This is a genomic window from Burkholderia sp. Bp9015, from assembly GCF_003853505.1.
Lineage (GTDB): Bacteria > Pseudomonadota > Gammaproteobacteria > Burkholderiales > Burkholderiaceae > Burkholderia.
The window spans coordinates 56,294-170,035 of the sequence record NZ_QTPZ01000013.1; the positions used below are offsets into that span (position 1 = coordinate 56,294).

A 113,742-nucleotide genomic window follows, 5' to 3' on the forward strand; every position below is an offset into this window, starting at 1 on the left:
TTTCATGCGCTGCTCGCGCCGCTCGGTGCGGTGCCCGTGCGCGAACGCGTGGTGCGCGACGGCAACCTGATCACCGGCGGCGGCGTGACGGCCGGCATCGACTTCGCGTTGACGATCACCGCCGAACTGGTCGGCGACGAAGAGGCGCAGGCGATCCAGCTCGCGCTCGAATATGCGCCCGCGCCGCCGTTCGATGCAGGCTCGCCGGATACCGCGCCGGCATCGGTCCTGAAGCGCGTGACCGAGCGTTCGGCTGCGGGGCTCGAGAAGCGGAAGCAGACGATCGACGCGGCCTTGCGCGCGATGTCGCGCTGATCCCCGGTACACGGAAACCGGCGCGCGGACGTGCAGCCTGCCCGCGCTCCGCAGCCTTCACATTCACGGACCGGACCTACCGATGAACATCATCCGCAGCACCGCGTTCACCGCACAGCGCGCATGGGGCGCGCTGGACATCGCGAACCTGAACGGCATCACGGTCCGCCTGCACTGGACCGATCAGCCGTACCGGTGGCACGTGAACGACGGCGAGGAAGTCTTTGCGGTGCTCGACGGCCGCGTCGAGATGCGTTACCGCGAAGCAGGCATCGAGCACGCGACGGTGCTCGAAACGGGAGACGTCTTTCATGCGACGGTCGGCACCGAACACGTCGCGCATCCGCTCGGAGAAGCGCGCATTCTGGTGATCGAGACCGCAGGCAGCGTCTGACGACGGGCGGCGCGCCGCGCGCGTCGCACGGAGTCGACGGGCATCAGCCCGAGATGGTGCCCGTCCCCTGCGACGGGATCAGCTTCGGCTGCGGCGCGCACAGGCACTGGCACAGGTCGTGTTCGAGCGCGACGACCTTGCCCATCACGGTCATCGTCCGCTCGCCGCCATCGGAGACGATCACCCCCTGGGTCTTGCACGCGGCGCAGAACACCGGCGCGCCGAGATAGGCAAGCTCGCGGCCGTCGAACGACGAATTGGCGATCCCGTCGAGCACGACGCCGCCGTGATCGGTCGTGTCGCCCTTCAGAATGAATTTGCGGCTCATGGTTCGGCTCTCCCTCGGAAACGCCGCGCAGCGCGGCGTCGGGCCGCGTGCGGGCAGTCGGTATCCGCCCGTCGGTCGCGGGCGTTTCGCGAGGATATCACCGCGCAGCCGCTCGCCGTCTCCCTGATCAGAACTTGTGGCGCATGCCGATCCGCGCCTGGAACTGCCGGTCGTTCGCGGAGGCGCCGGGGCCGTTGATCGCCGCGACCGCCGCATGCCCGGTCGAGTCGGTGCCCGACGCACGCTGGAACACGGCGCTCACGTAGACGTCGGTGCGCTTCGACAGGAAATAGTCGAGCCCCGCGGCAACCTGGTGATACGTCGCGCCGTCGCGGCCGTCCACGCCGCCGCCGCGCGTGTAGTCGTACGCCACGCCGCCGAACAGGTAAGGCGTGAACTGATAGCGCACGCTCGCCTCGGCGTCGTTGAACACCGCGTTGCCGGACACGCCACCCGGATTCGGGCCGGACGACAGATCGCCGAGCTGGCGAAACGACGTGTTCGTGTACATCGCACCGAGCGTCACCGCGCCGATCGCATAGGTGCCGCCGAGCGCCACGACCTGCAACGTGCGCGCCGACGCATAGCCCGAATACACCGGCGACAGCATGTTGTTGCCCGGCACGCCGCCCACGGTCGGCGCGGGGCTGCCGGTCGTGCCGAAGAACGACACGTTCGGGTTGCGCGCATTCAGGTAGCCGGCCGCCACCGCGAGCGGCCCGCGCGTGTAGCCGGCCGTGGCCGACCACACCTGGTTGCGCGTCGTCGCGCCCGCCACGCCGCCGACCCCGTACATCGCGGCGACGCGCAACCCGCCGTAGTCGTTGCTGGTGAACTTGATCGCGTTGTTGGTCGAGTTCGCGTTGTTCACGTTGTCGAGGTCGCCGGGGTGCGCGACCATGTAGCCGCCGAACAGCGCAGCGGCCTCGAGCGGGCCGAGGAAGTCGACGTTGGTGTCGTACTGCCGCCCGAGCGTGACGGTGCCGAGCGGTCCCGACAGCCCGACGAACGCCTTCTTGCCGAAGATCAGCCCGCCCTGCCCGAGCTTGCCGGTGCTCGGATCGAACCCGTTCTCGAGCGTGAATACGGCCTTCAGCCCGCCGCCGAGATCCTCGCTGCCACGCAGCCCCCAGCGGCTCGCCTGCTGCACGCCGCCGAGCATCCGCAGCGCGGGCTTGCCGCTTGCCACGCCGTTCGCGCCGGTCACCGCGACGTTGCTCGAGTAAGTCAGCCCTTCATCGATAATGCCGTACAGCGTGACGCTGCTCTGTGCGTGCGCCGCACCCGCGATCAGCGCGACGCCCGCGCCTGCCAACAGCCGTTGTTTCATCGAGAGATCTCCATTGCGCGGGTCGAATGGCCAAACGCTGGCGTGCGCGCCCCCCGCAGGCGCGCGGCCTGCCGGCACGGACCGGAACGGTCCGCTATCAGCCGGGAAAAGTGGTCAGCGCAGCGCGTCGGCGACGACGGGCGGCAGCGTCCGGCGACTGCCGGCCGCGACTTCGTACGCATGGCCGAACTGGAGCACGCCCCAGTCGTCGCGGTAGCGGCCGACGATCTGCATGCCGATCGGCAAGCCGGTCGCGGAGAAACCGCACGGCACGGACAGGATCGGCGCCTCGGTCGACGACAGCAGCCAGCACACGCGCATCCAGTCGATGTAGGTCGTGTTCGCGATACCGCGCACATCGGCGGGCACGCGCAGCGCGGCGTCGAACGGCATCACCTGCGTCGTCGGCAGCAGGTAGAACGCATAGCGCTGCATGAACGCACGCATCCGGTCGAACAGCCGTGTCTTGCGCACGAACATGCGGCCGAGATCCGCGGCCGAGAGCGACCGATGCAGCCGGTATTCGTCGAGGAGTTCGGGCTTCAGCGCGGCACGCTGCCGTTCGTCGAAGCCGTCGACCAGCGTGCCGATCATCCAGGCACGCTCGATGCGGAATACTTCTTCGGCTTCCGAAAGATCGGGATCGTCGAATTCGACTTCGCAGCCGAGCGACGCAAACACGCGCGCCTGCGCATCGACGGCGCGCCGGATCTCCGGATCGACCGGCACGCCGGGCAAGCCGCGCGACATCGCGATGCGCGTGCCGCGGAAATCGCGTTCGAGCGGCTGCGCGAAGCGCGCGCCCGGCTCCGCGATTTCAGTCGCGGTTTCGCCGCTCGGCCCGGCGATCGCGGACAGCAGCAGCGCGGTGTCGGCGACGTCGCGCGCCATCGGCCCGTCGACGCCGAGCGTCGCCCAGCCGTTCAGGTCCGGCGCGCGCGGCACGCGGCCCGGCGACGGCCGCAGCCCGACCACGCTGTTCCACGCGGCCGGGTTGCGCAGCGAGCCGCCCATGTCGCTGCCGCACGCGAGCGGATTCATCCCGCAGGCGAGCGCCGCGGCAGCGCCGCCGCTGCTGCCGCCCGCGGAACGCGTCAGGTCCCACGGGTTGCGGGTCGCGCCGAACACCGCGTTGAACGTATGCGAGCCGGCGCCTAACTCCGGCGTGTTCGACTTGCCGATCATCAGCGCGCCGGCACTCGCGCAGCGGCGCACGATCAGCGCGTCGTGCTGCGGCACGTGATCGGCGAACAGCGGCGAGCCGAAGGTCGTGCGCACGCCGCGCGTCGCGGTCAGGTCCTTCTGCGACACCGGCAGCCCGTGCAGCGGCCCCAACCATTCGCCGCGCGCCCAGCGTGCGTCGATCTTGCGTGCGCGGGCACGCAGCGCATCGGGATCGACGACAGTGACGAGCGCGTTCACGCGCGGGTTGACCGTCGCGATGCGCGCGAGATGCGCATCGAGCAGGTCGCACGCGCTGATCTGCCGCGCCTTCAGCAGATCGAGCATGGTGCGTGCGGGCAGGTCGCACAGGTCGCCGGCGGCAACGTCGGCCGGCGACGACGAAAACGAAACGGTGGTGGTCATGGGGCGAATGGAAGAAAAGGAAGATCGGTCAGTCATCCTGAGCGCTTCGATCGGACGCAAACGCGAGCGCGACGAGCGACAGCACGCCGCAGACGATCACGTACCACGCCGGCGCGGCCGGATTGCCGGTTGCCCCGATCAGCCAGGTGACGATGAACTGCGCGAAGCCGCCGAAGATCGACACGCCGCCCGCATACGCGATCGACAGCGCGGTCGCCCGCGTGCTCTTCGGAAACAGTTCCGCGAGGATCACGCCGTTCGCGCCGGCATTGATCGAGTGCAGCGCGGCGAGCAGCATCACGACCGCGTACATCGTCGCGATCGACGGCACCGCGCGGATCAGCCAGAAGCCCGGCAGGATCAGCACGGTCAGCGCCACGCGCGTCCACAGTGCGACGCGCTTGCTGCCGGTGCGGTCCGACAGCCGTCCGCCGATCGGCGCGGCGACGAACATCACCGCACCGGACAGGATTCCGCACCACAGCGCGGTATCCATCGGCAGGTGCAGCACGCGGATCGCGTACGTCGACATGTAATAGAGGACGATGAAGTGCGCCGCGGTGCCGCCGACCACGAGGCCGAGCGCGGTCAGCACGGCGCCGCCGTCGCGCCGCAGCACGGTGCCGAGTACCGCGGACGAGCGCCGCGCGGCCGCGGCCGGCGCGTGCTGCTCGATCGCATTGAAGCGCGCGCGCAGATACAGGCCGACCGGCGCGATCAGCACGCCGGCGAGGAACGGCACGCGCCAGCCCCACGATTCGAGCGCGGCGGGGGCGAGGAAATGCGACAGCAGGAAGCCGACGAACGAGCCGGCCAGCGCCGCGGCGCCCTGGCTCGCGAACTGCCAGCTCGTGTAGTAGCCGCGCTCGCCGGGCGGCGCGCGTTCGGCGAGCAGCGACGTCGACACGCCGACCTCGCCGCCGGCCGAAAAGCCCTGCAGCAGCCTGGCGAGCACGACCAGCACGGGCGCCGCGATGCCGATCTGCGCATAGGTCGGCAGAATGCCGATCATCCCGGTGCCGAGCGCCATCGTGACGCGCGTGAGGTTCATCGCCGGCACGCGGCCGAAGCGGTCGGCCACGAGCCCGATCACGACGCCGCCGACCGGCCGCGCGATGAAGCCGACGCCGAACGTCGCGACCGACATCAGCAATTGCTGCTGCGCGGACGCGGCCGGAAAGAACAGTTTGCCGAGCAGCACCGCGAAAAAGCTGAACACGGTGAGATCGAAGAATTCGAGGCCGTTGCCGATCGTGATCGCGACGATCAGCTGGCGATTGGACGGGGATGCGGCAACGTCGCCGACATGCCCGCCGAACATGCTGTCCGCTCGGGGCGCCTTCATGAAGATGAGTCTCCGTACTGGTTATGCGGGTCTGGTGCGCGGCCCGTTCGACGGCCTGCGCATGCAGTCTAGGCATTCAAAATACGCAGCCCGGAGCGACATTTTCCGATCGTGATAACGCCCGGTTATCGCGTGCTTTTCGCGCGCCGCCGCGGTGTAGGATGCGAAGGTCGCCACTGCCGCCGCGCCCTGCCACGCCGTGAAACACCACCAGCTCCGGGCGCTTGCCGCCATCGCCGAACACGGCAGCCTGCGCGCCGCCGCGCGCGCGATCCACCTGTCGCAGCCCGCGCTCACGAAGGCGATCCGCGAACTCGAGCAGGACCTCGGCGTGCCGCTCGTCACGCGCAACGCGCGCGGCGCGCAGCTCACGCGCTTCGGGCAGGCCGTCTATGCGCGTGCGCGCCTGATCCTCGCGGAGATGCAGCACGCGCGCGACGACGTGATCCAGCTTTCAGGCGGCAAGGAAGGCGCGCTCGCGTGCGCGCTGACGCCGCTGATGTCGCTCGGTTTCCTGCCGGCCGCGCTCGACGCGTTTCGGCAGCGGATGCCGACGATCCGCCTCGACGTGCGCGAAGGCTTTCTCGACACGGCGCTGCCGCGCCTGCGCGACGGCTCGCTCGACTTCGTGATCGCGATCGTCGATGCGACGCGGCTGTCACCCGAATTCACGTTCCGGCCGCTGCTCGAATCGGAGCTGATCCTGATGACGCGCGCGAGCAATCCGCTGCGCCACTGCACGTCGCTCGCGCAGCTGCAGGATGCGCAGTGGGTGCTGAACACGTCGCCGGAAAGCATCGGCCGGCTGCTGCAGAACGTGTTCGTCGCGCACGGCTACCGGGCGCCGCAGCCGATCGTCGAATGCACCTCGTTCAGCGCGGCGTTCTCGCTGTCGGTGCACACCGACACCGTGTCGTGCGTGCCGAAGCATTTCATGGAAGTCGACTGGATCCGGGAGCGGATGGTCACGATCGACGTGAAGGAGACGATTCCGACCGTGTCGGCCGGCGTGCTGACGCGCCGCGACGCGCTCAACACGGTCGCGTGCGACTACCTGATCCACTGCTTCGTCGAGGCCGTGCGGCGGCACGATCCCGCGAAGCTTCTGTGGCGATAGCGACGCCGGTCATCTGTACCTCGCCCAGATCCGGCACGTAATCGAGGAAATCGACCGCGTCGAGGAAACGATCGCGTCGATGCACCACGAGCCCAACAACATCGGGCTGATCCGCAACTGGGCGCTCGCCGGCATGGGCATCGCGGTGCTGCCGGACTTCCTCGCCGCACCGGATCTCGCCGCCGGCCGGCTGCGCGAACTGCTCGCCGACTATCGGCTCGAGGAACTCGAGATGAACGTCGTATACCCGAGCCGGCGCCATTTTCCTCGCAACGCGCGGCTTTTCATCGATCACCTGATCGATCATTTCGTCAGGTGAATGAAAGGCTGTAATCACGCGCCATTTTTACCAACGCCGGCGTCGCCGTACGACCAGCGCCTCGGTTATTCGATGCTTCCCGCATTCCAGCAGCAGCTGCTCGCGCGCGGCTTCGTCATCGGCAAGCAGGTGCGCGATTCGGGCGTGCGACCAGCTGATCCACTGCTTCGTCGAGGCCGTGCGGCGGCACGATCCCGCGAAGCTGCCATGGCGACAGCGACCTGCTCAGACGAACAGCGCGACGCATAGCGCGGCGCCGCACAGATACGTGCCGAGCGCGCCGATGAAACGCAGGGGATTCGGCCTCGCCATGGTCGGCCATGCGAGCAATCCGATCACGAGCAGGCAGCGGCACACGGTTGCCGCGACGATCAACGAGACGATCGCGCGCGATGGGTCGTGTGCGCCGAAATAGAGAAACAGCACCGCGAGAAACGGTGCGTATTCGGCCGTGTTGCCATGCGCGCGCACGATCTTGTGCAATCCGTCGGTCGGATCGGACGCACACCCGGAATTGGTGGTACGCCGGAAGCGCGTGACGGACACGACCAGGCCGAGCCCGAACAGCATCAACCCCAGGATCGCCGTGCAAACGAGCGCGACGGGATGAATCGACATGGCACCCCCGGCGAAAACGGACATGCGCCGCATATCCGGCGATCGTACCTGCGGCCCGTGCATCCGGCTATCTCGGAAATTCGTAGCTTCGTCGCGCATCGCGCCATGACTTCGGCAATACGATCGGACCCGATTTGTCGCGATTTCGCAATGCACAAGGCCGGTGCGTAAAACGATCGGCGCGATCGGCACGGCCCCCCTCGTCGCCGTTGACACACGCGGGCACGCGAGCGGAACGCGCAAACGTTACGTCACGGCGACACGCGCCACCCGACCACCGGCCGGTTCCCGCATGTCACAGGCATGCGCGTTGCGCCGACGCATCTCGGTAGTGAACCACCCTTGGCAGCCCGCTGCGGAGGACTACACTAATCCTTAATGGGGTGCGGCCGGAGCCTGCGCCTTCAGGGAGACGCCGCTATGAATCGGCCGCTGAATCGCATCCTGCCGCGCGTGACCGGGAGTGCATCGGTCTGGACGTGGATCAAGTGGTCCTTGCTCGCCGCACTGGTGATCGCGGTGGCGATCATCGCCCGGCTCGTGATGACCGAGTTCGAGACGTCGCGCCTGCAGGCGCGCTACCTGTCCGAGCTCACCCGCGACATCGGCTATACCGTCGAGGCGGGCGCGAGCGATCACATCCGCTTCCCCGTCAACGGGCCGTACGACCAGCGCCTCGGCTATTCGCTGCTTCCCGCGTTCCAGCAACATCTGCTCGCGCGCGGCTTCGTCATCGGCAAGCAGGCGCGCGATTCGGAACGGATGCTGTCGCTCGCCGATCGCGGCCTGTTCCTGCCTTACGAAGAGAAAGACCAGGCCGGGCTGATGCTGTTCGACTCGACCGGCTCGCCGCTGTTCGCGACCGTGTTCCCGCAACGCGTGTACGCCGACTTCGACACGGTGCCGCGCGTCGTCGCCGATTCGCTGCTGTTCATCGAGGATCGCTACCTGCTCGACGCGAACCAGCCGAACCGCAACCCGGCGATCGACTGGGGCCGCTTCGGCCGCGCGCTCGCCGACCAGGCGCTGCACGTCGTCAACCGTCATCAGGCACGCCCGGGCGGCAGCACGCTCGCGACGCAAATCGAGAAGTTCCGCCATTCGCCGGACGGCCGCACCGCGACGCCGCCGGAGAAGCTGCGGCAGATCGCGTCCGCGTCGATCCTCGCATACATGAACGGCCCGCAGACGATGCTCGCGCGCCGCGCGATCGTCGTGCGCTACCTGAACTCGGTACCGCTCGCCGCGCGGCCGCACGTGGGAGAAATCACCGGCATCGGCGACGGTCTCGCCGCGTGGTACGGCCGCGACTTCAACGACGTGAACCGCATCCTGTCCGCGCCGACGACCGGCGACAACGTCGACGAACAGGGCAAGACGTTCCGCGAAGTGCTGTCGCTGATCATCGCGCAGCGCGCGCCGTCGTACTTCCTGAATCGCGGCTATCCGGCGCTGCAGAAGCTGACCGACAGCTATCTGCGGCTCCTGTCGAACGGCGGCGTGATCTCGCCCGCGCTGCGCGATGCGGCGCTTGCCGCGCAGATCGAACGCAGCGCGCCGCCGACCGCCGCGCACGTGCAGTCGTTCGTGTCGCGCAAGGCCGTGTCGTCCGCGCGCGCGTCGCTGCTGTCGGCACTCGGGATCAGCGACCTGTACCAGCTCGACCAGCTCGACCTGGAAGCCACCAGCACGCTCGACAACGGCGTGCAGCAGGCGGTCGCCGAACGGCTCGCGAAGGCGTCGACCCGCGACGGCGCGCAGGCCGCCGGCCTGTACGGCTTCGAGATGCTCGCGCCGAAGGACGACCCGTCGCACCTCACGTACAGCTTCACGCTGTACGAGCATCGCAACGGCGCGAACATGCTGCGCGTGCAGACCGACAGCGTGAACCAGCCGTTCGACGTGAACCGCGGCGGCCGCATCAACCTCGGCTCGACCGCGAAGCTGCGCACGCTGATCACCTACCTGCAGATCGTCTCCGACCTGCATGCGCGCTACGGCAACCTGTCGAACGCGCAACTCGCGAAAGTGAAGCCCGACCCGCTCGACGGGCTGTCGCACTGGGCGCTCGACTACCTGTCGCATACGCGCGACCGCTCGCTGCAGGCGATGCTCGACGCGTCGGTCGAACGCAAGTACTCGGCGAGCCCCGACGTGTTCTACACGGGCGGCGGCGCGCAGGTGTTCTCGAACTTCGAGAAATCGGACAACGGCCGCATCCTGACGCTGCATACGGCGTTCGAGCACTCCGTCAACCTCGTGTTCGTGCGGCTGATGCGCGACATCGTCCATTACGAGATGCTGCAGGCGGCCGGCCCGTCGTCGTCGTGGCTCGACGATCCGGCGCAGCGCAAGCATTACCTCGAGCAGTTCGTCGACGGCGAAAGCCAGGTCTACGTGAAGCGCTACTACACGCGCTATGCGGGCAAGGCGCCCGACGATGCGCTCGCGCTGCTGCTGCAGACCGTGCGCAAGTCGCCGCCGAAGATCGCGACGGTGCTGCGCAGCGTCGCGCCGAACGAATCGCTCGCGTGGTTCGATGCGCAGATGCGCGCGCAGCTGAAAGGCACGCCGGCCGCGACGCTGTCGGACGACGATCTCGCCGCGCTCTACGCGAAATACGCGATCGACCGCTTCAACCTCAACGATCGCGGCTATATCGCGAGCGTCCACCCACTCGCGCTGTGGACGCTCAACTACCTGCGCGCCCACCCGAACGCGTCGCTCGCCGAGGTCCGGCGCGACAGCCGCGATGCGCGCTTCTACACGTACTCGTGGCTGTACAAGACGCGCTACCACGCGACCCAGGACCGGCGCATCCGCCGCATGGTCGAGCTGCGCGCGTATGCGGAAATCACGAAGGCGTGGCGCGCACTCGGCTACCCGTTCGAGGAAGTCACGCCGTCCTACGCGGCCGCGATCGGCGCATCGGGCGACCAGCCCGACGCGCTCGCGAAACTGATCGGCCTGATCGCGACCGGCGGCCGAAAGGCGCCGACCGAGACGATCACGCGCCTCGACTTCGCGAAGGGCACGCCGTACGAAACGCGCTTCGTGCGCGCGGCCGCGCAGCCGCAGCCGATGCTGTCGCCGGAGATCGTCAACGTGGCGCGCACGCTGCTGCGCGACGTCGTGCTGAACGGCACGGCGCGGCGCCTGTCGGGCGGCTTCACGCTGCCCGACGGCAAGACGCTGCAGGTCTACGGCAAGACCGGGACGGGCGACCAGCGCTTCAATGTCTACGCGCGCGGCGCGCGGCTGATCGAGTCGCGCAAGGTCAATCGCAGCGGCACGTTCGTGTTCGTGCTCGGCGACCGCTTCTTCGGCGTGCTGACGGCGACCGCGCACGAGCCTTACGCGGCGCGCTACGACTTCACGAGCGCGATGGCCGTGCAGTTGCTGAAGTCGATGGCGCCGGCGCTCGCGCCGCTGATCGAACGCCCGGCCGCGGCCGGCACGCGCACGACGGGCCCCGCGCCGCAGGCGGAAACGCCGGCGCCGCAGGTCGAGCCGTCCTGACGGCGGCCCGCGCGCTCATGCAACGACGCGCCGCTCAGTGCGAGCGGCCGTCGTAGTGCGTGACGGGCAGCGCATCGAGATCGACATCCTCGAGGCATCGCACGTTGATCGCGGCCATCGCGGTGCCGTCCGGATGGGTCCCCTCGGCGAACGTGTGGATCCCGCAGCGCTTGCAGAAGCGATGGCGGATCACGTGCTTGTTGAACAGGTAGGTGGCGAGATTGTCGTCGGGCGTGAGGAGTGTCATGTGATCGCGCGGCACGAACCACATCAGCGCGCCCTTGCGCCGGCAGATCGAGCAGTTGCAGGCCATCACGCCCTGCAGGTCGCCTTCCGCCTCGAACTTCACGTCGCCGCAATGACAGCTTCCGTGATAAAGCATGGTCGTCTCCCGGGGCGGCCCGTGCGCGTCGGCGGTATCCGGGCGGACACCGTTGGCCAGGCCAGTCCAAACGCGTACAGTAGCGCTCGCATGCGCCGCACGCAACGTCCGGCGGCGCCCGTCCCGACCCTCTCCGACCAAGGAAAATCGTCATGCTCGAACTGCGCCCCGGCTGCGAATGCTGCGACAAGGACCTGCCGCCCGATTCGGCGGAGGCGCGCATCTGTACGTTCGAATGCACCTTCTGCGCGACCTGCGCCGACGACGTGCTGAAGGGCCGCTGCCCGAACTGCGGCGGCGACCTGGTCGCGCGTCCGCGGCGGCCGGCGAGCCTGCTCGCGAAGTACCCGCCATCGACGGAGCGCATCGTCAAGCCGGGCGGCTGCGCGAACGCCTGACGGCGCCGCACCGCCCGTCCCTTTCCGTCACGCCATCTCGATCCGCGCGCGCGTCACCGCGAGCAGCGACGCCATCGCGCGGCGCGCGCCGTCCTCGTCGCGCACGCGGATCGCATCGCTGACGGCAACGTGCTCGGCGAGCGATGCATTGTAGACGTGCGCCCGGCGCGCGTTCAGATGCAATTGCGCTTCCAGCGTGCGGTCGATCAGCGCGCCGAGCGGCACCAGCAGTTCGTTGCCACCGGCCTCCAGCACGCTCAGGTGAAAACGCAGGTCCGCACGCACCCACTCGTCGACGTTGCGCGCGGCGGCCATCGCGCGCGCCGCACCATCGATCGCATCGAACGCTTCGGGCGTATGCGTGCGAGCAGCCAGCGCGGCCGCATGCGGCTCGATCATCTCGCGCATTTCCTGCAGCTTCAGCGCGAACGCGAGCGGCGGCGCGACGCGCGCGTACCAGTCGAGCAGGTCGGCGTCGAGCAGGTTCCATGCGCGGCGCGGCCGCACGCGCGTGCCGACCTTCGGCCGCGATTCGACCAGTCCCTTCGACGTCAGCGTGCGCAGCGCCTCGCGCAGCACCGTGCGGCTCACCCCGAACATCGCCATCAGGTCCGGCTCGCGCGGCAGCAGCGACTCGGGCGGATAGTCGCCCCGCAGGATCGCCGTCGCCAGCCGGAAGGCCGTCTGTCCATGCAGGTCGCGTTGAATGATCGTTCTCCGGTGATGGGCAACGCCGCGGCTGCCCACTATCTGCACAATAGTGCTATTAATACTATTTTTTAACGCGCTACGCTAGGATCGTCGTCACGTACTCGACCGGCGCCGCGTCCGCACGTCCGCGCCGGTCCACCCTGGAGACAAGCGACATGAAAATCACCCGCCTCGAAACCTTCGTCGTCCCGCCGCGCTGGCTGTTCCTCAAGATCGAGACCGACGAGGGCATCGTCGGCTGGGGCGAGCCGATCGTCGAGGGCCGCGCACACACGGTCGAGGCCGCGGTGCAGGAACTCGCCGACTACCTGGTCGGCCGCGACCCGCTGCTGATCGAGGATCACTGGCAGGTGATGTACCGCGCCGGCTTCTACCGCGGCGGCCCGATCACGATGAGCGCGATCGCGGGCGTCGACCAGGCGTTGTGGGACATCAAGGGCAAGCATCACGGCGTGCCCGTGCATGCACTGCTCGGCGGCCAGGTGCGCGAGCGCATCAAGGTGTATTCGTGGATCGGCGGCGACCGGCCGAGCGACGTCGCGAACAATGCACGCGCAGTGGTCGAGCGCGGCTTCAAGGCGGTGAAGATGAACGGCTCCGAAGAGCTGCAGATCGTCGACACCTACGACAAGGTCGAGCAGGTGATCGCGAACGTCGCGGCGGTGCGCGACGCGGTCGGCCCGCACGTCGGGATCGGCGTCGACTTCCACGGCCGCGTGCACAAGCCGATGGCGAAGGTGCTCGCGAAGGAGCTCGATCCGTACAAGCTGATGTTCATCGAGGAGCCGGTGCTGTCGGAGAACGCCGAGGCGCTGCGCGACATCGTCAACCAGACCAACACGCCGATCGCGCTCGGCGAGCGGCTCTACTCGCGCTGGGACTTCAAGCACATCCTCGCGGGCGGCTACGTCGACATCATCCAGCCCGACGCGTCGCACGCGGGCGGCATCACCGAGTGCCGCAAGATCGCGACGCTCGCGGAAAGCTACGACGTCGCGCTCGCGCTGCACTGCCCGCTCGGCCCGATCGCGCTGGCCGCATGCCTGCAGCTCGACGCGGTCAGCTACAACGCGTTCATCCAGGAACAGAGCCTCGGCATCCACTACAACCAGGGCAACGACCTGCTCGACTACCTGCGCAACCCCGAGGTGTTCCGCTACGAGGACGGCTTCGTCGCGATCCCGCAGGGCCCGGGGCTCGGCATCGACGTCAACGAGGAGAAGGTGCGCGAGATGGCGAAGACGGGCCACCGCTGGCGCAACCCGGTGTGGCGCCACGCGGACGGCAGCGTCGCCGAGTGGTGATGCCGAGGTGAGATGAGACGCGTTGCGCGGCGGGCATGCCGCGCATCGGCTTCGAGACGGCCGCCCGGCAGGCGGCCGTTCTTGCATCCGCAGCACGCGGCGCGCGGGCACCCGGCCCTGCGCCGCGCCGAGCCGGCCGTCAGCCGAGCGCCGCGAACCCCGGCACGCAGGACGCCAGCACGGCGGCCGCGACGAACACGCCGATCATCGTCAGCGCCTCGAGATGCAGGATGTTGCGGAACGTGTGCGCATCCTCGGTCGACGCGGTACGGCGCAGGCGCGGCAGCGCGGAGAAGCGGTTCAACCCGCCGAGCACGAGCGCGAGCGCGACGAGCAACAGCTTGAGCAGCAGCACGCGCCCCCACGTGCTGCCGTCGAGCGGCGCGAGCGCGCCGCCGAGCCCGCGCAGTGCATTGAGCACGCCCGTGCCGAGCACGAAGACGACCGCGATCACCGACGTACGCGACAGGTGCTGGCCGATCCGGATCAGCGCGCCGCGCGCGACCGACGAGCCGAGCACCGGCAGCACCGCGAGCCCGCCCGCGAGCACGAGGCCGCCCCACACCGCGGTGGCGAGCAGGTGCAGCGTCTGCACGCCGACCGCCGCGGACAGCAGGCCGGTATCGGCCGCATGGCCGAGCGACGCCTTGCCGCCCGCGACCACGATCACCGCGAGCCACAGCACCGCGTGCGCGACCGGGCCGTCCGGCTTCGCGAGCGCGACGATCGCGAGCGCCACGGCGCCGGCGAACGCGACGCTCCACGCGAAGCCCGCGTGGGTCTGCGCGAGCATGACGGGAATCGCGGCGAACGCACCGCCGAGCCCCGCGCCGCTCATCGCCGCGGCTTCGTACACGAGCCAGCCGAGATCGGCGAGCACGAGCGCGAGCGCCGCCGCGACCAGCGAATGTTGCGCGCGCAGCCATGCGGGATGCGACGGCGCGACGACCGGCCGCGCGCCGTCCTTGCCGAGCCACGCCTTGAGCAGCGCCGAGCCGACCGCCATCGCGAACGTCGCGTCCATCAATGCCGCCAGCGCGACCTGCCCGATCCACAAGCTGTCTATCCTCATCGCGCGCACCCTCCCGGGAACGGCCGGCCGGCGGCGCGGCGGCAAGTGGAACGACAGCGGGAAGACGGCAACGGCACGGTAAGGAACGTCATCGATGAATCCGGAAACGGGAGAAATGACTGGATCTGCGGCGGAGGCGGCGCCGCGCGACCCGCGAGTGTACGGTCTTCGATGGTCAAAGCGCACGCCGGTTCACACGATGCGTGCAGATAGCGCGTCAAATTGTCGCAAGTCGTAAACAGGCAGGAACCGATGACCTTTTGCCAAATAGCCGTCATTACCCATCGATGATAGAATGCCGCGTCGCAGCAGCCCGGCTGTCCTGCCGTCCATGCGCCGAGCCGATCGTAGCCCGGACAGGTCCCCGACGAATAAACATGGAGTCTCGTGTGTCTTCAAGACGCCTCTTCCGTCCGTTGCTTGCCGTTCTCCTGATCGGTGGCGCGGGCCTTATGAGCGCTGCCCAAGCGCAGACCAAGCCCACGGAGCAAGCGCACGCCCAGCAGGCGCCGCTCAAGGCACCCGATACGATGGCCGAGCGTGTGCGCGGCTGTACCGCATGTCACGGCGTTCACGGCCAGGGCACGGACAACGACTATTTCCCGCGTCTTGCCGGCAAGCCGGCGGAGTACCTGTACAACCAGCTCGTCAACTTCCGTGATGGCCGGCGCAAGTACCCGCCGATGAACTATCTGCTGACCTACCTGAACGACGATTACCTGAAGGAAATCGCCGAGCACTTCTCGGCCGAACGTCCGCCGTACCCGACGCCGGCCAAGCCGACGCTGCCGGCTGCCACGCTCGCGCGCGGCAAGCAGCTCGTCACGCAAGGCGATCCGTCGCGCAAGCTGCCGGCCTGCGTGGCCTGCCACGGCGCAGGGCTGACCGGCATGCAGCCGGCGATCCCGGGCCTCGTCGGCCTGCACGCCGATTATCTGAGCGCACAGCTCGGCGCATGGCGCTCGGGCAACCGCCACGCGAAGGCACCGGATTGCATGCACGACATCGCCGCGAAGCTTTCCGACGAAGACGTGACGGCCGTGACCGCATGGCTCGCCGCGCAACCGGCGCCCGCCAACCCCGTGCCGGCACCGGCGCGTTCGATGAAGACTCCGCTCGCCTGCGGCAGCGAACCGCAATAAGGCAAGGGAGACAGACACAATGAAACGCAAGTCCCTGTTTGCACTCTCGGCTGTCGCGATCGTCGCGGCCGCCGCCCTCGTGCCGGTCCTGTGGCCGGGCAACGACACGCTGCACGGCGCTGCCGCCGTCGCGGCCACGCCGGCCGACCAGGCCGCGCTGATCAAGAAGGGCGAATACCTCGCGCGCGTCGGCGACTGTATCGCGTGCCACACCGTGCGCGGCGGCAAGTCGTTCGCGGGCGGCCTGCCGATGGCGACGCCGTTCGGCACGATGTACACGCCGAACATCACGCCGGACGACAAGGACGGCATCGGCAAGTGGACGTCGGACGACTTCTACCGCGCGATGCACACCGGCCGTTCGAAGGACGGCAGCCTGCTCTACCCGGGCTTCCCGTTCGCGAGCTACACGAAGGTCACGCGCGCCGACTCGGACGCGATCTACGCGTACCTGCGTTCGGTCCCGCCGGTCTCGGTGCCGAGCCGTCCGCACGAACTGAAGTTCCCGTTCAACAACCGCAACCTGCTGATCGGCTGGCGCACGCTGTTCTTCAAGGAAGGCGAGTACAAGCCGGATCCGACCAAGTCGGTCGAATGGAACCGCGGCGCGTACCTCGTCGAAGGCCTCGGCCACTGCTCGATGTGCCACACGTCGATCAACATGATGGGCGGCCCGGTGAACTCGGCAGCCTTCGCGGGCGGCCTGATCCCGCTGCAGAACTGGTATGCGCCGTCGCTGACGAACGACAAGGAACTCGGCCTCGGCGACTGGCACGTGCAGGAGCTGTCGGACCTGCTGCAGGCCGGCGTGTCGAACAAGGGCGCGGTGTTCGGCCCGATGGCCGACGTCGTGCACAACAGCCTGCAGTACATGAGCGACGAAGATACGCGCGCGATGTCGACGTACCTGAAGTCGATCCCGCAGAAGGCTGAAGCGCCGAAGAACATGCAGTACGAGCCGTCGAAGCAGTTCGGCAACACGCTGTTCGACCAGGGCAAGAAGATCTACGCGGACAACTGCGCGACCTGCCACGCCGAAACCGGCGCGGGCAAGCCGCCGGCGTATCCGCCGCTCGCGGGCAACCATTCGATCGTGATGGAATCGGCGGTCAACCCGATCCGCATGGTGCTGAATGGCGGCTATCCGCCGAGCACGTTCAAGAATCCGCGTCCGTACGGGATGCCGCCGTTCGCACAGTCGCTGTCGAACCAGGAAGTCGCGGCAGTCGTCACGTATATCCGGATGTCGTGGGGCAACAACGGTACGCCGATCTCGCCGCAACAGGTGAGCGACCTGCGTTCCGCGCCGCTTGACTAAATAGCGCGCGACACAAACGGGGGCGCGGCTGCGGGAAACCGCAGCCGCGCCCCTTTGCTTTTTTGCGACGCCGTTCCCCGCGCTGGCCGCGCGAGGCGTCGCCGATCATAAAACTCAAGAGTGGTATCTATGTCTTTCGAATCTCTCGGCCTGGCCGAACCGCTTGTCAAGGCGGTCAACGAGCTCGGCTACACGTCGCCGACGCCCATCCAGCAGCAGGCGATCCCTGCCGTCCTCGGCGGCGGCGACCTGCTCGCCGGCGCACAGACCGGCACCGGCAAGACCGCCGGCTTCACATTGCCGATCCTGCAGCGCCTGCATACGTTCTACGCCGAGCATCGCGGCGCGAAGCGCGCGGTGCGCGCGCTGATCCTCACGCCGACGCGCGAACTCGCCGCCCAGGTCGAGGAAAGCGTGCGCGCGTACAGCAAGTACCTGAAGCTGCGCTCGACCGTGATGTTCGGCGGCGTCAGCATCAATCCGCAGATCGATGCGCTCAAGCGCGGCGTCGACATCGTCGTCGCGACGCCGGGGCGTCTGCTCGATCACATGCAGCAGAAGACGATCGACCTGTCGGATCTCGACATCCTCGTGCTCGACGAAGCCGACCGGATGCTCGACATGGGCTTCATCCACGACATCAAGCGCGTGCTCGCGAAGCTGCCGCCGCAGCGCCAGAACCTGCTGTTCTCGGCGACCTTCTCCGACGAGATCAAGTCGCTCGCCGACAACCTGCTCGATTCGCCGGCGCTGATCGAAGTCGCGCGCCGCAACACCACCGCGGAAAGCGTCGCGCAGAAGATCCACCCGGTCGACCGCGATCGCAAGCGCGAGCTGCTCACGCACCTGATCCGCGAACACAACTGGTTCCAGGTGCTCGTGTTCACGCGCACCAAGCACGGCGCGAACCGGCTCGCCGAGCAGCTGACGAAGGACGGTATCAGCGCGATGGCGATCCACGGCAACAAGAGCCAGTCGGCCCGCACGCGCGCGCTCGCGGAATTCAAGAACAGCACGCTGCAGGTGCTGGTCGCGACCGACATCGCCGCGCGCGGGATCGACATCGACCAGTTGCCGCACGTCGTCAACTTCGACCTGCCGAACGTGCCGGAAGATTACGTGCACCGGATCGGCCGCACGGGCCGTGCAGGCGCGACCGGCGAAGCCGTGTCGCTCGTGTGTGTCGACGAGAAGCAGCTGCTGCGCGACATCGAGCGGCTGATCAAGCGCGAGATTCCGCAGGAAGTGATCGCGGGCTTCGAACCCGATCCGACCGCGAAGCCGGAGCCGATCCAGCAACGCCGCGGCCAGCAGCCGCGCGGCGGCAACGGCGGCGGCGGTGGTGGCGGTGCCGGCAATCGCCAGCCGCGTGCAGGCGGCTCGGGCCAGCCGGCCGCGAAGCGCGACGGCAATGCACAGCCGAAGGCCGCGAAGGCGGCCAAGCCGCGCGCGGCCGGCGGTGCGAGCGGCAACGCCGGCGGCGGCGGCCGCCCGTCAGGCGGCAACGGCGCGCGTCCCGCGAACGGCAACGCCGCGCACGCGAACCGCAACCGTTCGTCGCGCAGCGGCCAGCGCGGTCACTGAAGCCGCGCGGCCGCGCGCCGCAGGTGCTCGACCTGGCGCTGCCAGCGCGCGAGCACCTCGGCGCGCGCCTCCCCTTCCAGCGCAAACGTGACGCCGGTCGCGAGACGCGCATAGCCGACCCGCTGCGCATCGCCGTGCGCGATCGTCGCAGCGAATCCGGCAAGGCCCCCGAAGTCCCCTTCGAGCGGCTCGATCCTCAGTTGTGCCTGAAAGAATGCGCCGTCCGCGACGAGCGTCAACGCGGCCGCGCGCCGTTGCGTCAGCGCACGCGCCGCGCGCGATTGCGGCCAGAGCGCGAGCAGCAGCGTATGCGCGTCGCGCGCGTGGATCTCGCCGACGCTGAGCAGCGTCGTGCGCAGCTGGCCGTCGTCGGTCGCGACGATCAGCGATGCGGCGAAGTCGGCATGGCGTTCGAGCGCGGTGCCGTCGAACAGTGCAACGACGGCCGGCGGCCACGCGTCGAACGTCCATTGTTCGAGCGCGTGGCGATGGGAATCGGTCATGATGGCGGCCCCGGTGAAAAGCAGATGATGATCGCGCAGCATACGCGCGCCGGACCGCGCGGTGACGATCAGCGCATGAACACGTGCCGCGTGATCTTCGTCAGCGGATAGTGGACGCTCGGCTGGATCTTCGCGGGCAGGTCGAGCGGCTTGAGCAGCATCTTCACGCACATGTCGGCCGACAGGTTGCGCCGCACGAGCGAGCTGATGCGCGCGGCACGCTCGCGGTTGTATTGACTGTCGCCGACGCGATCCGGGTAGCGGACTGCGAACACGTGGCGCAGCGCGATCTCGGAATCCTCGTTCTTGATTTCCATCACGCGGCGCATCAGCGCGCCGAGCACCGCGAGACGGCCGTTGCCTTCGAGCTTGTTGTACTTCTTGAAGAACTTGAAGAAGTGCTTGTAGTGACGCACTTCGTCCGAGCGGATGTTGTCGGTGATTTCCTTCAGCACCGGCTCGTCCGAGCATTCGTTGATCGCGCGATAGAGCGTGGCCGTGCCCGTCTCGACGACGCAGCGCGCGACCATCTCGAGCGCGCGGGTCTTCTCGAACGCGTCGACCGAGCAGGTCTTCGAATACTCGGCGAAGAAATTCGCGAACGCGGTGTCCCAGTCGAACTCCGGCCACACGTGCGCGATATACGCCTTCAGCGCGCGCCCGTGCTGCAGTTCCTCGTGCTCCCACGCATTGTTGAGCCACGCGGACACTTCCGGATCGTCGTTGAAGAACTCGCTCAGGTTGCTCGTGTAGAGATCCGAGCCGCTTTCGATGAACGACGACGCGCACAGCAACAGCAGCAGATCCTCGTTCGCGGCGGCGCGCTGACGATCGATCCGGTTCAGGTCGATGTCCTCGATACGCCACGGCATGACATGCGTCGTTTCAGTAGGCATGGTGATGCGCTCCCAGTCGTCGCGCGGCAGGCCGGCCCCTCTCTTCGCACAGGCCCGGCGTGCCCGCAGGCGACGTTTTGCTTGCATTTATTAGTGGATTGGTCCGGCCGAACCATGCTGGCATCTTAGCCGGACTTTTATGTTCGTGCTTCAAAGCACTGACCATGCCCGCCGCGCGCAGTTCCGCCGCGCATGTTGCGGATCGTTAGATGAGTTGTTCGAACCGGTTGCGCGCGCGCGACGGCATGCGCTGCATCCAGGCAAAACGGGCGGCCATCCGGCCGCCCGTCGGGCACAACGCTGGAAGCGTTCCGTCAGAAACCGGCCGCAAGACCGTCGCGGCGGCTGTCGCTCGCGGCCACGTAGCCGCGGTCGGGATCGTCGCGATCGAGACGCCACACGAACTGCCCCGAACCGAAATCCATGTAAGGATCGTCGATCGACTTGATCGTATGGCCGCGCGCGGCGAGCCCGTCGACCGTCTCGCGCTTCATCGTCGACTCGACGTCGAGCGTGAAGTCGCGATTGACCTTCCAGCGCGGCGCGTCGCAGGCGGCCTGCGGCTGCTGTCCGTAGCCGAGCATGCGCACGACGGTCTGCAGGTGGCCCTGCGGCTGCATGTCGCCGCCCATCACGCCGAAGCTCATCACGGCCTCGCTGCGGCCGTCGACTTCCTCGGTGACGAACGCGGGGATGATCGTATGGAACGGCCGCTTGCCGCCCGCGACGACGTTCGGCGACGCCGGGTCCATCGAGAAGCCGTGCCCGCGGTTCTGCAAGGCAATGCCGGTACCGGGCACGACGAGTCCCGAACCGAAACCCATATAGTTCGACTGAATGAAGCTCACCATCATCCCGCGCTCGTCCGCCGCGGACAGGTAGATCGTGCCGCCCGACTGCGGGCGGCCGGCAGCGAAGTGCGTCGCGCGCGCGCGATCGATCAGCTTCGCGCGTTCCGCGAGATACACATCGTCGAGCATCTGCGCGGGCGTCACGTCCATCGCGCGCGGATCGGCGACGTAGCGATAGACGTCCGCGAACGCGAGCTTCATCGCCTCGATCTGCAGGTGCTGCGAGTCGACCGAATCGACCGGCCATTCGCTCAGGCCCGCCCGCTCGGCGATCCCGAGCGCGATCAGCGCGGCGATGCCCTGCCCGTTCGGCGGGATCTCGTGAATCGTATGACGGCCGAAGCGCTTGCCGATCGGCTCGACCCATTCCGGCCGGTACGCGCGCAGGTCGGCTTCGGTCAGCGCGCCGCCGCCTTCGCGCGCGAACGCCGCGAGCTGCGCGGCGAGCGCGCCTTCGTAGAACGCGCGCGGGCCGTCGTTCGCGAGCGTGCGCAGCGTCTGCGCGTGGCCCGGCAGGCATATGCGCTCGCCGACGTGCGGCGCGCGCCCGCGCGGCATGAAGGTGTCGGCGAAACCCGGCAGTCCCTGCAGTTCGGGCACCGCGGCCGCCCATTTGTGCGCGACGATCGGCGACACCGCATAGCCGCGCTCGGCGATCTCGATCGCCGGCTCGAGCAGATCCGCGAACGGCAGCGAGCCGAACTTCGCATGCAGCGCTTCCCAGCCCGCGATCACGCCCGGCACCGTGACGGTGTCCCAGCCGCGCGTCGGCTTGTTCGCGATGCCGTGCGCGTCCTCGCCGTGGCGCTTGCGGAAATAGTCGGGACTCCATGCGGCCGGCGCGACGCCCGACGCATTCAGCCCGGACAGCCGCGCGCCGTCCCACACGAGCGCGAACGCATCGCCGCCGAGCCCGCACGACACGGGCTCGACCACCGTGATCGCGGCCGCGGCGGCCAGCGCCGCATCGACGGCATTGCCACCTTTCCACAGCATCCGCAGCCCGGCCTGCGCGGCGAGCGGGTGCGACGTCGACACGACGTTGCGCGCGAATACCGGGATGCGGGTCGTCGGATACGGGTTGTGCCAGTTGAAGCGAGTCATCGGTTCCACCTCGTCGAAAGCTGAATGAACGCGCCGGACGCACGACCGGCATGCGCGGACAGTCCGCCATTGCAGCGCGATCCGCGCGATCGCACAAATTCATTTGTCACATGAATCCATGTACTTTCCGCATGAATTCCGGGCGGTGATGCGCCGCAGGCCGGTCGAACGCCCTTCCCGCCCTTACAATACCCGCTCCGCCTCACGATCCGACCGCCGAGCCATGACCCGAGATCCCCGCCTCACCCTCAACGCGCGCCAGCAGGAACTGCTCGAATGGGTGCAGCGCGACGGCTTCGTGACCGTCGACGATCTCGCCGCGCACTTCGCGGTCACGCCGCAGACGATCCGCCGCGACGTGAACTGGCTCGCCGACCTGAACCTGCTGCGCCGCTACCACGGCGGCGCGAGCCTGCCGACCAGCTCGGAAAACGTGTCGTACACCGCGCGCCAGCGGATGTTCCATGACGAGAAGCGGCGCATCGCGGCGCTCGCCGCGTCGCACATCCCCGACCAGGCGTCGCTGTTCATCAATCTCGGCACCACGACCGAGGAAGTTGCGCGCGCACTGAATCGTCATCACGGGCTGCACGTGATCACGAACAACCTGAACGTCGCGTCGATGATGAGCGGCTATCCCGACTGCGAGGTGCTGATCACGGGCGGCATCGTGCGGCCGTGGGACAAGGGCATCGTCGGCGAGCTCGCGATCGACTTCATCCGCCAGTTCAAGGTCGACTACGCGATCATCGGCACGTCGGCGATCGAGGCCGACGGCACGCTGCGCGACTTCGACACGCGCGAGGTGCGCGTGGCCGAGGCGATCATGCAGCATGCGCGCACGGTCTACCTCGTCGCCGATCATTCGAAGGTCGGCCGTCCGGCGCTGGTGCGCCAGGGCCACCTGAGCCAGGTTCATGCACTCTTCACCGACAAGCCACTGCCGCCGGAGATGGCCGACGCGGTGGCGAACGCGGGCACCCAGGTGTACGTCGCGGAATGACCCCGCGGAATGACCCGCGCGATGCTGCACCGCACCTGAAACTTCAAGTGAAATCAAGAAGTTGGCGCGCCCGCTGAACCGCTAGCGGTTTGCGTGCCTGTCAAACTGAAAATTAACGGGGCACGATTTGTCGTTGCCCGCGCGCTCGACTAGACTCCAGTTCCCCGGCCCGTTCGCGCGATCCGCCCGTGCCAAGGCGTGTGCGAATCCGAAGGCCGGCGAATACAGCTTTCCCCCCAAGCCATACCCCGCCGGGTATCGCGCAGCGGCGTTTGCGCCGGCTGCGCGGGCAAACCGATTGCCATGGAGAGAACGATGCTGAGTCCGCATGAATTCGCCACGCTACTGCTTGTGAAGGATGCCCCCGATCACGGGGACATGGATCGCGATGAACTCGACGCGCTGCTCGAACAGCAGCTCGTGCGGCTGGAAGGGCTGGGATCGGGACGCAAATACTGCGTGACCGAAACCGGCGACGCCGCGTTGCGATCCATCAAATGCCGCTATTCCTGAAGTCCCGCTGTTCCTGACTTGAGCGCGCCGGCCGGATTTCCGGCCGCGCCGCTTTTCCCGCGCTTTTCCCGCCTCCCGCAGCGTTCCGGCGTCAGCCGCCGCGCAGCGTCGGATCGACCGCGGCCCGCCAGCTGACGGCCTGCGCGCGCGCGCCGTTGAAATACGCGACCCATCCGGCGCGCCCCGCCGCGTCGGGCGCCGCATAGTGCGCCGAAAGTTCGTTTACGAACGCGCAATAGTTCGCCTGCGTCAGCCCGCGATACCGTTTCGCCACATACGCGTCGTACAGCGTCGAATAGACCGGCTGCGCGTCCGCGCCCCAGTCGCGCGCGGTGCCGCCGCACGACGTCTGCAGGTCGACGAACGACGGCGCCCGCCAGTTGCCGGCAAGCGGCGGCGTGCCGGCGCTGCACCCCGCCAGGACGACGGCGCACGCGCCGACCCACATCCCAATACGCATGATTCACCTCGCGAAACGGTCGATTGCGCCAGTATCGTCCGGGATCGCGCCACGCGCTACTGGCCCCGCTTTTTCGAACTTTACTTTTTCGATTTCGTTCGTTAAATTTCGAATTCGAACATTTCATGTTCGTCCATTTCCATCAGACGATAAGGACAGCAGGTGACCCAACCGAATCGCTACGATCTGCTCGTCGTCGGCGGCGGCATCAACGGCGCCGGCATCGCGCGCGATGCGGCCGGCCGCGGCCTGTCGGTCCTGCTCTGCGAGCAGGACGACCTCGCGTCGCACACGTCGTCGTCCAGCACGAAGCTGATTCACGGCGGCCTGCGCTACCTCGAATACAACGAATTCGGACTCGTCCGCAAAGCGCTGCAGGAGCGTGAGACGCTGCTGCGCGCGGCGCCGCACATCATGTGGCCGCTGCGCTTCGTGATGCCGCACATGCCGAACCTGCGGCCGGCCTGGCTGATCCGCATCGGCCTGTTCCTCTACGATCACCTCGCGAAGCGCGAACTGCTGCCCGGCTCCCGCGGCATCGACATGCGCCGCCACGCGGCCGGCGCGCCGCTGATCGACTCGATCAAGCGCGGCTTCGTGTATTCGGACGGCTGGGTCGACGACGCGCGCCTCGTCGTGCTGAACGCGCTCGATGCGAAGGAGCGCGGCGCCGAGATCCTCACGCGCACGAAACTCGTGTCGGCGGAACGCCACGGCGACGAATGGGAAGCGCGGCTGCGGCACGCGGACGGCTCGATCCGCGTCGTGCGCGCGCGCGCGGTCGCGAACGCGGCCGGCCCGTGGGTCGGCGAAGTGCTGCACGGCGCGCTCGGTCGCGGCGCGCAGCACAGCGTGCGGCTCGTGAAGGGCAGCCACATCATCACGCGGCGCCTGTTCGATCACGACCACGCATACATCTTCCAGAACCCGGACAAGCGGATCATCTTCGCGATTCCGTACGAGCACGACTTCACGCTGATCGGCACGACCGACGTCGAATACACGAACGATCCCGCGAAGGTCGCGATCGATCGCGACGAGACGCAGTATCTGTGCGACTCGATCAACCGCTACTTCAAGCGCAAGATCTCGCCGGCCGACGTGCACTGGACCTATTCGGGCGTGCGCCCGCTGCTGGAAGACGAAAACGCGGCGAACGCGTCGGCCGTCACGCGCGACTATCGCCTCGAGATGGACGACGGCGCCGGCGCGCCGCTGCTGTCGGTGTTCGGCGGCAAGATCACGACGTTCCGCAAGCTCGCGGAGGAAGCCGCCGACCTGCTGTGTCGCGCGCTCGGCCGCGACGCGAAGACCTGGACGGCCGGCGCGCCGCTGCCGGGCGGCGACATCGCGAACGCGAAGTTCGACGTGTTCGCCGACGCATTCGCGAAACGCCATCCGTGGCTGCCCGCCGCGCTTGCGCGCCGCTATGCGCGCGCGTACGGCACGCGCGCGGAACGCGTGGTGGACGGCGCGACGTCGCTCGCCGACCTCGGCGCCGAGATCGCCCCGGGCATCCACGATGCCGAACTGCGCTACCTGCGCGACGTCGAATGGGCGACCTGCGCGCAGGACGTGCTGTGGCGCCGCTCGAAGCTCGGCCTGCACGTGGCGCCGGGCACGCTCGACGCGGTGACGGCCGCGGTCGATGCGTGGTTCGCCGCCGCGCACGCGCCGCACGCGTGATCCGTTTGCAGTTGCAGTTGCCTGACCGACGTTGATTCACCGACGCGCCGCGTAACATGCGGCGCGCATCACAACTACGCCAATCCACGGATGGAGATGAGAGACATGCAGGATCAGTACATCCTCGCGCTTGACCAGGGCACGACGAGCTCCCGCGCAATGCTGTTCGATCGCCAGGGCAACATCGTATCGATCGCCCAGAAGGAATTCGAACAGATCTACCCGCAACCCGGCTGGGTCGAGCACGACCCGCAGGAAATCTGGTCGACGCAGGCGGGTGTCGCCGCCGAAGCCGTCACGCGCACCGGCCTGAACGGCACGTCGATCGCCGCGATCGGCATCACCAATCAGCGCGAGACGACGATCGTCTGGGATCGCGAGACGGGCCAGCCCGTCTACAACGCGATCGTGTGGCAGGACCGCCGCACCGCCGACTTCTGCGATTCGCTGAAAGCACAGGGCCTCGAGGCGAAGGTGCGCGCGAAGACCGGTCTGCCGATCGACTCGTACTTCTCCGCGACCAAGATCCGCTGGATCCTCGACAACGTGCCGGGCGCGCGCGACAAGGCGCGCCAGGGCAAGCTCGCGTTCGGCACCGTCGACAGCTGGCTCGTGTGGAACTTCACGAAGCACGAGCTGCACGTGACCGACGTGACGAACGCGTCGCGCACGATGCTGTTCAACATCCACACGCGCGAGTGGGACAGCGAGCTGCTCGAGCTGCTCGACATCCCGCGCAGCATGCTGCCGGAAGTGAAGGCGTCGTCGGAAATCTACGGCCATACGAAAACCACGGTGTTCGCGTCGAAGATCCCGCTCGCGGGGATCGCCGGCGACCAGCACGCGGCGCTGTTCGGCCAGATGTGCACGACGTCGGGCATGGTGAAGAACACCTACGGCACCGGCTGCTTCCTGATGATGAACACCGGCGACAAGCCGATCGAGTCGAAGAACAACCTCGTCACGACGATCGCGTGGCAGATCGGCGACGACGTGCAGTACGCGCTCGAAGGCAGCATCTTCATCGCGGGCGCGGTCGTGCAGTGGCTGCGCGACGGTGTCGGCATCATCAAGACGGCCGCCGAAATCGAAGCGCTCGCCGCGAGCGTGCCGCATACCGACGGCGTCTATCTCGTGCCGGCGTTCGCGGGCCTCGGCGCGCCGCACTGGAACGCACGGGCGCGCGGTTCGGTGTTCGGCGTCACGCGCGGCACGACGTCCGCGCACCTCGCGCGCGCGGCGCTCGACGCGATCGCGTACCAGTCGCTCGACGTGCTGGCCGCGATGGAAGCCGACTCGGGCATCAGCATCGGCGAGCTGCGCGTCGACGGCGGCGCGAGCGCGAACGACCTGCTGATGCAGTTCCAGGCCGACCTGCTCGGCGTCGACGCGGTGCGCCCGCAGATCACCGAGACGACCGCGCTCGGCGCAGCCTACCTCGCGGGCCTCGCGATCGGCTACTGGAAGAACCTCGACGAAGTGCGCAGCCAGTGGCAGCTCGATCGCCGCTTCTCGCCGTCGATGCCGAAGGAGCAGGTCGAGCGCTGCATGGCTGGCTGGCAACGCGCGGTGCGCGCCGCGAAGGCGTGGGCCGACGACGTGCAGTAAGCACCGCGGCAGAAATCACAAGAACTCCGAACGAAATACAACAACACCGGCGGACCGCGCAACGCGCGAGTCCGCCGCGACCTACGAGAGACAAACATGTCACCTTATATTGCAGAATTCATCGGCACCGCCATTCTCGTGCTGCTCGGCAACGGCGCGGTCGCCAACGTGCTGCTGGCGAAGACCAAGGGCAAGGGCGCGGACCTGATCGTGATCGTGATGGGCTGGGCGATGGCCGTGTTCGTCGCCGTCTACGTGACCGCATCGTTCAGCGGCGCGCACCTGAACCCGATCGTCACGATCAGCCTCGCGCTCGCGGGCAAGTTCGCGTGGTCGAAGGTCGGCGGCTACATCCTCGCGCAGATGCTCGGCGGGATGGCGGGCGCCTTGCTCGTGTGGCTCGCGTATCGCCAGCACTTCGCGAAGGAAGTCGATGCGGACCTGAAGCTCGCGGTGTTCTGCACGGCGCCCGCGATCCGCAGCACCACGCACAATGTGCTGACCGAAGCGATCTGCACGTTCGTGCTGATCCTCGGCGTGCTGTATCTCGCGTCGCCGCAGGTCGGCCTCGGCGCGCTCGACGCGCTGCCGGTCGGCCTGCTCGTGCTCGGCATCGGCATCTCGCTCGGCGGGCCGACCGGTTATGCGATGAGCCCGGCGCGCGACCTGTCGCCGCGCCTGATGCATGCGCTGCTGCCGATCCCCGGCAAGCGCGACAGCGACTGGCGCTATGCGTGGGTGCCGGTGATCGGCCCGCTGCTCGGCGGCGCCGCGGCGGCCGGCCTGTATCTGCGCCTGCACGCGATGGCCTGAGCACGCCGTCATTCGACCTCGAGCCTGCGCGCGGCACGGCCTGCCGCGCGCTTCCGGCCACTCACTTCGTCGCGCGATCGTCGCTTCGCCGGCACCGCGAATCGCCCGTGGCCGATACCGGACGACTTCGACGCCGGGACCACGCTTCGCGACACGCAAGGGCTCGCGGGTCGGAACGGTGATCGACGACGAGTCCGCCGCGCTCGCGCCGCCCGCGCCGCGACGACGCCTCCGTCAACGAGGTGCGTCATCGTGACCGGGCACTCGCGCCGCACGGCGCAGCCGCGAAAGCACGTATCATGGCGGCATGATCGGCGTCGCCGACACCCCGCTTCTTCACCATCATGCTCGATCACCTTATCTGCGACTGCGACGGCGTGCTCGTCGACAGCGAAGTCATTGCCGACCGCGTGCTGCTCGAAACGCTGTCCGCCACCTTCCCGCACCTCGATTTCGAAGCCGCCGCGAAGTCCGCGTTCGGCCAGCAGACGTCGCGCTTTCTCGCGGGGCTCGAAGCGCATTTCGGCATCCGGATGCCGGACAACTTCATCGAGACCGTCGAGCGCAACATCGAAACCGGTCTCGCGCAATCGCTCGCGCCGATCACCGGCGTGCGCGACGCGTTGCTGAAGGTCGGCCTGCCGGCCGCGGTGGTGTCGAACAGCCGGCTCGTGCGCGTGCGCAGTTCGCTGAAGCGCGCGTCGCTCACCGAAATCTTCGGCGAGCGCGTGTTCAGCTCCGAGCAGGTCGCGCGGCCGAAGCCCTACCCCGACGTGTACCTGCATGCGGCGCGCACGCTTGGCGTCGCGCCGGCGCGCTGCATCGTCGTCGAGGACAGCGTGTCGGGCCTGAACGCCGCGCGCGCGGCGGGCATGAAGACGATCGCGTTCGTCGGCGCGAGCCACATCCCCGACAACTACGCGGACGCGCTGCGCGCGATGGGCATCACGCGGATCATGCGCAGGATGGATGAACTGCCGGCGCTCGTCGCGGCCGGCCTGCGCGGCGAATTCGGCGACGTGCAGTCCTGACCGACCGCCGCGCCGGAGCGACATCACCGGCGTGCGGCTCGCTGCGCACGCCGTACCCGCGGGCGCCACGGTGCGCCCGCCATGCCGGCCCTCAGGCCGGCTCGCAGCAGCGCTCGCGCGCGGCCGCCAGCGCTTCGCGGAATTCGACGAGCTCCGCGATCGTCAGCATCGGCAGCCCGTGCTGCTGCGCGAAACGCTCGACGTCGTCGCCGCGCGTCATCGTGCCGTCGGGATTCATCAGCTCGCACAGCACGCCCGCCGGCTTCAGCCCCGCGAGGATCGACAGGTCGACCGTCCCTTCGGTGTGGCCGCGGCGCGCCAGCACGCCGCCCGGTTGCGCGCGCAACGGAAACACGTGGCCGGGGCGCACGATGTCGTACGGCTTCGCATCGTCGGCGATCGCCGCGCGGATCGTCGTCACGCGGTCGGCCGCGGACACGCCGGTATGCACGCCTTCGCGCGCCTCGATCGACACGGTGAACGCGGTGCCGTTGCGGCTCTCGTTGGTCTGCACCATCGGCGGCAGCTCGAGCGCGCGGACCTTGTCGTCGGTCAGGCACAGGCACACGATGCCGCTGCACTCTCGGATCAGGAGCGCCATCGTCTCGGGCGTGATGCGTTCGGCGGCGACGATCAGGTCGGCCTCGTTTTCCCGGTCGTGATCGTCCTGCAACACGACCGCGCGGCCCGCGCGCAACGCGTCGAGTGCGGCGGCGATGCGCGGCGGCACCGGTTCGGAATCCAGCAACGGGAGATCGGCAAAGGCGTCGGCAGGTGCCGACGAAACGGACTTGAAGGACATGTGAAACGCTCCTCGCGATTACGATTTGGGCGAAAAACGTTTCAGGGCATTGCAAACAGACAGAACGACAACCCGCTTCGCACAGACGGCAAAGCGGCCCTGACGGACATGACTATCTGCACATCTTCTCTCATCCGGACTATGACCGTCGGCTCTGGCATTCGACCAGATCTGCTGACCCCGCGCAAATGCGCGGGCGCTCGCGGGCTCGCCGGCTTTCGCCAGCCTACCGCCGGTGGGGAATTTCGCCCCGCCCTGAAGACGCACTGATTACCGGCCACGGGGATCTCCCCGTGGAACGGCCGGCCAAGCATACATCAGCTGCGCGCACCGCGCAGCGAACCACACCTAAAACCTTACTGACGACGCCGTCTAACGGCATCGTCCGAACGGCCGACACCGGGCCTGCGCGCGTCCCGATGGAACCGGCGCCGGCCCGGCGACCCGCCCGCGCGCTCAGCCGGCCGCGTGCGCGGCGTCGGGCACGAGCCAGCGCGGCGGCACCTCGGGGCTCACCGTCACGCGGAACGCGCGCGCCTCGCTGTCGCCGGGATTGCGCAGGCTGTACGGCTGGTCGGCGTCGAACACGATTGCGTCGCCGGTCGCGAGCAACTGGCGGCGATCGTGCACGCTGACTTCGAGCGTGCCCTCGCTGACGACCAGGTTGACCGTCGTGCCGGGCGCGCGGCGCGTGCCGGGCTCCGTGTGCAGCGGCGCGATCCGCAGCTCGTGGAACTCTGCCGCGGCCGGTTCACCTTCAGGATACAGCGCACGCGCCGAGAAGCGGCCGTTCGAGCTGACGACGCGCGCCGCGCGCTCGGCCGCCAGGTGCTCGAAGCCGTTCACCGCGTGACGGCGCAGGAATGCGGCGACCGATACCTTGAGCGCCGCGGCGATCTTGCAGAGCACCTTGATCGACGGCACGCTGCGCGCGGATTCGATCTGCGCGAGCATCGCGCGCGACACGCCGGACAGCCGCGCGAGCGCATCGAGCGACAGCTGCCGCTCGGCGCGCAGGCGCGCGAGGTTCACGCCGACGACCTGCTCGAGGACGTCGAGCGACGCGGACGTCCGCGCGTCGACGGCATTGCCGGATTCGAAGGAAGACACGTCGCGCACCAGCGCAAGGGGTGAAGACATAGCATGGCCTCCGGGCCGCCGCGCGGCCCTGCGAATGGGGTAAGCCTGAATCGGAATCGGGTTGCGCCACGAACGGCGCGTATCGAGACGCTATCACCCGGCCCCGACCCGGCAAACGAAGTTATCTTCACACCGTTATCAGCATCGCGGAGGAATGCGTTTCTCGCGAACCTTTTCCTGTCGCCATAGCGCCGGTGCACCGCCGCCCGATGCACCATCAATGCGCGGCCGGTGCGGCGCCGCGCGCCGGCGCGCGCGCATCGAGCCGCATCGCGAGCCACGTGACGACGAGCGCCGCGAACGTCACCGCGACGGCGACCCACGGCAGCGCGTCGAGCGCGAAGCCGTGCCCCAGCGCGAGGCCGCCGAGCCACGCGCCGGCGGCATTACCGACGTTGAACGCGCCGATGTTCAGCGTCGACGCGAGATGCGGCGCGCTCGCGGCCTTCTCGACGACGCGCGCCTGCAGCGGCGGCACCGTCGCGAACGCGGCGATTCCCCATACGAACACGGTCACCGCGGCCGCGACCGGCAGGTGGCTCGTCTTCGCGAACACGGCCATCACGGCCATCAGCGCGACCAGGATCGCGATCAGCGACGGCATCAGCGCGCGATCGGCGAGCTTGCCGCCGAGCGTGTTGCCAACCGTCAGCCCCGCGCCGAACAGCACGAGGATCAACGCGACCGCGCGCGGCGAATAGCCGGTGACGGTTTCGAGGATCGGCGCGATATACGTGAACACGACGAACACGCCGCCGAAGCCGAGCACGGTCATCAGCAGCGCGAGCCAGACCTGCGGCTCCTTCAGCACGCGCACTTCGTGGCCGAGGCCGACGGGCCCGCTGTCGTGGCGGTTCGGCACCAGCAGCGCGACGCCGCCGAGCGACAGCACGCCGAGCGCGGCGACGATCCAGAACGACGCGCGCCAGCCGAGCAGCTGGCCGACGAACGTGCCGAACGGCACGCCGAGCACGTTCGACAGCGTGAGGCCCGTGAACATCAGCGCGATCGCGCTCGCGCGCTTGTCGGCCGGCACGAGCGACGCGGCGACCACGGCGCCGATCCCGAAGAACGAGCCGTGCGCGAACGACGTGACGACGCGCGCGACCATCAGCATCGCGTAGCCGGACGCGGTCGCGCACAGCACGTTGCCGACGATGAAGATCGCCATCAGCAGCTGCAGCGCGGCCTTGCGCGGCATGCGGCTCGTCAGCACCGCGAGCAGCGGCGCGCCGGCCGCGACGCCGAGCGCGTAGCCGGTGACCAGCAGCCCGGCCGACGGCAGCGACACGGCGAGGTCGTGCGCGACTTCGGGCAACAGGCCCATGATGATGAATTCGGTGGTGCCGATGGCGAAGGCGCTGATCGCGAGCGCCAGGAGCGGAATGGGCATGACGTTCTCCGAAAGGGCGGCGGACGCGGCGCCCGGTCGGTGCCGCACCGCACAAAAGGCGGGATCTGCGCGCATTGTCCCGAATACGCCTATCTTTGATAATTGGCGTGGCATTTGAACCATTTTCAAAAATTTCTGGGAAATCCGATGGATCGACTGGGCGACATCCGGCTGTTCGTCGAGGCGGCCGAACTGGGCAGCCTGTCCGCGGCCGGGCGCAAGCTGAACCTCACGCCGGCCGCCGCGAGCGCGCGCCTTGCGAAGCTCGAGGCGAAGGTCGCGACGCGGCTGTTCGAGCGCTCCACGCGGCAGCTGCGGCTCACCGACGAAGGCCGGCTCTACCTGAACTGCTGCCGGCAGGCGCTGCAGGCGCTCGACGACGCGCACGCGCTGCTGCAGGAAGGCCGCAACGTGGTGGCCGGCAAGGTGCGGCTGTCGTCGACGTCCGATTTCGGCCGCAACCAGCTGCTCGACTGGCTCGACGAATTCACCACGCTGCACCCGGGCGTCACGTTCTCGCTGACGGCGTCCGATTCGGCGTCGAACCTGTGGCAGGACGAGATCGACCTCGCAATCCGCTTCGCCGCCCCGCCCGACGGCGCGCTGATCGCGCGCCGGCTCGCCGCGAACCGGCGCGTGCTGTGCGCGGCGCCGTCGTTCGTCGAGCGCCACGGCGTGCCGGCCGACCCGCACGATCTGGCCCGCTTTCCCTGCAACGTGATCACGATCGCGTCGGGCCCGATGAACACGTGGCGCTTCACGCGCGGCGACGAGGTGCAGACCCACACGGTGCCGGTATCGACCGCGTTCGAGACCAACGATGGCGGCTTGACCCGCGAATGGACGCTGCGCGGCCACGGCATCGCGCTGAAGTCGCTGTGGGACATCGCCGACGACGTGCGCGCCGGCCGGCTGCGCGTGCTGCTGCCCGACTGGCGGCACCAGGACGCGCCGCTGCACGCGATCTATCACAGCAAGCGCTACATGGCGCCGCGCGTGCGCGTGCTGCTCGACTTCCTCGCCGAACGCTTCGCGCGCGAGGAAGCGGCGCTGGACGACCTGCTGAACGCGTGCCGCTGACGGCTGCCGCGCCGTCATATCAGGGTCGGAATGCAACGAAAGGCGTCGCGCGGCCGCAACCCGCCGCCCGCCCGGCACGGCGCGTAAAGCTATAATGGAAGGCTTTCCCGACGGCTTTTCACGCGTTCACGCGTTGCGCGAGAGGCTCGCCCGACGCGCGCTGCGCGCCCCGGTCCGCCACGCGGCACCGGCACGCGCCGCTGCATCGCAGCAGCCGTCCCGATTCACCCTTGACGACGCCCCCAGGTCAACCACTGCGAACGGCGAATCCCCATGACCAAGAAAGTTTACGTAAAGACCTTCGGCTGCCAGATGAACGAGTACGACTCGGACAAGATGGTGGACGTGCTCAATGCGGCCGAAGGCCTCGAAAAGACCGATACCCCGGAAGACGCGGACATCATCCTGTTCAACACGTGCTCGGTGCGTGAGAAGGCGCAGGAAAAGGTGTTCTCCGATCTCGGCCGCGTGCGCGAGCTGAAGGAAGCGAAGCCGGGCCTGCTGATCGGCGTCGGCGGCTGCGTCGCCAGCCAGGAAGGCGCGTCGATCGTGTCGCGCGCGCCGTACGTCGACCTCGTGTTCGGCCCGCAAACCCTGCACCGCCTGCCGCAGATGATCGACGCGCGCCGTGCGAGCGGCCGCGCGCAGGTCGACATCACGTTCCCCGAGATCGAGAAGTTCGACCACCTGCCGCCCGCGCGCGTCGAGGGGCCGAGCGCGTTCGTGTCGATCATGGAAGGCTGCTCGAAGTACTGCAGCTACTGCGTCGTGCCGTACACGCGCGGCGATGAAGTGTCGCGCCCGCTCGACGACGTGCTGACCGAAGTGGCCGGCCTCGCCGACCAGGGCGTGCGCGAAGTCACGCTGCTCGGCCAGAACGTGAACGCCTACCGCGGCGCGCTGGCGGCCGGCTCGTCCGAAATCGCCGATTTCGCGACGCTGATCGAATACGTCGCCGACATCCCCGGCATCGAACGGATCCGCTACACGACGTCTCATCCGAAGGAATTCACGCAGCGCCTGATCGACACCTACGCGAAGGTGCCGAAGCTCGTGAGCCACCTGCACCTGCCGGTCCAGCACGGCTCCGACCGCATCCTGATGGCGATGAAGCGCGGCTACACGGTGCTCGAATACAAGTCGGTGATCCGCAAGCTGCGCGCGATCCGCCCGGACCTGTCGCTGTCGACCGACATGATCGTCGGCTTCCCCGGCGAGACCGAAGAGGATTTCGACAAGATGATGGCGCTCGTGCACGAGATGAGCTACGACACCAGCTTCTCGTTCATCTACAGCCCGCGCCCCGGCACGCCGGCCGCGAACCTGCACGACGACACGCCGCGCGAGGTCAAGCTCAAACGCCTGCAACATCTGCAGGCGACCATCGAGGAAAACGTCGCGCGCATCAGCCAGTCGATGGTCGGGAAGGTCGAGCGGATCCTCGTCGAGGGCCCGTCGCGCAAGGACCCGAACGAACTGTCGGGCCGCACCGAGAACAACCGGGTCGTGAATTTCCCGGCGCCGCTCGCGTCGCACCCGCGCCTGATCGGCCAGATGATCGACGTGAAGATCAACCATGCGTACCCGCACTCGCTGCGCGGCGAGCTGCTGCTCGTGAGCGACGACGCGAGCGCGGCCACCCACTGACCGACTGACGTTCCACAGGAGCCCGACGCTACTTTGAAGACCGTCCAAGCACTGGAATTCACCGCGCCGCGCGACGACAACGCGCGCCTCGCCAACCTCTGCGGCCCGCTCGACGAGAACCTGCGGCAGATCGAACAGGCGCTCGACGTCACGCTCGCGCGGCGCGGCCACCGGATCACGATCCGCGGCCGCGGCGCGAAGCTCGCGCTCGCGGCGCTCGAGAACTTCTACAACCGCGCGCGCGATCCGCTGTCGGTCGACGATATCCAGCTCGCGCTGGTCGAAGTGCGCCACACGTCCGGCAACGGCCGCCAGGACACGCTCGACGTGCGCTTTCGCGGCGATCCGGACCATCCGTTCGACGAGCCCGTCGCGCAGCTCGACGCGGAAATGCCGGACGAAGAACCCGCGCCGAAGCTCTACACGCGGCGCGCCGACCTGCGCGGCCGCACGCCCGCGCAGCGCGAATACCTGAAGCAGATCCTGCAGCACGACGTGACGTTCGGCATCGGGCCGGCCGGCACCGGCAAGACCTACCTCGCGGTCGCGTGCGCGGTCGATGCGCTCGAGCGCGACCAGGTCAAGCGGATCGTGCTGACGCGCCCGGCCGTCGAGGCCGGCGAGCGGCTCGGCTTCCTGCCGGGCGATCTCGCGCAGAAGGTCGACCCGTACCTGCGGCCGCTGTACGACGCGCTGTACGACCTGCTCGGCTTCGACAAGACCGCGAAGATGTTCGAGCGCCAGATGATCGAGATCGCGCCGCTCGCCTACATGCGCGGCCGCACGCTGAACCACGCGTTCATCATCCTCGACGAGGCGCAGAACACGACGCCCGAGCAGATGAAGATGTTCCTCACGCGGATCGGTTTCGGCTCGAAGGCCGTCGTCACCGGCGACACGAGCCAGGTCGACCTGCCGCGCGGGCACAAGAGCGGCCTCGTCGAGGCGCAGCAGGTGCTCGGCGGCGTGCGCGGCATCGCGCTCACGCGCTTCACGAGCGCCGACGTCGTGCGCCATCCGCTCGTCGCGCGCATCGTCGAGGCGTACGACGACTTCCACGCGCAGCACAAGGACGCGTAGGAAGCCGGCTGCGCCAGCGCGCCGCACCGGCCGACGGCCCGGCCCGCCCGACGGCGCGCCGGGCATTTTTTCGCCCGCGCGCGGCCGGTTCGAATTCGGGAGCGATCGGCCGTTTGGTGTATCCTCAACGCGTTCCAATCGCCGCACCCGTCATGAAATCTTCCCGTTCTCGCAAGTCCGGGCGCGACCAGTCCGCCGCGCCCGATTCCCCGCGTCTTTCGCTGTTCGATGCGAAGGGCAAGGCCCGGACCGTCAACGCGCAAGGGCTTCGAATCGACTTCCCGGACGGCCGCAGCCTGATGTTCGACCTGTCGGGCAGCTCGGGCGAGGCAGCCGTCGCGATCGTCGCGCAGCACAACGATCCGGCGATGCGCGCGAAGCTCGCGCTGCAGCCCGAGCACTACGACAGCGTGACGCTGCACGTGGGTGCCGAACCCGCGCCGCGCGACGAGGAAATCGCGGAAATGGCGGACGAGCTGCGCGAGCTGGAGCTCGACCTGTCCGTGCAGTACGGTGACGAGATCACCGCCGACATCCGCAAGACGCTGCCGAAACGCAAGCTGATCGCCGAATGGCTCGAGCCGGCGCTGTTCGCGAACGCGCAGCTCACCGTGCGCTTCGTCGGCAACGAAGAAGGCCAAACGCTGAACGCCGGCTACCGCCACAAGGACTACCCGACCAACGTGCTGACCTTCGCGTACGACCCGGCGCCCGACGGCACCGTGATCGGCGACCTCGTGCTGTGCTGCCCGGTCGTCGAGAAGGAAGCGCACGAACAGGGCAAGCCGCTCATCGCCCATTACGCGCACCTGCTGGTGCACGGCGCGCTGCACGCGCAGGGCTACGATCACGAGACGAGCGACGAGGACGCCGCCGAAATGGAAGCGCTTGAAGTCGACATCCTCGCGAAGCTGGGCTTCCCGAACCCGTACCAGTAAAAGCCGTCCGCACCATGCACCACGCCGCGATGCTGCCGCCCGCCTACCCGCCGTCGATCGGCGAGGGACGGCTGCTGACGGAAGACGAACTCGCGGCGTCGCTCGCGCACACGATGCGCGACTGGGACGGCCGGCAGGATCTCTGGCTGTTCGGCTATGGCTCGCTGATCTGGAACCCCGGGCTGCCGACCATCGCCGCCGTGCGCGGCAAGGTGCACGGCTACCATCGCGGGCTCTACCTGTGGTCGCGCGTGAACCGCGGCACGCCCGAACGTCCGGGCCTCGTGCTCGCGCTCGATCGCGGCGGCTCGTGCTCGGGCATCGCGTTCCGGCTCGCGGGCCCGACTGCGCAGCCGCATCTCGAGACGTTGTGGAAACGCGAAATGCCGATGGGGTCGTACCGGCCCGCGTGGCTGCCGTGCACGCTCGAGACCGGCGAACGCGTGAACGCGCTGGCATTCGTGATGCGCCGCGACGTGCCCACCTACACCGGCAAGCTGACCGACCCCGTCGTGAAGGAAGTGTTCAGCTGCGCGGCCGGCCGCTACGGCACGACGCTCGACTACGTGAGCCGCACCGTGGACGCGCTGCGCGCGAGCGGCATCCCCGACCGCGCGCTGGAAGGGCTGCTCGCGCGATGCCGGTGATGCCCGACCGGCCGGCTTGCGCCACACCGGCCGCCGCCCCCGTGCGTTCGAAGGAGAATCCGCGCCGATGAACCCGTCACGCAGATCGCGCGTCATGCTGGCCGCGCTGCTCGTCGCCACGAGCGTCGCACTGTCCGGCTGCGGCATGTTCGGTTGCGGCGGCGCCGCGACCAACGGCGCGGCCGCCGGCGGCTGTTCCGCCGGCATGCGCTTCTGAGGGTCCGAGCGCCCGCCCGGCGCGCCCTGCACGCGACGAAATGCCGCCGACGCCGACCGGCCGGCCGGTCGCCTCCGCTTTTTTTGCCGCCGTGCCCCGCCGCCCCTTTCTGAGATAGGATGGATACACAGGACGGCGTCGCGCCCGGCGCGGCCGTTCCCGAGCGGGGCTCGCGCGCGCCGCCTGCCCCTGGCCGGACGGCCGGTGTGACACGGCCGCGCCATGCCCTTGGTGTATCCTTGCCTACTCCGTGACCGCGCGCCCCGGCATGACCCGGGCGCACCACCATGAACGATTCGTATCCCAGTCGTAAGCTCACCGACAAACCGCAAGAAAAGCGCTCGCTGCTCGAGCGCCTGACCGACTTCATCTCGCCCGAGCCGGAATCCCGGTCCGAGCTGCTGGAAATCCTCCAGGACGCCCACGAACGCAACCTGATCGACGCCGATTCGCTGTCGATGATCGAAGGCGTGTTCCAGGTGTCCGACCTGTGCGCGCGCGACATCATGGTGCCGCGCGCGCAGATGGACGCGATCAACATCGCCGACAAGCCTGAAGACTTCATCCCGTTCGTCCTCGAGAAGGCGCACTCGCGCTACCCCGTGTACGAGGAGAACCGCGACAACGTGATCGGCGTGCTGCTCGCGAAGGACCTGCTGCGCTTCTACGCCGAAGAGGAATTCGACGTGCGCGGGATGCTGCGCCCCGCCGTGTTCATTCCCGAATCGAAGCGCCTGAACGTGCTGCTGCACGACTTCCGCGTGAACCGCAACCACCTCGCGATCGTCGTCGACGAATACGGCGGCGTCGCGGGCCTGATCACGATCGAGGACGTGCTCGAACAGATCGTCGGCGACATCGAGGACGAATACGACTTCGACGAGGAAGCCGGCAACATCATCTCGGGGCCCGACGGCCGCTTCCGCGTGCGCGCGCTCACCGAGATCGAACAGTTCAACGAGGCGTTCGGCACCGACTTCCCCGACGACGAGGTCGACACGATCGGCGGGCTGATCACCCATCATTTCGGCCGCGTGCCGCACCGCGGCGAGAAGCTGCAGCTCGGCAACCTCGTGTTCGAGATCCAGCGCGGCGATGCGCGCCAGGTCCACGTGCTGCTGGTGCGCCGCAACCCCCTCGCGAGCCGCCGCGCCGAAACCTCGCACGAGGACTGACCGTCTCGCGCCGGTCGCGTCTCCTTCAACCGCTCGCCCTCTTTTGCTTCACATGGACGATCCGATCCCGTCCCGCCCGGCTGGCGGTCTTCTCGCGCCGGCGCCCGGCCGCACGCTGCCGCGCTGGCACTATCCGGCCGCGCTGCTCGCCGGCGCGGCCAATACGCTCAGCTTCGCACCGACCCCGCACGGCGGCTGGCTGCAACTCGTCGTATTCGTCTGGTTTTTCGCGCAGCTGACGCGCACGTCGAGCTGGCGCGGCGCCGCGCTCACCGGCGGCGCGTTCGGCTTCGGCAACTTCATCAGCGGCATCTGGTGGCTCTACATCAGCATGCACGTGTACGGCGAGATGGCCGCACCGCTCGCGGGCGGCGCGCTGGTGCTGTTCTCGCTCTACCTGTCGCTGTACCCGGCGTTCTCGGCGGGGCTCTGGTCGTTCTGCGCAGGCCATGCATGGCATCGCCGCGAACCCGATCCGCGGCCGTTCTCGCCGACCTGGCACGGCGCGTTTGCGTTCGCGAGCGCCTGGGCGCTCGGCGAATGGCTGCGCGGCACCGTATTCACCGGCTTCCCGTGGCTCGCGAGCGGCTATCCGCAGGTCGACGGTCCGTTCGCGGGCTTCGCGCCGGTCGTCGGCGTGTACGGCATCGCCTGGGTGCTCGCGCTGTTCGCCGCGCTGGTCGTGCAGGCGCTCGTCGCCGCGCGCCGGGCGCCCGCATCCGAAAACAGCGCCGCCGGCAACGCGCGCGTGCGCATCGCCGCGCCGGCCGGCATCGCCGTCGCGCTCGTCGCGGCCGGCATCGCGCTGTCGCAGGCCGCGTGGACCGTGCCCGCGAACGCGCCGCTCACGGTGCGGCTGCTGCAGGGCAACGTGAAGCAGGACATCAAGTTCGAGCAGGAAGGCATCGACGCGGCGATCAAGATGTACACGCAGATGATCGTCGAGAAACCGGCCGACCTGATCGTCACGCCGGAGACCTCGATCGCGGTGATGATCCAGGAGCTGCCCGAACCGTTCGCCGTCGCGATCCGCAAGTTCAGCGACACGACCGGCTCGGCCGTGCTGTTCGGCGCGGTCGGCGCATCGGTCACGCCGGACGGCCACTACGTCGACTACACGAACAGCCTGTACGGCGTGACGCCGCACTCGCGCGACATCTATCACTACGACAAGCACCATCTCGTGCCCTTCGGCGAGTTCATCCCGTGGGGCTTCCGGTGGTTCGTCGACCTGATGAAGATGCCGCTCGGCGACTTCGCGCGCGGCGCGCCGGTGCAGAAGCCGTTCCTCGTGCACAACCAGCCGGTGATGGCCGACATCTGCTACGAGGACTTGTTCGGCGAGGAAATCGCCGCGACGATCCGCGACAATCCGCAGCCGCCCGGCGTGCTCGTCAACGTGACGAACCTCGCGTGGTTCGGCGACACGATCGCACTCGACCAGCACCTGCAGATCGCGCGGATGCGCGCGCTCGAAACGGGCCGGCCGATGCTGCGCTCGACCAATACCGGGATGACCGCCGCGATCGACGCGCGCGGCCGCGTGCTCGGCCAGCTCAAGCCGTTTACGATCGGCTCGCTCGATGTGCGGATCGAAGGCACGAGCGGCTTCACGCCGTACGTGACGAGCGGCAACAACATCGTGCTCGCGGTGTCGCTGGTGCTGCTCGCGTTCGGCTTCACGTTCGGGCCGGGCCTGCGTCGCCGCAACGGCGCGAAGGCCGGCGGAGACCGGAACGCCTGACGCATCGGGCGGCCGGCGCGCGCGGCGCGGCGCGGCCGCCGCCGTCGATGCGGCATGCGGACCGCCCCGCCCGCCGACGTTCGGCGCACGAGGCCGAGTCCGCACGACACCCCGGCAAGCCGCGCGCAGGAAGCAACGACGCGCGACGTCGCGCCGGCCAGCCGTTCAGGCCGGCCGCTGCGCGGCCGCGGCCAGGCCGCGCAGATCCCGCCCGAGCGCTTCCAGCACCGGCGCCCATGCGCCGAACGTCGGCTGCCGGTACAGCGTCGCGGTCGGATACCACGGGCTGTCGGTGCGTTCGAGCAGCCAGGGCCAGTGCGGATTCACGTCGAGCAGCACCCAGGTGCGTGCGCCGAGCGCGCCCGACAGGTGCGCGACCGATGTGCACACCGTGATCACCAGATCCAGCGCGCCGATGAACGCGGCCGTATCGTCGAAACTCTCGAGTTCGGCGGTGAAGTCCTCGATCGCGAAACCGGCCGCGCGCGCCGCGGCGACATCCGCGTCCGCGCCCGGCTGCAGCGAGTAAAACGCGACGCCGTCGACACCGCGCAACGCATCGGCATAACGCTCGAGCCCGACGCGCCGCAACGGATTGCGCTGGTGCCCCGCGCTGCCCGTCCATACGAGCCCGACCTTCAGCTGGCCGTCGCCCGCGAGCCGCGCTCGCCATGCGTCGCGCGCGCGCGGATCGGCATGCAGGTACGGCACCGCCGCGCCGAGCGTCGACGTCTCCATCCCGAGCATCAACGGCAGGCCGATCAGCGGCACTTCGTAGTCGAACGCCGGCAGCGCGTCGACGCCGCCGCCCGCGCTGAACGCATCCGCGTGCGCGCCGAGGCTGCGCCGCATCAGCGTGCCCACCTGCGGAAACGTGTTCCACGCGAGCCGGCCGCCCTCGCGGTGCACGCGCTCGGCGAGCGGCGCGACGAAGCGCGCGAACTGCAGCACGTCGCCGAGCCCCTGCTCGCCCCAGACGAGCAGCGTCTTGCCCGCGAGCGGCTCGCCCTGCCAGCGCGGGCCGGGCAGCACCGGCCGGCGGCCGCGCAGCTCGCCGGCGCCGTCCCAGCGCGCCTCGTGGCCGCGCCAGCCGGCCGCGTAGTTGCCGCGCACGAGCTGGATGATCGCGAGGTTGAAACGGAACGACGCGTCATCGGGCGCCAGCTCGCACGCGCGCGCCGCATGGCGCTCGGCGTCGTCCCAGCGTTGCGCCTCCTTCATCGCCATCGCGATGTTGTTCTGCGCGAGCGCATTGTCGGGCGCGATCTCCGCGAGCCGCGCCGCGCACGCGAGCGCGCCGTCGAGGTCCTGCGTCGCGAGCCGCGCGACGACCAGGTTGGTCCACACCTGCACGTCGTGCGGGTCGGCCGCCACGGCCGCGTCGAGCAGCGCGATTTCTTCGTTGCGGTCGCCGCCCGACAGCCGCAGCGCGATCGCCAGGTTGTTGCGCAGCGACGGCCAGCCCGGATCGAGCGCATAGGCGGCGCGGTACGACGCGACGGCGTCGGCGTGACGGCCGAGCATCTGCAGCGCATAGCCATGATTGAAACTCGCGCCGGCGCCCGGATGCACGCGCAGCGCGCATTCGGCCAGCGCGAGCGCGTCGGCGCCACGCTGCCGTGCGACGAGCGCCGCGGTAAGCTGCGCGAGCGCGGCCATGTCGACGGCGTGCAGATGGCCGGCGGCGGCGAGCCAGAGCGCATGCGCGTCGCGCTCGCCGCGCGCGTGCGCGTCGGCGGCCTGCCCGAGCAGCGCAAGCAGCGGCGGCATCAGCGGAATGAGGAGGTCGTTCGAATCGTCCATGCGGTCCGGAGTGGGCAATCGGTCGCGCGGCAGGCGTCGCGCGCGCCGCAATACGCGCATCTTAACGCCCGCGCAAAGCGGCGCGGCAGGCGGAGCGAGCAGCGCATCGCGACACCGCGCGCGAGCGCACCGCGCGCATCGACGACCCACGCACAGGCCGCGCACGGCTCGCCCGAAACACCGCCGACGCCCCCTTCGTCCGCGTTCCGGCCGCATCCGGCCGCCGATCCGGTAAAATTGCACGTTTCAGCACACTAACAAGCCGCGCCGCCGCGCGAGCCGACCCTCCGGGCCCCGCCCGGAGCGCCGCCCGCAACGGAGCGCCAGCGCCACGAAGGCTCTTCATGCTTACGTTTCAGCAAATCATCCTGACGCTGCAGTCCTACTGGGACAAGCAGGGTTGCGCCCTGCTCCAGCCCATCGACATGGAAGTCGGCGCGGGCACGTCGCACGTCCACACGTTCCTGCGCGCGGTCGGCCCGGAGCCATGGCGCGCCGCCTACGTGCAGCCGTCGCGCCGCCCGAAGGACGGCCGCTACGGCGAGAACCCGAACCGCCTGCAGCATTACTACCAGTACCAGGTCGTGCTCAAGCCGGCGCCGGAAAACATCCTCGATCTCTACCTCGGCTCGCTGGAAGCGCTCGGCTTCGACCTGAAGCAGAACGACGTGCGCTTCGTGGAAGACGACTGGGAGAACCCGACGCTCGGCGCGTGGGGCCTCGGCTGGGAAGTGTGGCTGAACGGCATGGAAGTCACGCAGTTCACGTATTTCCAGCAGGTCGGCGGCCTCGACTGCAAGCCGGTGCTCGGCGAGATCACGTACGGCCTCGAGCGCCTCGCGATGTACCTGCAGAAGGTCGAGAACGTGTACGACCTCGTGTGGACCGAATGGGAAGAGCAAGGCCCGAACGGCCCCGAGCTGCGCCGCCTGTCGTACGGCGACGTCTACCACCAGAACGAGGTCGAGCAGTCGACCTACAACTTCGAGCACGCGAACGTCGACCTGCTGTTCACGTTCTTCAACAGCTACGAAGCGGAAGCGAAGAAGATGATCGACGCGCAGCTCGCGCTGCCCGCGTACGAGCTCGTGCTGAAGGCCGGCCACACGTTCAACCTGCTCGACGCGCGCGGCGCGATCTCGGTCACGGAACGCGCGGCGTACATCGGCCGCATCCGCGCGCTGTCGCGTCTCGTCGCGCAGGCTTACTACGACTCGCGCGAGAAGCTCGGCTTCCCGATGCTCGGCAACCCGCCGGGCGTGCCGGGCCTCACCACCGACGCCCAGGACGCCGCCCAGCCGGCATGGGCGCCGCCGCTCAAGGTCGAACGCAAGATCGATCAGGACTGACGAGACGAGATTCAATCCACACATGACGCACAATCATCCCGCCCCCCTGCTCGTCGAACTGCTGACCGAAGAGCTGCCGCCGAAGGCCCTCGCACGCCTCGGCGACGCATTCGCCGAAGGCCTCGCGCAACGCCTCGCGGCGCGCGACCTCATCGAAGGCGAACTCGTGTTCGAACGCTACGCCACGCCGCGCCGCCTCGCGGTCGTCGTGCAGAACGTGCGCGCCGTCGCGCCTGAAAAGCAGGTCCGCGAAAAGGTCCTGCCGGTGTCCGTCGCGCTCGACGCGGAAGGCCGGCCGACCGCCCCGCTCGCGAAGAAGCTCGCGGCGCTCGGCCATCCGAACCTGTCGATCGCCGATCTCGAGCGCGCGCAGGACGGCAAGGCCGAAGCGTTCTTCGTCAACTACTCGGCGGCCGGCGCGACACTCGCCGACGGGCTGCAGGCCGCGCTCGACGAAACGCTCGAGAAGCTGCCGATCCCGAAGGTCATGACCTACCAGCGCCCGGACGGCTCCGACGTGAAGTTCGTGCGTCCGGTGCACCGCCTGACCGTGCTGCACGACGACCGCATCGTGCCCGTCACCGCGTTCGGCGTCGATGCCGGCGACACCACGCTCGGCCACCGCTTCCTGTCCGACGGCCTCGTCGCGATCCAGCATGCGCGCGCGTATGCCGACACGCTGCGCGACAAGGGCCGCGTGATCGCGCACTTCGCCGATCGCCGCGAAACGATCCGCACGCAGCTGAACGAGCACGCGAACGGCGACACGGTCGTGATGCCCGAGTCGCTGCTCGACGAAGTGACGTCGCTGGTCGAATGGCCGGTCGTCTATCCGTGCCGCTTCGAGGACGAATTCCTGCAGGTTCCGCAGGAATGCCTGATCCTCACGATGCAGACGAACCAGAAGTACTTCGCGCTCACCGACGTCGCCGGCAAGCTGCGCTCGCGCTTCCTGATCGTGTCGAACATCGAGACGAAGACGCCGGGCGAGATCATCGAAGGCAACGAGCGCGTCGTGCGCCCGCGCCTCGCCGACGCGAAGTTCTTCTTCGAGCAGGACAAGAAGAAGCCGCTCGCGGACCGCGTGCCGCTGCTCGCGAACGTCGTCTATCACAACAAGCTCGGCTCGGCGCTCGCACGCGTCGAGCGCCTCGAGGCGCTCGCCGGCGAGATCGCGCCCGCGATCGGTGCCGACGCCGCGCACGCGAAGCGCGCCGCGCGCCTCGCGAAGGCCGACCTGCTGACCGACATGGTCGGCGAGTTCCCGGAACTGCAGGGCACGATGGGCACGTACTACGCGCGCCACGACGGTGAGCCCGACGACGTCGCGCTCGCCTGCGCCGAGCATTACCAGCCGCGCTTCTCCGGCGACGCGCTGCCGACCACGCCGGTGTCCACCGCCGTCGCGCTGGCCGACAAGCTCGAGACGATCGTCGGCATCTGGGGCATCGGCCTCGCGCCGACCGGCGAGAAGGATCCGTTCGCGCTGCGCCGTCACGCGCTCGGCGTGCTGCGCCTGCTGCTCGAGAAACAGCTGCCGCTCGATCTCGTGTCGCTGCTGCGCACGGCCCATGCGCGCTTCGAAGGCGTGCCGGGCGTCGCCGAATCGACCGACGCGATCTTCGCGTTCTTCATCGACCGCCTGCGCGGCCTGTTGCGCGAGCGCGGCTACACGGCCGGCGAAGTCGACGCGGTGCTGAGCCTGAACCCGACGCGTGTCGACGATCTCGTCGCGCGCCTCGACGCGGTGCGCGAATTCACGCGCCTCGCGGAAGCCGAAGCGCTCGCGGCCGCGAACAAGCGGATCTCGAACATCCTGAAGAAGTCGGAAGGCGGCGCGAACGGCACGGTGCAGCCGACGCTGCTCGTCGAGGCCGCCGAGAAGGCGCTGCACGAGCAGCTCGCAGCCGTGACGCCGCACGTGCAGTCGCAGCTCGAGGCGCGTGCGTACACGGGCGCGCTGTCGGCGCTCGCCGCGCTGCGCGCGCCGGTCGACACGTTCTTCAACGACGTGATGGTCAACGCCGAGGATCCCGCGCTGCGCGCGAACCGTCTCGCGCTGCTGTCGGCGCTGCATCAGCAGATGAACTGCGTCGCCGACATCTCGAAGCTCGCCGCGTAAAGGCCGAACGATGCCGACCAGCCCCAACCGCAAGCTCGTCGTCCTCGATCGGGACGGCGTGATCAACGTCGATTCGGACGCGTTCATCAAGACGCCCGACGAGTGGATCGCGCTGCCCGGCAGCCTCGAGGCGATCGCACGACTCAACCACGCCGGCTATCGCGTGGTCGTCGCGACCAACCAGTCCGGCATCGGTCGCGGGCTGTTCGACATGGCCACGCTCAACGCGATGCATCTGAAGATGCATCGCGCGGCGGCCGCGGTCGGCGCGCGCATCGACGCGGTGTTCTTCTGCCCGCATACGTCGGAAGACCACTGCGACTGCCGCAAGCCGAAACCCGGCATGATGCAGATGATCGCCGAGCGCTTCGAGATCGATCCCGGTCACACGCCGGCCGTCGGCGATTCGCTGCGCGACCTGCAGGCCGGCGTCGCGGTCGGCTTCCGGCCGCACCTCGTGCTGACCGGCAAGGGCAAGAAGACGCTCGCCGCGGGCAACCTGCCGGACGGCACGCAGGTCCATGACGACCTGCGCGCGTTCGCACTCGACTTCCTTTCACACGAACACGAGTGATGCGGCCGCCGCGCGCATCCTCCCTACTGTCAGACCCACGCCGATGCGCTTCGTCCGCTCCCTGCTGCTGCTGATCTATTTCATCCTGTACACGGTGCCGTACGCCACCGCGTGCTTCATCGCCTTTCCGTTCATGCGCCCCGACGCGCGCTACTGGATGGCGGCCGGCTGGTGCAAGTCGACGCTGTGGGTCGTGCGCTGGCTGAACGGCATCCGCTACCGGATCGAAGGCTACGAGAACCTGCCCGACGGCCCGGCCGTGCTGCTGTCGAAGCACCAGTCCGCGTGGGAGACGCTCGCGTTTCCGGCGCTGATGCCGAAGCCGCTCTGCTACGTGTTCAAGCGCGAGCTGCTGTACGTGCCGTTCTTCGGCTGGGCGCTCGGGCTGCTGCACATGGTCAACATCAACCGCAAGGAAGGCAAGAATGCCTTCGTGTCGGTGATCCGCCAGGGCAAGAAGCGCCTGTCGGAAGGCGCGTGGATGATCATGTTCCCGGAAGGCACGCGCACGCCGGTCGGCAAGCAGGGCAAGTACAAGACGGGCGGCGCGCGCTTCGCGATCGAAACCGGCGCGCCGGTCGTGCCGATCGCGCACAATGCAGGTCGGGTGTGGCCGCGCAATTCGTTCACGAAGTTCCCGGGCGTCGTCACCGTGTCGATCGGCAAGCCGATTCCGGTCGAAGGCAAGACGCCCGACGTATTGAACTCGCAGGTCGAAGCATGGATCGAAGCGGAAATGCGCCGCATCGATCCCGATGCGTATCGCCAGCCGGGCAATGCCGGCACGCGCGATGCCGCACGCGTCTGAATCACCCGGATTGCAGCCGTTGCGTACGACGAAACGAAGCGAACTGATGAAAAAGCGTCCGCGGCCACGGCCTGCCATCGTGGCACTCGATCATCGCCAGATGGACCTGCCGCTCTTCGACGGGCCGGCAGCATCGCCGCCACCGTCGGCGCCCGCCGCGCTGCCGTCGCCGCCTGAAGCGGCTGCAGCGCCCGCAGTCCCCGCGGCGCCGCTCGATCCGGGTCCCGCACCCGATCGCTCCCGCGTCCGCACGTTCGCACTCGACAGCCGCGTGCTCGAATATCGGTTGAAGCGCTCCGCGCGCCGCACGATCGGCTTCACGATCGACGGCAGCGGGCTGTCGATCACTGCGCCGCGCTGGGTCACGCTCGCCGACATCGAAGCGGCGATCGCCGAGAAGCAGCGCTGGATCTTCGCGAAGCTCGCGGAGTGGAAAACCCGCACCGAGCAGCGCGCGCTGCCGCAGATCGACTGGCGCGACGGCGCGCAACTCCCTTATCTCGGCAAGACGATCACGATCGCGCTCGGCGCGGGCGCCGTCGCATTCGACGCCGATGCGCAACGGCTGTCGCTGCCGCTGCCCGTGCAAGCCGACATGCAGCAGATCAAGGATCGCGTGCAGGGCTGGCTGCAGGGCGAAGCGAAGCGGATCTTCGGCGAACGCCTGGCGGTCTACGCGGAACGGCTCGGCGTCACGTATTCGATGTATGCGCTGTCGTCGGCGGCGACGCGCTGGGGCAGCTGCTCGAGCGACGGCAAGATCCGGCTGAACTGGCGGCTGATCCACTTCCCGATGTCGATCGTCGACTACGTCGTCGCGCACGAGCTGTCGCACCTGCGCGAGATGAACCACAGTCCGGCCTTCTGGCAGACCGTCGAATCGATCTTCCCGGAATTCCGCGAAGCGCGGCACACGCTCAAGCATCACCCGCCCGAACTGCTGCCGGCGCTTTGACGCGATCGGCCGCACCAAAATACAAACGGGCGATGCGGATTCCTCCACATCGCCCGTTTTTCCTGCCCGCGACGCACATCGTGCGCCGCGCGCCCGGCGCTCAGTGCGCCTTCTTCTGAATGAACTCGATCTTGTAGCCGTCCGGATCCTCGACGAACGCGATCACGGTCGTGCCGTGCTTCATCGGGCCGGCTTCGCGGGTCACCTTGCCGCCTTGCGCCTTGATCTTGTCGCAGGCCGCGTAGGCATCGTCGACTTCCACCGCCAGATGGCCGAAGCCGTTGCCGAGATCGTAGGACGGCGTATCCCAGTTGTGGGTCAGCTCGAGCACGGTGCCCGCGCTTTCCGCTTCGTAGCCGACGAACGCGAGCGTGAACTTGCCTTCCGGATAATCCTCGCGACGCAGCAGCTTCATGCCGAGCAATTCGGTGTAGAACTTGATCGAGCGGTCGAGATCGCCGACTCGCAGCATCGTATGCAGCAAACGCATGTGTTGTACTCCTGTGGGGACTTTCCAGAAGCGGAAATTCTACCGGAGTCGGGTCAATCCCGCCGCCGGCGCCCCGTGCGCCACCGGCCGATACCCAAGCATCCGCACGGCGAGCGCGAAGCCCGTGCGGCGGTGGAGATCACCGCGCCCGACGGCCCCGGCAAGTCCATCGATCGGGTAACATCCTCCCACTTCGCACCAAAAACGGGCATGCCGCCCGCAGCCAGAACGCGACCACCGCCTCATTCCAGCCACACAGCCTGCCGTGAGAAATCGCCGATTCGCGCGCGCCGGACGCGCCGTCCGTCCGCCGCTGACCATGTCCTTGCCCAAGTCTCTGCTCATGCCCCAGCCTGCTTCCCGCCGCATCGGCGAGGTCCGCCGATGACCGCGCTCGCCGGCACGCCCGTGCGACGCGCGCTCGACATGCGCGCGGTCGGCGTGATGCTGCTGCTGTGCGCGATCTGGGGCCTCCAGCAGGTCGCGATCAAGAGCACCAACGCGGCGATCCCGCCGATGTTCCAGGCCGGGCTGCGCTCGGTGATCGCCGCGCTCCTGCTGTGGGGCTGGGCACGCTCGCGCGGCACGCCGCTGTTCCGCGCGGACGGCACGCTCGGCGCGGGCATCGCGGCCGGTGCGCTGTTCGCCGGCGAGTTCATCTGCGTGTTCTTCGGGCTCACGCTGACGAGCGCGTCGCACATGGCGATCTTCCTGTACACGGCACCGTGCTTCACGGCGCTCGGCCTGCACCTGTTCGCGCCGGGCGAACGGCTGCAGCGCGTCCAGTGGGCCGGCGTCGGCCTCGCGTTCGCCGGCATCGCGCTCGCGTTCGCGGACGGCTTCCTGACGCCGCGCGCGCCCGGCGCATCGGTGCTGGCCGGGCTCGCCGGCGACGCGCTCGGGATCCTCGGCGGCGCGATGTGGGCCGCGACGACGGTCGTCGTGCGTTCGACGTCGCTCGCGCGCGCCAGCGCGAGCAAGACGCTGTTCTACCAGCTCGCGGTGTCGGCCGTCGTGCTGATCGCGCTCGCCGCGCTGCTCGGCCAGACGTCGTTCGCGCGGGTCACGCCGATCGCGCTCGCGAGCCTCGCGTACCAGTCGGTGATCGTCGCGTTCGTCAGCTACCTGTCGTGGTTCTGGCTGCTGACGCGCTACAGCGCGTCGCGGCTATCGGTGTTCACGTTCCTGTCGCCGCTGTTCGGCGTCGCGTTCGGCGTGCTGCTGCTCGGCGAATCGGTCGGCTGGCGCTTCATGTCGGCGGCCGCGCTGGTGCTGACCGGGATCGCGCTCGTCAACGCGCCGCCGCGCCGGCGCGCGTAGCGCGATGCGGACGCGGTCCGGCAGCGACGAACGCCGTGCGAAAAAAAAGCTGCCCGCTCAGGGCAGCCTCGTCGATCGCGCTCGGGGCAGGCGCCAGGTGCGACGCCCGCGTGCCGCTACTCCGCGGCCTTGCGCGCCGCTGCAAGCGCCTGCGCGACGCCGACATATTCGGCCACGCTGACATCCTCCGCGCGTCGCGCGAGATCGAAGCCGAGCGCGTCGAAATCGATCGTCTCGCGGTAGTCGCCGAGCGTATTGCGCAGCATCTTGCGGCGCTGCGAGAACGCGGCGGTGACGACTTCGCCGAGCAGCACGGGATCGACGTCCGGCAGTTCGTGCGGCTCGTACGGAATCATCCGGACGATCGCCGAATCGACCTTCGGCGGCGGCTGGAACGATTCCGGCGGCACGTCGAGCATCTTCTCCATCACATAGCGGTACTGCAGCATCACCGACAGTCGCGAGAACGCCTTCGTGCCCGGCTCCGCGACCATCCGTTCGACGACTTCGTTCTGCAGCATGAAATGCTGATCGATGACCGCGTCGGCGAACGTCATCAGGTGAAACAGCAGCGGGCTGGAAATGTTGTACGGCAGGTTGCCGACGATCCGCAGCGACGGCTTGTCGCCGGGTGCCGCGAGCGAGCGGAAGTCGAACGCGAGCGCGTCGCCCGGGTGCAGCTCCAGCAGCGCGCCGAAGCGCTGCTGCAGGCGCCCGATCAGGTCGCGGTCGAGCTCGACCGCATGCAGCGGCGACTCGGGCGTCGCGAGACGCGCGATCAGCGGCTCGGTCAGCGCGCCGAGGCCGGGGCCGATCTCGACCATCCGCTGGCCGCGCGCGGGGCCGATCGTCGCGACGATCGAGTCGATCACGCCGTGATCGACGAGGAAGTTCTGCCCGAAGCGCTTGCGCGCGAAGTGGCCTTGGTGCTGTCTGCTGTTCGACATCGACTGAGAAAAACGAAAAATACGACGAATGAGGTCAGGCTCGTGCGTGTCAGGCCGCGCGGCGATGGCGCGCCATCGTGACGGCCGTGTCGAGCGCGGCGACCATGCTGCCCGGATCCGCGCGGCCCGTGCCGGCCAGATCCAGCGCCGTGCCGTGATCGACCGACGTGCGGATGATCGGCAGCCCGAGCGTGACGTTGATGCCCTCGCCGAAGGTCGCATACTTCAGCACGGGCAAGCCCTGATCGTGGAACATCGCGAGCACGCAATCGGCGCCCTCGAGATGGCGCGGCTGGAACAGCGTGTCGGCCGGATACGGGCCGCGCGCGTCGATGCCCTGCGCTTGCGCGCGTGCGAGCGCCGGCGAGATCACGTCGATCTCCTCGCGCCCGAGATAGCCGTTCTCGCCCGCGTGCGGGTTCAGCCCCGTCACGAGGATGCGCGGCGCCGCAAGACCGAAGTCGCGCCGCAGGTCGCGATCGACGATCGCCAGCGTCTCGACGAGCCCGTCGATCGTCAGCGCGGCCGACACGTCCTTCAGCGGCAGGTGCGTGGTCGCGAGCGCGACGCGCAGCGGCCGCTCGCCCGTGCCTGCCAGCATCATCACGACGCGCGGCGTGTGCGTGCGTTCCGCAAGGTATTCGGTATGGCCGGTAAACGGCACGCCGGCATCGTTGATCGTGCTCTTCTGCAGCGGTGCGGTGACGATCGCGTCGAACCGGCCCGCCACCGCGCCGTCGATCGCGGCATCGAGCAGCCCGAGCACGTAGCGGCCGTTGGCCGCGTCGAGCTTGCCCGCCTGCGCGGGCACGGCGAGCGGATGATGCTCGACCGACACCGGCCCACCGCCGGCGAGCACCGCCCGGTCGGCACCGACGGCCGCCGCGCGTGCGTCGAGCAGCGCGGCATCGCCGAGCACGGTGAAATGCGCACCGGGCCAGCGCCGCGCGGCATCCTGCAACGCCTGCACGGTCAGCTCCGGGCCGACACCCGCGGGTTCGCCGGTCGTGATCGCGATCTGCAGCGCGGATGCCGTCATGCGAAGCTCGCTCAGTTCGCCGGGCCGACGCCGCCGATCTTGTACTGCACGTACGACGAATCGCGCAGTTCACGCAGCCAGTCGGCGTACGCCTGCTCGGCCTTGCGCTGGCCGATCGCCTGGCGCGCGATATCCATCTGCTGCTGCACCGAGCCTTCCGCCTCGCGGCGCTCGACCACCTGGATCAGGTGGTAGCCGTACTCGGTGCGAATCGGCTGGCTGATCTGGCCGGCCTGCAGGTTGTTCATCGCGCGCTCGAATTCCGGCACGGTCTCGCCCGGGCTGATCCAGCCGAGATCGCCGCCCTGCGACGCCGAACCGTCCTGCGAGTAGGTGCGCGCGAACTTCTCGAAATCGCCGCCGGCCTCGACCTGCTTGCGGATGTCCTGCAGTTGCTGGCGTGCCTGGCCTTCCGACTTGCCTTCGCCGACGCGCAACAGGATGTGGCGCACGTGCGTCTGGACGATCTTCGGTGCCGCGGCGGTCGCGCCCTGGCTCTGGCGGCGGTCGACGAGACGCACGATCTCGAAGCCGTCCGGCACGCGGATCAGCGTCGGATTGACCTGGCCGGGGCGGAGCTTCGACGCGGCTTCGACGACGTCGGCCGGCAGCGCGGACGGCGCCTTGAAGCCGAGGTCGCCGCCCTTCTTCGCGTCGTTCGCTTCCGAGTTGTTCTTCGCGAGCTTCTCGAAATCGGCGCCCGACGTGGCCTGCTGCAGCAGCGCGTCGGCCTTCTTCTGCGCGGCTTCGATGTCGGCTTGCGGCGCGTTGGTCGGCGCCTTGATGAAGATGTGCTGGAAGCGCAGGTCCTGCTGCTGCGATGCGCTCGGCCCGCGCTGGCTCGCGATGTAGTTCGCGACCTCGGCATCCGACACGGTGATCTTGCCGTCGACCTCGCGCTCGCGCAGCTTCGACAGCATCAGCTCGGTGCGGGCGTCGCTCGTGAACACGCTCCAGGGCACGCCTTGCGCGACGATGCGCGCGCGGTACTGCTCGAGCGTCATCCCGTTCGCCTGCGCGAGGCGCTGCAGCGTGGACTGCACGGTGGCATCGTCGATGCGGATCCCGTCGTCCTTGGCCTTCTGCACCTGGATGCGTTCGAGCACCATCTGGTTCAGCACCTGCGCGCGCAGCTGGTCGGCCGGCGGCACGGGCGCGTTCTGCTGCTGCAGCCGGCGCGAGATCAGGCCGACGCGCTGGTCGAGTTCGCGACCCGTGATCACGTCGTTGTTGACGACCGCGACGACTTCGTCGGCAAGCTGCGCGCCATGCGAACCAAGCGCCTGCGCCGCGGCCGGCGCAGCGGCGAGCAGCGCGGCGGCGGCGGCGAGGCTGGACACGACTGCCGCGAAACGAAGGGTTTTCTTCATTGCCACTGATACTCCATTGAAATCGTGCTGACCGGTGCAGACAAGCCGGCGTTACTCGTAGTTGCTGAAGCGGGACATCGGCGGCGGCGCGGACGGCAGCGGCGTATAGCCCGGCACCCCGGCGCGGAATGCGGCCACGAGACCGTTGTCGACGCTCGACAGCCCCTTCAACGTCAGCTGCATCATGAAGCGCGTCGACGAATTCTGCTGCCCCGACGTGTTCACGCCGTTCGCGTACCGCTGGACCCCGACTCCGAGCGCCCAGCAATCCGCGTCGTATTGTAAGCCGAGCAGACCGTCGACGACCCGGTCGGCGGCCAGGTCGTAGTTGAAGCGGCCGATCGCATACAGGCGGCGCGTGAGCGGCCACTGCGCGGACACCAGGAACTGGTTGATCGGCTGGTTGTCGAGCGTCGTGTTCGCACGCGTGTAGCGGTAGCCGACGTTGATCACGCGGCGCTCGCCCGGGCTGAAACCGAAACCGATGCTCGACTTCACGAGCTGGTTGTTGTTCTGGTTGTACTGGAACGCCGTCTCCGACATGAAGCCTGAGCCGAGTTTCAGCGCGGCGCCGACGATCAGGTCGGAGTGGCGCGCCAGCACGGCGCTCTGGCCGGAGTTCAGCGTCACGCGCTGGTCGGCGAAATAGTACTGCTGCGCGACCACGAAGCGCGCGCGCTCGTCACCGGTGCGCGGATCGATGAAGCGCGACGTCAGGCCGGCCGTGATCCGGTTCGCATCGGCGATCCGGTCGTTGCCGACGAACGTGTTCGGCTGGTAGATCTCCGCGAGGCCGAAGTCCGATTCCGCGGTGTCGAACAGCGGCGCGTTCGACTGGTCGCGATACGGCGTGTACACGTAGTACAGGCGCGGCTCGAGGGTCTGGATGAAGTCCTGGCCGAACAGGCGCACCGAGCGGTCGAAGATCAGGCCCGAGTCGAAGCTCACGGTCGGGATCGACTCGGTGAAGTGCTTCGGGCTGTTCGGCGTGCTCGACGACAGGTGGTTCAGGTCGTACGACGCGAAGTGGTACTGGACCTTCGGCACGGCGAAGTAGCCGGGGCCGTACACACCGTACGCGATATACGGGTTGAAGACGATCCGGTCGCCTTCGGTCATGTCGGCGGTCGTGATGCGGAACCGCGAATAGTCGGCTTCCGCGCCGAAGTCGAAGCCGCCGACGTTGTACTTCGTGTACTTCACGTTCAACTGCGGCTCGCGGCTGTACGGCGCGATCGACGGCGGCAGCGTCTGCCAGTGCTGGTAGCGCGCGAGCACCGACCACGGGCCGTTGTTGTACGTGAGGCCGGCTTCCTGCTGGTACAGCGTCTGCGTCCCGTTGATGAACTGGTTCATCGACCCAAGGTCTTCGGGATACGTGTTGTCCGAGACCTTGTTGTAGTAGACGTAGCCGCCGAAACCGCCGCCGAAGTTCTGCTGGTGCTGCCAGTAGATCGCGTAGCGGTTGCGGTGCGCGAGCCGGTCATCCGGCAGGTAATTGGCCGTAAACGTGCCCGAATACGACGGCGACAGGTAGCGGAACGTCGCTTCGGTCTGCACGCCGCGCCGCGAGATGATGCGCGGCGTGATCGTCAGGTCGCGGTTCGGCGCGATGTTGAAGTAGTACGGCAGCGACAGCTCGAACCCGTTGTTCGAGTTCATCGAGAACGTCGGCGGCAAGAGGCCGCTGCGCCGCTCGCCCGACAGCGGGAACGTCATCCACGGGCTCGCGAAGATCGGCACGCCCTGGAAGAACAGCACGCCGTTGCGCGCGGTGCCTTCGTCGGCGCCGGTATCGAAGTCGAAGCGGCTGCCCTTGATGTACCACGCGGGGTTCGTCGCGCACTGGCACGCGGTGTAGGTGCCGTTGACGAACACCGAGCGCTCGCTGTCGAGCAGGTCGACGCGCTCCGCGCTGCCGGAGCCGCCCGTCACGTTGAAGTGGTACTTCGGCGCCGTCATGAAGCCCTGGTTCGCCTCGACCTTCAGATGCGCCTCGGGGCCCGCGAACGACGTGCCGCCGTTGACCACCTTGACCTGGCCGTACGCGTCGGCCATGTCGGTATCCTGATCGTAGTGGAGCGCGTCGGCCTTCACGACCGCGTCGCCGCGGCGCAGCTCGGCCGAGCCCTTCGCGGCGAGGTCCTGATCGGCCGTGCCGCTCGTATGGTCGGCAATCACGAAGGTGGCCGGCTTCGCGCCGTCCTTCAGCGGATGATCCTCGAGCTGCGGGGCGAGACGCAGGTCCCACGGCGAGTCGAGCGGCTGCGGCTGCGCGGCCGCGCCCGACAGCTGCGCGTGCGACACGGCCGGCACGAGGCCGGGCACGGCCAGGAGCGCGAGCGCGAGCCGCCGTTTGCGCGGCGCCCCGTCACCGGGGAAGACATTCGGGAATAGCGGTTTGGGCGGCATCTATCGTTTGGCGAATCGCCCCTTGTCAACCGCAGCTGCACGGCACATTCGCGCGCGGCGGGCCGCACCGTCGCACCGCGACTGCGGCTGAGCGCAAACCGGGGAGGCGATCGGGCGGACGGCGCGACAGGCGGCGGGCCTGCACGGCGGAAGCTGACGCGGGGCGCGTCAAAAAAGTCGTGGGGTATTATATGGCAAGACGTTCCCCCCTCCGCCGAGTTTCATGACGCCCCCATCCGCCGCATCCCAGCCCGACGCCCGCCTCGAAGCCCTGACCGCGTGGCTGCGCCCGCTCGCCGAGCGCTTCGCCCTCGACCTGACGACCCTCGCGCCCGCGTCGTCGGACGCCAGTTTCCGCCGCTATTTCCGTGTCGCGTCGGCCACGAGCCCCGGCGGCACGCTGGTCGCGGTCGACGCGCCGCCGCCCGAGAAGTGCCGCGAATTCGTCCAGGTCGCGCAGCTGCTCGCCGCGGCCGGCAACCACGTGCCGGACGTGCTGGCCCACGATTTCGACGCCGGCTTCATGCTCGTGACCGACCTCGGCCGCACGTCGTACATCTCGGTGCTCGATCCGGCCGACCCGGTCGCCGCCCGCCCGCTGATGCGCGATGCGCTCGACGCGCTGATCCGCTTCCAGCTGAGCTCGAAGCCGGACGTGCTGCCGCCGTTCGACGAGGCGTTCCTGCGCCGCGAGATGGAGCTGCTGCCCGAGTGGTTCGTCGGCCGCCATCTCGGCAAGCCGGTCACCGACGCGATGCGCGGCACGCTCGACCGTACCTTCGCGCTGCTGGTCGCGAGCGCCCATGCGCAGCCGCAGGGCTTCATGCTGCGCGATTTCATGCCGCGCAACCTGATGGTGTGCGCGCCGAACCCGGGCGTGCTCGACTTCCAGGACGCCGTGTACGGGCCGCTGACGTACGACGTCGTGTCGCTGTTGCGCGACGCGTTCATCAGCTGGGACGAGGAGTTCGAGCTCGACTGCTTCGCGTACTACTGGGAAAAGGCGAAGAAGGCCGGCCTGCCGGTCGATCCGGACTTCGGCGAGTTCTACCGCCAGCTCGAATGGATGGGGCTGCAGCGCCACATCAAGATCCTGGGGCTGTTCGCGCGCATCAACTACCGCGACGGCAAGCCGCACTACCTGAACGACCTGCCGCGCTTCCTGAATTACGCGCGCAAGGTCGCGCTGCGCTACCGCCCGCTCGTGCCGTTCGCGAAGCTGCTCGACGAACTCGAGGGTAAGGGCGCGGCCGACGTCGGCTATACGTTCTGACCGCCCTCACCGTCCTTCCCCTCAGCCGAACATGAGCACTACCCTGACCACGGCGATGATCTTCGCCGCCGGCCGCGGCGACCGGATGCGCCCGCTGACCGATACCCGCCCGAAACCGCTGCTCGAAGCCGGCGGCAAGCCGCTGATCGTCTGGCAGATCGAGGCGCTCGCGCGTGCGGGCATCGAGACGATCGTGATCAACCACGCGTGGCTCGGCGAACAGCTCGAGGCAACGCTCGGCGACGGTTCGCGCTGGGGCGTGCGGCTCGCGTACTCGGCCGAAGGCGACGCGCTGGAAACCGCCGGCGGGATCGCGCAGGCGCTGCCGCTCATCGAGCGCGATGGCCGGCCGACGGTGTTCGCGGCGGTCGCGGGCGACGTGTACTGCGCGTTCGACTACCGGACGCTCGCGCCGCGCGCCGCGCAGATGGCCGCGCTCGATGCGCCCGCGATGCATCTCGTGATGGTGCCGAACCCGCCGTTCCATCCGGACGGCGATTTCGTGCTCCGCGACGACGGCCGGCTGGCGCTCGCCGGCGCGCCGCGCGTCACGTTCGGCAGCATCGGCGTGTACGACACGCGGATGTTCCGCGACATCGTGCCCGGCACGCACCGGCCGCTCACGCCCTACTTCAAGGCGACCATCGAGGCCGGCCGCGCGAGCGGCGAATTGTATGAAGGAATCTGGGAGAACGTCGGCACGCCCGCCCAGCTCGGCGAACTCGACGCGCGGCTGCGCGCCGCCGCGGGCTGATCGTTTCGCGGCTGACCGCGCCCGGGCCACCCGGCGCGGCAGCCACGCTCACGCGGCCTCGGCCGCTTCCCCGCCCGCCGCCGCGCGCTGCTGCTGCAGCGCCCACATCTGCGCATACAGCCCGTCCGCGCGCACGAGTTCGTCGTGCGTGCCGCGCTCGACGATCCGCCCGTGGTCCATCACGAGAATCTGCTGCGCGTGCACGACCGTCGACAGCCGGTGCGCGATCACGAGCGTCGTGCGATGCCGCGCGATCTGGTCGAGCTCGTGCTGGATCGCGCGCTCCGAGCGCGAATCGAGCGCCGACGTCGCCTCGTCGAACAGCAGCACCGGCGGATCCTTCAGCAGCGTGCGCGCGATCGCGACGCGCTGCTTCTCGCCGCCCGACAGTTTCAGCCCGCGCTCGCCGACCGGCGTGTCATAGCCCTTCGGCAAGGTCTCGATGAAGTCGTGGATGTGCGCGGCGCGCGCGGCCGCGATCACTTCGTCGCGGCTCGCGGTCGGCCGGCCGTACGCGATGTTGTAGTAGATCGAGTCGTTGAACAGCACGGTGTCCTGCGGCACGATCCCGATCGACGCGCGCAGCGAGTCCTGCGTGACGTCGCGAATGTCCTGGCCGTCGATCCGGATCGCGCCGCCCGCCTGCCGGTCGAGATCGTAGAAGCGGAACAGCAGCCGCGACAGCGTCGACTTGCCGGACCCGCTGTGGCCGACCACCGCGGTCGTCGTGCCCGCGTCGATCGTAAACGTCACGTCGTGCAGGATCTGCCGCGACGCTTCGTACGAGAAGTTCACGTGCTCGAAGCGCACCTGCGCGCCGCCCACCGCAAGCGGCCTCGCGTCGGGCGCATCCGCGACTTCCTTCGCGGCCGACAGCAACCCGAACATCCGGTCCATGTCGGTGAGGCTCTGCTTCAGCTCGCGATACACGACGCCGAGAAAATTCAGCGGAATGTAGAGCTGCAGCATGAACGTGTTGATCAGCACGAGATCGCCGAGCGTCAGCTTGCCGGCCAGCACGCCCTGCGTCGCGCGCCACAGGATGAACACGAGCCCGGTGCCGATGATCGCCTGCTGGCCGAAGTTCAGCACCGACAACGAGTTCTGCGAACGGATCGCGGCCTTGCGGTAACGCTTCAGGTTCTCGTCGTAGCGCTGCGCCTCCCACTCCTCGTTGCCGAAGTACTTCACCGTCTCGTAGTTGATCAGCGAATCGATCGCCCGCGAGTTCGCGCGCGAATCGAGCTCGTTCATCGTGCGGCGAAAGTGCGTGCGCCAGTTGGTGACCTTCACGGTGAACACGATGTACGTGACCAGCGCCGCGAACGTCACGTACGCGTAATACGCCTCGTACTTGACCACGAAGAAGCCGAGCACGAGCCCGACCTCGACGAGCGTCGGCAGGATGCTGTACAGCGAATAGGAAATCAGTTGCTGGATGCCGCGCGTGCCGCGCTCGATGTCGCGCGACATGCCGCCCGTCTGGCGTTCGAGATGGAAGCGCAGCGACAGCCCGTGCAGATGCCGGAACACCTGCAGCGCGAGCTGGCGCACCGCGCTCTCGGTGACCTTCGAGAACAGGATCTCGCGCAGCTCGGTGAACAGCGACGTCGACAGCCGCACGAGCGCATAGGCGATGACCAGCAAACCGACGCCGCCCGCGAGCACGATGCCGGCCGACTGCTCCGCGCGGCCGAGCGCGGTGAGCTGCTGCACGGCGGACAGGTGATCGACGATGCGCTTCATCACGACCGGCACGCCGAGGTTCGCGACCTTCGCGCCGATCAGGCAGCCGAGCGCGAGCGCGACGCGCCATTTGTAGGTAGCGAGGTACGGCAGCAGCGACCGGATGGTCTGCCAGTCGTTGCGGGGCCCGGTCGGAGCCGGCGCGGGCTCGCCGGAAGCGGAATATCGGCGCATGGGGATCAGGATCGGCGGCGGTGCCGCACGCGTGCCGCGGCGGCCGACTCGCCCGCTTTCTCGTACAATTTGCGAACGTTGTATTGTCGCAGAAGCCGCTACGCGCCGCTGCCGGCGCCCTCGCCGGCCGGCCTGCGCGCGGCGGCGCATTTATTACAGGATGAAAGCCTCCGCCATGACCGATTCGACCCTCGAACTCCCGCAAAAGCAGCCCGCGCTGCGCGTCGTCCCGCAACCGCACGACGCGAACGTCCACGGCGACGTGTTCGGCGGCTGGATCATGTCGCAGGTCGACATCGCCGGCTCGATCCCCGCGAGCCAGCGCGCGAACGGCCGCGTCGCGACGGTCGCGGTCAATTCGTTCGTATTCAAGCAGCCGGTGTTCGTCGGCGACCTGCTGAGCTTCTACGCGACCATCATGCGCACCGGCAACACGTCGATCACGGTCGACGTCGAGGTGTACGCGCAGCGCATGCGCCTGATGGGCGAAATCGTGAAGGTCACCGAAGCGACTCTCACCTACGTCGCGACCGGCCCCGACCGCAAGCCGCGTCAGCTGCCGCCGCTGTAACGACGCATGCGCGCCGCGCGGCGGCGCCGCATCCGGCCCGTCAGTGCGTGGCCGTCAGCCCGAACTCCCGCATCGCGGGCACGAAGTCGTGATTGAGCTTCGGCTTGCGCGACAGCTTCACCAGCACGTAGCGCTGGAACGGCGCGAGCCGCTGCCACTGCGCGAGCGCGGGCGCCGGCAGCCCGGCCAGCGCGCTCTGCTGCACGAGCGCGTCCGGCACCGAGTCGGTCGCGCGCCAGCTCGGCTGCTCGTCCGGCTGAAACCACGACGGTTCGAGGTCGGCATGCGTGCGCAGCATTTCGAACAGCGCGTGATCGAAATTGGGCTCGATCGCGGTGTCGTCGTCGGCCGGAAAGCGCGCGAGCAGCTTGCGGTCCTCGAGCGGCAGCAGTTGCCACTGCTCCAGCGAAATCCGCAGACCGAAACGGTCGAGATTGAAACGCACGATCATCGGGATGTACGTGAGGTTTTCCGACGAATCGTGTTCGAAATTGAATAGCAGCGGAGCGTCGCTGAGTCCCATGGTCGTTACCTGAGTGGCGGATGCCGGCGCGGCCGGCCTGCCTGAGGTATTTTAGAACCTCTGCGCGCGAGCGGCGGACCCGATCGCCGCCGCCCCTGCCTCGAATCAACGGGAGTGCTCGTGAATCCGACCGAAACAGAAGAGCCGCGCGGCGCGATCGAGCTGTCCGTGCGCCGCACGCGCGGCGGCGCCGTCGAAACCGCGCACGACTACGTCGGCCAGGAATGGCCGGTCGCGCTGGTCTTCAACGGCATCTCGCACGCGGTGATGATGTGCACGCCGCGCGACCTCGAGGCGTTCGCGGTCGGCTTCGCGATCTCGGAAGGGATCGTCGAGCGCGGCAGCGACATCAAGGACATCGACGTGATCCTGCACGCCGACGCGCGGCTGCCGCACGCGGAGGTGCATCTGGAAGTCGTCCAGCAGGCGTTCGCCGCGCTGAAGGACCGGCGCCGCGCGCTCGCGGGGCGTACCGGCTGCGGCGTGTGCGGGATCGAAAGCATCGACCTGCTCGACCTCGCGCCCGAACGGGTACCCGACACCGGTTTTCTCACGCGCCTCGCGCCCGACGCGCTCGCGCGCGCGGCCCACGGGCTGCCGGCGCACCAGGCGCTCACTCAGCTCACCGGCGGCCTGCACGCGGCCGCGTGGTGCGACGCAACAGGCGCGATCCGGATGGCGTTCGAGGACGTCGGCCGCCACAACGCGCTCGACAAGCTGATCGGCGCGCTCGTGCTGGCGCGCGCCGACGCGACCGACGGCTTCGTGTTCCTGTCGAGCCGCGCGAGCTACGAGCTCGTGCGCAAGTCGGCGCGGGTCGGCATTCCGATGGTCGCGACGATCTCCGCGCCGTCGTCGCTCGCGATCGAGATCGCGAAGGCGGCCGGCCTGCGGCTCGTCAGCTTCTGCCGCGAAACCGGCCACGTCGATTACGGCACCGCCTGAGCGGTCGCAGCGGGCGCGTTGCCCGCGGCTTCGGGAACCGCCCCCTGCCGCGCGCCCGCCGCGGCCGGCGCGCGCACCTCGGGCGCCGCCTCGCTCGTCACGTTTCCGCGATAGTCGGTCCAGAGCTTGCGGTCGGTGTCATAGAGCTTGCAGCGGCGGGCCGTGTCGAAGTACCAGCGCCAGCCGAAGCGCTGCACGACGATCCGCCCGGGCAGCATGTCCTCCAGCTTCGCCTGCGCCGGCTTGAGCCGGTACAGCGGCACGCTCATGTCGACGTGATGCGCCGTGTGCTCCATGATGTGGTGCAGCAGGCCGCCGATACCGAACGGAAACGTCAGGTGCAGCGTGGTCGACACGAACGGTGCGGCATTGGACCATTCGGCACGGTTCGCGTGCCATGCGATGCGCGGGTCGGTATGGTGGACATACACGACGAAGCCGATCATCGAGCACCAGAACAGGAACGGCACGAGCACGCCGGTCGCGAGCAGCAGCGCGACGGATTGCTGCGTCTCGATCGCCACCCCGACGACGGCGGCGATCCACACGGCCGCGAAGCCCGTCACCAGCAGGCAGTCGCGCCGGAATACCGGCCGCGACGCACCGATATAGCCCCGGGTCGGGAAATACATCCGCAGCCACCAGATCTCGACGAGATAGTAGAGGCCCGGCGCCCATCCGCTCCGGTAGATGCGATCCAGCCACCGCCGCGCCGGCGACAGCGCGGCGAATTCCGCCGGCGTATGCGGCGCCCACACGAAATCGAAGCCCTTCAGGTTCGTATAGCCGTGATGCACGACGTTGTGCCCGACTTCCCACAGGCTGTAAGGCGTCAGCGACGGCAGGAAGGCGATGCGGCCGAGCCAGCGGTTCAGCCGGCGGTCGGGCGTCAGGCTCTGATGGCACGCATCGTGCCCGATGATGAACAGTCGCCCGGTGATGAACCCGGCGGCCATCCCGCAGGCGATCTTGCCGACCGTCGACGGAATCAGCAGCGCGCCGGCGAACGCCGCGAACAGCAACAGGTAGTCGAGCACGAGCAGCAGGATCGGGCGCACGATCTCGCGCGTGGCGAACGGCACGAGCCATGCGCGGATGACCTTGCGGTGCGGGATCGGCTCGTCGGCGCGAACCGGTGTCTGGGAATCGTTGTTGACCATGATGCAGAAAGGCATGCGATTCGCACGCCCGAAAGAAAAGGAGCCGTGCGGCACGCACGGCGCAGCGGGGACGGGACGAACCGCGCCCCGGGCCGGTTATCGCGACATCATGTTCATGCTGACGTTGTGCATCACCCACAGCGTCCCGACGATCAGGATCAGCGCGGTCAGCACCGTATAGCTGAACGCCATCACGTTCCAGCGCTGGCTGGACGACGCGTTCATGTGCAGGAAGCAGACGAGATGCACGACGATCTGCACGAATGCGAGCCCCGCGAGCGCGATGATCGCCGCCTTCGGCGCCAGCATGCCGCCCATCACGAGGCCGAACGACGCGGCCGTCAGCAGCATCGACAGCACGAAACCGACGAGGTAGCCGCCGGCCGTGCCGTGCGCGTCATCGTGGTGGATGAGTTCCGAATGGGCCATTTAGAGCACGCTCGCGAGATAGACGAAGGAGAACACGCAGATCCAGACGATGTCGAGGAAGTGCCAGAAGAGGCTCAGGCAGGTGAGGCGCCGGAAGTCGCGCTCCGTCATGCCGGGGCCGCGGGCGATCTGCACGACGAGCACGACCATCCACAACAGGCCGACCGCCACGTGCAGCCCGTGCGTGCCGACGAGCGCGAAGAACGCCGACAGGAATGCGCTGCGCTGCGGGCCCGCGCCCTGGGCGATCAGGTGCGAGAACTCGCGCAGTTCCATCGCGAGGAACGCGGCGCCCAGCACGAATGTCACCGCGAGCCACACGAACACCGCGCCGCGCCGGCGCCGCTGTGCGCCGAGCATCGCGAACCCGTACGTGATGCTCGACAGCAGCAGCGCCGCCGTCTCGAGCGCGACGCCCGGAATGTCGAACAGGTCCTTCGCGGTCGGACCGCCCGCGAACTGGTTGCCGAGTACCGCGAACGTCGCGAACAGCGACGCGAAGATCACGCAGTCGGTCATCAGGTACAGCCAGAAGCCGAACACCGAATGCGACGGCGGATGGTGGTGCGCGGCCGGATGACGGGCGGCGCCCGCGAGAGATTGATACGACATCAGTTCGTCTCCAGTTCGACTTCCGGCGCCGGCGTGCCGATCCGCACACCCGCGCGTTGTTCCTCGATCTTGCGGACGGTATCCGCCGGAATGTAATAGCCGTCGTTGTCCTGTGCGCTGTACAGCACCACCGTCGCGACGATGCCGACGAGCGCGGCGATCGCGAGCCACCAGATGTGCCAGACGAGCGCGAAGCCGAGCAGCAGGCTGAAGATGCCGACGAAGAAGCCCGCGCTCGTGTTCGACGGCATGTGGATGTCTTCGTACCTGACGTTCTTGCCGAGGCCGAGCCCGAGGCCCTTCGCCTTGCGATAAGCCAGTTCGTCGAGTTCGTGCACGTTCGGGAGCACCGCGAAGTTGTAGACGGCGGGCGGCGACGACGTCGCCCACTCGAGCGTGCGGCCGTTCCACGGGTCGCCCGTCGCGTCGCGATACTGCGGCTGGTTGCGATTGCGCCAGCCGACCCACACCGATGCGACCTGGCACAGTACGCCGATCGCGATCAGCGCGACGCCGAACGCGGCGGCGACCAGCCACGGATGCCAAGCCGGGTTGTCGTAGTGGTTCAGGCGGCGCGTCATGCCCATGAAGCCGAGCACGTACAGCGGCACGAACGACGCGTAGAAGCCGAGGAACCAGCACCAGAACGCGCGCTTGCCGAACTTCTCGTCGAGCCGGAAGCCGAACACCTTCGGGAACCAGTAGTGAACGCCCGCGAAGTAGCCGAACACGACGCCGCCGATGATCGCGTTGTGGAAGTGCGCGATCAGGAACAGGCTGTTGTGCAGCACGAAATCCGCGCCCGGAATCGCCATCATCACGCCGGTCATCCCGCCGAGCGTGAACGTGACCATGAAACCGATCGTCCACAGCACCGGCGCCGTGAATTCGATGCGGCCGCGATACATCGTGAACAGCCAGTTGAAGATCTTCACGCCGGTCGGGATCGCGATGACCATCGTCATGATCCCGAAAAACGCGTTGACGTCGGCCCCCGAGCCCATCGTGAAGAAGTGATGCAGCCACACGAGGAACGCGAGCACCATGATCACGCACGATGCATAGACCATCGTCCGGTAGCCGAACAGCGGCTTCTTCGCGAACGTCGCAATGACTTCCGAATAGATGCCGAACGCGGGCAGCACGAGGATGTATACCTCCGGATGCCCCCACGCCCAGATCAGGTTCAGGTACAGCATCGCGTTGCCGCCGGCTTCGTTGGTGAAGAAATGCATGTCGAGGTAGCGATCGAGGCCGAGCAGCGCGAGCGCGACGGTCAGGATCGGGAACGTCGCCATGATCAGCACGTTCGAGCAGAGCGCGGTCCACGTGAACACCGGCATCTTCATCAGCGTCATGCCCGGCGCGCGCATCTTGATGATCGTCACGAAGAAGTTGATCGACGTGATCAGCGTCCCGACGCCCGAGATCTGCAGCGCCCACAGGTAGTAGTCGACCCCGACGCCCGGGCTGAACTGCAGTTCCGACAGCGGCGGATACGCGAGCCAGCCCGTCTGCGCGAATTCGCCGATCACGAGCGAAACGTTCATCAGGATCGCGGCGACCGCCGTCATCCAGAAGGAGAGCGAGTTCAGGAACGGGAACGCGACGTCGCGCGCGCCGATCTGCAGCGGCACGATCAGGTTGAAGAACGCGACCAGCAGCGCCATCGCCATGAAGAAGATCATGATCACGCCGTGCGCGGTGAAGACCTGGTCATAGTGATGCGGCGGCAGGTAGCCGGGGCCGTTGTACGCGAGCGCGAGCTGCAGGCGCATCATCACGGCGTCCGCGAAGCCGCGCAGCAGCATCAGCACCGCGACGACCAGGTACATCACGCCGATCTTCTTGTGATCGACGGACGTCAGCCATTCGCTCCACAGCCATTTCCACCGGCCCGCGCCCGTCAGCGCGGCGACGATGCCCAGCACGACGAGCCCCATGAAGGCGCTCGCCCCCATGATGATGGGCTGATCGAACGGGATCGCCGAAAGAGTCAGTTTTCCGAACATGCGTTACCCCTTCGTCGTGCAGGCGGCGTCCTTCGGGTCGAGGACGTGGCCGTTGTTGTATTTCGCGATGATGTTGTGGAACAGCTTCGGGTCGACCGACGAGAAATAGCGCACGGGCGCCTTCTCGCCCGGCTGCGCGACCGTGCCGTACGCGGTCATGTCGAGCCGGTCGGACGACGCCTTCACCTTCCGCACCCACGCATCGAACTGCTCGCGCGGCTCGGCGAGCGTGCGGAACTTCATGTCGGAGAAGCCGCGGCCGCTGTAGTTGGCGGACACGCCTGCGTAGTCGCCCGCCTCGTCGGCGATCAGGTGCAGGCGCGTCTGCATGCCGGCCATCGCATAGACCTGGCTGCCAAGCTGCGGGATGAAGAACGAGTTCATCACCGAGTCGGACGTGATGCGGAAATTCACCGGCGTGCCGACCGGAATCGCGAGCTGGTTCACCGACGCGATGCCGAGTTCCGGATAGATGAACAGCCACTTCCAGTCGAGCGCGACGACCTCGACATTGATCGGCTTGACCGACGATTCGATCGGCTTGTACGGGTCGAGCTCGTGCGTCGTCCGCCACGTGAGCACGCCGAGGAACAGGATGATCAGCGTCGGCACCGTCCAGATCACGACCTCGATCGCGGTCGAATGCGACCAGTTCGGCGCGTAGGCGGCGTTGCGGTTCGATGCGCGGTAGCGCCATGCGAACCACAGCGTGAGCAGGATCACCGGAATGACGACGATCAGCATCGCCCACGTCGCTGTCGCGATCAGCGATTTTTCCGCGACGCCCACCGCGCCCTTCGGATCGAGCACGTGAAGGTCGCTGCATCCGGCGAGTCCAGCCAGCAGCCCGATGACGGGTGCCGCACGCGCCCCGCCGGTGATTCGTCCGATCATTGTTCGTTCGCCTGATTGTCGTTGAGAAGAACCGCTGGCCGCACGCCGCCATCGCGCGACGCATCCGGCCGCGGCGACCTGTGCGCGAACTGTACGGAAAATTGCCGCAGTGCAACTTGACGGGGGACAAGGTTTGCCGAGGTGAGTCGGAACTGCCCGGAGGGGTGGGCGCTGGGGCTAGGCTAGGCTAGGCTAGGCTAGGCTGGGCTGGGCTGGGCTGGGCTGGGCTGGGCTGAGGCTGAGGCTGAGGCTGAGGCTGAGGCTGGGGCTGAGGGCTGGCGATGGCCTGCGGCAAAACGGTCACCGGACCTTCCCTCAAGCGTCGCGGATAGCAGGCACTAACGGGACGGAAAGCATGACGGCGCTGCGCCGCAACATGAGGGGCGCCGGCGCGAATTGCGAGGCTGTCTCGGCGGCGGAACTGCAGCGGATGCGGGGAACGAGGAACACCACGCGAATGCATGGCGATTCAGAATCGAGCCGACCCGCCGATTGATGCGTCGGCCACGAGGACCAAACGCACGCCACGCGACGAGCGACGAGCGGCGCACAGACGCAAGCGTTGTCGCGCCAGACGGCCAAGGCGTCCGGCGCAGCGAAGCGTCTGCGCCCCGTATCAGTCGAACTGACGGAAATCCGGCTTGCGCTTCTCGAAGAACGCCGTCATCGCCTCGCGCGCTTCCGGCGCACGCAGCATCGCGGAGAAATGGCCGGCTTCCTCGCTCATCCGCGCGGCCACGGCCACCCCGCCCGTCTCCTTCAGCAGCGCCTTCGTCACGCGCAGCGACGACGCCGGCAGTGCCGCGAGCTTCGCGGCCTGCTTCGCCGCGAATGCGTCGAGTTCGGCGGCCGGCAGCACGCGATTGACGATGCCGATGCGATGCGCTTCCAGCGCGTCGAACGCTTCTCCGAGCAGCAGCTTTTCAGCGGCGACCTGATGGCCGGCCAGCCGCGGCAGCAGCACGCTCGATGCGGCTTCCGGGCACAGCCCGAGCTGCGCGAACGGCAGCGAGAACGTCGCGGTGTCGGCCGCGTAGACGAGATCGCAGTGCAGCAGCATCGTCACGCCGACGCCGACCGCGACGCCCGGCACCGCGGCCACGATCGGCTTGGTCGCGCCGCTGATCCGCGCGAGGAACTGGAATACCGAAGCGTTTTCGTCCTTCGGCGGCGTCTTCAGGAAATCCTCGAGATCGTTCCCCGCGCTGAAGTTGCCGTCGCTGCCGCGCAGCAGGATCACGCGGATCGCCTTGTCTTCCTGCGCGTCGGCGAGCGCATCGGCCATCGTCTGGTACATCGCCGCCGTCAGCGCGTTCTTCTTCGCCGGGCGCGCGATCGTGATCGTCAGCACGCCGTCGGCGCGTTCCACTTGAATTTCGGCCACAACCGTCTCCTTTGACTTTCCTCTTCCGGAATGAAAAACGGTGCGCAAGCTCGTGGCTCGCGCACCGTGATCGCTACTGTCCCGCTCCGCTTACAGGCGTTCGATGATGCCCGCCGCACCCATGCCGGTGCCGACGCACATCGTGACCATCCCGTACTTCAGGTTGCGGCGGCGCAGGCCGTGCACGACGGTCGCCGCGCGGATCGCGCCGGTCGCGCCGAGCGGATGGCCGAGCGCGATCGCGCCGCCGACCGGGTTGACCTTCGACGGGTCGAGGCCGAGATCGCGGATCACCGCCAGCGACTGCGCGGCGAATGCCTCATTCAGCTCGATCCAGTCGAGATCGTCCTGCTTCAGGCCGGCGGCCTTCAGCGCGGCCGGAATCGCTTCCTTCGGCCCGATGCCCATGATTTCCGGCGGCACGCCGCGCACCGCGAAGCTCACGAAGCGCGCGAGCGGCGTCAGGTTGAATTCCTTCAGCACCTTCTCCGACACGACGAGCAGCGCGCCCGCGCCGTCCGACGTCTGCGAGCTGTTGCCGGCCGTGACCGAGCCCTTGTTCGCGAACACCGTGCGCAGCTTCGCGAGGCCTTCGAGCGTCGTATCCGCGCGCGGACCTTCGTCCAGCTTGATCTCGCGCGTCTTCACGCCGATTTCACCGGTCGCGAGGTTCGGGAAACGCTCGGTGATCGTGTACGCGGCGATTTCGTCGCCGAACTCGCCGGCCTGCTGCGCGGCGAGCGCCTTGCGGTGCGATTCGACCGAGAACGCGTCCTGGTCTTCGCGGCTCACCTTCCACTGCTCGGCGACGCGCTCGGCGGTCAGGCCCATCCCGTACGCAATGCCGAAATCCTCGCTGCGATCGAAGATATGCGGCGACATCGACGGCTTGTTGCCCATCATCGGCACCATGCTCATCGATTCGCAGCCGCCCGCGAAGATCGCGTCCGATTCGCCGACGCGGATGCGGTCCGCCGCCATCGCAAGCGCCGTGATGCCCGACGCGCAGAAGCGGTTGACCGTCACGCCGCCGACCGTCTGCGGCAGGCCGGCGAGCAGCGCGCCCATGCGGGCGACGTTCAGGCCCTGCTCGGCTTCCGGGATCGCGCAGCCGATGATCGCGTCCTCGATCACTTTCGTGTCGAGGCCGGGCACCTGCGCGACTGCCGACTTGATCGCGTGAACCAGCAGCTCGTCGGGGCGCGTGTTCTTGAAGACACCGCGCGGGGCCTTGCCGATCGGGGTGCGGCTGGCGGCGACGATGTATGCGTCTTGCAGTTGTTTGCTCATTTCAGACTCCTTGTCGTCTGCTCGCTCAGTTACGCACCGGCTTGCCGGTCTGCAACATGCCCATGATCCGTTCCTGCGTCTTCTGCGTGCCGAGCAGCTCGACGAACGCGCGGCGCTCGAGCGCGAGCAGCCACTCTTCGTCGACGAGGCTGCCGGCTTCGACGTCGCCGCCACACACGGCTTCGGCGATGCGGCTCGCGATCAGGTAGTCGTGGTCGCTGATGAAGCGGCCGTCACGCATGTTGACGAGCGATGCCTTGATCGTCGCGATCGCCGAGCGGCCTGCGACCGGCACCTCCTTCGCGCGCAGCGGCGCGCGGTAGCCGACGGCGGCCAGCGCACGCGCTTCCTTCTTCGCGGTGTCGAGCAGTTCGAACACGTTGAAGACGATCGTGTCGGACGGCTTCAGGTAGCCCATCGCACGCGCATCGTGCGCCGACGACGACACCTTCGCCATCGCCGCGTTCTCGAACGACTTCGTGACGAACTTCAGGATGTCGGTGGTCGCGTTCGCGGCCGTGGCCGCCTCCGCCGCGCGCAGCGCCGCTTCCTTCAAGCCGCCGCCCGCCGGCACGAGGCCGACGCCCACTTCGACGAGACCGATGTAGCTCTCGACGTGCACGACGCGCTTCGCGCTGTGCAGCATCAGCTCGCAGCCGCCGCCGAGCGCGATGCCCGATACGGCCGCGACGACCGGCACGTTCGCGTACTTCACGCGCAGCATGCCTTCCTGGAACTTCTTCACGAACGGCTCGATACCCTTCGCGCCGCCCATCATGAACGCGGGCATCGCCTCTTCGAGGTTCGCGCCGGCCGAGAACGGGCCGCCCGGCGTGCCGAGCTTCAGCGACGTCGGCTGCCAGATCACCACGCCCTTGTAATCCTTCTCCGCGAGTTCGATCGCCTGCACGAGGCCGTCGATCACGCTCGGTCCGATCGTGTTCATCTTCGACTTGAACGACACGATCACGACGTCGTCCTCGCCTGCGCGATCATCGACCCACGCGCGCACCGCGTCGGTTTCGAACAGCGTCTTGCCGTACGTCTTCGGATCTGCGCCGGCTTCGCCGACGAGCGGCGCGCGGAACACCTGCTTGCCGTAGACGGCCAGGTCCGAGCGCGGCACGAAGCGCTTCGACGCCGGTGCCCACGAGCCTTCGGCCGTGTGCACACCGCCCTGCTCGGCGACCGGGCCTTCGAGCACCCACGACGGCAGCGGCACGTTCGCGAGCGCCTTGCCGGCCGCGATGTCTTCCTGCACCCACTCGGCGACCTGCTTCCAGCCGGCGGCCTGCCAGCCTTCGAACGGGCCTTCGTTCCAGCCGAAGCCCCAGCGGATCGCGAGGTCGACGTCGCGCGCGTTGTCGGCGATCGACTCGAGATGCACGCCGATGTAGTGGAACACGTCGCGGAAGATCGACCACAGGAACTGCGCATGCGGATGGTCCGTCTCGCGCAGCAGCTTCAGGCGTTCCGCCGGCGGGCGCTTCAGGATGCGGCCGACGGTTTCGTCCGCCTTCGCGCCCGAATCCACGTAGGTGCCCGTCTTCGCGTCGAGCACCTTGATCGCCTTGCCTTCCTTCTTGTAGAAACCGCCGCCCGTCTTCTGGCCGAGCGCGCCCTGCTTCACCAGTTCGGCGAGCACGGCAGGGGTCTGGTAGACCGGGAAGAACGGATCGTCGGCGAGGTTGTCCTGCATCGTCTTGATCACGTGCGCCATCGTGTCGAGGCCGACCACGTCCGCGGTGCGGAACGTCGCCGACTTCGCGCGGCCGAGCCGGCTGCCCGTCAGGTCGTCGACCTCGTCGAAACGCAGGCCGAACTTCGCGGCCTCGGTGATCACCGCGAGGATCGAGAAGATGCCGACGCGGTTCGCGATGAAGTTCGGCGTGTCCTTCGCGCGCACGACGCCCTTGCCGACGACGCTCGTCAGGAAGGTTTCGAGCTGGTCGAGGATCTCCGGGCGCGTGTGCGCGGTCGGGATCAGCTCGACGAGGTGCATGTAGCGCGGCGGGTTGAAGAAGTGCACGCCGCAGAAGCGCGACTTCAGCTCGTCCGAGAATCCTTCGGACAGCTTGGTGATCGACAGGCCCGACGTGTTGGTCGCGAAGATCGCGTTCGGTGCGATGTGCGGCGCGACCTTCTTGTACAGGTCGTGCTTCCAGTCCATCCGCTCGGCGATCGCTTCGATCACGACGTCGCACTCGGCGAGTTTCGCGATGTCGTCCTCGTAGTTCGCGGCTTCGAGGTATTTCGCGTCGTCCTTCACGCCGAACGGCGCGGGTGACAGCTTCTTCAGGTTCTCGATCGCCTTCAGCGCGATCGCGTTTTTCGGGCCTTCCTTGGCCGGCAGGTCGAACAGCAGCACCGGCACGCGCGCGTTGACGAGGTGCGCGGCGATCTGCGCGCCCATCACGCCGGCGCCCAGCACGGCGACCTTGCGAATCAGGAAATTGCTCACGGGATGTCTCCGGATAGTGTCGTGCAGCGGGGGTTGTGAGGGCTGCACGGCGAAGTGAGTACCAGGAACCGTTGCGTTCGGGCGGTGCGCGGCGCGCACCGCCCGGACTCGCGTCAGAACAGCGATTCGTCGACTTCCATCAGCGTCTTCGAACCGGCGCGCGCGGCGCGGATCGTCGCGGCCGTTTCGGGCAGCAGACGCGCGAAATAGAAGCGGGCCGTCGCGAGCTTCGACTTGTAGAACGGGTCGCCCGACGCTTCCTTGTCGAGCGCGAGACGCGCCATGCGCGCCCAGAAGTACGAGAACACCAGGTGGCCGACGGTGCGCAGGTACGGCACGGCGGCGGCGCCGACTTCGTCCGGGTTCTGCATCGCCTTCATGCCGATTTCCATCGTCAGCTTCTGCACCTTGTCGCCGATGTCGGCGAGCGGGTTGATGAACTCGGCCATCTCCGGCTTCACGCCTTCGGCTTCCGCGAATTCGGTGACGAGCTTGCCGAACTTCTTCAGCTTCGCGCCCATGTCGCCGAGCACCTTGCGGCCCAGCAGGTCGAGCGACTGGATCGAGTTCGTGCCTTCGTAGATCATGTTGATCCGCGCGTCGCGCACGTACTGCTCCATGCCCCACTCGGAGATGAAGCCGTGGCCGCCGTAGATCTGCATCGCGTGGTTGGTCGACTCGAACGCGTTGTCGGTCAGGAACGCCTTGATGATCGGCGTGAGCAGCGCGACGAGGTCGGCCGCTTCCTTGCGCACCGCTTCGTCACCGTGCGACAGCTCCTTGTCGATCTGCAGCGCGGACCAGTACGTGAACGCGCGCGCGCCTTCCGCGTAGGCCTTCTGCGTGAGCAGCATGCGGCGCACGTCCGGGTGCACGATGATCGGATCGGCCGGCTTGTCCGGTGCCTTCGGGCCCGTCAGCGAGCGCATCTGCAGGCGTTCCTTCGCGTACGTCAGCGAGTTCTGGTACGCGACTTCCGTGAGGCCCAGGCCCTGCATGCCCACGCCCAGACGCGCGGCGTTCATCATCACGAACATCGCGTTCAAGCCCTTGTTCGGCTCGCCGACCATCCAGCCCTTCGCGTTGTCGAGGTTCATCACGCACGTCGAGTTGCCGTGGATGCCCATCTTGTGTTCGATCGAGCCGCACTTGATGCCGTTGCGCTCGCCCGGCTCGCCCGCGGCGTCCGGAATGAACTTCGGCACGATGAACAGCGAGATCCCCTTCGTGCCTTGCGGCGCGTCCGGCAGGCGCGCGAGCACGAGGTGGACGATGTTCTTCGACATGTCGTGCTCGCCGCTCGAGATGAAGATCTTCGTGCCGCTGATCGAGTACGAGCCGTCGCCGTTCGGTTCGGCCTTGGTGCGCAGGATGCCGAGGTCGGTGCCGCAGTGCGGCTCGGTCAGGCACATCGTGCCCGTCCATTCGCCCGACACGAGCTTCGGCAGATACTGTTTCTGGAGTTCCGGCGCGCCGTGCGCGTGCAGGCATTCGTACGCGCCGTGCGACAGGCCCGGATACATCGTCCATGCCTGGTTCGCCGAGTTCAGCATTTCGTAGAGCGCGTTGTTCACGAACGCGGGCAGGCCCTGGCCGCCGTAGTCCGGATCGCAGCCGAGCGCCGGCCAGCCGGCCTCGACGTACTGCCGATACGCTTCCTTGAAGCCGGTCGGGGTCTTCACGACGCCGTCGCCTTCATACGTGCAGCCTTCGCGGTCGCCGACCTGGTTCAGCGGGAACAGTACCTCGGAGCAGAACTTGCCCGCCTCCTCGAGGACCTGGTTGATCGTGTCGGCGTCGAGGTCCGCATGCCGCGGCATTTGCTTGACCTCGGCCTCGACATTCAGAAGCTCGTGCAACACGAATTGCATGTCGCGCAGCGGCGCGGCGTACTGTCCCATGACTCTCTCCAAAGGTGGGCAAACGGCTCGAGCTCCTGGCGGGCGGATCACGCGCCGCTAACGGCTCTCGCTCTGATACGAAACGATCGTCTTTTCCAGCGCGGCCCACGTGAGGCGCACGGCATCCGGCGAATGCAGGAACCGTGCGTCGTGATGCAGGCCGAGCGTGAAGCTGTACAGCTCGAAGAGCATCAGGTCCGGATCGGTATCCGCACGCAGATGGCCTTCTTCCTTCGCCTGCGAAATGGCACGCAGCATCGCGGCACGCCAGGCCGTCACGCTCGCGATCAACTGCTCGCGTACCGGGCTGTCAGGCCGGTCGTCGTACTCGACCGCACCGCTGATGTAGATGCATCCGGTCGTCACCTCCTGGATGCGCTTCTCCGTCCAGCGGGCCAGCATCGCCCGAAGGCGCGGCAAGCCTCGCGGCTCGCGCAGGCTCGGAAAGAACACCTCGTTCTCGAAACGATGGTGATACTCGCGGACGACCTCGACCTGCAGGTCCTCGCGCGATCCGAAGTGCGCGAACACACCGCTCTTGCTCATCTGCATGCGCTCGGCCAGCAGGCCGATCGTCAGCCCCTCCAGCCCGTCACGGCTGGCGAGGTCCAAAGCAGCTTCGAGTATCGCGGCACGCGTCTGTTCGCCTTTTCGCATAGCTATTTCTGTAACCGTTCGGGGGTTCGAATAAAATCGAACGGCCGTACTATTATTGAGTGCGGCCGCTCGCGAAAACAAGGAAATTATTAGAAACCGGTGTCTAACCGAGCCGCTATTTTGCGCGATTCCGGCGGGACCGGAGCGGCTTTTCCGCACGAACGTGCGGACAGATTTATGGGGCGGATGCTGAATCCGTGTCAGTCGTAACCGCCGACCGTCAGCGCCTTCATCACGAGGCGGTACGTGTTGTATGCGAGCCAGTTCAGCATACGCTCGATGCGCGGCCGTGCGGCGTACCGGGCGGCATCGATTTCGCGGCCTTCGGAGAAGGCGGCCGCGATCGCGTCGCGCAGCTGGTTCGTGACCGCATCGTAGCGCACCAGCACGACGTTCGCCTCATTGTTCAGCATCAGGCTCAGCGCGTCCAGGTTCGACGAGCCGACGGTCGCCCAGTTGTCGTCGATCACGGCCACCTTGCCGTGCAGCATCGTCTTGTCGTATTCCGCCACGCGCACGCCCGCGCGCAGCAGCGCGTGATACAGGAACGGCACGGCCGTATCGAGCGCCGCGAATTCCTTGCGGCCGATCAGGATCCGCACGTCGACGCCGCGACGTGCCGCGCCGGTCAGCGCGCGGCGCAGCTTGCGGCCCGGCATGAAGTACGGATTCGCGAGCAGGATCCGCTGGCGCGCCTGGCCAATCGCGGCGAGATACGCCTTCTCGATCGCGCGGCGGTTCACGACGTTGTCGCGCGCGACGAACGCGACGCTCGGCTCGGTCACGACCCGCAGCGCACCGGCCTTGATCCAGCGGTGGCTGCGCATCCAGCGCCGGAACATGTCCGGAAACGCCTCGCCGCCGTGCAGCCCCGCCGCGTACTGCGCGTACGGCTTGTGGCCGAACTGGATCCGGTGCCACTGCAGCTCGAACGCGGCGCGCACGTCCGACACCGCCGGCCCCGCCATCTCGACCGCGAAATCCCAGCGCGGAAACGGCAGCGTTGCGCTGCCCTGCGTGAAGTCGTCGACGATGTTGATGCCGCCGCAGAACGCGACCGCATGATCGATCACCGCGAGCTTGCGGTGCGTGCGCGAGAAGCCGAAGCGGCCGAACAGGTAGCGGTTGTAGATGCAATGCTCGACGCCGGCCTCGGCCCACGTGTCGAACAGCGGCAGGCGCGCGGTGCCGATGCCGTCGGTGATCACGCGCACGCGCACGCCGCGCTGCGCCGCGCGGATCAGCGCATCCGACACCGGCCGGCCGGCCGCATCGTCGCAGAAGATGTAGGTTTCGAGCATCACCTGCTCGCGCGCCGCATCGATCCGTTCGATCAGCGCGAGGAAGAATTCGTTGCCGGTCTCGCAGAGCCGTACCGTGTTGCCGGCCGTGAACGCGAGCCGCGACGCGGAGCCGCGCTCCTGCAGGAACATCTGCCGCAATTGCGCGAAGCGCTTGCGGGTTTCCGCATTCATGCGGACGAGCCGTGCGGTGCCCGCGCGAGCGACACGCGCACGGGCAATTGCAGGATCGCCTCGGCATTCGACGGCGAGAAGCAGCGCGCGGCCGCTTCGCGGAACGGCAGCCACGCGTAGTCGACGTGCTCGCGCGGCGACAGCGTCACGTCGACGCGATGCGGCACGCACAGGCCGAACCAGTGCTCGACGTTGCGCGTGACGCCCGGAGCATAGCGATGCAGGTATTGCGGATAGATCGCGTATTCGATCCGGTGGTGCCAGTCGACCAGCGCGGTGGCCGGCACGTCGTGCGACCCGACCGCGATGCCGGTTTCCTCGGCGACTTCGCGTGCGGCCGTGAGCGCGAGCGGCTCGTCGGGCGCGTCCTTCGACCCGGTCACCGATTGCCAGAAATCGGGCTGGTCGGCACGCTTGATCACCAGCACGTCGAGTTCGGGCGTGTAGATCACGACGAGAACGGATTCGGGGATTTTCGGCGGCTTCGTCATCTTGGTTTCATGCGGCACAGGGCCGTGCGTCCGGCCTGTGCCCGAACGTGCGGCAAGTGCTGCGACTGTACCGCAAAAAGCGAAAAAGGCGCACCAGGCGCCTTCTTCGTTGGGCGTCGTGCGCGCGTCGCCGCGCACACGATCGTTGACAAGCGTTACGCCTTCGGCTGTTCCGGCTGACGCAGACGGATGTGCAGTTCGCGCAGCTGACGCTCGTCGACCGGGCTCGGCGCCTGCGTGAGCAGATCCTGCGCACGCTGCGTCTTCGGGAACGCGATCACGTCGCGGATCGAGTCGGCACCGGCCATCATCGTGACGATGCGGTCGAGACCGAACGCGATACCGCCGTGCGGCGGCGCGCCGTACTGCAGCGCGTCGAGCAGGAAGCCGAACTTCAGTTGCGCTTCTTCCGCGCCGATCTTCAGCGCGCGAAACACCTTGCTCTGCACTTCCTCGCGGTGGATACGCACCGAGCCGCCGCCGATTTCCCAGCCGTTCAGCACCATGTCGTAGGCCTTCGCGAGGCAACGGCCCGGGTCGGTCTCGAGGTACTCGAGGTGTTCGTCCTTCGGGCTGGTGAACGGGTGGTGTGCCGCGACGTAGCGCGCGTCTTCGTCGTCGTATTCGAACATCGGGAAGTCGACGACCCACAGCGGCTTCCAGCCGGCCTGGACGAGGCCGTTCGCCTTGCCGAATTCCGAGTGGCCGATCTTCAGGCGCAGCGCGCCGAGGCTGTCGTTGACGACCTTCGCGCGGTCGGCCGCGAAGAAGATGATGTCGCCGTCTTCAGCGCCGGTGCGCTCGAGGATCGCCGCGATCGAGGCGTCGTGCAGGTTCTTGACGATCGGGCTTTGCAGGCCGTCGCGGCCCTTCGCCTTTTCGTTGACCTTGATCCACGCGAGGCCCTTCGCGCCGTAGATGCGCACGAATTCCGTGTAGCCGTCGATGTCGCCGCGCGACAGCTCGCCGCCCTTCGGCACGCGCAGCGCCGCGACACGGCCGTCCTTCGCGTTGGCCGGCGTGCTGAACACCTTGAAGTCGACGTCCTTCATCGCGTCGGTCAGCTCGGTGAATTCGAGCTGCACGCGCAGGTCCGGCTTGTCCGAACCGAAGCGCGCCATCGCTTCCGAGTACGGCATCACCGGGAATTTCGCGTCGAGTTCGACGTCGATCGTCGTCTTGAAGATGTGACGGATCATGTCTTCGAACAGGTCACGGATTTCCTGCTCGCCGAGGAACGACGTTTCGCAGTCGATCTGCGTGAATTCCGGCTGACGATCGGCGCGGAGGTCTTCGTCGCGGAAGCACTTGGTGATCTGGTAGTAACGGTCGAAGTTCGCGACCATCAGCAGCTGCTTGAACAGCTGCGGCGACTGCGGCAGCGCGAAGAACTGGCCCGCGTTCACGCGCGACGGCACGAGGTAGTCGCGCGCGCCTTCCGGCGTGCTCTTCGTCAGCATCGGCGTTTCGATGTCGATGAAGCCCTGCTCGTCGAGGTACTTGCGCGCTTCGATCGCGACACGGTAGCGCAGGCGCAGGTTGTGCTGCATCTGCGGACGGCGCAGGTCGAGCACGCGGTGCGTGAGGCGCGTCGTTTCCGACAGGTTGTCGTCGTCGAGCTGGAACGGCGGCGTGACCGACGCGTTCAGCACGATCAGCTCGTGGCACAGCACTTCGATCTTGCCGCTCTTCAGGCCGGCGTTGACCGTGCCTTCCGGACGGTTGCGCACGAGACCCTTGATCTGCACGCAGAACTCGTTGCGCACGCCTTCGGCGGTCGCGAACATTTCCGCGCGATCGGGGTCGCACACCACCTGCACGAGGCCTTCACGATCGCGCAGGTCGATGAAGATCACACCGCCGTGATCGCGGCGGCGCTGCACCCAGCCGCACAGCGACACGGTTTGGCCCAGCAGGTGTTCGGTCACGAGACCGCAGTATTCAGTACGCATCGACATGATGTTTGCTTTCGTTCGGTTTGATCAACGGGCGCCGCAACGCGCGGCCCGGGCGATGATTCTTTACTTACAGCGGCGGCTCGACGGGACGGCGGGCGGGCGCCGGAGCCGGCGCCGAAGGCGCCACGACGCCCATCGAGACGATGTACTTGAGCGCGGCATCGACCGACATGTCGAGTTCGATGACTTCGCTCTTCGGCAGCATCAGGAAGAAGCCCGACGTCGGGTTCGGCGTCGTGGGCACGTACACGCTCACGTACTCTTCCGTCAGATGGTTGACCACGTCGCCGCCGGGCGCGCCGGTCAGAAACGCGATCGTATACGAGCCGCGGCGCGGGTATTCGATCAGGAGCGCCTTGCGGAACGCATTGCCGCTGCTCGACAGCAGCGTGTCCGACACCTGCTTGACGCTCGTGTAGATCGGCCCGACGACCGGGATGTGACGCACGACCGCGTTCCACCACGTGACGAGCTTCTGGCCGATGAAGTTCTGCGTCGCCAGCCCGACGACGAAGATGAACGCGAGCGTCAGCACCGCGCCGATCCCCGGCAGATGGAAGCCGAGCATCCGCTCCGGCTGCCACGATTCGGGCAGGAGCAGCAGCGTCTGATCCATCGTACCGATGATGAGGCCGAGCACCCACAGCGTGATCGCGAGCGGGACGAGAACCAGCAGGCCGGTCAGAAACACCGTTTTCAGGGTCGTCTTTTTCATCATCTGCCGTCAATGAACCGCGCCGGAAGCGCGGGTTGGTCGCGACCCGGCCGGGCCGCGACGGTCAACTGCCGGCGGCGGGCGCTGCGGCCGGGGCCGGCGCGGCGCTCGTCGTCGTACTTTCGGAACCCGACGCAGCGGGCGCGGCTGCCGCCGCCGCCGCGGCGGCCGGCGCTGCCGTGCCCGTGTCGCCGGACGCCGTCGCCGGCGCGCTGGTGCCGCCCGAGCCACCGCGGAAATCGGTGACATACCAGCCGGAGCCCTTCAGCTGGAAGCCGGCGGCGGTAACCTGCTTGCGAAAAGCATCCTTCCCGCATTCGGGGCACTGCGACAGCGGCGCGTCGCTCATCTTCTGGAGCACGTCCTTCGCGAAACCGCACGCTTCGCATCGATAGGCGTAGATCGGCATGATATTTTTCCCGCAGAAACTGGAAACGGCTTGCAAAACCTTGAATTATATCCGAAACCCCGGCGCACTCCGGCAACGGCCGCGACGCGCGGGCTTCAGCGACGGCGCCATGTGAGCCAGCGCTCGTTTCCGTCGAACACGGCCAGCGAATCGGTCACCGGCAGATCATCGATCAGCTCGAAGTGCGGCGCGAGCAGCGCATCGAGTTCGGCCCGCTCGATGCCGAACGGCGGCCCCTTCGGTTTCTTCGTCACGAAGAAATACCCGGCCAGCAGCGCACCGGCGGGCAGCAGTTCGGCCATCCGCGTCGCGTAACGGGCGCGCAGGCTCGGCGGCAGCGCGCACAGGAACGCGCGCTCGTACACCCACTGCACGTCGAACGGCGGCCGGTACGTGAAGAAATCGGCCTGCTCGACGACGTCCGCGTGCGCGCCGAGCTGCGCCTTCGCGGCCGCCACCGCCTGCGCGGCGAAATCGATCGCGCGCACGGGCCAACCGGCCTGCGCGAGCCAGCCGGCCTCCTGCGCACTGCCGCAGCCGGGGATCAGCACCGCGCACGGCGCGCGCCGCTGCGCAAACGCGCGAAACCCGTCCGGCACGCCGCCGAATTCCCACGGTGTCACGCCGCGTGCGAAACGCTCGTCCCAGAACGCGGCATTGCCGGGGTCGCGCGTCGCGAAATCGGCGGCGCTCGGCGCGGACGGTTGTTTCGGTTCGGACATCGCTCCGTCCCCTGCGGTCACGCGCCGTACGCGAGCGCGAGCAGCACGCGCGCGACGAGCGCCCCGACGCCGACGGCAAGACCGAAGATCAGCAATGCCTGCATCAGCCGGTTGGTCCGTTTCTGCTCGATGAGGATCTGGCGCATCAGGTCCTCGCTCGCCGCGCGCGGCGCATCGTGGCGCGCCGCCATCGCGTGGTGGATCAGCCGCGGCAGTTGCGGCAGCGTCTTGCTCCACTGGGGCGCCTCGACCTTGAAGCGCTCGTACCAGCCGCGCAGGCCGATCTGCTCGGTCATCCAGCGCTCGAGATACGGCTTCGCGGTCTTCCACAGGTCGAGTTCGGGATCGAGCGAACGGCCGAGCCCTTCGACGTTCAGCATCGTCTTCTGCAGCAGCACGAGCTGCGGCTGGATCTCGACGTTGAAGCGGCGCGACGTCGAGAACAGGCGCATCAGCACCTGGCCGAGCGAGATGTCCTTCAGCGCGCGGTCGAAATACGGCTCGCACACCGCGCGGATCGCGCTCTCGAGTTCCTCGACGCGCGTCTCGGGCGGCACCCAGCCCGATTCGAGGTGCAGCGTCGCGACGCGGTGGTAATCGCGCTTGAAGAACGCGAGGAAGTTCTGCGCGAGGTAGTTCTTGTCGAAATCCGACAACGCGCCGACGATCCCGAAATCGAGCGCGATATAGCGGCCGAACGTGTTCGGATCGAGGCTCACCTGGATGTTGCCCGGGTGCATGTCCGCGTGAAAGAAACCGTCGCGGAACACCTGCGTGAAGAAGATCTCGACGCCTTCGCGCGCGAGCTTCTTGATGTCGACGCCGGCCGCGCGCAGCGTCTCGACCTGGCTGATCGGCACGCCGGTCATGCGCTCCATCACGAGCACCTGCGACGTCGAGAAATCCCAGAACATCTCGGGCACGAGCAGCAAGTCGAGGCCCGCGAAGTTGCGGCGCAGCTGGCTGCCGTTCGCGGCCTCGCGCATCAGGTCGAGCTCGTCGTGCAGGTACTTGTCGAATTCGGCGACGACTTCGCGCGGCTTCAGGCGCCGGCCATCGGCCCACATGCGCTCCGTCCACGTCGCGATGTCGCGCATCAGCGCGAGGTCGGAATCGATCACCGGCAGCATGTTCGGGCGCAGCACCTTGACCGCGACGGCCTTGCCCGCGTGCACGCCCTGCTTCAGCTTCGCGAAATGCACCTGCGCGATCGACGCGCTCGCGACCGGCTCGCGCTCGAATTCGTCGAACAGCTCGTCGACCGGCGCGCCGAGCGACTTCTCGATGATCGCGATCGCCACCGCGGAATCGAACGGCGGCACCTGGTCCTGCAGCTTCGCGAGTTCGTTCGCGAAATCGACCGACAGCAGGTCGCGGCGCGTCGACAGCACCTGGCCGAACTTCACGAAGATCGGGCCGAGGCTTTCGAGCGCGTGACGCAGCCGTACGGCGGGCGGATCGGAAAAGCGGCGGCCGATCGTCGTGATCCGCAGCAGCAGCTTCACGCGCCGGTCGTCGATCCGGGACAGCATCACTTCGTCGAGGCCAAAGCGGATGACGGTGTAGACAATCTTGATGAAACGGAAAATGCGCATGCCCTGCGGCCCTCAGTGCGCGCCGCGCGGGCCGGAGCCCGTGCGCGCGCCGATTTTTTGTTCGAGTCGCTCGACCCGCTTTTCGACCCGCGCGAGCGCATCGCGCGCCCGCGCCAGTTCGGCGTCGAAGCCGCCGAGCACCGTGCGTCGGACGACTTGCGGGTTCTCGTCGAGCAAGTACTCGGCGACGGAATCGAGCACGTTGCGGCCGGTGCGGCGCGCGCGCGCGCCGGCGTCGCGCACGACCGTCGCGATCCGGTACGCCGCCGCGTCGCCGACCAGCTTCGCGAGATCTTCCTCAGGTTCCCAGCGCAGGTGCTCGGCCAGCTTCGCGATCTGGGTCGCGAACTCGGCGTCGCCCTCGATCTTCACGTGCTTCATCACGGCCGCCTGGCCGCCCTGCAGGAATGCGGCGACCGTGTCGCCCGCGAGCGCGATCGACACGTCGACGTGTTGCGCATCATGCGCTTCCACCGCGGACAGGTAGCCGTCGGGCTGCACGAGCAGCGTGAGCGTGACGGGCGGCACGTCGAGCCGGGCGGTCTTGCCCGCGTAGGGGATCAGGCGATCGCGCGCCCACGATTCGCGCGCGAGCAGGTGATTGACAGCAGCAGCAAAAGGCTTGGCGGCAAAGGTCATCGGGCTGGGAAAGAAAAAACCCGCGCAGGCCGGGCGCCCACGCGGGTTTCTATTGTAACGTCGGATCGTCGGCAGCCCGCGGCCAACCGCACACCCGGGCGGCAAGCGGTCGCAGTGCGGCGGCCGTCGCCCGGGCAGCCGGCAAGCCGGCCGCCGGTCACGCTCAGTGCGCGTTGATCTGCTGGATACCCGCGAGCAGCCAGCCCTGGCCGCCCGACTTCGACAGGTTCCACACCTCGTCGAACGGCGCCGCCGACGCATTCGCCGATTCGCGGATCAGCCCGTGGAAGCGCACGCTCGCCGACTGCTCGATGCCGCGATCCTCGATCGCGACCAGTTCCGCGTCGAGCTGCACGACATCGGTCTGGTTCGCCTCGTTGCCGCGCGAATCGAGGTCGATCTTGATCTCGGCGAACATTTCCGGCGTCGTGAACTCGCGGATGTCGGCCAGGTTGCCCTGGTCCCACGCCGCCTGCAGGCGCACGAAGTAGACCTTCGCGCTGCGCAGGAACGCTTCGGTGTCGAAGCCGGCCGGCACCTGCAGCGGTGCGGCCGCCATCGCGCCCGCCGCGCCCGCGGCCGCTGCGCCGCCGCCGAACACGCCCTGCGCTTCGTTCGCATAGCTGCTGCCGCTGCCGGCATAGTTGCTGCCGGTGCTGCCTTGCTGGAACGACGGGCTCTGCGAGTAGCCGCCCGACGACGAGGCCGAGCCGCCCACCGAGTACGCCGGTTCCTGCGGGCGGCGACGGTTCATGAACTTGCGGATCAGCCAGATGCCGACCATCGCCAGCAGCGCGATCACGATGACGTTCGCCATCATGCTCGCGAACGCGCCGCCGAGGCCGAAGTGCGACAGCAGTGCCGCGATGCCGAGGCCGGCCGCGAGACCTGCGATCGGCCCGAGCCAGCGCGAGCGGTTCGGCTGCGCGGCCGGTGCCGGTGCGGCCGGGTTCGCGCGCTGCGCCTGCGCCGGCGCGGCCTGCTGCATCGGCTGCTGCGCGGGCGGCGTGGCCTGGCGCTGCGTGACGGTGGAACTCTGGCGGCCGATGCTGCGCCCGCCGCCCATACGTCTGGCTTCGGCGTCGAGCGATGCGAACGTGCCGGCCGTGAGCAGGCCGACCATCAGCAGCGTGCCGACCCGTCGAGCCCACGGCTTCGACGGCTTGCTACGGTTGAACAACGAACGCGATTCGGACATCAGCTTCTCCAGATGTAAGGCGAATGTATGGGAAGAACCCCTTAGTACTTGGTTCCTAGGTGTAAAGCTACCACGCCACCTGACAAATTGTAATATTTGACGGCGTCGAGGCCCGCTTGTTCCATCATCGTCTTCAGCGTGTCCTGATCGGGGTGCATCCGGATAGATTCAGCAAGATACCGATAACTTTCAGCATCTTTCGCGAACTTGTCGCCAAGCCACGGTAATACTTTGAAAGAATACAGATCGTACGCTTTTTTCAGCGGATCCCAGACTTTCGAGAATTCCAGCACCATCACGCGGCCGCCCGGCTTCGCGACGCGGCGCATCTCGGCCAGCGCCGCATCCTTGTGCGTCATGTTGCGCAGCCCGAACGCGACCGTGACCACATCGAAGTAGTTGTCCGGAAAGGGGATTTTCTCGGCGTCGCACAGCAGCGACGGCGTCACGATGCCCTTGTCGAGCAGCCGGTCGCGGCCCACGCGCAGCATCGATTCGTTGATGTCGGTGTGCCAGACCTCGCCGGTCGGCCCGGCCGCCTTCGCGAACGCCTTGGTCAGGTCGCCGGTGCCGGCCGCGATATCGAGCACCTTGAAGCCGGGGCGCACGTTCGCCTGCGCGATCGTGAACGCCTTCCACGCGCGGTGCATGCCGGCCGACATCAGGTCGTTCATCAGATCGTAGTTGCTCGCGACCGAATGGAACACGCCCGCCACTTTCTTCGCTTTTTCGGTTTCCTCGACGCTTTCGAAGCCGAAGTGGGTTTTGCTCATCGCGTTGATCCTCAGTAAATGGCAAGACGGCGCCGAGCGGGCGCCGTCGATTTCAGTGGCAGTGGCCGTGCGGCGCGGGGGCCGCCGGCATCGGCGCGTCGCGCTCGACGCCCGCCGCCTGCAGTTTGTCGAAATAGTCGCGCCACAGCGCGTCCTGCTGCGTCGCCAGTTCGTACAGCAGATCCCACGAGTAGATGCCGGTCGAATGACCGTCGGAGAACGTCGGCTGCAGCGCGTAGTTGCCCACGCCCTCGAGCGCGGTGATCGTCACCTCGCGCTTGCCGGTCTGCAGCGTCTCCTGGCCCGGCCCGTGGCCGCGCACCTCGGCCGACGGCGAATAGACGCGCATCAGCTCGAACGGAATCCGGTAATTTTCGCCGTTCGGGTACTGCAATTCGAGCACGCGCGACACCGCGTGCACGACGACGCCGGACGGAATCGGCGTCGTGGAAGTCAAACCGCTCATGGCTGCCTCGAATCGGTCATGCGTTGAATTTCCTCGCGCACCGCATTGTGCAGCAGCGAGGCCTGCGCCGCGCGCGTGCGCAGCAGCGCCTCGGACACGCTGCGCTGGCGCGGCGCCCAGACGGGCTGCGGAAAATGGGCGTCGTTGGAGAAGCGCGGGATCACGTGCCAGTGCACGTGCGGCACCATGTTGCCGAGGCTCGCGAGATTCACCTTGTTCGGCTGCATCACGCGGCGCACGGCGCGCTCCACCGCATACACCACGCGCATCAGATGTGCCCGCTCGGGCTCGCCGAGATCGGAAAACTCGGCCACGTGCGTGCCCCAGATCACCCGGCAGAAGCCAGGGTAATCGTGCTCGCCCGTCGCGAGCACGACGCGCAGCGCATCGTCCTGCCAGAGCACCTCGCCGCCGTCTTCACGGCAAAACACGCATTCCATCGTCGCTCCCATGTGGACGGGCGCCGGCGCATCTGCGCCGGCGCCCGCTCATTCCTGGCCCGCCCGGGCGGTCGTCATGCCCGCATTAGACCAGCACGCGCTCGATCCCGCCATTGTTCGCGTGTGCGACATAGTCGGCCATCCAGTTCTCGCCGAGCACCTGGCGCGCGATCTCGACCACGATGTAGTCGGCCTCGAGGTTCGCATCCTCGTTGTAGCGCGACAGGCCCTGCAGGCACGACGGGCAGCTCGTCAGGATCTTCACGTCCGGGCCGTTCGCGCTCGCGGCGGCCGGCGCCGGCGCGTTGCCGGCCACGACCGGGATGCTGCGCAGCTTCGCGGCGCCCTTGCGGATTTCCTCTTCCTTGCGGAAGCGGACCTGGGTGGAGATGTCCGGACGCGTGACCGCCAGCGTGCCCGATTCACCGCAGCAGCGCTCGTTCTTCTCGATCTTGTAGCCGTCCTTCTCCGCGCCCATCAGCTCGTTGACGAGCTTCACCGGGTCCATCGTCTTGATCGGCGTGTGGCACGGGTCGTGATACATGTAGCGCGTGCCCGTCACGCCGTCGAGCTTCATCCCCTTCTCGAGCAGGAACTCGTGGATGTCGATGATCCGGCAGCCCGGGAAGATCTTGTCGAATTCGTAGCCTGCGAGCTGGTCGTAGCAGGTGCCGCACGACACGACCACCGTCTTGATGTCGAGGTAGTTCAGCGTGTTCGCGACCCGGTGGAACAGCACGCGGTTGTCGGTGACGATCTTCTCGGCCTTGTCGTACTGGCCCGAGCCGCGCTGCGGATAACCGCAGCACAGGTAGCCCGGCGGCAGCACGGTCTGCACGCCCGCTTCCCACAGCATCGCCTGCGTCGCGAGGCCGACCTGCGAGAACAGGCGCTCGGAGCCGCAGCCCGGGAAGTAGAACACCGCTTCCGAATCGACGGTCGTCGACTTCGGGTTGCGGATGATCGGCACGATCTTGTTGTCCTCGATGTCGAGCAGCGCGCGCGCCGTCTTCTTCGGCAGGTTGCCCGGCATCTTCTTGTTGACGAAGTGGATCACCTGCTCGACCACGGGCGGCTTGCCGACCGTCGCCGGCGGGTGCTGCGTCTGCTTCGTCACGACCTTCTTCAGCATGTCGTTCGCGAAGCGCTGCACCTTGTAGCCGACGCCCATCATCACGCCGCGCGCGGCGTTGATCGTCTGCGGATTGGTCGCGTTCAGGAAGAACATGCCCGCCGCATTGCCGGCGTTGAACTTCTTCTTGCCCATCTTGCGCAACAGGTTGCGCATGTTCATCGTGACGTCGCCGAAGTCGATCTTCACCGGGCACGGCGTCGCGCACTTGTGGCACACCGTGCAGTGGTCGGCCACGTCGTTGAACTCGTCCCAGTGCTTGATCGACACGCCGCGGCGCGTCTGCTCCTCGTACAGGAACGCCTCGACCAGCAGCGAGGTCGCGAGGATCTTGTTGCGCGGGCTGTACAGCAGGTTCGCGCGCGGCACGTGGGTCGCGCACACCGGCTTGCACTTGCCGCAGCGCAGGCAGTCCTTCACCGAATCGGCGATCGCGCCGATGTCGGACTGCTGCATGATCAGCGACTCGTAGCCCATCAGCCCGAAGCTGGGCGTGTACGCGTTGCGCAGGTCGGCGCCGTCGAGCAGCTTGCCCTTGTTGAAGCGGCCGTTCGGGTCGACGCGCTGCTTGTACGCGCGGAATTCGGCGATCTCGTCGTCGGTCAGGAACTCGAGCTTCGTGATGCCGATCCCGTGTTCGCCGGAGATCACGCCGTCGAGCGAACGTGCGAGCGTCATGATGCGTGCGACCGCCGCGTGCGCGTCCTGCAGCATCTCGTAGTTGTCGGAGTTGACCGGGATATTGGTGTGGACGTTGCCGTCGCCCGCGTGCATGTGCAGCGCGACGAACACGCGACCGCGCAGCACCTGCTTGTGGATCGCCTGCGCTTCGTCGAGGATCTGCTTGAACGCGCCGCCGTTGAAGATCGCGCGCAGTTCCGCGCGAATCTCCTGCTTCCACGAGATGCGGACCGTGCGGTCCTGCGTGACGTGGAACACGGTCGCGCCCGGCTGCTCGTCCGCGCGATCGGCAAACTTCTCGGCAAGCGCCTCGTAGCCGAGCTGCACCAGGTAGTGCTGCGCCTCGCGCAACGGCTGGTCGAGCCGGTCGCGCACGAATTCCCAGCGCGCACGCACGCGCTTGAGCAACTCCAGCGCCTGCTGCACGCGATCCTCGAGCAGTTCGGCGCTCGGGATCTCGTTCGCGTCGTCGGTCTTGCCGAGCGGCAGGTTGCCGGCGCGGAAGAACGCTTCGAGCGCATCGACCAGCTGCAGCTTGTTCTTCAGCGACAGCTCGATGTTGATCCGCTCGATGCCGTCGGTGTACTCACCCATCCGGTTCAGCGGAATCACGACGTCTTCGTTGATCTTGAACGCGTTGGTGTGCTTCGCGATCGCGGCCGTGCGGCTGCGGTCGAGCCAGAAGCGCTTGCGCGCCTCCGCGCTGATCGCGACGAAGCCTTCGCCGCTCTTGCCGTTCGCCATCCGGATCACTTCGGACGTCGCGTGCGCGACCGCGTCGGCGTCATCGCCGACGATGTCGCCGATCAGCACCATCTTGGGGAATGCGTTGCGCTTGCTCTTGGTCGCATAGCCGACCGCGCGCAGGTAGCGCTCGTCGAGGTGCTCGAGGCCCGCGAGGATCGCGCCGCCCTGCTTCGACGTCTCGAACAGGTAGTCCTTGATCTCGACGATGCTCGGGATCGCCTCGCGCGCCTGGCCGAAGAATTCGAGACAGACGGTGCGCGTGTGCGCGGGCATCTTGTGCAGCACCCAGCGCGCGGACGTGATCAGCCCGTCGCAGCCTTCCTTCTGCACGCCCGGCAGGCCGGCGAGGAACTTGTCGGTCACGTCCTTGCCGAGGCCTTCCTTGCGGAACCGGCGGCCTTCGATCTCGAGCATCTCGGTCTTCAGCAGTTTCTCGCCCGGCGCATACGCGCCGTCGAACCACTTCAGCTCGAACCGCGCGACCGCGATGTCGTGGATCTTGCCCTGGTTGTGCTCGTGGCGCGTGACTTCGAGCCAGTTGCCGTCCGGGTCGACCATCCGCCACCAGGCCAGGTTGTCGAGCGCGGTGCCCCACAGCACGGCCTTCTTGCCGCCGGCGTTCATCGCGACGTTGCCGCCGATGCACGATGCGTCGAGCGAGGTCGGGTCGACCGCGAACACGTAGCCGGCCGCCTCCGCCGCTTCCGTCACGCGGCGCGTGACGACGCCCGCGCCGGAGAAGATCGTCGGCACCTTGTGCGCGACGCCCGGCAGTTCGGTGAGTTCGACCGCGCCGAGCTGTTCGAGCTTCTCGGTGTTGATTACCGCGGAGAACGGCGTGAGCGGCACCGCGCCGCCCGTGTAGCCGGTGCCGCCGCCACGCGGGATCACGGTCAGGCCAAGCTCGAAGCAGGCCTTGATCAGGCCCGCGATCTCGGCTTCGGTATCGGGGGTCAGCACGACGAACGGGTATTCGACGCGCCAGTCGGTCGCGTCGGTCACGTGCGACACGCGCGACAGCCCGTCGAAACGGATGTTGTCCTTCTGCGTGCAGCGGCCGAGCGCCTTGGTCGCGCGGCGGCGCAGGTCGGCCATCTTGTCGAATTCGTCGGCGAACTCGTCGACCGCGCGCTGCGCGGCGGCCTCGAGCATCTCGACGCGCTCGGCGCGTTCACGGCCCGCGTCGTCGTGGTGCGCGCTCAGGTCGGCGCGGCGGCGCTTGCCGATCTCGGTCAGGCGGTGGTTCAGCGCCTCGATCAGCAGCGCGCGGCGCTTCGGGTTGTCGAGCAGGTCGTCCTGCAGGTACGGGTTGCGGCGCACGACCCAGATATCGCCGAGCACCTCATACAGCATCCGTGCCGAGCGGCCCGTGCGGCGTTCGGCGCGCAGTTCGTCGAGCACCGACCACGCCTCCGCGCCGAGCAGGCGGATCACGATCTCGCGGTCGGAGAAGGACGTGTAGTTGTAGGGAATCTCGCGCAGACGGGGCGCGGGGTCGGCGGCGACGGCGGCGGCCGCGCCATGCGGATCGAAAACTTGTGGTGCGTTCATGTTCGGACGACTCGGAGGGCCGATACACCGTGCAGGGGCGTCGGCAAGCGCGTGGGCGCAATCTTGGGGAAATCTGTTCTGTTGCCAGGCGTGCGACTAACTCGCATGGGGCCGGAACGGGACTGAACTCACCGTTCCCGACGGGTGGGGCCTGGCGGCACTCGGAGCCATCAGCACGATCGCGCGCGGCGCGCATGCCGCTCCGCCGCGGGGCTGGCTGCGCGCGGCGTCGGCTTCAACGGGGCGATCCGAGGGTGCCTCTGCATCTTCCGATCCTTGATTCAAAACGGAATTCTAACCCATGATCGGGCCACGCGTGACACGCCGGACAGGTCGTGGGGCTATCGCCGCAAGCCGCGCCGGGCTTGGCTCGGCACGTTTTCGCGCCGGAATTCGCCGTCCGTCCGGTCGGTAACCATGCGGTTAAACCGGTAAAAGGGGACGCCTCATGCGGCCAACACGCCCGCCGGCGCGGTTCCGCGACCGTGCGCCCGGCATGCCGCTTGCGTGCGGACCGACCCTTGGCGCTATCATTGATCTTTTACCGTCTGCTTCCGCACTGCACGCGAGCGCCCATGGCATCCCACGATTACCTGAAGAAAATCCTCACCGCGCGCGTCTACGACGTCGCGCTCGAGACGGAACTCGAACCCGCCCGCAACCTGTCGGCCCGGCTGCACAACCCTGTTTACCTGAAGCGCGAGGACAACCAGCCGGTGTTCTCGTTCAAGCTGCGCGGCGCGTACAACAAGATGGCGCACATTCCGGCCGACGCGCTCGCGCGCGGCGTGATCACGGCATCGGCCGGCAATCATGCGCAGGGCGTCGCGTTCTCGGCGGCCCGGATGGGCGTGAAGGCCGTGATCGTCGTGCCGGTCACGACGCCGCAGGTGAAAGTCGATGCGGTACGCGCGCACGGCGGCCCGAGCGTCGAGGTGATCCAGGCGGGCGAGTCGTACAGCGATGCATACGCGCACGCGGTCAAGGTGCAGGCGGAGCGCGACCTCACGTTCGTCCACCCGTTCGACGATCCGTACGTGATCGCCGGCCAGGGCACGATCGCGATGGAAATCCTGCGTCAGCACCAGGGTCCGATTCACGCGATCTTCGTGCCGATCGGCGGCGGCGGGCTCGCGTCCGGCGTGGCGGCCTACGTCAAGGCGGTGCGGCCGGAGATCAAGGTGTTCGGCGTGCAGGCCGAGGATTCGTGCGCGATGGCGCAGTCGCTGCAGAAGGGCGAGCGCGTCGAACTGAGCGAGGTCGGCCTGTTCGCGGACGGCACGGCGGTAAAGCTCGTCGGCGAGGAAACCTTCCGGCTGTGCCGCGAATTCCTCGACGGCGTGCTGACGGTCGACACCGACGCGCTGTGTGCGGCGATCAAGGACGTGTTCCAGGACACGCGCAGCGTGCTCGAGCCGTCCGGCGCGCTCGCGGTCGCCGGCGCGAAACAGTATGCGGAACGCGAAGGCATCGAGAACCAGACGCTCGTCGCGGTCACGTCCGGCGCGAACATGAACTTCGACCGGATGCGCTTCGTCGCCGAACGCGCGGAAGTGGGCGAGGCGCGCGAAGCCGTGTTCGCCGTCACGATCCCCGAGGAGCGCGGCAGCTTCAAGCGCTTCTGCTCGCTCGTCGGCGATCGCAACGTGACCGAGTTCAATTACCGGATCGCCGATGCGCAGTCCGCGCACATTTTCGTCGGCGTGCAGATCAAGCGGCGCGGCGAGTCGGAGGAGATCGCCGCGAACTTCGAGTCGCACGGCTTCAAGACCGTCGACCTCACGCACGACGAGCTGTCGAAGGAGCATATCCGCTACATGGTGGGCGGCCGCTCGCCGCTCGCGCTCGAAGAGCGCCTGTTCCGCTTCGAATTCCCGGAACGGCCGGGCGCGCTGATGAAGTTCCTGTCGTCGATGGCGCCGGACTGGAACATCAGCCTGTTCCACTACCGCAACCAGGGCGCGGACTACAGCTCGATCCTCGTCGGGCTGCAGGTGCCGCAGGCCGATCGCGCCGAGTTCGAACGCTTCCTCGCGGCGCTCGGCTATCCGTATGTCGAAGAGAGCGCCAATCCCGCGTACCGCCTCTTCCTGTCGTAAAGGCTTCGTGCAATGAATCCCGAACATTCCCCGCTCGGCAAGGCGACCGTCTACGCAGCGCAGTACGACGCGTCGCTGCTGTTCCCGATCCCGCGCGCCGGGGCGCGCGAGCAGCTCGGCATCACGTCGGCGCTGCCGTTCTTCGGCACCGACATCTGGAACGCGTACGAACTGTCGTGGCTCAACGCGCGCGGCAAGCCGCAGCTCGCGGTCGCGACGTTCTACGTGCCGGCCGAATCGCCGAACATCGTCGAATCGAAGTCGTTCAAGCTGTACCTCGGCTCGTTCGCGCAATCGAAGTTCGACTCGCTCGACGCGGTGCGCGACGTGCTGAAGCGCGACGTGTCGGCCGCGTGCGGCGCGAGCGTGTCGGTGCAGCTGGTGTCGCCGCACGATTTCGGCAAGCTCGAGATGGAGGAGCTCGACGGGCTGTCGCTCGATCGGCTCGACCTCGACACCGACGTGTACGAACCCGATCCGTCGCTGCTGTCGGCCGCCGACGCCGAGGACGAAGCGCCGGTCGAGGAAACGCTCGTGTCCGACCTGCTGCGTTCGAACTGCCCGGTCACCGGCCAGCCAGACTGGGGCAGCGTGCAGATTCACTACGTCGGGCCGCAGATCGATCATGCAGGGCTGCTGCGCTACATCATCTCGTTCCGCAATCACACGGGCTTTCACGAGCAGTGCGTCGAGCGGATCTTCCTCGACATCCTGCATGCGTGCAAACCGGTGAAGCTCGCGGTGTATGCGCGCTACACGCGGCGCGGCGGGCTCGACATCAATCCGTTCCGCACGAATTACAACCAGCCGATGCCGGACAACGCGCGGACGGCGCGGCAGTGAATCGGTGAATGAGTGGCGTTGGCGGGCATTCGCGGCCCGCCAACATCGCCTGCTTGCGGGACAAGCACCTCTCTAATTCGGTGCGAACACGTCGGCTCGGCAACCACGCGCCGTTCCTCACGATTTCGACCGCCCCTGGCCCGACAATGGGTACTGCCGCGCGGGGCGCCCCCTTATCGAACAGCGTGCCCGCAAACGCACCGTGACTCAGCAACGGCGCCCACATCAGAATTGCGATCCGAATCACCATTGCACCCTCGCCGCCTCCCACAACACGATCCTGATCCCCGTTCTTTGAAATCCGGTCCGACACGCGTGGAGACCCGGCCTTTCACTGCATTGCGGCCAATCGCGCAGCGTTCCATTTTCTTTCTACGGCTGCACGATGCAGCATCGCGAGCGTAATCGATTCCCGCTTGAAGTCGTGGGGCTTTCGTCGCACCCACCGCTGGAATAGCGAATAGAGCAACCCCTCGCCTTCCATCAAAAAATACCGGTGGAAATCGAAATCGCCGGTGTCGACGGCAAATCGCTCAAAAAAATGCCCCATGAAGTCGTTGGCTTCGTCACCGGTCTGCCCAAGGTCTTCCCAGAGCCGAGTGCCGGCGGAGAGCGGCTTCGATGGACCGAGCCCGACCTCTGACCTGACAAAGGCTTCGATCTCGTCCCAACGCACGTTTTCCATCAGAACACCTTATCCTCAGGTTTGACGAGGCTGTTGTACCTTGAGACCGTGCCATGAACGATCCCGAACACGTCGCGCGCCAGCAGCGCCCAACCCACGCCCGGAACGGCGCGCCCGACGAATACGCTGAGCTTCCGGGTCAGGATGATCCGAAATGACTTGATGCTTTGAAGCGTGACGGTTGGCAAAACCTTCCTGTTCAGCTGGTAGCGAAAAATCGAACGCGCCATCACGGATGCGACGGACGTTCCTTTCGTCGCACCGCCGAATTTTTGCCGCGTCGGCAAAACGGGCCAGCCAGCTAGAATCAGGACCACTGCTTCGACATCGTCGATCCCGATCCGTGCGCACGTCTCTTCCACGGCAACGAAAAAGAAAAGTTCGGCGGGCGTGAGATCCGAATGAACGCCATAGCGGTATGTAGTGCTCGTCATGATTCGATTTCACGAAATCGTTGATTGGAATGACGACCATACCCAGCGATCCACCCAATTTGCTCTATCGAGATTCATCGACGCCGCTGGCGTATTGCGCGTCCATTACCGGAGCCGCCCGCCAGACGCGGCATATCGAGTCACGCTCGAGTCACAAGGATTTCATTCAGAGTGCAAAAATTCGGCGCTACTCAGGTCGCTCATGATTGCGTTCCCCACCGAATTATTGCGCTTGCCAGAAGACAAGTGCTCCCGATACCAACCGCCCGCGACACTTCTATTCCGCCAAAACGCAACGAGGCCGGCGCATGTTACTGCGCCGGCCCTGTGACACGACAATTCGCCCGCCCGCGTTACTTCACCGGCGGCTTGTAAGCGATGCAATCGACCTCGACCTTGCAATCGATGACCATGCTCGACTGCACGCACGCGCGTGCCGGCGGATGCTCGCCGAAGTACGACACGAACACCTTGTTGAACGACGCGAAATCGCGTGCGTCGTCGAGCCACACGCCGCAGCGCACGACGTGCTCGAGGCCGTAGCCGGCTTCCTTCAGGATCGCGATCACGTTCTCGATCGTCTGCTTCGACTGCGTGACGATCCCGCCTTCGACGACCTCGCCGTTCACCATCGGCGTCTGGCCCGACACGTACAGCCAGCCGTCGGCCTCGACCGCGCGTGCAAACGGCATCACCTGCCCGCCGGTACCCTTCGCTTCGCCCACGCCATATCGCTTCATCGTTTCACTCCTGGTTGGTCGACCGGCCTCGGCGCGCAAGCGCCGGCGCCGGTCCCATGCAACACACGGTTGCGGATGCGCGCGCCGGCATGGCGCACGCGGCAAATCGGATCAGAACCGCGTTCAGAACGCGGCGTCGGCACTCGCCGCCACGCGCTCGCCGCGCGCGACGAAACCGCCGGCGCGCTCGCCGGTCGGCTGGCCGTTCTCGTAGGTCAGCACGCCGTTCACCCACACCGCGTCGATCCCGTGCGCGGGCTGTTGCGGCTTCTCGAACGTCGCGGCGTCGATCACGCGCGCCGGATCGAACAGCACGAGATCCGCGTGGTAGCCGACGTGCACTTCGCCGCGCCGCGCGATCCCGTAGCGGCGCGCGGACAGCGACGTCATCTTGCGGATCGCCTCCTCGAGCGGCAGCAGGTTCGTGTCGCGCACGTAATGGCCGAGCACGCGCGGGAACGCGCCCCACAGCCGCGGATGCGGCAGCGGATCGTTCGGCAGGCCATCCGAGCCGACCATCGTCGCCGGATGCGACAGGATGCGGCGCACGTCGTCCTCGGACATGTTGTGGTACACGGCGCCGGCCGGGCGGATCCGCTGCGCGGCCTCCTGCTCGGTCACGCCCCAGTCGGCCGCGATCGCCTTCAGCAGCTTGCCGGCGACTTCCGGATGCGGCTCCGACCACGTGATCGTGATGTCGATGTCGCCCGTCACCTGCTTCAGGTCGAGCGTCGACGAACTGCGGCTGTACGGATAGCAGTCGCAGCCGACCGGCTGGTAGCGGCGCGCGCCTTCGAGCGACGCGAGCACCTCGGTGCTGCGCCCCCAGTTCGACGGGCCTGCGCACTTCAGGTGCGAGATCACGACCGGCACCTGCGCGTGACGGCCGACGCGGTACGCCTCGTCCATCGCGTCGAGGATCGCGTCGAATTCGGTGCGCATGTGCGTCGTGTAGAGCGCGCCCGCGTTCGCGAGCGGCTCGGCGAGCGCCATCACTTCCTCGGCCGGCGCCGCGAACGCGGAGCCGTACGCAAGGCCCGACGACAGACCGAGCGCGCCGTTCGCGAGCGCTTCCTCGAGTTGCGTGCGCATCCCGGCGATCTCGCCGTCGGTCGCCGCGCGGTCGAGGCGGTCCATCTGGTTGTTGCGCAGCGCGGTGTGCCCGACGAGCGCCGCGACGTTCACGGCCGGACGCGCGTCGTTCACCGCCGCGACGTACTCAGCGAAGGTCGGATAGCGGAACGCGTCGCGATCGCCGAGCAGGTTCATCGGGTCGGGCGGATCGCCCGCGAGCGTCACCGGCGACGCGCTGATCCCGCAGTTGCCGACGATCACGGTCGTCACGCCCTGCGAGATCTTCGGCAGCATCTGCGGCGCGCGGATCACGTGCGTGTCGTCGTGCGTGTGGACGTCGACGAAGCCCGGCGCGAGCGCGCGGCCGTTCGCATCGACGACGGTCTCGGCGAGCCAGTTCGACAGGTTGCCGATCGCCGCGATCACGCCGTTGCGGATCGCGACGTCGCGCGTGACGGGCGGTGCGCCCGTGCCGTCGTACAGCTGCGCGCCGACGATCAGCGTATCGGCGGCTTCGGGATGCGAATGCATGGTCAGTCTCCTACCGGTTGACGGTCTCCGCCGCCGCGGTGCGCATCGAGCGCATGCTTGATGCGGCGCAGCGATTCTCGGCCCGCATCGCCGAGCCGCAGCGCGACTCCGGTGACGAGCACGTCGATCGCCATCATCATCGCGTAGCGCGATGTCGAAGGCTTGTAGATGAAATCGGTTTCGAACGCGACGACCGGGATCAGGTGGTCGGCGAGCTTCGCGAGCGGCGAAGCCGGCGCGGTGATCGCGATCAGCTTCGCGCCGTAGCGCTTCGCGAGGCGGCAGCTCTCGAGCAGCTCGGGCACGCGCCCGCTCACCGACAGCGCGACGACCACGGTGTCGCGCGACAGCGTCGCCGATACCATCCGCTGCAGCAGGCTGTCCTGGTAGCTCGCGACCGGCCGCCCGAAGCGCACGAGCCGGAAGCGCAGTTCGTCGGCGAGCGCGGTCGAGCCGCCGCCCTGCCCGTACACGTAGACCATCTTCGCGCCGGCGAGCAGATCGGCCGCGGCATCGAACGACGTGTTGCGCAGCAGCTGGTGGTTGTGCGCGAGCGCGACGCGGATCTCGTCGTAGACGACCGATGCCGGGCTCGCGTCCGCTTCCGCAGGCTCGCCGGACGGCACGAGAAAGCGCTGGCCGACCGCCGCCGCCTGCGCGACGAGCACCTTCAGTTCGCGCACGTCGCGGCAGCCGACGGCCTTCGCGAACCGCGTGACCGTCGCGACGCTGACCTCCGCGTCGCGCGCGAGCGCGCCGATGCTCGCATGCGCGGCGCGCGCGAGATCGGCGAGGATGAATGCCGCGACCTTGCGTTCGGCCTCGCGCAGCTCGGGCGCGCATTCGGCGATCCGCGCGACGATGTCGAGGACCGGCTGGGCAACCGGTTGCTCGGCGGTGAACGGAACGGACGGAGTGGCGGACGAATTCATCTGCTGAAAAGGGTGTGGCGCTTTATGTTACTAAATAACATCACCGCGCCGATGCTACTTTCTGTACCATCTGCATGTCAACTTCAATGCAATGCATAGTGATGATGGAGCGGGATGACATGAAAGTTACAAACTATCAGGAACCGACAATCAATCCGTTGGGCAAGGGCCTCGGCAACCTGCCGAGCGCGAGCGTGCCGCTCGACGACGCAGGCCGCCTCGAGTGGAACCTGCTCGCGGAAGACGTCAGCCTGCCGGCAGCGGTGCTGTACGAGGATCGCATCGAACACAATCTGAACTGGATGCAGGCGTTCGTCCAGCAGTACGGCGCGCAGTTCGCGCCGCACGGCAAGACGACGATGGCGCCGCAACTGTTTCGCCGCCAGCTCGCCGCCGGCGCCTGGGGCATCACGCTCGCGACCGCGCACCAGACGCAGGCCGCGTATCACGGCGGCGTGCGCCGCGTGCTGCTCGCGAACCAGCTGGTCGGCCGCCAGAACATGACGATCATCGCGGGGCTACTGTCCGATCCCGACTTCGAGTTCTTCTGCCTCGTCGATTCGGCCGACAGCGTCGACCAGCTCGGCCGCTTCTTCGGCGAAGCGAAGAAAACGCTGAACGTGCTGATCGAGCTCGGCGTGCCGGGCGGCCGCGCGGGCGTGCGCGACGCCGCGCAGCGCACCGCCGTGCTCGACGCGATCGCGCGCTATCCGGACACGCTGAAGCTGGCCGGCATCGAACTCTACGAAGGCGTGCTGAAGGAGGAAGGCGAGATCCGCGCGTTCCTGCAGGACGCGGTCGCGTTCACGCGCGAGCTGGCCGAAGCCGGCCGCTTCGCGCGCACGCCGGCGATCCTGTCGGGTGCCGGGTCGGCGTGGTACGACGTGGTCGCGGAGGAATTCGCGAAGGCGTCCGATGACGGTTTCGCGGAAGTCGTGCTGCGTCCGGGCTGCTACCTGACGCACGACGTCGGCATCTACAAGAAGGCGCAGACCGACGTGTTCGCGCGCAACCCGATCGCCCGCAGGATGGGCGAAGGGCTGCTGCCGGCGCTGCAGCTGTGGGCGTACGTGCAATCGGTGCCGGAAGCCGACCGCGCGATCATCGCGCTCGGCAAGCGCGACGCGGCGTTCGACGCGGGCCTGCCCGAGCCGGCGCGCCACTTCCGCCCGGGTCGCGACAGCGCGCCGCGCGACGTCGCCGCGAGCGAAGGCTGGGCCGTCACCGGGATGATGGACCAGCACGCGTACCTGCAGATCCCGCCGGGCGCGGACGTGAAGGTCGGCGACATGGTCGCGTTCGATATCTCGCATCCGTGCCTGACGTTCGACAAGTGGCGCCAGCTGCTCGTGCTCGATCCGCAGTTCCGCGTGACTGAAGTCGTCGAAACCTTCTTCTGACGCCTGGCGCGCCATCGCGCCGCCTCGCCGCCCCACCGCCGCGCGGGGCGGCCGTCACGCGCGCTTCAATCTGCCGGAGTACACTGCGCTTTCGTCCTCGGGGCTGCTTCGCCGCCGCAGCGCATGCCTGCCGCGCCCGGCGCGAACGGCCCCTCAACGCTGTTCAATGGAGAAAGCCATGGCCGCGAAGAAGATCCTGTTCCTGACCGGTGATTTCGCCGAAGACTACGAAACGATGGTGCCGTTCCAGGCGCTGCAGGCCGTCGGCCATCACGTCGATGCAGTCTGCCCGGGCAAGCGCGCGGGCGACAAGGTCAAGACCGCGATCCACGATTTCGAGGGCGACCAGACCTACACCGAGAAGCCCGGCCACAACTTCACGCTGAACGCGACGTTCGACGACGTCGATGCGGCGGGCTACGACGCGCTCGCGATCGCGGGCGGCCGCGCGCCGGAATACCTGCGTCTCGATGCGAAGGTGATCGCGCTGGTGCGCGCGTTCGCCGAAGCCGGCAAGCCGATCGCCGCGATCTGCCATGCGGCGCAGCTGCTCGCGGCCGCCGACGTGATCCGCGGCAAGCGCATCTCGGCCTACCCGGCCTGCGCGCCCGAAGTGAAGCTCGCGGGCGGCGAATATGCGGACATCCCGGTCGACGCGGCCGTGACCGACGCGCCGTTCGTCACCGCGCCCGCGTGGCCCGCGCATCCGGCATGGCTCGCGCAGTTCCTCGCGCTGCTCGGCACGCGCATCGAGCTGTGAACGAAGTGGAATGAATTGAAGTGAAATGCCGGCCGGCGGCGGGTTCGTGCAGCCCGCATGCCGCGCCGATCAAGACCGGCCGACGGGGCGCATCCCGTCGCGCCGCTTCCGCCCCGCCCTTCAGTGCGATGCCGGCGTCGAGCCGACATCCGCAATCCGCGACTCCAGCATCGCCAGCGCGCCCGACAAGGCGGTCAGCACGTCGTCCGGCAGTTGCGCCATCGTCTGGTCGAGGAACGCCTTGCGGCGCGGCAGGCACGCGTCGAACGCGGCGCGGCCCTCGGCGGTCAGCGTGACGTTGGTCACGCGGTTGTCGCGCGCATCGGACGCGCGCTCGATCCAGCCGAGCGCGTCGAGCGACTTCAACTGGCGCGTGAGCGCGCCCGGATCGATGCGCAGCACCTCGACGAGCTTCTTCTGCGACGAATGCCCGTCCATCGTGTGCAGCGCGACCATGATGCGCCAGCGCGGCATCGGCTGCCCGACGTGCGTTTCGAACGCGGTCATGAACGCGCGATACGTGCGTCCGAATTGCTGCAAGATCGCGACGCGGTCCTGTTCTTCCATGCGCTGATGCCTACTCGTTCAATCGGTGAATCGTTCAATCGGCCGCGACATGCGGCTCGATCTTGTGCCGCAGCGCGATCGGCGGCACGCGGCGGGACTGCCACACCGACACCACGGCGACGACGGCCGCCATCGCGACCCCCAGGTGAATCGCGCCGACCAGCGATTCGCGGGCCGTTTCCAGCAGCAGCGCGCCATTATGCCCGGCGCGGGTCAGCTCCGCGACCAGACCGCCTTGCGCGGCACGGTCGATCAGGATCTGCGGATCGGCGAGCTGCGCGTGCCACTGCAGCGCGTGCTCGCCCGACAGCGCGTCGCGCACGCCGCTCGAATACATCTGGTTGACCAGCGTGCCCGTGAGCGCGGTGCCGATCATCCCGCCGACCATCCGCAGCGACTGCAGCAGCGCGGTCGCGATGCCGAGGTGCTCGCGGCCGGCCGTCTGCTGCGCGAACACGGTGAGGTTCGGCAGCACGAAGCCGAGGCCGATGCCGCCCGCGACCATCAGCGCCATCAGCATCCAGGTCGGCGTCGTGTGCGTCGACACGACGATGCCCGCGCACGCGATCGCGAACAGCACGAAACCGACGTGCAGCATTGCGTTCGGATTGCGGATGCGCGTGACGACGCGGCCGTTCATGATGCTGCCGATCGTGATGAACACGACGAGCGGCGTGATCACGAGCCCCGCCGCCTTCGGCGACATCCCGAAGCCGCCCTGGAACAGCAGCGGCGCGTAGAACAAGAGCGAGAACATCGAGAAGCCAGCCAGGATCGCGAGCACGAACAGCGCCGACAGCGCGCGGTTGCCGAACATGTCGAACGGCAGAATCGGCTGCGCGCAGCGCTTTTCCCAATGCCACAAGCCGATGCCGGCGCCGACCGCGACGACCAGCAGCAGCGAGGCCCAGCTCATCACGCCGTACTTCGGCAGCCATTCGACGAACAGCTGCAGCGCACCGAGCGAGACCGCGATCAGCAGCGCGCCGGGCCAGTCGAGCCGCATCTTGCGGTCGTGCTCGACGTGCCGCAGGTGCGGCAGGTAGCGCCACACGAAGAACAGCGACAGCAGGCCGACCGGCAGGTTGACGTAGAACACCGAGCGCCAGCCGAACGACTGGGTCAGGATCCCGCCGAGCGACGGCCCGACCGCGTTCGCGATGCCGAACGCGGAGCTCATCAGCACCTGCCAGCGCAACCGCACGACGGAATCGGGGAACAAATCGGGAATGCACGCGAACGCGGTACCGACCAGCATCCCGCCGCCGATCCCCTGCAGGCCGCGGGCGAGCACCAGGAACAACATGTCGTTGGCCATCCCGCACAGCACCGACGCGCCGGTGAACACGACGATCGACGCGATCACGAACCACTTGCGGCCGTAGTAGTCGCCGAGGCGGCCGAAGATCGGCACGGTGATCACGGAACTGAGCAGGTACGAGGTCGCGACCCACGCGTACAGGTCGAAACCCCTCAACTCGGCGACGATGGTCGGCAACGCGGTGCCGACGACCGTCTGGTCGAGCGCGACGAGCATGGTGACGAACGAGATGCCGATCATCGCCAGCAGCGATTCGCGGAACGGCAGGACTTGCCCGCTCGAATGGTGGGCGGCAGTATGGACAGCCATTTTTTGTTGATGCAACTTTTGATGAGTCAAACAATCTCAAAATTCTAGCACGGCGGAGTAATCTAGGCCGGCGAAGGTGGGGGGCCCGTTCCCCACCGCCAAGGAGAAAGATGGAACCGATTTCGATCACGCCTGCCGCGACGCTGTCGCCGGAAGACCAGGATGCGTTGCGACGCGCGAAACAGGTGCTGGAAAGCCCGTCGCTGACGATGAAGCTGACCGGCGTGCTGGGCGCGCCGGTCGAGAAGATGATCGCGCGGCTGCCGGACTTCGCGACCGGCAAGATCAACGACGCGACGCAGCTTGCGCTGCGCAAGTGCCTGAACATCGCGCTGCGCACGCTCGGCAAGCCGCAGACGCCCGATGCCGAGCCGGACAAGCCGAGCAACCTGCTGCACAAGCTCGCGGTCGCGACGACCGGCGCGGCGGGCGGCGCGTTCGGCTTCCTCGCGCTGCCGGTCGAGCTGCCGGTCACGACCACGCTGATCTTCCGCTCGGTATGCGACATCGCGCGCAGCGAGGGCGAGGACCTGGGCTCGGTGGACACGCAGCTGCAGTGCCTGGCCGTGCTCGGCATGGGCGGCAACCCGGACAAGCGGGAAGAGGACGCCGATCTCGGCTATTTCGTGCTGCGCGGCGCGCTCGCGCAGGCGATTTCGAAGGCGTCGTCGGACATCACGACGAAAGGGATCGCCGCGCACAGCTCGGCGGCGGTATTCAAGCTCGTGCAGACGGTGGCATCACGCTTCTCGGTGCAGGTCACCGAGCAGATGGCCGCGAAGTCGATCCCGGCGATCGGCGCGGTGCTCGGCGCGACCGTCAACACGCTGTTCATCGACCACTTCCAGCAGATGGCGCACGGCCATTTCACCGTGCGCCGGCTCGAGCGCAAGTACGGCTCGGTGGCCGTGCAGGCCGCGTATCAGGCGATCGACGGCTCGCCCGCGCGCTGAACCGCCCGCTCGACCGCGACGCGGCGCAGGAACGCGGCCGCCCGGTCGAGCGCGGCGCGCGACTCCGGCACCATCGGCGTGTACAGCTGCCACACGTGCGGCATGTCGGGCCACACCTCGATCTCCACCGGCACGCCGGCCGCTTTCGCGCTGTCGGCGACGCGGCGCGCGTCGTCGAGCAGCACCTCGGTGCTGCCGGCCTGGATGAAGAGCGGCGGCAGCCCGGTGAAGTCCGCATAGAGCGGCGACGCGTACGGATGCGTCGCCGATGCGTCGCCCAGATACAGCTGCGCCGCCTTCGGCAGCGCCGCGGCCTCGAACATCGGGTCGAGGCCGTCGTTGCTGCGCATCGTCGCGCCGGTGCCGGCCAGGTCGGTCCAGGGCGAGAACAGGATCGCGCCGGCCGGCAACGGTTCGCCGCGATCGCGCAGCGCGACGAGCGTCGCGAGCGCGAGGCCGCCGCCCGCGGAATCGCCGCCGAACACGATCGACTCGGGCGGCGTGCCGAGCGCGAGCAATTGCCGGTACGCGGCCAGCGCGTCGTCGAGCGCGGCCGGGAAGCGGCTCTCGGGTGCGAGCCGGTAATCGAGCGAGAACGAGCGCACGCCCGCGCGCTTGGTGAGGCCGAACACGAGCGGCCGATGGGTTTTCGTCGAACAGAAGTAGTAGCCGCCGCCGTGGAAGTACAGCAGCGTGCGGCCGGGCCCGCGCGCGCCGAGCGCATCGGTGCGTTCGAGCCATTCGCCCCGCAGCGGCGCGTCGCCGGGACGGTAACATTCGCGCAGCCGGTAGCCCGACGGCGCGCGACGCGGCACGACCGTTCTGAGGTCGGTGAAGCGCCGCGCGCGGGCGGGATCGAGCACCGGGCGCGTGGTCTCGGGACGAAACTGCCGGCGCAGCAGCCAGCACGCGAACTTGCTTTGCCAACTCATCGAACCTACTCCGTCATCGCAGTGTCACGATGGTACGTGCGATCGTTGCCGCGCCGCTCGACGGGAGCCTCTACATCAAACGCCAGCCTCGGTTTGCCGGCCTCGGTTTGCCGGCCTAGGTTCGCCGGCCTCAGTTCGCCGGCATCACCTGGCCGCGGATCTCGCCGGCCGGATGCTCCTTCGTGTGCACGTTGAAGTACCACTTGCCGCCCATCAGGTCGGTCACCTGCGCGTCGGTGAGCGCCTTCGATCCCTTGATCGGGCTCGCGAGCTCGTCCTTCGGGATCGGCACCTGCACGCCGGCGTTCTGGCCGACCGGCGCGGGCCCGTGGAAGTGCGCGGCGGTCGCCGGCCCCGTGAGGTGTTCGTAAGTCACCGTCCACTGCAGCAGGTGGCTGGCCGTGTCGTAGGTCGCATCGACGGCGCCGGCGCCCTTGGTCGCGGTGGGCGGCACTTCGCTCGACGGCTGCAGGTTGGCGGACAGGCGCACCGTTTCGGCAGCGGCGCTGCCGGCGGCCAGCACGCCCGCGAGCAACGCCACCTGGAGCAAACGCAGCTTCGGCATGAATTCTCCTTGTACGACGTGGTACGCCACCCGGCCGGGGGACGCTCCATGATGGTAGTCGATCGCCGCCGATCCGGCAGCCCGCGCGTCGCGCGCCAGCCTGACGGAACCTGGAAGAGACCTTTGCAGCACGCGCCCTGAATCTGCGCGCGGCCTTTCGCTACACTTCGTCTCACAGTTGCTTGTTTCCTTCGTCCGAAGGAGTCTGCGAGTATTCACGCGGCCATCCGGCCGCGTTTTTTTTTGCGCGTGCCGCACGGCATACGGGCATCGTCCGGCACCTTCCGCTGCGCTCACCATCAAGCGTCGCGAATCGATTTCGCCGCGGCGGTCTAGCCCGGCATCGCGCCGGCACCGCGCCTCACGCGCGATAGCCGGGATCGATGCGATCGACGATGCGCTGCAACGCGTCGAACGCGTCCTGCCCCGCACCGTGCTTCGGATCGAAATTCAGCGAATCGCGCACGCAGCCCTCCAGCACCGGCGGCGCGATCGGCAGTGCATCGCCGATCGCATGGGTCGCGACCTGCACCTCGCACGCGCGATTGAGCAGCCACATCAACGAGAAGGTCTGCGCGAGCGTCGCGCCGATCGTCACGGGCCCGTGGTTGCGCAGCAGCAGCACGGGCCGCCCGCCGGCGCTCTCGACGATGCGCCGCCCTTCCTCGAGATGCACGGTGATGCCCTCGAAATCGTGATACGCGATCTTCCCGTACAGCTGCGCCGAATAGAAGTTCGAGAACGACAGCCCGTCGCGCGAGCAGCACACGGCCATCGTCGGCGTCGTATGCACGTGCATCACGCAGTGCGCGTCGGGCAGCGCCGCATGGATCGCGCTGTGGAAGGTGAAGCCGGCCGGATTGATCGGCCAGTCGGAATGGCCGATCACGTTGCCGTCGAGGTCGATCTTCACGAGGTTCGACGCGCACACCTCGCGGTAATGGAGCCCGAACGGATTGATCAGGAAATGACCGTCCTCGCCCGGCACGCGCAGCGAGATATGGTTGTAGATCAGCTCGGTCCAGCCGAGATGGTCGAAGATCCGGTAGGCGGCCGCGAGCTGCACGCGCGCCTGCCACTCGATTTCGGAAAAACGGGCGGGACGCGTGAACGGCTGGTTGGGTACACGTTGCATGGGGCACTCCGGTTGCGGGCTTGCGCGGCCGCGCGGGCGGCGCGCGTATCGTCCCTCGTCTCCTGGCGGCGCACGCGGCGTGCTTGGCGCACATGGCGCGTGCGGCGCGTCGTTCGGCACCGCTTCCGCCCGCATTGCGCGAGCCGTCCGGCGGCACCCTTCACGATACGCATATCGTTGCGCGCACAACCATATCACCTTTCCCCGCGCACCGGTATCGCGGGTTTGGCCCGAGCCGTTCCGGCCCTTACAACTGGTCGTCGACCGGCAGCAGCATGAAAAGGCCGGTCATCACGTTGCGCAGCAGCCCGGCATGCGGATCGACGTGATAGAGGGTCGACTGGCCGCCGTCGACGCCCGTCCATTCGAGTGCCGGCGGCCCGCCGTCCATTTGCTTCACGAGCGTGACGCGATAGCTTTCATCAGGCTGCGTCACCCGTGCGAAGATCTCCGCGGCCTGCTGCGCGAGCACCGGGCTGTGGATCACGAGCGCGAGCTCGGTGTTGAGGTGCGCCGAGCGCGGGTCGAGATTCAGCGAGCCGATCACCAGGATGTGCCGGTCGATCACGTACGCCTTCGCGTGCAGGCTCGCACGCGAGCGCGAGCCGAACAGCCGCGCGGACTGCTGGCCCGGCTGTGCCTTGAACTCGTACAGCTCGACGCCGCGCTCAAGCAACGGCACGCGGTACGGCGCGTAGCCGGCCTGCACCGCGACCGCGTCGGTCGCCGCGAGCGAATTCGTCACGATCGCGACGCGCACGCCGCGCCCGACCGTGTCGCCGAGGATCTTCACGCCGGCATCGTGCGGCACGAAGTACGGCGAAAACGCGAGGAATTCCTTCTGCGCGCCGCGCATCAGTTCGACGAGGCGCTGCATCGGCGGGCTCACGTATGCATCGGTCGGCTGCGCGACCTTGGTCGGCGCATCGACCTTGAATTCGGCCGGCGCCCACACGAGCGCGAGCTGGTCGCGCGCGATCTGCTGCGCGAGCGGTGTCGCGTTCAGCGGCTTCGCGTTGTACGGGTCGGCATTCTTGCGCCAGTGGTCGCGCAGCTCGTCGCGCATCGCGTCGAGATCCTTCGGAGCGAACGTCTGATGATTCAGCACGCGCAACGGATAGCTGCTCGCGCTCGCCCAGTAGCCGTCGAAGCTCTTCGAGACATCGTTCGTCACGGGGCCCGCGGCGAGCACGTCGAGATCGCGAAACTGCAACGTCGGGCTCGCACTGAAGTATTCGTCGCCGAGATTGCGGCCGCCGACGATCGCGAGCTGGTTGTCCGCGATCATCGCCTTGTTGTGCATCCGCCGCGTGAAGCTGTCGATCCGCGTGAAGTAGTTGGCCGTGCGCTCGACCATCCCGTATTGCGACGCGCCGAACGGATTGAACACGCGAATCTCGATGTTCGTGTGCGTGTTCAGCGCGGCCATGACGCGATCGATGTCGTGGAAGTTCAGGTCGTCGACCAGCATCCGCACGCGCACGCCGCGATCGGCCGCATACAGCGCCGCGCCCAGCAGCAGCTTGCCGGTCGTGTCCTCGGTCGCGATGTAGTACTGCATGTCGAGCGTCTTCGTCGCCGCGCGTGCGAGCGCGATGCGCATCTGCAGCGCGGTCGCGCCGTCGGGCAGCAGCCGGAAGCCCGACTGCCCCGGATGCGCGGCTTCCGGCGCGGCCAGCGCAGCGCGCAACGGCGTCGCGGTATCGGTCGGCAACGCGTGCGAGACGGGACGATCGAGCGTGGTGGCGGGCGGATGCGTCGCGCAGGCGGTGGCCAGCGACAGCAGCGCGCACACGGCGAGCGCGCAGGCCGGGCGGCCGACGGCGCGCAACGACAATGCGGCCGGCGCGCACCGGATCAAGGACGTGAGCACGGAAACTCCCTCGACAGGCGGATCAACGGGTCCGCAATCGCCGCGGCGCGCGGCTGACGGGCGGGTTCAATCGATTCTAGGGGGCGCCCGATGAACCGGTCAATCGTGCGCCCGGCGCATGCGGCGCCGAGCCGCCACGCATGCCGCGCGCGGCCGCGGCCCTGAACCGCGGCCGGCGGGCGTCCTCGGATTCGACCGCCAGGCGGACCCGCCGCGCCCATGGTCCAACCAATCTCACGGCGCGTCGTCGCTTCGCTCGAAGTGGCTGCGCACGTAGTCGATATGGGTCTGCATCGCCGTGCGCGCCTCCTCGGGCCGGTGCGCGCAGATCGCGTCGCAGACCACCCGGTGCTGCTGCAGCAGCAACTCCGATGCCTGCTCGTCGTGCGTGGTCATCCCCGCGACGTTGATCGAGATGTGCTCGCGCAGCATCCCGAGCACGCTCGTGTGCAGGTGCAGGAACATCGTGTTGTGCGACGCGAGCGCGATCGCCTCGTGCAGCTTCGCGTCGGCCGACGCCTCGAGGGCCGCGTCGTCGTTCGCGTGCGCGGTCTCGAGCTCGCGCAGCAGCGCGCGGATCCGGCGCCGGTCGTGCGCGTCGGCGCGCAGCGCGGCGAAATACGCGGTCGCGCCTTCAAGCACGCGGCGAAACTCGAGTATGTCGTCGCGCAGCGCCGGATGGTCGGCAACCAGCTGCCCCCACGGCGACGCGATGCCCGCGCGCAACTGGTCCGTCACGTAGACGCCCGCGCCGCGCCGGCTCTGCAGCAGCCCGCGCGCGACGAGCCGCTGGGTCGCCTCGCGCACCGTATTGCGCGCGACGCCGTACTGCTGCGCGAGCACGCGCTCGGCCGGCAGCCGCGCGCCGGCCGGCCACGTGCCGTCGAGCAGCGCCGTCTCGATCTTGCGCATCACCACTTCGGTCCGGCCCCGTGCCGTCATCGCCGCCATCGCCGTCTCCCCATCCGGAATACCCGTCACGCCGATTGGCCCAACCAATTTGAGCTGCGGCGCCGTCGCGGGAATTATGCAGCGAAATCGTCGTCCCGCATTCGCATGCCGGGCCGGCACCCCTGGAGCGAGACATGAACGAAAGGCACTACCCCGCCGCCGCCCCCGCGCACGTCTATCTGTTCGCGACCTGCCTGGTCGACCTGTTCGTCCCCGAAGCCGGGCTCGACGCGGTCCGCCTGCTGGAACGCGAAGGCCTGACCGTCCACTATCCGCGCGGCCAGAGCTGCTGCGGGCAGCCGGCCTACAGCAGCGGCAATCCCGACGAAGCGCGCCGCGTCGCGGCCGCGCAGCTCGACCTGTTCGCCGAGCCGTGGCCCGTGATCGTGCCGTCCGGCTCGTGCGCGGGCATGATCCGGCACCATTGGCCCGCCCTGTTCGCCGACGATCCCGTGCACGGCCCGAAGGCACGCGCGATCGCGGAGCGCACCTACGAACTCGCCGAATTCCTCGTCCATGTGCTCGACGTGCGGCTCGACGCCGTCACCGCCAACGCCGGCCCGGACGAGCGCGTCGTGCTGCACACGTCGTGCGCGGCCCGCCGCGAGATGGGCACGCGCGTGCACGGCGTCGCGCTCGTCGACGCGCTGCCGGGCGTCACGCGCATCGAACATGAACGCGAATCGGAATGCTGCGGGTTCGGCGGCACGTTCTCGCTGAAGCATCCCGACATCTCCGGCGCGATGGTGCGCGACAAGGTCGCATCGGCCTGCGCGACGGGCTGCGACCGGCTCGTGTCGGCGGACTGCGGCTGCCTGCTGAACATCGGCCACGCTGCGGCCAAGGCCGGCGCGGCGCTGCCCGTCGAGCATCTCGCGAGCTTCCTGTGGCGCCGCACGACCGGTGCCGGCTCGCTGCGCGGAGACACGCAATGAGCGCGCGCGACGCCATCCTCGCGCGCCTGCGCGCCGCCGCCCCCGGCGTCGCCGTGAACGCCGCGCCCGCGCTCGATGCGCGCATCGACATGCATTACGCGGCGCGGCGCGCGGCAGTCGCGCCCGATCCTCGCGCGCTCGCGCAGACGATGCAGGCCGCGCTCGCCGCGTCGCACGCCGAAGTCTGGTGCGCCACCGCCGACGCATGGCCCGCGCAGCTTGCCGCGCGCCTGGCCGAGGCCGGCGTGCGCCGCCTGCTGCTCGACCCGGCCCGCGCCGAATCGGCGGCCCTCGCGCAGGCGCTGCCCGACGCGGTCGCGCCGGTGCCGTTCGACCGGCCGATCGACGCATGGAAAGCCGAGCTGTTCGACACGATCGACGCGGGCTTCACGGTTGCGCGCTCGGGCATCGCGGCGACCGGCACGGTCGTGCTCGCGCCCGATGCCGGCACGCCGCGCACGGTGTCGCTGGTGCCGCCGCTGCACGTCGCGCTCGTGCATGCGAACACGCTGCACGCGGACCTTCACGCGGCCGCGCACGCGGAGCGCTGGCACGCCGGCATGCCGACCAACGTCGTGCTGGTGTCGGGCCCGTCGAAGACCTCCGACATCCAGCAGACCCTCGCGTATGGCGCACACGGCCCGCGCAAGCTCTGGGTCGTGATCGTCACCGAACCGACCGCAACCGCCTGCCAGGACCTGCCGCGATGAGCGACCAACCGCTGCAATTCGTCGCCCCGGGCGACTTCAAGGCCCGCGCGCGCGCCGCGCTCGACGATCCCGCGCTGCGCCGCAGCTTCCGCGGCGCGATGGATTTCTTGCAAGGCAAGCGCGCGACCCAGTTCTCCGACGACACCGAGCTGCAGCAGCTGCGCGATCTCGGCGAAGCGGTGCGCCAGCACGCGCTCGCGCAACTGCCCGCGCTGCTCGAGCGGCTGGAGGCGAAGCTCACCGCGGCCGGCGTGCACGTGCACTGGGCCGAGACGGCCGCCGACGCGAACGCGATCGTGCTCGGCATCGCGCAGGCGAAGAAGGCGCGCCGCGTGATCAAGGGCAAGTCGATGGCGAGCGAGGAAATCGAGCTGAACCATTACCTCGCGGATCACGGCGTCGACTGCATCGAGTCCGACATGGGCGAGTTCATCGTGCAGCTCGCGGGCGAAAAGCCGTCGCACATCGTGATGCCGGCGATCCACAAGACGCGCGGCGACATCGCCGAGCTGTTCGAGGAACACATCCCGGGCACGCGTTACACGGAGGACGTCGACGAGCTGATCCAGACCGGCCGGCGTGCGCTGCGCCGCGCGTTCGCGGAAGCCGACATCGGCCTGTCCGGCGTGAACTTCGCGGCGGCCGACACGGGCACGCTGTGGCTCGTCGAGAACGAGGGCAACGGCCGGCTGTCGACCACCGTGCCCGACACGCACGTCGCGATCATGGGGATCGAGAAGGTCGTCGAGAAACTCGAGCACATCGTGCCGCTGTCGAGCCTGCTCACGCGCTCGGCCACCGGCCAGGCGATCACGACCTACTTCAACCTGATCTCGGGCCCGCGCCGCGACGGCGAACGCGACGGCCCGCGCGAGCTGCATCTCGTGCTGCTCGACAACGGCCGCACGCAGGCCTACGCCGACGAGCAGCTGCGCGCGACGCTGCAATGCATCCGCTGCGGCGCGTGCATGAACCACTGCCCCGTCTATACGCGGATCGGCGGCCACGCATACGGCACGACCTACCCGGGCCCGATCGGCAAGATCATCTCGCCGCACCTGCTCGGCCTCGACGCGACGGCCGACCTGCCGACCGCATCGACGCTGTGCGGCGCGTGCGGCGAGGTGTGCCCGGTCCGGATTCCGATCCCGCAATTGCTGGTGCGGCTGCGTACCGAGGCGAACCGCAAGCCCGACGAACCCGTCGCGCATCCGCTGCGCGGCCAGGGCGCGAACTACAACCGCGCGGAAGACCTCGTGTGGCGCTTCTGGTCCGGCGCGTTTGCGCATCCGCGCGCGTATCGCGCGTTCCGCTGGAGCGCGACGCGGCTGCGCGCGCTGACGCCCGCGAAGCAGATGGGCTGGACCCAACATCGCACGCCGCTCGAGCCGGCGCCGCGCAGCCTGTCCGACCTGCTGCGCGCACGCGGCCAACCCGAATAGACCACCCCGCTTTCAAACCCGTACCGATAGAAATCCATGGAGGAGACAACCATGCAGGTTTGGCATCAGATCTACACCCCGCTCGGCAGCCTCGGGCTGTCGGCGTTCGTCGCCGCGATCCCGATCATCTTCTTTTTCGTCGCGCTCGCCGCACTGCGGATGAAGGGGCACGTCGCCGCCGCGATCACGCTGCTGCTGGCGCTCGGCGTCGCGATCCTCGCGTATGGCATGCCCGTGCCGCAGGCGCTCGCCGCAGCCGGCTTCGGCTTCGCGTACGGCCTGTGGCCGATCGCGTGGATCATCGTCGCGGCGGTGTTCCTGTACAAGATCGTCGTGAAGACCGGCCAGTTCGAGATCATCCGCGCGTCGGTGCTGTCGATCACCGACGACCAGCGGCTGCAGATGCTGCTGATCGGCTTCTCGTTCGGCGCGTTCCTCGAAGGCGCCGCCGGCTTCGGCGCGCCCGTCGCGATCACGGCCGCGCTGCTCGTCGGCCTCGGCTTCAAGCCGCTGCACGCGGCAGGATTGTGTCTGATTGCAAACACCGCGCCGGTCGCGTTCGGCGCGATGGGCATCCCGATCATCGTCGCCGGACAGGTGACCGGCATCGACGCGTTCCACATCGGCGCGATGGCCGGCCGCCAGCTGCCGCTGCTGTCGCTCGCGGTGCCGTTCTGGCTCGTGTTCATGATGGACGGGCTGCGCGGCGTACGGCAGACCTGGCCGGCCGCGCTCGTCGCCGGCGGCAGCTTCGCGATCACGCAGTACTTCACGTCGAACCATATCGGGCCCGAGCTGCCGGACATCACGTCGTCGCTCGTCAGCCTCGTCTCGCTCGCCGCGTTCCTGAAGGTCTGGCAACCGGGCAGCGCGAAGCAGACGGCCGGCGGCCTCGTCGCGTCGGGCGGCGGCGCGGCGCTCGCGGGGTTCGGTGCGGGCGGCAACGGTGCGGGCGCGAGCCGCCAGGCGTCGCCGTACTCGCTCGCGCAGACCGTGCGCGCGTGGTCGCCGTTCCTGATCCTGACGGCCGTCGTCACCGTGTGGAGCATCGCGCCGTTCAAGGCGCTGTTCGCCGCGCACGGCGCGCTCGCGTCGACCGTCCTCAAGTTCCACGTGGCCGGGCTCGACCAGCTCGTCGTGAAGACCGCGCCGATCGCCGCGACGCCGAAGGCGCTCGACGCGGTGCTGAAGCTCGACCTCGTGTCGGCGGTGGGCAGCGCGATCCTCGTGACCGCGCTGATCTCGATGGCGCTGCTGCGGATGAAACCGCGCGACGCGCTCGTCACGTTCGGCGAAACGCTGAAGGAGCTCACGCGCCCGATCCTGTCGATCGGCCTCGTGCTCGCGTTCGCGTTCGTCGCGAACTACTCGGGGATGTCGTCGACGCTCGCGCTGATGCTCGCCGCGACCGGCGCCGCGTTTCCGTTCTTCTCGCCGTTCCTCGGCTGGCTCGGCGTGTTCCTGACCGGCTCGGATACGTCGTCGAACGCGCTGTTCTGCTCGCTGCAGCAAGCGACCGCGCACCAGCTCGGCGTGCCCGAGACGCTCGCGGTCGCCGCGAACACGACGGGCGGCGTGACCGCGAAGATGATCTCGCCGCAATCGATCGCGGTGGCATGCGCGGCAACGGGGCTGGTCGGCAAGGAATCGGAGCTGTTCCGCTTCACCGTGCGCCACAGCCTGCTGTTCGCGGTGATCGTCGGCCTGATCACGCTCGTGCAGGCGTACGTGCTGCCGGGGATGGTGCCGTAAGCACGCGGCGCGGCCGCTTTCCGGCCGCTTTCCGCTTCCCCGGAAAACAAAAACCCCACGCCCGCAAGAGCGTGGGGTTTCGTTCATCCCGGGCGCCGGACGAGGCCGGCGCCATCCGGCGGCGCTCAGCTGCCCTTCGCGATGCGATCCTGGATGTGCTGCGCACGGCTCGTCGACGACGGGTGCGAGCTCATCATCGAGCTCTTGCCGCCATCGAGCTGCGCGAGCTTCTGGAACGCGGTGACGAGACCCTTCTGGTTCATGTTCTTCTGCTTCATCAGGTCGAACGAGTAGTCGTCGGCCGCGCTTTCCTGCGTCTGCGAGAACTGCGCGTTGATGAACTTCTCGGTGATGTCGCCGAGCTGCGAGCTCGTCAGGGCCGCGACGCCCGGCGATGCCGCGCCGGCCGCGGTGCGTGCCGCGCTGACCGCGTAGGCAGTCTGCATCGCCTTCTTCGAGTGACCCAGCGCGACGTGGCCCATTTCATGGCCGATCACGCCGCGCAGCTCGTCGTCGTTCATCATGTCCATCAGGCCGCTGTACACGCGCACGCAGCCGTTGCCCATCGCCCACGCGTTGACGTCCTTGGTCATGTAGACCTTGTAGTTGATCTTCTGGCCGTTCAGCGTCATGTCGCCGAAGCCCTTCATCACCTTCGTCAGGCGCTTCGCGTACGCGCTGTTCGGCGCGGCGATCTTCGATTCGGCGTCGCTCGCCT

The 113,742-nt window shown here is 68.0% G+C and carries 101 protein-coding genes, 2 pseudogenes and 1 riboswitch (2 of these 104 only partly in view); of the genes and pseudogenes, 44 read left to right on the forward strand and 59 right to left on the reverse strand.

Annotation, left to right across the window (positions count from 1 at the left end):
- Positions 1-315, forward strand: the end of a protein-coding gene (locus tag DIE12_RS15970) for a DJ-1/PfpI family protein (protein WP_124521073.1). The gene continues 369 nt to the left of window position 1, outside the view; 315 of the gene's 684 nt are visible here — the last part of the coding sequence; its start codon lies beyond the left edge, outside the window; its stop codon occupies positions 313-315.
- Between the two features lie 82 nt (positions 316-397).
- On the forward strand, positions 398-709 hold the full coding sequence (locus DIE12_RS15975; RefSeq protein ID WP_124486910.1) for a cupin: 312 nt from the start codon (positions 398-400) through the stop codon (positions 707-709).
- Positions 710-752: 43 nt separating this feature from the next.
- On the opposite strand, the gene DIE12_RS15980 is transcribed toward DIE12_RS15975, so the two are convergent.
- The 4 genes from DIE12_RS15980 to DIE12_RS15995 all read right to left on the reverse strand — a co-directional run bounded on the left by DIE12_RS15980 (position 753) and on the right by DIE12_RS15995 (position 5,299).
- Positions 753-1,037: a PAAR domain-containing protein gene (locus DIE12_RS15980; RefSeq protein WP_044844531.1), complete on the reverse strand. Its 285-nt coding sequence runs from the start codon at positions 1,035-1,037 to the stop codon at positions 753-755.
- 127 nt (positions 1,038-1,164) lie between these two features.
- Positions 1,165-2,367: a porin gene (locus tag DIE12_RS15985; RefSeq protein WP_124521071.1), complete on the reverse strand. Its 1,203-nt coding sequence runs from the start codon at positions 2,365-2,367 to the stop codon at positions 1,165-1,167.
- Between the two features lie 114 nt (positions 2,368-2,481).
- Positions 2,482-3,954 (reverse strand): amidase, encoded by a 1,473-nt coding sequence (locus DIE12_RS15990; RefSeq protein ID WP_124521070.1) that lies wholly within the window; start codon positions 3,952-3,954, stop codon positions 2,482-2,484.
- A gap of 28 nt (positions 3,955-3,982) precedes the next feature.
- Positions 3,983-5,299 carry an MFS transporter gene (locus DIE12_RS15995; RefSeq protein ID WP_124551298.1) on the reverse strand — a complete coding sequence of 439 codons (1,317 nt, stop codon included), beginning with the start codon at positions 5,297-5,299 and terminating at the stop codon, positions 3,983-3,985.
- A 199-nt stretch (positions 5,300-5,498) separates the two neighbouring features.
- Here DIE12_RS15995 and DIE12_RS16000 point away from each other — a divergent pair, with 199 nt between their 5' ends.
- Together DIE12_RS16000 and DIE12_RS16005 are read left to right on the forward strand one after the other, a co-directional pair.
- Positions 5,499-6,416, forward strand: a complete 918-nt coding sequence (locus DIE12_RS16000; RefSeq protein ID WP_044844534.1) for a LysR substrate-binding domain-containing protein — start codon at positions 5,499-5,501, stop codon at positions 6,414-6,416.
- Positions 6,415-6,735: pseudogene (locus DIE12_RS16005) on the forward strand (LysR substrate-binding domain-containing protein); the annotation flags it as partial. The gene DIE12_RS16000 and the pseudogene DIE12_RS16005, both read left to right, overlap by 2 nt.
- 225 nt (positions 6,736-6,960) lie before the next feature.
- On the opposite strand, the gene DIE12_RS16010 reads toward DIE12_RS16005, so the two are convergent.
- Complete coding sequence (locus tag DIE12_RS16010; protein WP_124521067.1) at positions 6,961-7,353, reverse strand: MAPEG family protein; 393 nt, start codon at positions 7,351-7,353, stop codon at positions 6,961-6,963.
- A gap of 420 nt (positions 7,354-7,773) precedes the next feature.
- On the opposite strand from DIE12_RS16010, the gene DIE12_RS16015 reads away from it, so the two are divergent.
- Positions 7,774-10,872 carry a transglycosylase domain-containing protein gene (locus DIE12_RS16015; RefSeq protein WP_124521066.1) on the forward strand — a complete coding sequence of 1,033 codons (3,099 nt, stop codon included), beginning with the start codon at positions 7,774-7,776 and terminating at the stop codon, positions 10,870-10,872.
- A gap of 34 nt (positions 10,873-10,906) precedes the next feature.
- Here the strand turns inward: DIE12_RS16015 and DIE12_RS16020 are convergent, their stop codons facing one another.
- Positions 10,907-11,254: a GFA family protein gene (locus DIE12_RS16020; RefSeq protein WP_124486903.1), complete on the reverse strand. Its 348-nt coding sequence runs from the start codon at positions 11,252-11,254 to the stop codon at positions 10,907-10,909.
- Positions 11,255-11,406: 152 nt separating this feature from the next.
- On the opposite strand from DIE12_RS16020, the gene DIE12_RS16025 reads away from it, so the two are divergent.
- The gene (locus DIE12_RS16025) at positions 11,407-11,652 is read left to right on the forward strand and encodes a DUF1272 domain-containing protein (RefSeq protein WP_124486902.1); all 246 of its coding nucleotides are present in this window, start codon (positions 11,407-11,409) and stop codon (positions 11,650-11,652) included.
- A gap of 27 nt (positions 11,653-11,679) precedes the next feature.
- Here the strand turns inward: DIE12_RS16025 and DIE12_RS16030 are convergent, their stop codons facing one another.
- Positions 11,680-12,363: a FadR/GntR family transcriptional regulator gene (locus tag DIE12_RS16030; RefSeq protein WP_124486998.1), complete on the reverse strand. Its 684-nt coding sequence runs from the start codon at positions 12,361-12,363 to the stop codon at positions 11,680-11,682.
- A 155-nt stretch (positions 12,364-12,518) separates the two neighbouring features.
- Here DIE12_RS16030 and dgoD point away from each other — a divergent pair, with 155 nt between their 5' ends.
- Positions 12,519-13,667: a galactonate dehydratase gene (gene dgoD, locus DIE12_RS16035; protein ID WP_044844540.1), complete on the forward strand. Its 1,149-nt coding sequence runs from the start codon at positions 12,519-12,521 to the stop codon at positions 13,665-13,667.
- A gap of 139 nt (positions 13,668-13,806) precedes the next feature.
- On the opposite strand, the gene DIE12_RS16040 is transcribed toward dgoD, so the two are convergent.
- A complete protein-coding gene (locus DIE12_RS16040) occupies positions 13,807-14,739 on the reverse strand; it encodes a CopD family protein (RefSeq protein ID WP_124486900.1) in 933 nt (310 codons plus the stop codon).
- A gap of 377 nt (positions 14,740-15,116) precedes the next feature.
- On the opposite strand from DIE12_RS16040, the gene DIE12_RS16045 reads away from it, so the two are divergent.
- The 3 genes from DIE12_RS16045 to DIE12_RS16055 all read left to right on the forward strand — a co-directional run bounded on the left by DIE12_RS16045 (position 15,117) and on the right by DIE12_RS16055 (position 18,783).
- A complete protein-coding gene (locus DIE12_RS16045) occupies positions 15,117-15,881 on the forward strand; it encodes a c-type cytochrome (RefSeq protein ID WP_044844542.1) in 765 nt (254 codons plus the stop codon).
- A gap of 19 nt (positions 15,882-15,900) precedes the next feature.
- Positions 15,901-17,199 (forward strand): cytochrome c, encoded by a 1,299-nt coding sequence (locus DIE12_RS16050; protein ID WP_044844543.1) that lies wholly within the window; start codon positions 15,901-15,903, stop codon positions 17,197-17,199.
- A 129-nt stretch (positions 17,200-17,328) separates the two neighbouring features.
- Positions 17,329-18,783 carry a DEAD/DEAH box helicase gene (locus DIE12_RS16055; RefSeq protein ID WP_124521065.1) on the forward strand — a complete coding sequence of 485 codons (1,455 nt, stop codon included), beginning with the start codon at positions 17,329-17,331 and terminating at the stop codon, positions 18,781-18,783.
- Here the strand turns inward: DIE12_RS16055 and DIE12_RS16060 are convergent.
- The 3 genes from DIE12_RS16060 to DIE12_RS16070 form a co-directional block, all read right to left on the reverse strand.
- Positions 18,777-19,286, reverse strand: a complete 510-nt coding sequence (locus DIE12_RS16060; protein ID WP_044846780.1) for a hypothetical protein — start codon at positions 19,284-19,286, stop codon at positions 18,777-18,779. The two genes, DIE12_RS16055 and DIE12_RS16060, sit on opposite strands and share 7 nt — an antisense overlap.
- A 68-nt stretch (positions 19,287-19,354) precedes the next feature.
- On the reverse strand, positions 19,355-20,182 hold the full coding sequence (locus DIE12_RS16065; protein ID WP_044846781.1) for a ferritin-like domain-containing protein: 828 nt from the start codon (positions 20,180-20,182) through the stop codon (positions 19,355-19,357).
- A 314-nt stretch (positions 20,183-20,496) separates the two neighbouring features.
- Positions 20,497-22,137: a gamma-glutamyltransferase family protein gene (locus tag DIE12_RS16070; protein WP_124521063.1), complete on the reverse strand. Its 1,641-nt coding sequence runs from the start codon at positions 22,135-22,137 to the stop codon at positions 20,497-20,499.
- 223 nt (positions 22,138-22,360) lie between these two features.
- Between DIE12_RS16070 and DIE12_RS16075 the strand changes: the two genes are divergently transcribed.
- Positions 22,361-23,140 (forward strand): DeoR/GlpR family DNA-binding transcription regulator, encoded by a 780-nt coding sequence (locus DIE12_RS16075; RefSeq protein WP_044846783.1) that lies wholly within the window; start codon positions 22,361-22,363, stop codon positions 23,138-23,140.
- Positions 23,141-23,455: 315 nt separating this feature from the next.
- Positions 23,456-23,653, forward strand: coding sequence for a hypothetical protein (locus DIE12_RS16080; RefSeq protein WP_044846784.1), 198 nt, complete (start codon positions 23,456-23,458; stop codon positions 23,651-23,653).
- A 91-nt stretch (positions 23,654-23,744) separates the two neighbouring features.
- On the opposite strand, the gene DIE12_RS16085 is transcribed toward DIE12_RS16080, so the two are convergent.
- On the reverse strand, positions 23,745-24,113 hold the full coding sequence (locus DIE12_RS16085) for a hypothetical protein (RefSeq protein ID WP_185500335.1): 369 nt from the start codon (positions 24,111-24,113) through the stop codon (positions 23,745-23,747).
- Positions 24,114-24,275: 162 nt separating this feature from the next.
- Here DIE12_RS16085 and glpD point away from each other — a divergent pair, with 162 nt between their 5' ends.
- The 4 genes from glpD (at position 24,276) to DIE12_RS16105 (ending at position 29,251) form a co-directional block, all read left to right on the forward strand.
- Entirely contained in the window at positions 24,276-25,799 is a 1,524-nt protein-coding gene (gene glpD, locus DIE12_RS16090) for a glycerol-3-phosphate dehydrogenase (RefSeq protein ID WP_124486896.1), read from the forward strand.
- A gap of 105 nt (positions 25,800-25,904) precedes the next feature.
- Complete coding sequence (gene glpK, locus DIE12_RS16095; RefSeq protein ID WP_124486895.1) at positions 25,905-27,407, forward strand: glycerol kinase GlpK; 1,503 nt, start codon at positions 25,905-25,907, stop codon at positions 27,405-27,407.
- A gap of 96 nt (positions 27,408-27,503) precedes the next feature.
- Positions 27,504-28,220, forward strand: a complete 717-nt coding sequence (locus DIE12_RS16100; protein ID WP_044846788.1) for an MIP/aquaporin family protein — start codon at positions 27,504-27,506, stop codon at positions 28,218-28,220.
- A 344-nt stretch (positions 28,221-28,564) separates the two neighbouring features.
- On the forward strand, positions 28,565-29,251 hold the full coding sequence (locus tag DIE12_RS16105) for an HAD family phosphatase (protein ID WP_124488633.1): 687 nt from the start codon (positions 28,565-28,567) through the stop codon (positions 29,249-29,251).
- A gap of 91 nt (positions 29,252-29,342) precedes the next feature.
- On the opposite strand, the gene ribB is transcribed toward DIE12_RS16105, so the two are convergent.
- The 3 genes from ribB to DIE12_RS16120 form a co-directional block, all read right to left on the reverse strand.
- A complete protein-coding gene (gene ribB, locus DIE12_RS16110) occupies positions 29,343-30,053 on the reverse strand; it encodes a 3,4-dihydroxy-2-butanone-4-phosphate synthase (protein WP_124488632.1) in 711 nt (236 codons plus the stop codon).
- A gap of 118 nt (positions 30,054-30,171) precedes the next feature.
- Positions 30,172-30,320, reverse strand: a riboswitch (FMN riboswitch).
- Between the two features lie 189 nt (positions 30,321-30,509).
- Positions 30,510-31,193, reverse strand: a complete 684-nt coding sequence (locus tag DIE12_RS16115) for a helix-turn-helix domain-containing protein (protein ID WP_044846799.1) — start codon at positions 31,191-31,193, stop codon at positions 30,510-30,512.
- Between the two features lie 217 nt (positions 31,194-31,410).
- Complete coding sequence (locus tag DIE12_RS16120) at positions 31,411-32,586, reverse strand: MFS transporter (protein WP_124488631.1); 1,176 nt, start codon at positions 32,584-32,586, stop codon at positions 31,411-31,413.
- Positions 32,587-32,733: 147 nt separating this feature from the next.
- On the opposite strand from DIE12_RS16120, the gene DIE12_RS16125 reads away from it, so the two are divergent.
- The 8 genes from DIE12_RS16125 (at position 32,734) to lnt (ending at position 41,114) form a co-directional block, all read left to right on the forward strand.
- A complete protein-coding gene (locus DIE12_RS16125) occupies positions 32,734-33,666 on the forward strand; it encodes a LysR family transcriptional regulator (RefSeq protein WP_044846801.1) in 933 nt (310 codons plus the stop codon).
- A 273-nt stretch (positions 33,667-33,939) separates the two neighbouring features.
- Complete coding sequence (gene miaB, locus DIE12_RS16130) at positions 33,940-35,313, forward strand: tRNA (N6-isopentenyl adenosine(37)-C2)-methylthiotransferase MiaB (protein ID WP_124521061.1); 1,374 nt, start codon at positions 33,940-33,942, stop codon at positions 35,311-35,313.
- 33 nt (positions 35,314-35,346) lie between these two features.
- Positions 35,347-36,393, forward strand: coding sequence for a PhoH family protein (locus DIE12_RS16135; RefSeq protein ID WP_124488629.1), 1,047 nt, complete (start codon positions 35,347-35,349; stop codon positions 36,391-36,393).
- A 152-nt stretch (positions 36,394-36,545) separates the two neighbouring features.
- Entirely contained in the window at positions 36,546-37,331 is a 786-nt protein-coding gene (ybeY, locus tag DIE12_RS16140) for an rRNA maturation RNase YbeY (RefSeq protein WP_124521059.1), read from the forward strand.
- A gap of 14 nt (positions 37,332-37,345) precedes the next feature.
- Positions 37,346-37,978, forward strand: coding sequence for a gamma-glutamylcyclotransferase (locus DIE12_RS16145; RefSeq protein ID WP_124488627.1), 633 nt, complete (start codon positions 37,346-37,348; stop codon positions 37,976-37,978).
- Positions 37,979-38,045: 67 nt separating this feature from the next.
- Positions 38,046-38,195, forward strand: a complete 150-nt coding sequence (locus DIE12_RS38085; RefSeq protein WP_185500336.1) for a hypothetical protein — start codon at positions 38,046-38,048, stop codon at positions 38,193-38,195.
- A 287-nt stretch (positions 38,196-38,482) separates the two neighbouring features.
- The gene (locus DIE12_RS16150; protein WP_044846806.1) at positions 38,483-39,370 is read left to right on the forward strand and encodes an HlyC/CorC family transporter; all 888 of its coding nucleotides are present in this window, start codon (positions 38,483-38,485) and stop codon (positions 39,368-39,370) included.
- A gap of 52 nt (positions 39,371-39,422) precedes the next feature.
- Positions 39,423-41,114, forward strand: a complete 1,692-nt coding sequence (lnt, locus tag DIE12_RS16155) for an apolipoprotein N-acyltransferase (RefSeq protein WP_124551299.1) — start codon at positions 39,423-39,425, stop codon at positions 41,112-41,114.
- A gap of 165 nt (positions 41,115-41,279) precedes the next feature.
- On the opposite strand, the gene DIE12_RS16160 is transcribed toward lnt, so the two are convergent.
- Positions 41,280-42,917 (reverse strand): tetratricopeptide repeat protein, encoded by a 1,638-nt coding sequence (locus DIE12_RS16160; RefSeq protein WP_124521057.1) that lies wholly within the window; start codon positions 42,915-42,917, stop codon positions 41,280-41,282.
- 344 nt (positions 42,918-43,261) lie between these two features.
- Here DIE12_RS16160 and glyQ point away from each other — a divergent pair, with 344 nt between their 5' ends.
- The 5 genes from glyQ to DIE12_RS16185 are packed head-to-tail and all read left to right on the forward strand — an operon-like array spanning position 43,262 to position 48,725.
- On the forward strand, positions 43,262-44,266 hold the full coding sequence (glyQ, locus tag DIE12_RS16165; RefSeq protein ID WP_080294533.1) for a glycine--tRNA ligase subunit alpha: 1,005 nt from the start codon (positions 43,262-43,264) through the stop codon (positions 44,264-44,266).
- 22 nt (positions 44,267-44,288) lie between these two features.
- Positions 44,289-46,388, forward strand: coding sequence for a glycine--tRNA ligase subunit beta (gene glyS / locus DIE12_RS16170; protein WP_124521056.1), 2,100 nt, complete (start codon positions 44,289-44,291; stop codon positions 46,386-46,388).
- A gap of 10 nt (positions 46,389-46,398) precedes the next feature.
- The gene (gmhB, locus tag DIE12_RS16175) at positions 46,399-46,962 is read left to right on the forward strand and encodes a D-glycero-beta-D-manno-heptose 1,7-bisphosphate 7-phosphatase (RefSeq protein ID WP_124488623.1); all 564 of its coding nucleotides are present in this window, start codon (positions 46,399-46,401) and stop codon (positions 46,960-46,962) included.
- A gap of 43 nt (positions 46,963-47,005) precedes the next feature.
- Entirely contained in the window at positions 47,006-47,770 is a 765-nt protein-coding gene (locus DIE12_RS16180) for a 1-acyl-sn-glycerol-3-phosphate acyltransferase (RefSeq protein WP_044846811.1), read from the forward strand.
- A 46-nt stretch (positions 47,771-47,816) separates the two neighbouring features.
- Entirely contained in the window at positions 47,817-48,725 is a 909-nt protein-coding gene (locus DIE12_RS16185; RefSeq protein WP_124488622.1) for a M48 family metallopeptidase, read from the forward strand.
- A 100-nt stretch (positions 48,726-48,825) separates the two neighbouring features.
- On the opposite strand, the gene gloA is transcribed toward DIE12_RS16185, so the two are convergent.
- Positions 48,826-49,215, reverse strand: coding sequence for a lactoylglutathione lyase (gene gloA / locus DIE12_RS16190; RefSeq protein ID WP_044846812.1), 390 nt, complete (start codon positions 49,213-49,215; stop codon positions 48,826-48,828).
- A gap of 384 nt (positions 49,216-49,599) precedes the next feature.
- On the opposite strand from gloA, the gene DIE12_RS16195 reads away from it, so the two are divergent.
- Positions 49,600-50,535: a DMT family transporter gene (locus DIE12_RS16195; protein ID WP_124521055.1), complete on the forward strand. Its 936-nt coding sequence runs from the start codon at positions 49,600-49,602 to the stop codon at positions 50,533-50,535.
- Positions 50,536-50,651: 116 nt separating this feature from the next.
- Here the strand turns inward: DIE12_RS16195 and rsmA are convergent, their stop codons facing one another.
- From rsmA to DIE12_RS16215, 4 genes are read right to left on the reverse strand one after another with little or no spacing between them, the layout of a single operon-like run.
- Positions 50,652-51,482 (reverse strand): 16S rRNA (adenine(1518)-N(6)/adenine(1519)-N(6))-dimethyltransferase RsmA, encoded by an 831-nt coding sequence (rsmA, locus tag DIE12_RS16200; protein ID WP_124521054.1) that lies wholly within the window; start codon positions 51,480-51,482, stop codon positions 50,652-50,654.
- Between the two features lie 49 nt (positions 51,483-51,531).
- Entirely contained in the window at positions 51,532-52,521 is a 990-nt protein-coding gene (gene pdxA, locus DIE12_RS16205; RefSeq protein ID WP_124521053.1) for a 4-hydroxythreonine-4-phosphate dehydrogenase PdxA, read from the reverse strand.
- Between the two features lie 11 nt (positions 52,522-52,532).
- Entirely contained in the window at positions 52,533-53,891 is a 1,359-nt protein-coding gene (locus DIE12_RS16210; protein WP_124488618.1) for a peptidylprolyl isomerase, read from the reverse strand.
- Positions 53,892-53,942: 51 nt separating this feature from the next.
- Positions 53,943-56,303 (reverse strand): LPS-assembly protein LptD, encoded by a 2,361-nt coding sequence (locus tag DIE12_RS16215; protein WP_124521052.1) that lies wholly within the window; start codon positions 56,301-56,303, stop codon positions 53,943-53,945.
- Between the two features lie 223 nt (positions 56,304-56,526).
- Between DIE12_RS16215 and DIE12_RS16220 the strand changes: the two genes are divergently transcribed.
- Together DIE12_RS16220 and murU are read left to right on the forward strand one after the other, a co-directional pair.
- On the forward strand, positions 56,527-57,576 hold the full coding sequence (locus tag DIE12_RS16220) for an aminoglycoside phosphotransferase family protein (protein ID WP_124521051.1): 1,050 nt from the start codon (positions 56,527-56,529) through the stop codon (positions 57,574-57,576).
- Positions 57,577-57,607: 31 nt separating this feature from the next.
- Positions 57,608-58,330 carry an N-acetylmuramate alpha-1-phosphate uridylyltransferase MurU gene (gene murU, locus DIE12_RS16225; protein WP_124488615.1) on the forward strand — a complete coding sequence of 241 codons (723 nt, stop codon included), beginning with the start codon at positions 57,608-57,610 and terminating at the stop codon, positions 58,328-58,330.
- 48 nt (positions 58,331-58,378) lie between these two features.
- Here the strand turns inward: murU and DIE12_RS16230 are convergent, their stop codons facing one another.
- On the reverse strand, positions 58,379-60,250 hold the full coding sequence (locus tag DIE12_RS16230) for an ABC transporter ATP-binding protein/permease (RefSeq protein WP_124521050.1): 1,872 nt from the start codon (positions 60,248-60,250) through the stop codon (positions 58,379-58,381).
- Between the two features lie 175 nt (positions 60,251-60,425).
- Between DIE12_RS16230 and DIE12_RS16240 the strand changes: the two genes are divergently transcribed.
- Positions 60,426-60,821 carry an acyl-CoA thioesterase gene (locus DIE12_RS16240; RefSeq protein ID WP_027789162.1) on the forward strand — a complete coding sequence of 132 codons (396 nt, stop codon included), beginning with the start codon at positions 60,426-60,428 and terminating at the stop codon, positions 60,819-60,821.
- A 40-nt stretch (positions 60,822-60,861) separates the two neighbouring features.
- Here DIE12_RS16240 and DIE12_RS16245 read toward each other — a convergent pair whose 3' ends face one another.
- A complete protein-coding gene (locus DIE12_RS16245) occupies positions 60,862-61,344 on the reverse strand; it encodes a nitrate reductase associated protein (RefSeq protein WP_044846821.1) in 483 nt (160 codons plus the stop codon).
- Positions 61,345-61,458: 114 nt separating this feature from the next.
- Between DIE12_RS16245 and fdhD the strand changes: the two genes are divergently transcribed.
- Positions 61,459-62,289, forward strand: coding sequence for a formate dehydrogenase accessory sulfurtransferase FdhD (gene fdhD, locus DIE12_RS16250; protein WP_124521049.1), 831 nt, complete (start codon positions 61,459-61,461; stop codon positions 62,287-62,289).
- Here fdhD and DIE12_RS16255 read toward each other — a convergent pair.
- From DIE12_RS16255 to DIE12_RS16365, 23 genes are all read right to left on the reverse strand, one after another.
- Positions 62,274-63,449 carry a fatty acid desaturase gene (locus DIE12_RS16255; RefSeq protein WP_124521103.1) on the reverse strand — a complete coding sequence of 392 codons (1,176 nt, stop codon included), beginning with the start codon at positions 63,447-63,449 and terminating at the stop codon, positions 62,274-62,276. The two genes, fdhD and DIE12_RS16255, sit on opposite strands and share 16 nt — an antisense overlap.
- Before the next feature lie 96 nt (positions 63,450-63,545).
- Positions 63,546-63,878 (reverse strand): cytochrome o ubiquinol oxidase subunit IV, encoded by a 333-nt coding sequence (gene cyoD, locus DIE12_RS16260; protein ID WP_124521048.1) that lies wholly within the window; start codon positions 63,876-63,878, stop codon positions 63,546-63,548.
- Positions 63,879-64,490: a cytochrome o ubiquinol oxidase subunit III gene (gene cyoC, locus DIE12_RS16265; RefSeq protein ID WP_124521047.1), complete on the reverse strand. Its 612-nt coding sequence runs from the start codon at positions 64,488-64,490 to the stop codon at positions 63,879-63,881.
- Positions 64,490-66,502: a cytochrome o ubiquinol oxidase subunit I gene (cyoB, locus tag DIE12_RS16270; protein ID WP_124521046.1), complete on the reverse strand. Its 2,013-nt coding sequence runs from the start codon at positions 66,500-66,502 to the stop codon at positions 64,490-64,492. Before cyoB ends, cyoC begins: the two co-directional genes overlap by 1 nt.
- Positions 66,503-66,505: 3 nt before the next feature.
- Entirely contained in the window at positions 66,506-67,396 is an 891-nt protein-coding gene (cyoA, locus tag DIE12_RS16275; protein ID WP_044846826.1) for a ubiquinol oxidase subunit II, read from the reverse strand.
- A 616-nt stretch (positions 67,397-68,012) separates the two neighbouring features.
- The gene (locus DIE12_RS16280; protein WP_044846827.1) at positions 68,013-68,780 is read right to left on the reverse strand and encodes an enoyl-CoA hydratase; all 768 of its coding nucleotides are present in this window, start codon (positions 68,778-68,780) and stop codon (positions 68,013-68,015) included.
- Between the two features lie 90 nt (positions 68,781-68,870).
- Positions 68,871-70,070 carry an acetyl-CoA C-acyltransferase gene (locus DIE12_RS16285; RefSeq protein WP_124521045.1) on the reverse strand — a complete coding sequence of 400 codons (1,200 nt, stop codon included), beginning with the start codon at positions 70,068-70,070 and terminating at the stop codon, positions 68,871-68,873.
- Positions 70,071-70,095: 25 nt separating this feature from the next.
- Complete coding sequence (locus DIE12_RS16290; protein ID WP_124521044.1) at positions 70,096-72,531, reverse strand: 3-hydroxyacyl-CoA dehydrogenase/enoyl-CoA hydratase family protein; 2,436 nt, start codon at positions 72,529-72,531, stop codon at positions 70,096-70,098.
- A 113-nt stretch (positions 72,532-72,644) separates the two neighbouring features.
- Positions 72,645-74,432, reverse strand: a complete 1,788-nt coding sequence (locus tag DIE12_RS16295) for an acyl-CoA dehydrogenase C-terminal domain-containing protein (RefSeq protein ID WP_044846830.1) — start codon at positions 74,430-74,432, stop codon at positions 72,645-72,647.
- A 57-nt stretch (positions 74,433-74,489) separates the two neighbouring features.
- Positions 74,490-75,089, reverse strand: coding sequence for a TetR/AcrR family transcriptional regulator (locus tag DIE12_RS16300; RefSeq protein ID WP_006751498.1), 600 nt, complete (start codon positions 75,087-75,089; stop codon positions 74,490-74,492).
- Between the two features lie 200 nt (positions 75,090-75,289).
- Positions 75,290-76,564, reverse strand: a complete 1,275-nt coding sequence (clsB, locus tag DIE12_RS16305; protein WP_044846831.1) for a cardiolipin synthase ClsB — start codon at positions 76,562-76,564, stop codon at positions 75,290-75,292.
- Positions 76,561-77,055: a dihydroneopterin triphosphate diphosphatase gene (gene nudB / locus DIE12_RS16310; protein ID WP_044846843.1), complete on the reverse strand. Its 495-nt coding sequence runs from the start codon at positions 77,053-77,055 to the stop codon at positions 76,561-76,563. Before nudB ends, clsB begins: the two co-directional genes overlap by 4 nt.
- Before the next feature lie 155 nt (positions 77,056-77,210).
- Positions 77,211-79,013, reverse strand: a complete 1,803-nt coding sequence (gene aspS, locus DIE12_RS16315) for an aspartate--tRNA ligase (protein ID WP_044846832.1) — start codon at positions 79,011-79,013, stop codon at positions 77,211-77,213.
- Positions 79,014-79,080: 67 nt separating this feature from the next.
- Positions 79,081-79,731: a DUF502 domain-containing protein gene (locus DIE12_RS16320; protein ID WP_027785397.1), complete on the reverse strand. Its 651-nt coding sequence runs from the start codon at positions 79,729-79,731 to the stop codon at positions 79,081-79,083.
- A gap of 61 nt (positions 79,732-79,792) precedes the next feature.
- Complete coding sequence (locus tag DIE12_RS16325; RefSeq protein WP_124488605.1) at positions 79,793-80,137, reverse strand: FmdB family zinc ribbon protein; 345 nt, start codon at positions 80,135-80,137, stop codon at positions 79,793-79,795.
- 95 nt (positions 80,138-80,232) lie between these two features.
- Positions 80,233-80,859: an SAM-dependent methyltransferase gene (locus DIE12_RS16330; RefSeq protein WP_124521042.1), complete on the reverse strand. Its 627-nt coding sequence runs from the start codon at positions 80,857-80,859 to the stop codon at positions 80,233-80,235.
- A 17-nt stretch (positions 80,860-80,876) separates the two neighbouring features.
- A complete protein-coding gene (gene ubiB / locus DIE12_RS16335) occupies positions 80,877-82,454 on the reverse strand; it encodes a ubiquinone biosynthesis regulatory protein kinase UbiB (RefSeq protein WP_044846835.1) in 1,578 nt (525 codons plus the stop codon).
- Between the two features lie 12 nt (positions 82,455-82,466).
- A complete protein-coding gene (locus DIE12_RS16340) occupies positions 82,467-83,093 on the reverse strand; it encodes an SCP2 domain-containing protein (protein WP_044846836.1) in 627 nt (208 codons plus the stop codon).
- A 163-nt stretch (positions 83,094-83,256) separates the two neighbouring features.
- On the reverse strand, positions 83,257-84,291 hold the full coding sequence (locus tag DIE12_RS16345) for a Tim44 domain-containing protein (protein WP_124521040.1): 1,035 nt from the start codon (positions 84,289-84,291) through the stop codon (positions 83,257-83,259).
- 41 nt (positions 84,292-84,332) lie between these two features.
- Positions 84,333-85,064, reverse strand: coding sequence for a bifunctional demethylmenaquinone methyltransferase/2-methoxy-6-polyprenyl-1,4-benzoquinol methylase UbiE (gene ubiE / locus DIE12_RS16350; protein ID WP_044846838.1), 732 nt, complete (start codon positions 85,062-85,064; stop codon positions 84,333-84,335).
- Between the two features lie 52 nt (positions 85,065-85,116).
- Positions 85,117-85,530, reverse strand: a complete 414-nt coding sequence (locus DIE12_RS16355; RefSeq protein ID WP_124488601.1) for a gamma-butyrobetaine hydroxylase-like domain-containing protein — start codon at positions 85,528-85,530, stop codon at positions 85,117-85,119.
- Positions 85,527-85,970 (reverse strand): HIT family protein, encoded by a 444-nt coding sequence (locus DIE12_RS16360; protein WP_044846840.1) that lies wholly within the window; start codon positions 85,968-85,970, stop codon positions 85,527-85,529. Before DIE12_RS16360 ends, DIE12_RS16355 begins: the two co-directional genes overlap by 4 nt.
- An 85-nt stretch (positions 85,971-86,055) precedes the next feature.
- Positions 86,056-90,081, reverse strand: coding sequence for a DUF3683 domain-containing protein (locus DIE12_RS16365; RefSeq protein WP_124521038.1), 4,026 nt, complete (start codon positions 90,079-90,081; stop codon positions 86,056-86,058).
- Between DIE12_RS16365 and DIE12_RS39060 the strand changes: the two are divergent.
- The 3 genes and pseudogenes from DIE12_RS39060 (at position 90,067) to queF (ending at position 93,023) form a co-directional block, all read left to right on the forward strand.
- Positions 90,067-90,516: pseudogene (locus tag DIE12_RS39060) on the forward strand (hypothetical protein). The gene DIE12_RS16365 and the pseudogene DIE12_RS39060 sit on opposite strands and share 15 nt — an antisense overlap.
- 140 nt (positions 90,517-90,656) lie before the next feature.
- Positions 90,657-92,180 (forward strand): threonine ammonia-lyase, biosynthetic, encoded by a 1,524-nt coding sequence (ilvA, locus tag DIE12_RS16375; RefSeq protein WP_044848605.1) that lies wholly within the window; start codon positions 90,657-90,659, stop codon positions 92,178-92,180.
- A 12-nt stretch (positions 92,181-92,192) separates the two neighbouring features.
- Positions 92,193-93,023, forward strand: a complete 831-nt coding sequence (gene queF / locus DIE12_RS16380; RefSeq protein ID WP_044848604.1) for an NADPH-dependent 7-cyano-7-deazaguanine reductase QueF — start codon at positions 92,193-92,195, stop codon at positions 93,021-93,023.
- A gap of 331 nt (positions 93,024-93,354) precedes the next feature.
- On the opposite strand, the gene DIE12_RS16385 is transcribed toward queF, so the two are convergent.
- The 5 genes from DIE12_RS16385 to DIE12_RS16405 all read right to left on the reverse strand — a co-directional run bounded on the left by DIE12_RS16385 (position 93,355) and on the right by DIE12_RS16405 (position 97,419).
- The gene (locus DIE12_RS16385) at positions 93,355-93,708 is read right to left on the reverse strand and encodes a DUF1493 family protein (protein WP_124488599.1); all 354 of its coding nucleotides are present in this window, start codon (positions 93,706-93,708) and stop codon (positions 93,355-93,357) included.
- Complete coding sequence (locus DIE12_RS16390; protein ID WP_124521037.1) at positions 93,708-94,142, reverse strand: STM2901 family protein; 435 nt, start codon at positions 94,140-94,142, stop codon at positions 93,708-93,710. Before DIE12_RS16390 ends, DIE12_RS16385 begins: the two co-directional genes overlap by 1 nt.
- Before the next feature lie 353 nt (positions 94,143-94,495).
- Positions 94,496-94,882 (reverse strand): RidA family protein, encoded by a 387-nt coding sequence (locus DIE12_RS16395; RefSeq protein ID WP_006477830.1) that lies wholly within the window; start codon positions 94,880-94,882, stop codon positions 94,496-94,498.
- Positions 94,883-95,005: 123 nt separating this feature from the next.
- Positions 95,006-96,487 carry an amidohydrolase family protein gene (locus DIE12_RS16400; protein ID WP_124521035.1) on the reverse strand — a complete coding sequence of 494 codons (1,482 nt, stop codon included), beginning with the start codon at positions 96,485-96,487 and terminating at the stop codon, positions 95,006-95,008.
- Between the two features lie 2 nt (positions 96,488-96,489).
- Positions 96,490-97,419, reverse strand: a complete 930-nt coding sequence (locus DIE12_RS16405) for a MurR/RpiR family transcriptional regulator (protein WP_124521034.1) — start codon at positions 97,417-97,419, stop codon at positions 96,490-96,492.
- A 119-nt stretch (positions 97,420-97,538) separates the two neighbouring features.
- Between DIE12_RS16405 and DIE12_RS16410 the strand changes: the two genes are divergently transcribed.
- Entirely contained in the window at positions 97,539-98,819 is a 1,281-nt protein-coding gene (locus tag DIE12_RS16410; RefSeq protein WP_124521032.1) for an amino acid deaminase, read from the forward strand.
- Between the two features lie 178 nt (positions 98,820-98,997).
- Entirely contained in the window at positions 98,998-99,579 is a 582-nt protein-coding gene (locus DIE12_RS16415; RefSeq protein ID WP_044848600.1) for a DJ-1/PfpI family protein, read from the forward strand.
- A 120-nt stretch (positions 99,580-99,699) separates the two neighbouring features.
- On the opposite strand, the gene DIE12_RS16420 is transcribed toward DIE12_RS16415, so the two are convergent.
- Positions 99,700-100,146, reverse strand: a complete 447-nt coding sequence (locus DIE12_RS16420; protein WP_124521030.1) for a MarR family winged helix-turn-helix transcriptional regulator — start codon at positions 100,144-100,146, stop codon at positions 99,700-99,702.
- Between the two features lie 34 nt (positions 100,147-100,180).
- Positions 100,181-101,776: an MDR family MFS transporter gene (locus DIE12_RS16425; RefSeq protein ID WP_124521029.1), complete on the reverse strand. Its 1,596-nt coding sequence runs from the start codon at positions 101,774-101,776 to the stop codon at positions 100,181-100,183.
- Positions 101,777-101,886: 110 nt separating this feature from the next.
- Between DIE12_RS16425 and DIE12_RS16430 the strand changes: the two genes are divergently transcribed.
- Positions 101,887-102,729 (forward strand): EcsC family protein, encoded by an 843-nt coding sequence (locus tag DIE12_RS16430; RefSeq protein ID WP_044848597.1) that lies wholly within the window; start codon positions 101,887-101,889, stop codon positions 102,727-102,729.
- On the opposite strand, the gene DIE12_RS16435 is transcribed toward DIE12_RS16430, so the two are convergent.
- The 5 genes from DIE12_RS16435 to DIE12_RS16455 form a co-directional block, all read right to left on the reverse strand.
- The gene (locus DIE12_RS16435; RefSeq protein WP_124521028.1) at positions 102,699-103,661 is read right to left on the reverse strand and encodes an alpha/beta hydrolase; all 963 of its coding nucleotides are present in this window, start codon (positions 103,659-103,661) and stop codon (positions 102,699-102,701) included. The two genes, DIE12_RS16430 and DIE12_RS16435, sit on opposite strands and share 31 nt — an antisense overlap.
- Before the next feature lie 130 nt (positions 103,662-103,791).
- Positions 103,792-104,226, reverse strand: coding sequence for a CHRD domain-containing protein (locus DIE12_RS16440; RefSeq protein WP_124521027.1), 435 nt, complete (start codon positions 104,224-104,226; stop codon positions 103,792-103,794).
- Between the two features lie 361 nt (positions 104,227-104,587).
- Complete coding sequence (locus DIE12_RS16445) at positions 104,588-105,361, reverse strand: class II aldolase/adducin family protein (RefSeq protein ID WP_124521025.1); 774 nt, start codon at positions 105,359-105,361, stop codon at positions 104,588-104,590.
- A gap of 247 nt (positions 105,362-105,608) precedes the next feature.
- Entirely contained in the window at positions 105,609-107,234 is a 1,626-nt protein-coding gene (locus DIE12_RS16450) for a phospholipase D family protein (protein WP_124488591.1), read from the reverse strand.
- Between the two features lie 234 nt (positions 107,235-107,468).
- Complete coding sequence (locus tag DIE12_RS16455; protein WP_124488590.1) at positions 107,469-108,185, reverse strand: FadR/GntR family transcriptional regulator; 717 nt, start codon at positions 108,183-108,185, stop codon at positions 107,469-107,471.
- A 134-nt stretch (positions 108,186-108,319) separates the two neighbouring features.
- On the opposite strand from DIE12_RS16455, the gene DIE12_RS16460 reads away from it, so the two are divergent.
- The 4 genes from DIE12_RS16460 to DIE12_RS16475 are packed head-to-tail and all read left to right on the forward strand — an operon-like array spanning position 108,320 to position 113,024.
- Positions 108,320-109,120: a (Fe-S)-binding protein gene (locus DIE12_RS16460; protein WP_124521024.1), complete on the forward strand. Its 801-nt coding sequence runs from the start codon at positions 108,320-108,322 to the stop codon at positions 109,118-109,120.
- A complete protein-coding gene (locus DIE12_RS16465; RefSeq protein WP_124521023.1) occupies positions 109,117-109,830 on the forward strand; it encodes an LUD domain-containing protein in 714 nt (237 codons plus the stop codon). The genes DIE12_RS16460 and DIE12_RS16465 overlap by 4 nt, the downstream gene beginning before the upstream one ends.
- Positions 109,827-111,272: a LutB/LldF family L-lactate oxidation iron-sulfur protein gene (locus tag DIE12_RS16470; RefSeq protein WP_124521021.1), complete on the forward strand. Its 1,446-nt coding sequence runs from the start codon at positions 109,827-109,829 to the stop codon at positions 111,270-111,272. The genes DIE12_RS16465 and DIE12_RS16470 overlap by 4 nt, the downstream gene beginning before the upstream one ends.
- A gap of 51 nt (positions 111,273-111,323) precedes the next feature.
- Positions 111,324-113,024 (forward strand): lactate permease LctP family transporter, encoded by a 1,701-nt coding sequence (locus DIE12_RS16475; RefSeq protein WP_124521019.1) that lies wholly within the window; start codon positions 111,324-111,326, stop codon positions 113,022-113,024.
- Positions 113,025-113,149: 125 nt separating this feature from the next.
- Here DIE12_RS16475 and DIE12_RS16480 read toward each other — a convergent pair whose 3' ends face one another.
- Positions 113,150-113,742, reverse strand: partial view of a M48 family metalloprotease gene (locus DIE12_RS16480; protein WP_124521017.1) — the 3' portion only. Its footprint extends 169 nt past the window's final position; 593 of the gene's 762 nt are visible here — the last part of the coding sequence; the start codon falls outside the window, past its right edge; the stop codon is at positions 113,150-113,152.

What these genes read in the sequence shown, in the direction of transcription:
- DIE12_RS16085 (WP_185500335.1), bottom strand. Translation starts at nt 24,113, where the DNA reads ATGCGTATTGGGATGTGGGTCGGCGCGTGCGCCGTCGTCCTGGCGGGG.
- DIE12_RS16460 (WP_124521024.1), top strand. Translation starts at nt 108,320, where the DNA reads ATGAACGAAAGGCACTACCCCGCCGCCGCCCCCGCGCACGTCTATCTG.
- rsmA (WP_124521054.1), bottom strand. Translation starts at nt 51,482, where the DNA reads ATGTCGAACAGCAGACAGCACCAAGGCCACTTCGCGCGCAAGCGCTTC.
- DIE12_RS16150 (WP_044846806.1), top strand. Translation starts at nt 38,483, where the DNA reads ATGAACGATTCGTATCCCAGTCGTAAGCTCACCGACAAACCGCAAGAA.
- DIE12_RS16075 (WP_044846783.1), top strand. Translation starts at nt 22,361, where the DNA reads ATGACCCGAGATCCCCGCCTCACCCTCAACGCGCGCCAGCAGGAACTG.
- DIE12_RS16145 (WP_124488627.1), top strand. Translation starts at nt 37,346, where the DNA reads ATGCACCACGCCGCGATGCTGCCGCCCGCCTACCCGCCGTCGATCGGC.
- DIE12_RS16440 (WP_124521027.1), bottom strand. Translation starts at nt 104,226, where the DNA reads ATGCCGAAGCTGCGTTTGCTCCAGGTGGCGTTGCTCGCGGGCGTGCTG.
- DIE12_RS15980 (WP_044844531.1), bottom strand. Translation starts at nt 1,037, where the DNA reads ATGAGCCGCAAATTCATTCTGAAGGGCGACACGACCGATCACGGCGGC.
- cyoC (WP_124521047.1), bottom strand. Translation starts at nt 64,490, where the DNA reads ATGTCGTATCAATCTCTCGCGGGCGCCGCCCGTCATCCGGCCGCGCAC.
- cyoD (WP_124521048.1), bottom strand. Translation starts at nt 63,878, where the DNA reads ATGGCCCATTCGGAACTCATCCACCACGATGACGCGCACGGCACGGCC.
- DIE12_RS16355 (WP_124488601.1), bottom strand. Translation starts at nt 85,530, where the DNA reads ATGAGCGGTTTGACTTCCACGACGCCGATTCCGTCCGGCGTCGTCGTG.
- lnt (WP_124551299.1), top strand. Translation starts at nt 39,423, where the DNA reads ATGGACGATCCGATCCCGTCCCGCCCGGCTGGCGGTCTTCTCGCGCCG.
- DIE12_RS16330 (WP_124521042.1), bottom strand. Translation starts at nt 80,859, where the DNA reads ATGTCCGAACCGAAACAACCGTCCGCGCCGAGCGCCGCCGATTTCGCG.
- queF (WP_044848604.1), top strand. Translation starts at nt 92,193, where the DNA reads ATGAATCCCGAACATTCCCCGCTCGGCAAGGCGACCGTCTACGCAGCG.
- cyoA (WP_044846826.1), bottom strand. Translation starts at nt 67,396, where the DNA reads ATGATCGGACGAATCACCGGCGGGGCGCGTGCGGCACCCGTCATCGGG.
- DIE12_RS16115 (WP_044846799.1), bottom strand. Translation starts at nt 31,193, where the DNA reads ATGTCTTCACCCCTTGCGCTGGTGCGCGACGTGTCTTCCTTCGAATCC.
- DIE12_RS16125 (WP_044846801.1), top strand. Translation starts at nt 32,734, where the DNA reads ATGGATCGACTGGGCGACATCCGGCTGTTCGTCGAGGCGGCCGAACTG.
- DIE12_RS38085 (WP_185500336.1), top strand. Translation starts at nt 38,046, where the DNA reads ATGAACCCGTCACGCAGATCGCGCGTCATGCTGGCCGCGCTGCTCGTC.
- DIE12_RS16390 (WP_124521037.1), bottom strand. Translation starts at nt 94,142, where the DNA reads ATGACGAGCACTACATACCGCTATGGCGTTCATTCGGATCTCACGCCC.
- DIE12_RS15975 (WP_124486910.1), top strand. Translation starts at nt 398, where the DNA reads ATGAACATCATCCGCAGCACCGCGTTCACCGCACAGCGCGCATGGGGC.
- DIE12_RS16040 (WP_124486900.1), bottom strand. Translation starts at nt 14,739, where the DNA reads ATGAGGATAGACAGCTTGTGGATCGGGCAGGTCGCGCTGGCGGCATTG.
- DIE12_RS16445 (WP_124521025.1), bottom strand. Translation starts at nt 105,361, where the DNA reads ATGCAACGTGTACCCAACCAGCCGTTCACGCGTCCCGCCCGTTTTTCC.
- DIE12_RS16070 (WP_124521063.1), bottom strand. Translation starts at nt 22,137, where the DNA reads ATGACTCGCTTCAACTGGCACAACCCGTATCCGACGACCCGCATCCCG.
- DIE12_RS16080 (WP_044846784.1), top strand. Translation starts at nt 23,456, where the DNA reads ATGCTGAGTCCGCATGAATTCGCCACGCTACTGCTTGTGAAGGATGCC.
- gloA (WP_044846812.1), bottom strand. Translation starts at nt 49,215, where the DNA reads ATGCGTTTGCTGCATACGATGCTGCGAGTCGGCGATCTCGACCGCTCG.
- cyoB (WP_124521046.1), bottom strand. Translation starts at nt 66,502, where the DNA reads ATGTTCGGAAAACTGACTCTTTCGGCGATCCCGTTCGATCAGCCCATC.
- DIE12_RS16220 (WP_124521051.1), top strand. Translation starts at nt 56,527, where the DNA reads ATGACGCCCCCATCCGCCGCATCCCAGCCCGACGCCCGCCTCGAAGCC.
- DIE12_RS16320 (WP_027785397.1), bottom strand. Translation starts at nt 79,731, where the DNA reads ATGATGAAAAAGACGACCCTGAAAACGGTGTTTCTGACCGGCCTGCTG.
- DIE12_RS16180 (WP_044846811.1), top strand. Translation starts at nt 47,006, where the DNA reads ATGCGCTTCGTCCGCTCCCTGCTGCTGCTGATCTATTTCATCCTGTAC.
- DIE12_RS16185 (WP_124488622.1), top strand. Translation starts at nt 47,817, where the DNA reads ATGAAAAAGCGTCCGCGGCCACGGCCTGCCATCGTGGCACTCGATCAT.
- DIE12_RS16105 (WP_124488633.1), top strand. Translation starts at nt 28,565, where the DNA reads ATGCTCGATCACCTTATCTGCGACTGCGACGGCGTGCTCGTCGACAGC.
- DIE12_RS16285 (WP_124521045.1), bottom strand. Translation starts at nt 70,070, where the DNA reads ATGAGCAAACAACTGCAAGACGCATACATCGTCGCCGCCAGCCGCACC.
- DIE12_RS16055 (WP_124521065.1), top strand. Translation starts at nt 17,329, where the DNA reads ATGTCTTTCGAATCTCTCGGCCTGGCCGAACCGCTTGTCAAGGCGGTC.
- DIE12_RS16195 (WP_124521055.1), top strand. Translation starts at nt 49,600, where the DNA reads ATGACCGCGCTCGCCGGCACGCCCGTGCGACGCGCGCTCGACATGCGC.
- DIE12_RS16345 (WP_124521040.1), bottom strand. Translation starts at nt 84,291, where the DNA reads ATGTCCGAATCGCGTTCGTTGTTCAACCGTAGCAAGCCGTCGAAGCCG.
- glyQ (WP_080294533.1), top strand. Translation starts at nt 43,262, where the DNA reads ATGCTTACGTTTCAGCAAATCATCCTGACGCTGCAGTCCTACTGGGAC.
- DIE12_RS16465 (WP_124521023.1), top strand. Translation starts at nt 109,117, where the DNA reads ATGAGCGCGCGCGACGCCATCCTCGCGCGCCTGCGCGCCGCCGCCCCC.
- DIE12_RS16065 (WP_044846781.1), bottom strand. Translation starts at nt 20,182, where the DNA reads ATGCCTACTGAAACGACGCATGTCATGCCGTGGCGTATCGAGGACATC.
- ribB (WP_124488632.1), bottom strand. Translation starts at nt 30,053, where the DNA reads ATGTCCTTCAAGTCCGTTTCGTCGGCACCTGCCGACGCCTTTGCCGAT.
- DIE12_RS16300 (WP_006751498.1), bottom strand. Translation starts at nt 75,089, where the DNA reads ATGCGAAAAGGCGAACAGACGCGTGCCGCGATACTCGAAGCTGCTTTG.
- DIE12_RS16245 (WP_044846821.1), bottom strand. Translation starts at nt 61,344, where the DNA reads ATGGGACTCAGCGACGCTCCGCTGCTATTCAATTTCGAACACGATTCG.
- DIE12_RS16365 (WP_124521038.1), bottom strand. Translation starts at nt 90,081, where the DNA reads ATGAACGCACCACAAGTTTTCGATCCGCATGGCGCGGCCGCCGCCGTC.
- gmhB (WP_124488623.1), top strand. Translation starts at nt 46,399, where the DNA reads ATGCCGACCAGCCCCAACCGCAAGCTCGTCGTCCTCGATCGGGACGGC.
- DIE12_RS16325 (WP_124488605.1), bottom strand. Translation starts at nt 80,137, where the DNA reads ATGCCGATCTACGCCTATCGATGCGAAGCGTGCGGTTTCGCGAAGGAC.
- DIE12_RS16240 (WP_027789162.1), top strand. Translation starts at nt 60,426, where the DNA reads ATGACCGATTCGACCCTCGAACTCCCGCAAAAGCAGCCCGCGCTGCGC.
- miaB (WP_124521061.1), top strand. Translation starts at nt 33,940, where the DNA reads ATGACCAAGAAAGTTTACGTAAAGACCTTCGGCTGCCAGATGAACGAG.
- DIE12_RS16215 (WP_124521052.1), bottom strand. Translation starts at nt 56,303, where the DNA reads ATGCCGCCCAAACCGCTATTCCCGAATGTCTTCCCCGGTGACGGGGCG.
- ubiB (WP_044846835.1), bottom strand. Translation starts at nt 82,454, where the DNA reads ATGCGCATTTTCCGTTTCATCAAGATTGTCTACACCGTCATCCGCTTT.
- dgoD (WP_044844540.1), top strand. Translation starts at nt 12,519, where the DNA reads ATGAAAATCACCCGCCTCGAAACCTTCGTCGTCCCGCCGCGCTGGCTG.
- DIE12_RS16015 (WP_124521066.1), top strand. Translation starts at nt 7,774, where the DNA reads ATGAATCGGCCGCTGAATCGCATCCTGCCGCGCGTGACCGGGAGTGCA.
- DIE12_RS16020 (WP_124486903.1), bottom strand. Translation starts at nt 11,254, where the DNA reads ATGCTTTATCACGGAAGCTGTCATTGCGGCGACGTGAAGTTCGAGGCG.
- aspS (WP_044846832.1), bottom strand. Translation starts at nt 79,013, where the DNA reads ATGTCGATGCGTACTGAATACTGCGGTCTCGTGACCGAACACCTGCTG.
- ybeY (WP_124521059.1), top strand. Translation starts at nt 36,546, where the DNA reads ATGAAATCTTCCCGTTCTCGCAAGTCCGGGCGCGACCAGTCCGCCGCG.
- DIE12_RS16160 (WP_124521057.1), bottom strand. Translation starts at nt 42,917, where the DNA reads ATGGACGATTCGAACGACCTCCTCATTCCGCTGATGCCGCCGCTGCTT.
- DIE12_RS15990 (WP_124521070.1), bottom strand. Translation starts at nt 3,954, where the DNA reads ATGACCACCACCGTTTCGTTTTCGTCGTCGCCGGCCGACGTTGCCGCC.
- DIE12_RS16295 (WP_044846830.1), bottom strand. Translation starts at nt 74,432, where the DNA reads ATGGGACAGTACGCCGCGCCGCTGCGCGACATGCAATTCGTGTTGCAC.
- DIE12_RS16470 (WP_124521021.1), top strand. Translation starts at nt 109,827, where the DNA reads ATGAGCGACCAACCGCTGCAATTCGTCGCCCCGGGCGACTTCAAGGCC.
- DIE12_RS16420 (WP_124521030.1), bottom strand. Translation starts at nt 100,146, where the DNA reads ATGGAAGAACAGGACCGCGTCGCGATCTTGCAGCAATTCGGACGCACG.
- DIE12_RS16045 (WP_044844542.1), top strand. Translation starts at nt 15,117, where the DNA reads ATGGAGTCTCGTGTGTCTTCAAGACGCCTCTTCCGTCCGTTGCTTGCC.
- ilvA (WP_044848605.1), top strand. Translation starts at nt 90,657, where the DNA reads ATGGCATCCCACGATTACCTGAAGAAAATCCTCACCGCGCGCGTCTAC.
- DIE12_RS16050 (WP_044844543.1), top strand. Translation starts at nt 15,901, where the DNA reads ATGAAACGCAAGTCCCTGTTTGCACTCTCGGCTGTCGCGATCGTCGCG.
- DIE12_RS16435 (WP_124521028.1), bottom strand. Translation starts at nt 103,661, where the DNA reads ATGAGTTGGCAAAGCAAGTTCGCGTGCTGGCTGCTGCGCCGGCAGTTT.
- DIE12_RS16425 (WP_124521029.1), bottom strand. Translation starts at nt 101,776, where the DNA reads ATGGCTGTCCATACTGCCGCCCACCATTCGAGCGGGCAAGTCCTGCCG.
- glpK (WP_124486895.1), top strand. Translation starts at nt 25,905, where the DNA reads ATGCAGGATCAGTACATCCTCGCGCTTGACCAGGGCACGACGAGCTCC.
- clsB (WP_044846831.1), bottom strand. Translation starts at nt 76,564, where the DNA reads ATGAATGCGGAAACCCGCAAGCGCTTCGCGCAATTGCGGCAGATGTTC.
- DIE12_RS16340 (WP_044846836.1), bottom strand. Translation starts at nt 83,093, where the DNA reads ATGACCTTTGCCGCCAAGCCTTTTGCTGCTGCTGTCAATCACCTGCTC.
- DIE12_RS15995 (WP_124551298.1), bottom strand. Translation starts at nt 5,299, where the DNA reads ATGAAGGCGCCCCGAGCGGACAGCATGTTCGGCGGGCATGTCGGCGAC.
- DIE12_RS16120 (WP_124488631.1), bottom strand. Translation starts at nt 32,586, where the DNA reads ATGCCCATTCCGCTCCTGGCGCTCGCGATCAGCGCCTTCGCCATCGGC.
- glyS (WP_124521056.1), top strand. Translation starts at nt 44,289, where the DNA reads ATGACGCACAATCATCCCGCCCCCCTGCTCGTCGAACTGCTGACCGAA.
- DIE12_RS16395 (WP_006477830.1), bottom strand. Translation starts at nt 94,882, where the DNA reads ATGAAGCGATATGGCGTGGGCGAAGCGAAGGGTACCGGCGGGCAGGTG.
- DIE12_RS16025 (WP_124486902.1), top strand. Translation starts at nt 11,407, where the DNA reads ATGCTCGAACTGCGCCCCGGCTGCGAATGCTGCGACAAGGACCTGCCG.
- DIE12_RS16455 (WP_124488590.1), bottom strand. Translation starts at nt 108,185, where the DNA reads ATGGCGGCGATGACGGCACGGGGCCGGACCGAAGTGGTGATGCGCAAG.
- DIE12_RS16060 (WP_044846780.1), bottom strand. Translation starts at nt 19,286, where the DNA reads ATGACCGATTCCCATCGCCACGCGCTCGAACAATGGACGTTCGACGCG.
- DIE12_RS16410 (WP_124521032.1), top strand. Translation starts at nt 97,539, where the DNA reads ATGAAAGTTACAAACTATCAGGAACCGACAATCAATCCGTTGGGCAAG.
- DIE12_RS16360 (WP_044846840.1), bottom strand. Translation starts at nt 85,970, where the DNA reads ATGGAATGCGTGTTTTGCCGTGAAGACGGCGGCGAGGTGCTCTGGCAG.
- DIE12_RS16400 (WP_124521035.1), bottom strand. Translation starts at nt 96,487, where the DNA reads ATGCATTCGCATCCCGAAGCCGCCGATACGCTGATCGTCGGCGCGCAG.
- ubiE (WP_044846838.1), bottom strand. Translation starts at nt 85,064, where the DNA reads ATGAGCAAAACCCACTTCGGCTTCGAAAGCGTCGAGGAAACCGAAAAA.
- murU (WP_124488615.1), top strand. Translation starts at nt 57,608, where the DNA reads ATGAGCACTACCCTGACCACGGCGATGATCTTCGCCGCCGGCCGCGGC.
- nudB (WP_044846843.1), bottom strand. Translation starts at nt 77,055, where the DNA reads ATGACGAAGCCGCCGAAAATCCCCGAATCCGTTCTCGTCGTGATCTAC.
- DIE12_RS16210 (WP_124488618.1), bottom strand. Translation starts at nt 53,891, where the DNA reads ATGAAGAAAACCCTTCGTTTCGCGGCAGTCGTGTCCAGCCTCGCCGCC.
- DIE12_RS16230 (WP_124521050.1), bottom strand. Translation starts at nt 60,250, where the DNA reads ATGCGCCGATATTCCGCTTCCGGCGAGCCCGCGCCGGCTCCGACCGGG.
- DIE12_RS16385 (WP_124488599.1), bottom strand. Translation starts at nt 93,708, where the DNA reads ATGGAAAACGTGCGTTGGGACGAGATCGAAGCCTTTGTCAGGTCAGAG.
- DIE12_RS16100 (WP_044846788.1), top strand. Translation starts at nt 27,504, where the DNA reads ATGTCACCTTATATTGCAGAATTCATCGGCACCGCCATTCTCGTGCTG.
- DIE12_RS16405 (WP_124521034.1), bottom strand. Translation starts at nt 97,419, where the DNA reads ATGAATTCGTCCGCCACTCCGTCCGTTCCGTTCACCGCCGAGCAACCG.
- pdxA (WP_124521053.1), bottom strand. Translation starts at nt 52,521, where the DNA reads ATGACGGCATCCGCGCTGCAGATCGCGATCACGACCGGCGAACCCGCG.
- DIE12_RS16255 (WP_124521103.1), bottom strand. Translation starts at nt 63,449, where the DNA reads ATGGTCAACAACGATTCCCAGACACCGGTTCGCGCCGACGAGCCGATC.
- DIE12_RS16415 (WP_044848600.1), top strand. Translation starts at nt 98,998, where the DNA reads ATGGCCGCGAAGAAGATCCTGTTCCTGACCGGTGATTTCGCCGAAGAC.
- DIE12_RS16010 (WP_124521067.1), bottom strand. Translation starts at nt 7,353, where the DNA reads ATGTCGATTCATCCCGTCGCGCTCGTTTGCACGGCGATCCTGGGGTTG.
- DIE12_RS15985 (WP_124521071.1), bottom strand. Translation starts at nt 2,367, where the DNA reads ATGAAACAACGGCTGTTGGCAGGCGCGGGCGTCGCGCTGATCGCGGGT.
- DIE12_RS16430 (WP_044848597.1), top strand. Translation starts at nt 101,887, where the DNA reads ATGGAACCGATTTCGATCACGCCTGCCGCGACGCTGTCGCCGGAAGAC.
- DIE12_RS16475 (WP_124521019.1), top strand. Translation starts at nt 111,324, where the DNA reads ATGCAGGTTTGGCATCAGATCTACACCCCGCTCGGCAGCCTCGGGCTG.